Below are 115,343 nucleotides of genomic sequence, written 5' to 3' on the forward strand. Positions count from 1 at the left end.
TAATTGGAGCCGTTCTTATGGACCTACATGATGAATGGATTTATTCTTCAAGAAAATACATCAATTTTGATAAGTAGAAATGGTAAAAACATTGTATAGCATTTTACACAGGAGTCTGGACTTGACTAATTTTAACCCTACCATCTTTTGAGATTGTTTTATAAAGTCCATATTTTTCGATTAGATGCTTTCTCAACTTAAAATCTAACTCTTTTAATGTTATTTTTTCTTTTTTAATATAATAAGGGTATCCTTTCACAAAAGCATCTTCACCCTTTTCTTTTGTAACATTTAATATTGGGGCACTGACAACTCCAGATGTTTTATTCGTCTGTATTACGCCACTAACAGTATAAAATATGTCGTGTTTGTCTCTTTTTTCTTGAACAAAAAACACATCTAAGCCCTTATAACTACGCTGCTGAAATCTATTTTTATCATTTCCAAGCAGCAATACTTGAATCTTCATACCTCTATACTTAAAACGCAAGTTATTTTTACCATGCTTCAAAGCATTAATGTTTTTCAATTCCATAGTCTTTCCAGTATAGTATCGGTATAATGCTTCCTTGTCATGTTTGTTTACTGACTCTTGATTTTGTTTTGCATGACTGGAATGAGCCTCTGTTGTTAAAGTCCCAGTTGTTAAAATTCCTAAAGCTAATGTTGCTTTTGCTAATGCTGTAAATTTCATATTTATTTGCTCCAATCTTAATATATTGGATTGTTTTCATTACGTAATTTGAATCATACATTTTTATTATAACGTGCATCGTTTCATACGATAATTAACCTCGATTTAAATATACTTGAATTATTCTTAATGAAAAACAAATATATTTTAATGTTCAGGTTAAATGACTTTCATTATTTCATTTAGTTGTTTTACTGGATTATCTTTTACTACAACTGATGATGTTACTCTGTTCTGCTCTTTGAATTACAAAAACAACTTAACAACAGTAATGTATTTAACATAGTTCCTTATATAAGGACACGGATGTCAATTCACATTTTGTCGTTAAGTCGCTTCTTAAGCTATTATGCTATTAACTCGAACTAATTTAAATTCACTTCAATGTTTTTAATTTTCTTACTGTCCATTACATCAAACATACGTTCAAAACTTAATTTTTCACTTAAATCAATTTCATGCTTCTTTTCGTCTTTCATATTGATAACAATTCTACCTTTATCTGCCGTTCCTTTGTACAATCTATATTTTTCAATTAATAGTTTTCTTATTTTAAAGTCCAGTTCCTTCAATGATACTTCTTCCTTTTGAATAAAGAACAACTCGTTTATCGAAAAGCCATTTTTAGCATCAACTTTTTTAACTTGTAGACTTGGATTACTTACAAATCCAAACACTGATCTCACATTTTTCTTTGTTATACCGCCAACGCTATATATGCCACCTTTTATATCTATTAATTCAGGTACTGCAAAGACATCAAGGCCATGTGTTTTTTCTTTATATTTATTTTTATCGTCACCAAGTAAAAATACTTTAAAAGCTTTATTTCGTTGTTTAAAGTTTAAAACGTTAGAGCCATAGTAATCTTCGCTTTTAACACTAATGTTTGTTGGTTCAAAACTTTCTTCAGAATAGTATTGATGTAGCATATTGATATAATATTTGCGCTGTGTCTCATCAAGTTCTACTTTCGCGTGACCAGTTTGACCTTCTGCTGTAAACACACCTGTAGTTAATATTCCTAATGCTAATGTTGCTTTTGCTAATGCAGTAAATTTCATATTTATTTGCTCCAATCTTGATATATTGGATTGTTATTATTACGTAATTTGAACTATCTGTCTTTATTATAAGGTGCATCAAAACAGACTGACATTAACACTCATTTAAATAAACTTGAATCATTATTAATGAAAATCAAACGTATTTTAACATTCGTATTAACTGATTTTTAATAGCAACATAAATATTTTTTGGTGAATCATTGTTCTTTCCGATTAGTTTTAAATCATAAGCTATTCGTTATAAAGTGTACAAAAAAGCAGCTTAATAACGTAGTCAATGTTCGATATGTTTTTATTATTAAAACACGTATCAATATCATTAAACATGGGGTTATTAAACCGCTTCTTAAGCTTTTATTCTATATATCATTGATTATTTCAAATTCACTTCGATGTTCTTAATTTGTTCACTACTAATGACATCTGCCATACGCTCGAAATCTAATTTATCACTTAAATCAATTTCATACTTATTTTCATCTTTCATATTAATAACAATTCTACCTTTATCAGCTGACCCTTCATACAGTTTGTATTTTTTAATCAACAGTTTTCTTATTTTAAAATCAAGTTCCTTTAATGACACTTCTTCCTTTTGAATAAAGAAAAATTCATCAATAGAAAAACCGCCTTTATCGTCTATTTTTTTAACTAGTAAGTTCGGCGTTCTTAGAGACTCAAATATTGATTTTACGTTTTTCTTTGTTACACCACTAACGCTAAATATTCTACCATCTAAATCTACTAATTCTGGTACCGCAAAGACATCGAGGCCATGCGTTTTTTCTTTATATTTATTTTCATCTTTTCCCAATAAAAACACTTGGAACTTTTGATTTTGTTGGTTAAAAAGCAAAACGTTAGAGTCATAATAACCTTGACTTTGACCACTAACATTTGTTAACTCATAACTAGGTCCTGAATAGTATTGATGTAACTTGTTTGTATCATATAAACGGTTCATTTTTTCATACTTTCCTTTTGCATTAACCGATTGATTTTCTGTTATCATTACACTTGTTGTTAATATTCCTAATACAAATATCGCTTTAGCTATCGATGTAAATTTCATATTCATATGCTCCAATCTTAATATATTGGATTGCTTTTATTACGTAATTTGAATAATACACATTTATTATAAAGGTCATTGAGACAGACTGACATTAACACTCGTTTAATTAAAATTAAATCATGGTTAATGAAGAACTAATTAATATTCAATGGACATCACTTTCAAGAGTAATGTGAATTTTTAGTATGCTCACTCATAACCTGCGTTATAAAACATAAAACAGCCTAACGACACTGTTGATTTAGATACGCCCCTTTTTGGAGGATGTACGTATTTATTCAACATTTCATCGTTAAGCTGCTTCAAATTTATTACTTTAGAGTCATTGATTACTTACTTTAAATTTGATTAATAGTCACTGCTATATTTTGAATATCCTTACTATTCAACACATCGCCCATGTGCTCGAATTGCAATTTATCACCTAAATCAATTTCTTTCTTTTCTCCATCTTTCAAATTGAAAGTGATCTTACCGTATTTAGTCGTACCTTTATATAAACCATAATTTTTAACTAAATGTTGTCTAATTTTGAAATCAAGTTCTTTCAGTGAAACTTCTTCTTTATTAATTGAAAATGATTCAATTGATGCATCTAAATTTCCGCCATACACTTTTTTAACAAATAAAGGTGTATTAGTTTCAGAAGATTGGTTATTTTTCTTCGTTACACCACCAACAGTAGATAGTCTACCGTTTGGATCAATTAATTCTTTTACCACAAAGACATTCTGGCCTTCAAGGCCTTGTTTATATTTAGCTTTATCTTCTCCTAATAAGAATAATTGGTGATTTTGACCATCTTGGTTAAAGCGTACAACGTTAGAACCGTTGTAATTTTCAACCTTACCACTAATATTACTGAAATCAAAACTTTCTGATGAGTAGTATCGATGTAAGTCTTTAATATCATATAAATGTTGTACTCTCTCTTGCTTTTCTTTTGCGTGGACTGCTTGGCCTTCTGATGTAATCACACCAGTAGTTAATAAGCCTAATGCCAATGTTGCTTTAGCTAACGTTTTTAATTTCACAGTACTATTCTCCCAATCTATTTATAAATTTTGTCTTAATATATTTTTATATGATTAATTCAATTACGTAATACGAACAATCTACTGTCATTATATAAGTGAGATACTGCGCTATGAATTAACCTCTTTTTAACTATTTTTGAACCAACGTTAAGTTAGTTAATGAAAATCTAACAGCGTTAATCTATTTTTATAACTTAACGCTGTTTTTTTCACATTTCACACTTTCCCTCAATTTAATAATGTTTTCCATATTGTTTCATGTCACGAAAAGGACAACGCGCGACTATAGGTATCAACCGTTTTTTCAAAAATTTGATCATGAACTCGCTCCTTTTTTCATCATAACAACACAAAAAAGAGGCTAAGCAATATGTTATCGCTTAACTTCCCTATAATTACTAGTCTGCTTGTCCAAAGATTATTTATATTCTAGCTCAACATTAATTTCTTTGATTTTAGTACCATCTATCGTGTCACCCATGCGATGCGGTTGTAATTTTTTTGTAAGTTCGAAAGTATAAAACTTATCATCTTCCATTTTAACTACAATTTTACCTTTTCTATTGTTAACAGCATCGTATAAATTCTCTTCTTTCATCAATTTTTGTCTTAATTTAAAATCTAACTCTTTTAACGAGATTTCTTCTTTAGTAATTTTAAATTTACTATCTTTAGTTGATGTAGTATCTTTGTCTGCTTTTCTTGTTACTTTAACATCGACTTCTCTTTCTTTAAATTCTTTACTATTTGTCTTACTTATACCGCCAATTGAATATTGTCTTCCTTTAACAGGTTCTTCTTCTATGACTAAAAATGCATCTAGGTCCCCGTATACATCTGTTTTGAATTTCTTACTATCTTCACCTAGTAGCCCAATATAATAATCTTTAAGATTTTTCCATACATATGCACCTTTATCAGTTAAATGTTGTCTATACAGACCATCTACATTTATTAACTCTAAACTTGGCTTGCTATAGTAGTATTTTAACGATTTATAATTGTGTTGACCTTGAGTTGATTCTGCCGCTTTTACTGTTTGACTTTCTGTTGTTATTACACCAGTAGCTAACAATCCCAATACTAATGTTGCTTTAGCTAACGTTTTTAATTTCATAGTACTATTCTCCCAATCTATTTATAAATTTTGTCTTAATATATTTTTATATGATTATTTCAATTACATAATACGAACAATCTACTATCATTATATAAGCGGGATACTAAGCTATGAATTAACCTCATTTTAACTATTCCTGAACCAATGTTAAGCTAATTAATGGAATCCTAACAGCGTTAATCTATTTTTTAAACTTAACGCAGCTTTTTTCACATTTCACACTTTCCCTCAATTTAATTATGTTTTCCACATTGTTTCATGTCACGAAAAGGACAACGCGCGACTATAGGTATCAACCGTTTTTCCAAAAATTTGATTATAAACCCGCTCCTTTTTTCATCATAACAAAACAAAAAAGAAGCTAAGCAACTTATGTTGCCTAACTCCTCTATACTATCCATATTTTACTATTATCCATATTTCATTGAATTATCTAATGTTGGCTTCTATTTTTTCAATATTTCTACCGTCAATGACGTCACTCATGCGATGCGGTTGTAATTTTTTATTAAGTTCAAACGTATAATAGCCGCCATCTTTCATTATCACTTTTATCTTACTATCTTTAGGAAACTTTTTATACAGATCAAAATTTTGAATTAAATACTGTCTCAATTTAAAGTCGAGTTCTTTAAGTGAAACCTCTTCTTTATAAATGTAGTGTCTTTTAACATGCGTATAAACACCTGCGTCTACTTCTTTTTTAATAACGAATTTAGGTGCGTTTAAGTAATCATAGTAAGCACCTTGATTTTTCTTAGTGACACCACCATATGAAAACACTGTGCCGTTGCGATTTTCTGCTTCTTTAACTACAAATATATCTAAACCTGGATTTTTACGTGTTTTAAGTCTTTCTATATCTTTACCAAAAATTTGTATTCTAGTGAACTTTTGATGTTTATCAAAGATAAGGTAATGCTTGCCACCTTTGCTATAACGATAACCAGTAACATTTTTAAGTTCCTTACTTGCGCCACTATAGTAATCTCTTAAGTCAAAGATATCTTTTGTCACATTTTCATATTTTGCTTCATGTTCACTCGCATTTACAGTTTGATGCGTTGATGTTATTGTTCCTGTTGCTAAAATACCTAGTGCTAAACTTGCTTTCGCAATTGCTGTCATTTTCATAGTTGTATGCTCCATTCGTAATTATTAGATTTGTTCGCTTACGTCTATTGAATCATACAGCTTTATTATAGTTGGCGTATTTGACCTTTCACATTAAACCATTTTTAATAATCATTGAATCATTATTAAGTAAATTAAGGAATCTATAATGTTCGTTAAATAAAACTGATCCTGTTGTGCTTCACACCCGATAGATAGGGATTTACAGATAAATTCAGGACTTTTCGACGTCATACTTGGACTCATCGAAAATTCGGGTTCTCAAATCATCGAACATAACAAAAGAAGCTAAGCAACATGTAGGCCGTTGTCACTTAACTTCTTGTTTTTCCGATGACAGCTTCTATTTAGAGAATGTCATGATTATTTTATATTCACTTCAATGTTATCAATATTAGTGCCATCTATGACATCTGCCATGCGATATTCTTGTAGTTTTTTGTGCAATTCAAACGTGTACTTTCCACCATTTTTCATTTTAATAACAATTTTACCTGAACCAACGTTACCGTACAGATTATTTTTTTCAATAAGTTGTTTTCTCAATTTAAAATCAAGTTCTTTCAAGGAAATCTGTTCTTTAGTAATCTTGAATTCTGAAACATCATGAGAGATTGTACCTTTATTATCTTCCTTAGTAATTCTTACTCCTGCCTTGTGATTAACTTTTTTACTATTACTCTTTGTGATACCACCGACAGAATATTTTTCGAGATTGTAATTATTTTCTTCTAAAACGACAAATACATCGACATTCCTATGTACTCCTTCACCATATTTTTTATCATCTTTACCAACTAAAGCAATTTTATATATGAAATAATCTGGAACAACATTCATAAATCTTATTGTCGTCCATTTTTTTAAAATAATACCAATCTCATTTTTAAATTCTAAACTTGGTTTCGTATAATACGCTCTTAAATCTTTAAATTTAGGATTTATTTCTGTTGGTACTTGTTTTGTGGTTGGCGATTGTGGTGTTTCCACTTTAGTTGAAGGCGTTGTTGGTGCATTCGGTGTTTGTTGCGGTGTTTCCACTTTAGTTGAAGATGGTGTTGTCGCGTTTGCGGCTTGTTGCGGTGCTTCCACTTTAGTTGAAGATGGTGTTGTTGCATTTGCTGCTTGCGTTGTCGTTGTGATTACACCTGTTGTTAAAAGCCCTAGTGCTAAACTTGTTTTAGCAATCGTTGTTATTTTCATAGTTGTATGCTCCATTCGTAATTATTAGATTTGTTCGATTACATTCATTGAATCATACAGCTTTATTATAGATGGCGTATTGCTCCATTCACATTAAACCTTGTTTAACTATATTTGAATCATCGTTAAGTTAATTAAGAAATCCATAATGTTCGTTAAATAAAAATGATTTTGATGTGATTCAACACTTGGCACATTTGAGGTTTCGTCACTTTTAAGACATAGAAATGCCACTTTTACCAACAAATGAATATTCGTCTTTTTACATCATTGCGCATAATAAAAGAAGCTAAGTAACATGTAAACCATTGTCACTTAACTTCTTGTTTTACCGATGTCAGCTGCTATTTAGAGAACGTCATGATTATTTTATATTCACTTCAATTTTATCAATATTTGTACCTTCTATAACATCTGCCATACGATGCTCTTGCAGTTTTTTGTGTAATTCAAACGTATACTTCCCACCGTTTTTCATTTTAATAACGATTGTTCCTGAACCCATGTTACCGTAAAGATTATGTTTTTCAATAAGTTGTTTTCTCAATTTAAAATCAAGCTCTTTCAAGGAAATCTCTTCCTTAGTAATCATGTATTCTGAAACATCGCGTGAAATCGTGCCTTGATTATTTTCTTGAGTAATGCTTAATTCTGCTTTGTGATCAACTTTTTTACTATTAGTCTTCGTGATACCACCGACAGAATATTTTTTCAATTGATATTTATTGTCTTCTAAAACGATAAATACATCGATATTATCGTAAGGTCCATCTTTATATTTTTTCTCATCTTTTCCAACTAAAGCTATTTTATAGATGAACCTATTTGGAATAACATTCATAAACCTAACCGTCGTCCATGGTTTGAGCATAAATCCAAACTGCTTTTCAAATTCAAAACTAGGTTTCGTATAATACGATCTTAAATCTTCATATTTAGGAGTCATATCTGTTTGTGCTTGTTTTATGGTTGGAGATTGTGGTGTGTCTGATTTAGTAGATTGCATTGGTTGTGGCGTGTTTGTTGATGGAGGTGTTGTAACTTTAGTTTGCTGCGTGTTTATTGATTGAGGTGTTGTCACTTTAGTTTTCGGCGTTGCAGATTCGGTTGTCGTTTGTGATTGTTCTTGTTTAGGCGCTGGCGTTGCTGATATATTAAGCGATTTCTGCGCTTCTTGTTTAGGTTGTGATATTTTTTCTATTTTGGAAGTTGAAGTTTTTTCCTCATTAGTATTTGGTGCCTTTTCGAGTTTAGACGTGCGTTCTTGTCTTGTGTTAGCTGCTTGTGTTGTCGCTGTATTTGCACCTGTTGTTATGTTTATCATTGCTAATCGCTCTCCTTTAAGCGTTGGTACTTTGTCAACTTTAGTTGATTGTACTTTTTCTGCTTTGACCGATTGCGTCGTTACTGTAATTGCGCATGTTGTTAAAAGCCCTAGTGCTAAACTGGTTTTAGCAATTGTTCTCATTTTCATAATTGTATGCTCCAATCTATATTATATTCGATTGTCTTTTTACGTAATTTGAATCATACAACATCATTATAGATGGCGTTCTAAGATAATCACATTAAACCCCTTTTAACAATTATTGAAGTATTATTAAGTAATTTAAGCAAAAAATAATGAGTGATTTTGAGATTAATATAGCGCTTCTATGTGCCTTTGAAATGATTTTTAAGCATTAAAAAGAAGTTAAGCAACGTTTGATCGTCACTTAACCTCTCTATTTCAATTTCAAATTATTTCGTCGTCAAGTATGTGTGCTATGCTTTTATAACTTTGATTTCAATTCTATCAATATCTGTGACATTGATAACATCGGACATACGGTCTTCTTGTAACTTTTTATCCAATTCAAATGTATACTTTCCATAGTATTTCTTTTTGACGGTAATTTTCCCTGTACTCATTTCACCGTAAAGACCATAATTATCAATAAGATATTTTCTTAATTTAAAATCAATCTCTTTCAATGACATTGCTTCTTTATCTATTTTAAATGGGAAAAAGTCATAATCATATTCACCAGTATGATCTTCTTTAATAACTCTTGCTTCTGCTATTAGGTCGACAGCTTTATCGTTTGCACTCGTGATACCCCCAATAGAGTACTTTGCACCTTCAAATCTCTTATCCTCATTAACGTAAAATATATTAAGATTACGATGTACACCCGTATAATAATGTTGCTTATCTTTGCCAATTAAAGCAATATTATTAACAGAATTACCATCTATGATATTCATAAATTTAATACTTGGTTGAATGAAACTGATATAACCTGTCACATTTTTATATTCAATACTAGGTTGATTATAATAAGCTTTTAATTTTTTGCTATTTTCACTTATTACAATAGGTTTCTTTTCGGCATGAACTGGTTTTTCCGTTGTAGTGTTTACACCTGTTGCTAATATTCCTAATAACAAACTTATTTTTGCAATATTTTTCATTTTCATAGTTGTATGCTCCAATCTATTATAATTAGATTGTTTTATTACGTAATTTGAACCATACACCCATATTATAGGAGCTGTATTCAGATATTCACATTAACCTGTTTTTAACTATTCATAAAATATGATTAAGCTATTTAAGCAAAAGATAATGAGAACTGCGTGTGATTGTGTGTGTTGTCAGGTAATTTTGCCCCTCAAAAAAAGAAGCTAAGCAACAGTACGTCGCTTAACTTCCATAGTTTCCATAACAAGCACTATTCAACATAGCGTTTTGCTATTAGAATGTATTATTTAATTTCTACTAGAATTTTTTGTATTTGTCTGCCGTCGATTGACTCACCCATACGTTCTTTTTCAAGTTTTTGACTTAAATCGATAGTATGTGTTGTGCCATCATTCATTGTAATTGTAATTTGACCTTGTTTAAGACCATTTGAATACAAGCCGTGTTGTTTGATTGCACGTTCTCGTAATCTATAATCAAGTTCTTTTAATGAGATGTCTTCTTTTGAAATGTAGTAAAAATCTTTAAGTACATCTTCATTACCTTTCTTGATTTCTAAAATTGGCGTATTGATATAATCAATATACTGCACACTATTTGATTTTGTAACGCCACCAATTGAATAATTCGTTGCTTGTCTACTGTCGCCTTCTCTAAGGATAAACACATCTATATTTGAGTTTACATCTTTATTATATTTATCTTTATCAGATGTAAGTAAAGTTATTAGAGAATGCTGTTGCCCTACTGTGACTTCTAAATAGTGCTGACCCTTATCAGTAAATCCATATCCAGTCACATTTTTACGCTCTAAAATTGGTTTATTATAATAGTGTTTTAAATCAGCCTCACTTTGTTGTTTAACTTCTGTTTTCGCTTGTACTGATTGTATATTCGACGTTATTACACCTGTTGCTAACATTCCCAATGCTAAACTTGCTTTTGCTATCGCTTTAAATTTCATAATTTTTAGCCCCAATCTATTTAAATTTGATTTTCCAATTACGTAATATGAACAATCTACCTACATTATATTGAGGCGCTATTCCCTTTCAAATTAAACCTCATTTAACTAAACTTGAATCATTGTTAAGGTAATTAATAAAATGCTAACTGTTATTAATCAATTCTTATCCGTCGAGACTCTTTTTTATACAATTCACACTTTATACCATTTTTATTTTAAAAACTGTAAAACTTTCAGACACAAAAATGACACCATATCGTCGTAGTACCTTGTCAAATTTTTCAAAGCTCATGGTGACACGCATCAACTAAAACGTGTCATTACGGTATTTTTAACATTAATAACGTATGCATATTTACTATACACGGCGACAATAAATACAGATTGCATTTTTTTATAAAATCAAATGTTTTGAAAATCATCGAATAAGTATTATGTTATGTATATAAAGATTAGGAGATGAAGTGAATGAATATTATGTTAACAGGTGCTACAGGTCATTTAGGCACACATATTACAAATCAAGCCATTGCAAATCACATAGATCATTTTCACATTGGTGTTAGAAATGATGAGAAAGTTCCAGAAGATTGGCGTGGAAAAGTTTCTGTGCGACAATTAGATTATTTTAATCAAGAAAGCATGGTAGAAGCATTTAAAGGAATGGATACCGTTGTGTTTATTCCAAGTATTATCCATCCATCATTCAAACGTATTCCTGAAGTGGAAAATTTAGTATATGCGGCAAAGCAGAGTGGTGTTGCTCATATCATTTTCATAGGTTATTACGCAGATCAGCATAATAATCCATTCCATATGAGTCCTTATTTTGGTTATGCAGCACGTCTATTGGCAACAAGTGGCATTGACTATACGTATGTAAGAATGGCAATGTACATGGATCCACTTAAACCATATTTACCAGAATTGATGAATATGCACAAACTGATTTATCCAGCTGGTGATGGTCGTATTAATTATATTACTAGAAATGATATTGCTAGAGGCGTCATTGCTATTATTAAAAATCCAGATACTTGGGGCAAACGTTATTTATTATCAGGCTACAGTTATGATATGAAGGAACTTGCTGCTATTTTATCTGAGGCATCAGGCACAGAAATTAAATATGAACCCGTTTCATTAGAGAAATTTGCAGAAATGTACGATGAACCTAAAGGCTTTGGTGCATTATTGGCATCAATGTACGACGCAGGAGCAAGAGGGCTATTAGACCAAGAATCCAATGATTTCCAACAATTAGTCAATGATCAACCACAGACACTGCAATCATTTTTACAAGAAAATATTTAATACTAAAGGAGCATTATAATGAATATCATCTCGATAATTTTAATCATATTTGTGGCCTTAGAGTTTTTCTATATTATGTACCTTGAAACATTCGCAACAACTTCAAGAAAGACCAGCGAGACATTTAATATAAGCGTCGATAAATTGAAAGACAAAAATATTAACGTACTTTTGAAGAATCAAGGCGTATATAACGGTTTAATCGGAGTTTTGCTAAGATACAGTTTGTTTTTCAGTAGTAATTCAAAAGAAATATGCGCAGCTATTTTAGTGTATATCATTGGCGTTGCTATTTATGGTGGCCTTTCAAGCAATATTAGTATCTTTTTCAAACAAGGTACATTGCCAGTATTGGCACTTATATCAATGCTTTGGTAAGAATTGGTGCTTGGGGATTTGGAGATGTAGTCTGGGGTTGAGAGTTTGAGCGATTTGGGTGATTTAGGTGTGGACTTTAGATCCAGAGTATTTCAACCTAATTATTTCAAGCAGAGGTGACAGTAGCGTTGCCTCTGTTTCCTTATAGAAAAATGATTTAATGAAGAAAACCCATATCTGTTTTAATTTTTAGTTGATAAATACTCCATATATTAGAATGGCTACTTTTTCCATTACATCACTCCTTTATATCAAAAAACCCATGATTTCGAAATTCCCATATGGTGGGGTTCCTACTCTCATGGATCTGTTAACAAAATTATCTGTACTGATATATTATCACAACTCGAATATACTTTCAACTATTTTTAAAAATATTTTATAAAGTATCTCACAACTTAAATGTTTGGTTTATTACGTATATTCTAAATACTTACTTTTCATGTACTATCGTTTCAATCATGTTTTGGTCAAAAAACGTATTTTCATCATATACGTTTATACCTTCATTAATGAGTAAAGCAGTTGCCACACCTACACCCTTTTTCTTATTTCCTGTAAAATTCCCATCATATATTTCTTGAGATCCACAAGATGGACTATTTGCTTTTAAAATAACTGTATCACACTGATATTTTTTCAAAATTTTTAGCGTAACTATCGCTCCATGTTTATAATCGTCAGTTACGTCTTTGTTCGAAATAGTAATAACCTTTGCAACGTTATTCCACACATCAAAACCATCTCCACCAATAATTTCTGCAGGTTCTCTAGGAATTAGTAATCCACCAAGTAATTCTGGACATGCGTGAATAGCTTTTCCGCTGTCTATTAATTTTTTCAAGCTAACATTCAATTGATTACCACCATCGTATCTTACATTATCACCTATCAAACACGAACTAATTAAAATCATCCCAACCACCTATAAATCATTTTGTTTTAATTTATTTGTCGTATTGCTAATGCCCCTTATGCTTCTCTTTTGCTTTAACCTTTTTAATTTCTCTTTTTCTTTTTTGAAATGCATCACGTTTTTCTTTATAGTTCTTCCGCTTTTGCTTTTTCTTTAATTCTAATTCTTTCTTAATAGCTATTTGTGCTTGGGTAGAGTATTTAGGTTTCTTTTGCTCCTTAGCAATTTGTCTTTGTAGCCTTTTCGGGTTTACTTTTCTAGAAATATTTTTCGTATAAACAATAGTTTGCACATCATCAATCATTTTCATTAATTGATGATGAATAAAATCCAATACCTCTATATCATCAGGTTCATTCCCAAATGTGTATTGGATAAATTTAGATTTATTTTCCATTTTATATTCTACCAATGCTACAAAAAATTGCCCATTGTAAAAAATAGATAGCTCCATGCTATCCCTCCTCTAGTTTTATTAGAAATGACGGACGACCCGAGGAGGAAGGTTACTGACAGTTTTAAAACTGCATTGGGACTACCAACCCAATTGTGTTTTTACACTTCTATATACAGAATATATGCCACAACGTTCCATGTAAACTGTATTTTTAAAATATGCATTACAGAACTTAAATGATAATAATGCTAACAATTTATTCAAATGGAAATAAGTACAAGATATTAGTGTTTATTAGCATTGCATAATGCTTTCAAACAAATCATTTGGTAACAATAAGAAACTATTTACACAACCTATTTTGTATAGTAAAATTATTTTATAATATTAAAAATAAAATGCATAAGGAGTGATTGTCATGGTACCAGAAGAAAAAGGTTCTATAACTTTGTCAAAAGAAGCAGCTATCATTTTTGCAACTGCAAAATTCAAACCATTTCATAATAGAATTAAAAATAACCCACAAAAAACAAATCCATTTCTTAAATTACATGAAAACAAAAAATCTTAATCATTTTATTTATAGCATTTCTGATCTCAGAAATTTAATAAAGGACAACGCCCTCTTTCATAACTATATAAGTCAAGAAACCAAGAAATTCCAATCATCTTTAAACCCTTCAATAGCACATTTCCTAAAACATAAACCAATAACAATGAACGATCAAAATTCCATACGTACTTATGATGTGTCAGTGAATCGTCTACACTTAATTGAACAAATTCTATGAGAATAGATATTGTTAAATTAAGAAAGTAGTCAATTTTATTATGACAAAAGAAAGAAGAACATTTAGTTCAGAGTTTAAGTTACAAGTGGTTAGATTATATGAAAATGGTAAGCTTAAGAATGAAATTATACGCGAGTATGATTTAAAACCCTCAATTTTCTCAAATTCGATAAAACAACACCAAAATACTGGATCCTTCAATCATCAAGATAATTTAAAAAGTGGTGAAAAAGAGTTAATAAAATTACGCAAAGAAGTTCAACATTTAAAAATGGAAAATGATGTTTTAAAGCAAATTTTAGAGTTGATTTAGAAACTGAACTTTTTAAAGATACATTACTTGAAGATTCTAATTTATCTGATTATATAAAGAACCAACTTCCAACGATATGGAGAGACTAAGAAGTAGTTTAAATTTATTTAATTTCAATAAAAACTCATAATAATATTTAAGTAAGTTAGATTGCTTTTAGCATTAGGAATTCGCTTATAATTAGATGTTCAATATAGGCTTTTTTACACATACATGAACTATAAAAAGCGAATAAATAGGAGGTCATTGCGAAATTTGCTAAATACAAAATTGATGAGTTCCACTTAATAAAAATTGTTGGTTTTATAGTAACATCTATTTTCGTATTATTCATGTTAATTTCAGTGCTAATAATGCTGATATCAAAGAAGAATAAATTGATTAGGAGAACACTATTTAATGTCTAAAAATATCAATCAAGCAAATAGTAAATTAAATACGTCAAACAAAAAACTAAAACAAGCTTATTCAAAATCCGATAGTAAAAACTTGAAAGTTATATACATGCCTCATTGGCTAGAGTTTTATTCAATTGCTATACATAGCGATGTTACAAGCAATAAAAAAAGATATTATAAATCATATAGTAGAGGAACAGTGGTATATGTAAAACTAGGGAGTAATATTGGAAGTGAGTTTTCTGGTAATCATTTTTGTGTAATATTAGATAACAAAGACAATAAAGGAAAAGAAACAGTTACAATAGTTCCACTTTCTTCCAAAGGTAATAAAAATTATTTGAAGTTAAACGAATCGGTGCTAAATCTAACAGCAACAGATTTAAAAAAACAGATTATCGATATCAGTAGTAAAGTACAAGCATTAGCCCAAAAATATAGAGATATTGACATTAAACTTAGCACAAAAGATAAAAAGCTTTTGTCTAACTTAAATCAAAAAGCTAATGAACTGTATAGAGTGATAGGTGTTTATTCCAAGCACAAAGGGAAAGATACATACGTTAATATATCAGCAATTACAACAATAAGCAAAAGACGTATAAGCAAAATAAATGATTCTGATCCTACTGGAACGATAATAATTTCAGAAGATGACATGAATGAAATCGAAAAGCAATTAAAGATAAAGTTCTTTTCTAATTGAATTGTAATATTACATCTGATATAATTGATTTACAAATTCCCGGTAACCATTCCGGCTTCATTCTCTTGAAGAATGACATATTCTTAGCGTTTTAGCTGAAGGTCAGATGATACGTCATCTGGCCTCTTTTTTTATATAAATGCCCTTTAAGTGAAATATACAACAATCTGCAACCAATATAGACATCACAAAACACACAATAAATTACACAATGTGTTATAAGCCACATTTCACTATTATCGTAGCTAGCTGCGTCACTCAAAACGAATACGGAACGCGTTGGTTATTCCAATCATAATATTACTCTTCAAATACACAGCCCTGTATCCGAGTAAATGGATAGAGATTTGAACAAATGAAAACAATCAACTAATGGAAAGGATAAAATATTATGCACAACAAAAATGAATTCAACAAAAAACTGAAAGATTTTATAGATAGCGATAAACGGATGGCTTTAGTAAAGGATTATATTAACGAGTATAAATTAACAACTGTTTTAAGAGCTTTAAATAATTCCGATTACACAAAAGGGACGATACACACTCGTTCAATAGGCAACCTAAAACAAATAGTAGATAATCGAATTATTCCTAAAAATATAACTCAAAACACAATCTTCAAATTGAGTAATTTAACCTTAGAGGTTAACCTCTATGAGAGAAACACAATTTATCACGGAGACTTTGCTATTTACTATCCTGTAGAATCTGCTCTAATAATAGAAACAGATACTCCTAGGCTAATTAATCATATAAATAACAACCCAGTCCAAAAAATATTTATAATAACAACAAATGACTGGAGCTTTAATACACTTGAATTAGAAAAAATAGTAGACGAAACTATAATTTATGATTTAAAACAAGAAGATCCTAAACAATATGAAATTTTATATAAAAATAAACACGGAAAATTGCCTTATTGATGAATTAAAACGCAAACTTAGAACACCTTACCCCTTTTCCGTCCTTATTGTAATTTTCCTACTACTCAAATTAAAAACCACCCGTGCAAACAGGTGGTTTTACTATATATAATTATTCCCACTCAATTGTGCTTGGTGGTTTTGATGTAATGTCATAGACTACGCGGTTAACGTGGTCTACTTCGTTTACGATACGACTTGAAATCTTTTGTAAGACTTCCCAATCGATGCGTGCGAAATCACTTGTCATGCCGTCGATAGATGTTACTGCACGGATACCTACTGTGTGATCATACGTACGGTAGTCTCCCATAACACCTACTGATTGAATGTTTGGTAACACTGTGAAGTATTGCCAAATTTCTCTTTCAAGACCTTCTTCTCTAATCACTTGGCGTAAAATCGCGTCTGATTCTCTAACGATTTCTAGTTTATCTTCAGTAATTTCTCCAAGTACACGAATACCAAGACCAGGTCCTGGGAATGGTTGTCTACACACTAAATGTTCCGGAATACCTAGTTCAATACCTAATTTACGTACTTCATCTTTAAACAATGTATTGATTGGTTCGATTAATTCGAATTCCATGTCTTCTGGTAATCCACCAACATTGTGGTGTGATTTGATTGTTTGTGCTGTCTTAGTACCTGATTCGATGACGTCTGTATATAGTGTTCCTTGCGCAAGGAAGTCTACACCTTTGAGTTTTGATGCTTCATCATCAAACACATATACAAATTCATTACCAATGATTTTACGTTTTTGTTCAGGATCTGAAACACCTTTTAATTTATTCATAAAGCGATCTTTCGCATTAACGCGAATAATATTCATGTTGAAACCTTCACCGAATTGCTCCATAACCATGTCGCCTTCACCTTTACGAAGTAAGCCATGGTCTACAAAGATACATGTTAGTTGATCACCAATTGCTTTATGCAATAGTACAGCTACAACAGATGAATCTACGCCGCCACTCATTGCACATAATACACGACGGTCTCCTACGCGTTGACGAATCTTTTCAATTTCGATTTCGATAAAGTTTTCCATTGTCCATTGACCTTTACAATCACAAACACGACGGACAAAATTATTTAATAAATCATTACCATATTCTGTATGACGTACTTCTGGATGGAATTGAACACCATAAATGCGACGTTTCTTATCTTCGATTGCTGCATAGTCTGTGCTTGGGCTATCAGCGATAACTTCAAAGCCTTCTGGAATTTCAATAACTTTATCAGAATGGCTCATCCAAACAGTTTGTTCTGCTGGTAAGCCAGCGAATAACTCATCTGACTTCGCATTAATGATTGCTTTACCGTATTCACGTTCATTGGCACGTTCAACTTTACCACCTAATAATTTAGTAGTTAATTGCATGCCGTAACAAATACCAAGTACTGGAATTCCTAAATTATATATTTCCGGATCAATTGTAAATGAACCTTCTTCATAAACTGAATTTGGACCACCTGATAAGATGATACCTTTTGGATTCATTTTCTTAATTTCTTCAATTGAAATTTCATGATCGTGTAATTCACTATAAACGCCCATTTCACGAATTCGGCGTGTAATTAATTGGTTGTATTGGCTACCAAAGTCTAAGACAAGGATTAACTCTTGTTCTTTTGCCATTTCCATATTTGTCGTTCTCCTTTATCTTAATTAGAATGAGTAGTTCGGTGATTCTTTCGTAATTTGAATATTATGTGGATGGCTTTCTGCTAAACCAGCAGGACCCATACGCGTAAATTGTGCTTCTTCGCGTAATTCTCTTAAATCGTGTGAACCAGTATAACCCATACCAGCACGCACACCGCCCATTAATTGGTAAATTGTATCTTGTAACGCACCTTTATATGCCGTACGTCCTTCGATACCTTCAGGAACAAATTTCTTAGGCGCTTTGTCCTCTTGGAAGTAACGGTCGTTTGAACCTTTTTCCATCGCACCTAAAGAGCCCATACCACGGTATACTTTATATTGTCTACCTTGGAAAATTTCTGTTGCGCCTGGGCTTTCTTCAGTACCTGCTAATAAGCTACCTAACATAACCGCATGTCCACCAGCAGCTAATGCTTTAATGATATCTCCTGAGAATTTAATACCGCCATCAGCAATGATAGCTTTACCATGTTTGCGTGCTTCAGTTGCACAATCATAAATTGCTGTAATTTGTGGTACACCAACACCTGCTACAACACGTGTCGTACAAATTGAACCTGGGCCAATACCAACTTTAACAATATCTGCACCCGCTTCAAATAAATCCTTTGTTGCTTCTGCAGTTGCTACGTTACCTGCTACTAATGTGATTTCTGGGTAAGTCTTCTTAATATGTTTCACTTGATCGATAACGCCTTTAGAGTGACCATGTGCTGTATCGATAACTAAGACATCCACACCTGCTTCGACTAATTTTTGAGCACGAATATCAGTGTCTTTTGAAATACCGATTGCTGCGGCTACAAGTAGACGACCATGTTCATCTTTTGCTGCATTAGGGAATTCGATAACTTTTTCAATATCTTTAATAGTAATAAGACCTTCTAGACGTCCGTCTTTAACTAATGGTAACTTTTCAATCTTATGTTTTTGGAGAATTTTTTCTGCTTCTTCAAGTGTTGTATTCACTGGAGCTGTAATTAAATTTTCTTGCGTCATTACATCTACAATTTTAATTGAGAAGTCTTCAATAAAACGTAAGTCGCGGTTTGTTAAAATACCTACTAAGTTGCGATCTTCTTTATTATCAACAATTGGTACACCTGAAATACGGTATTTACCCATTAATGCTTCCGCTTCATAAACACTTTCTTCTGGTGTTAAGAAAAATGGGTTTGAAATGACACCATTTTCTGAGCGTTTTACTTTTTGAACTTCGTCCGCTTGTTCTTCAACGCCCATATTTTTATGAATAACACCTAAACCACCTTGACGAGCCATAGCAATCGCCATTTTAGATTCAGTTACAGTATCCATACCAGCAGAAATAACTGGAATATTTAATTTAACTTTGTCTGATAATTGTACGCTTAAATCAACGTCTTTCGGTAAAATATCAGATTGTGCTGGAATTAATAACACATCATCAAACGTTAATGATTCTTTTGCAAATTTACTTTCCCACATTAAAAACAGCCTCCATTTTTCAAATTAATTAGTTATATTATTTCATATTTTCTTCCGTTTGTTTATACTTTATTCCATTAAAAAAGAAATTAAGAATAATTGCAGAGATTGCACCTAAAACAATTCCGTTTTGAGTCAACCATGCAAATTGTTCACCTAAACCTTTAAATGCTTGTGGTACAGCGCTTATACCAGTACCTAATCCTACTGATACAGCGATAATTAATAAATTGTTTTGATTTTTAAAATCGATATGTCCTAATATACTAACACCATATGCCATTACCATGCCAAACATAGCTATCATCGCACCGCCTAACACAGGTAGCGGTATGATATTTGCTAATGCGCCAAGCTTAGGTATACAACCACATATAAGTAATAACACGACCATGCCGTATATAACATTGTTTTTCTTAGCGCCGGATAAAGAAACAAGTCCTACATTTTGCGAATAGGCTGTATACGGAAATGAATTGAATATAGAACCTAACACTATCGCTAGACCTTCCGCAGTATAACCTTTACGAAAATCTTTTCTTTCTAACTTCTTACCGGTAATTTCACTTAACGCATGATAGACACCTGTCGACTCAATTAAACTAACGATAGCTACAATAAAGAACACTAAAGTCGATGTCACATCAAAGCTAAATCCTGAGAATCTAAACGGCACTGGGATGCCTAACCAACCGGCATGATTGACTTGATTAATATCGACCATCCCAAGTAAGCCAGCACCTATCGTTCCTAAAACGAGTCCAATTAATATGGCAATACTCTTAATAAATCCAGTTGTGAATCTTTGTAAAACAAGAATAATGATTAATGTCATTAAACCTAACAAAATGTTCTTAACATCTCCATAGTCCTTTGCACCTTGACCTCCAGCTAAGTAATTCATTGCTACTGGCATTAAATTGATACCAATGATAGTAACAACACTACCCGTTACTACTGGTGGGAAGAATTTTACAAGATGTGAAAAGAAAGGCGCGATGATAATAACTAATATCCCTGATAAAAATAGCGAACCGTAAAGTACATCTATTCCTTTCGTTTGACCAATTAAAATCATGGGCGCAACAGCCGTGAATGTACATCCAAGAACGATTGGTAATCCTGTTCCTGTTACTTTATTGGCTTGTAAAAATGTGGCAACCCCACACATAAATATATCTACTGTAACTAAGTAAGCGATTTGTTCAGGCGTAAACTTCAAACTTGTACCAACAATGATTGGAACTAAGATGGCACCTGCGTACATAGCTAAAAGATGTTGAACACTTAGGATTAAATTTTTCATTATTCTTCTCCCACCAATGTCACTTTATTTCCTTCTAGTGAAGCAACCTTGCAGAGAGAAGAAACTGTTAAACCTGCTTCTTCTAAACGTTGATGCCCATTTTGGAAACTCTTTTCAACAACAATACCAATACCAGCTGTCTTAGCATTCGCTTGCTGTGCGATATCGTATAACCCTAATGAAGCATCACCATTTGCTAAAAAGTCATCGATGATGAGTACAGTATCTTCTTCTGATAAAAATTCTTTCGAAACAATGACCGTACTTGTTTTATTTTTAGTAAATGAATGAATAGATGTTTCATAATAACCATCCGTCAAAGTGCTAGGTTTTGCTTTTTTCGCAAATAAACATGGCACATCAAAATGCAGTGCAGCCATGATTGCTGGTGCGATACCGGAAGCTTCAATGGTTAAGATTTTAGTAATCCCTTTATCTTTAAATTGCTCGTAAAAAGTGCGACCAACTTCATTCATTAACTTTGCATCAATTTGATGATTTAAAAATCCATCAACTTTTAAAATCTTCTCATCAATGACAACGCCGTCTTCCTTTACTTTTTGTCCTAGTAACTCCACTCTTAAAACCTCCTCAGATTTGTGTGAAACATTTTGCTCTTTAATTGGTGCTAGATACAAAAAAATCCCCAAACTAAATAATAGTTTCAGGGTTTATGAGTGAACGAACATGCATAACGAATTTGTCATGCAATCAATGTAAAAGAAGTTTCATCAAATAAACTGTGACCATCATGTAAAATGATATAAATCACCCATCATGGCTACAATTTAATGGCTGAAGCTACTCCTAGTATTGTGTTGTTACTCATAGTCATGTCGTTCAAGGCAACATGGTAGAAACTTCTAAAGCCATATTCTTTAGATTATATGAGTTTATGTAAATTATTTAACGATAATAGCAAATTTTCGGCATTTTTTCAATAACTGCTTAGGTAATCTTTTAATAGTTTTATAAATGTACAGAGACGTTTAATGCGAATGAAGACTTATAACTTAATAATGTAAGGGTTTTACTTTATAATAAGAAGGGTAAAAGATTAAATAAACAAATTTTTAAAGGGGCGACAACTATGGCAGATATTACTGTAGTAAATGACACTGGCGAATTATACAACGTAATCAATCAAAAGAAATCTGAAGGTTATTTAGAATCAGAGCTAACAATTATTAGTAAAAGTAAATTACACCTAAATGACTTACACGACTCTGAAATCTCCCTTATCTCAACAAGTGGAACATTTAGTGATAGAATGACTAAACTGTTAACAGGAGAAGATGGTGAACATGCAGTTTTATCACGCTACAACTTAGCGCCTGATGAATTAGAAAAATATAAACAGCTTATTTTAGACGATAAAATGTTAGTTGTAGCAGTTCGTGACAAATCATCACATCAAGAAGTGCAAGAAAATAATTCAGCTTATGAAGAGATTGATATTACACATTTTGCTGAAGCATCTAAAGGTCCCAAAGCTTAGTTATCACACTAAATTCAAAATGAGATTACTGTACTGTCTAATTTAAGATAGTACAGTTTTTTATACCATTTAAAAGTTTATGAACAGTCTTTTACAGCAGGCGATTATGCTATAATATTATTTAAATTGGGGAGGTGTTCTTATGGAATTTAAAACCATTCAATCTGTCAAAGATCCACATTACAACGAAGCACTTAAACTTTACGATACTAAGTTAAATTTATCTTTAACTGAAGATAAACGTATCATCAAACGCTCATTAGAAAACAACAAAACTGAAAACGATTATGTCTTTATAGTAGGCTTAGAAAACGATGTTGTTGTCAGTCTAGCAACTGCACATTATGAAGCCACAACCAATTCAGCATTTTTAATTTATTTATTCGCAAAAGACCTACCCAACCATGATGAGTTAATGACACAAACATTACATCAAATTGAACATGAACTAAACTTATTATCAAACCTTGTTCATTCTAGAAGTATTAACTTTTTAATGATGGAAGTCCCTAAAGAACCTGCAGATTTAACACAAAATAATGGGCTCATTATTGAACACCGTAGACAGTTTTTATACGAACATCAATTTGAAAGACAAACTGAAATTGATTACATTCATCCAACTAATGATGGTCACACTAAAAAAGTCGACCTATTTTTAAAGAAGAATATTAAACTGACAAAGGATATCTACGGTACAAGTGTTAAATCTAATTATATTTTGAAGTATGTATTTGCCAATGGTATCGCACGTGAAATTATTTATGCTTTATTAGAAGAAATGGATTTACGTAAACCATTTTAAACAAACTTGAAATCACTAACAATAACGTTTAAACTATGTATGAAGCAAGACTGACGTTTCACTGCCCGTAGACAAACGTCAGTATACATAAAGTATATGCAGAAAGGACTTTAAAGTATGTTAACTAAAGAATTTGCACAACGCGTAGAACTAAGTGAGAAGCAAGTCCGTAAAATTGTTCAACATTTAGAAGAACGTGGTTACCAACTAAGCAAGACTGAATATCGTGGTCGTGAAGCAACTGATTTCAAAGAAGAAGATATCGAGCTTTTCAAAGACATTGCCGACAAAGTAAAACAAACAAATAGTTATGATCTAGCGTTTGATGAATTAGAAAAAGAAAAAGACTTCCTGCAAGTCATTGTCAAAAACGATGACAAAAACTTACCTACTAATCAAAATGTCGCTCAACTAGTAGAAGATTTACGTCTAGAAATCCAGAAAATGCGCGAAGAACGTCACCTACTTGGTCAAATGATGAATCAAGTACATCAGCAACAACAAGAATTAAAAGAACTTCAAAATCAACTTACAACTAAAATCGATTCAAATAGTGAATCCTTAAAAGCCATCCAAACATCACAAGAGGCTATCCAAGAAGCACAAGCATCTCAAGCTAAAGCATTAGCTGAATCAACAAATAAAGTTGAAAATAATGCTGTTACTGAAGATAAAGCTGACAGTAAAGATTCGAAGGTTGCTGGAGTGAATACATCAACAGACGCTAAGACGGATACTAAAGCAGAAAATGCAGGCGATGGCACTGCTACTAAAGTAGATAAAGAGGATCAAATTTCTGCAACTGAAGCAATTGAAAAAGCCAGCGTTGAGCAGTCTAAAAATGACAAAGCAGCTGAGACTTCAAATAAAGAAGCTACAGTAGATGCAGAAGCGCAACATGATGCTGAACAACAAGTAGCAGAAGCCCATGTAGATGCTTCTAAACAAGCTACTTCGAACGATTCATTGGAAGCGAAAGCAGAAAATGACAGCACAGCTTCACAGTCTGAAATGTCAGAACCTAAACCTCAAGAAGAGAAAAAAGGTTTCTTCGCACGTTTATTCAACCTGTAAACTTGTGATTTGAACACAAGTTTAATACTCAGTAATATATATCTATGATTTAAAAACTGATCTTTTATAAACCTATAGAACTGTAATTTACTTTCAAATTTAATACTCAATTCATAAAACCTGAAACAAGCTGATATACTCCTTTCAATATCTACTTTGAAGAGAGCATATCAAACTAATTTGTTTCAGGTTTTTTAATTATTCATTATGATTAATATTGAATTTTGAATAAATTTTTGTAGTATGTTACTTTTAAATGGGATGGCTTCTGTGTACTTCTAAATAGATTCATCTTAATAAGCTCATTCAATTTAAATGTTTGGCTATGTTAGTAAATGACGAATCGCACAAGTGCACACTCATATTCACATTTACTACAAACGCCTTTTTTGCTCAAACAAAAATATTTGTTTACGGTAGCTTTTGAACTACCACCTGCACACACGAATCCTCACAAGATGCTAATTTTGATTCGACAGAATTTTTTACAACTTGTTTGTTCGAAGTGTCTTTTCAAGTTTGATCATTTATTATCTTTTTATTCAATAAATATGAGGTTAGCAATTTCTATCAAACCGCCATAGCCACATCTCGATTCAAGGATACATTTGTTTTCTCATATCTTATCTCTCATGACAGTACACGATATATATTTTCCAAATATTCATCACTTTTTTCCCGTTAAAATCATTTCTATTATTAACGCTTTAATGACAACTTATTTAATTTATTGCATTTAATACCTTGCTTCATTTTGAAATATTAACTTTAATCGACTAGCTCACAACACTATTTCCCCTTTCCACCTATCACTACTGAATTCAAAACGATTTGTTTACAAATTCCCTTATGCCAACGGTCGAATTTTATCATGTTTACATTTAATTGCAAATGCCCCCTTGAAATAATTTAAAATTAATATTATTCTTAGCATGCTAGTCGGAATTATATTCAAAAATTTGAGGAGTGACGTTCATGAATGCTTTTCTTACACTGATCAATATTATTGTATTGGTGATTTTCATCGTAATATTGCACATGATGGCTCATAAACATATATCTTTTGCGAAACGTGTGTTTACAGCTTTAGGGATTGGTATAGTATTCGGAGTGTTATTGCATCTTGCCTATGGAACACATTCGAATGTTATTACATCAACAAGTGACTGGTTCAACATTGTCGGACAAGGTTACGTTGCTCTGTTGCAAATGATTGTGATGCCTTTAATTTTCATTTCTATTGTCGCTGCATTCACTAAAATTCAAATCGGAGAAAAGTTTGCTAAAATTGGTAGTCTCATTTTTATCTTTTTAATCGGCACTGTCACGATTGCTGCGATTGTAGGAGTTGTGTATGCCTTGGTGTTTGGTTTAGACGCATCAACAATTAATCTTGGCAACGCTGAACAAGCACGTGGAAGCGAAATTGCTAAACAAGCAAAGGATTTAACAGCACATACGTTACCACAACAAATTTTGGAATTATTGCCTAAAAATCCATTCTTAGATTTCACTGGACAACGTGCAACTTCCACTATTGCTGTCGTGATATTTGCTTCGTTTATAGGATTTGCTTATTTACGCGTAGCACGCAAACAACCTGATCATGGTGAATTGCTTAAGCGTGCGATTGACGCTATCTATTCACTAGTAATGGCGATTGTGACGTTCGTCTTACGTTTAACGCCATACGGTGTATTAGCAATTATGGCCAACACGTTATCGACAAGTGACTTTGGCGCCATTTGGACTTTAGGAAAATTCTTAATCGCATCGTACGCTGCATTAATTACGATGTATATCATTCACTTAATTATTTTAAGCCTGTTAGGCATTAGCCCTATTCGCTATATTAAAAAGACTTTGGAAGTATTAATCTTTGCATTCACATCACGCTCAAGCGCGGGTGCCTTACCACTGAATGTACAAACACAAACAAGACGTCTAGGCGTGCCGGAGGGTATTGCCAATTTCGCTGCGACATTTGGATTGTCGATTGGACAAAATGGTTGTGCAGGCATTTACCCTGCCATGCTTGCAATTATGGTCGCACCCGTCGCTAATGTAGAAATTGATTTACAATTTATTGTAACGTTAATCGCTGTCGTGATTATTAGTTCATTCGGCGTTGCTGGCGTCGGTGGCGGGGCTACATTTGCATCCATATTGGTGTTGTCAACGTTAAACTTGCCAGTCGCTTTAGCCGGCGTGCTCATCTCCGTTGAACCATTGATTGACATGGGTAGAACAGCATTAAACGTGAACGATTCAATGCTAGCTGGTACAGGTACCGCCAAGTTAACTAAACATTGGGACAAAGATACTTTCGAATCAAATGATAATGCTGCATTAACTTCACACTAATTCATTGCAAGAAATACCCGCCCCCTCTAGCTATACTTATCATTTTAAGCTAGAGGGGGCGGGTTATTTTGGTATCTTGCTATCGCTGTATTAAGCCTGATTTTTGCAATTGTTCTAACATATCTAATCTTGCTTTGTTTCCTAGGAACATCTCAATTTGCTGCGACCATGTTTCTTTGCGATTCCCGTTTGTGCGTTGATCATAGTACTCGCTGATTGTCTGATCGTAATCTGCCATTTGTGCATACTGTGTTTCCTTATCAGCATGATACTTATTATGATGGAAGACATGGTCAAATGGTAAGCGTGGCTTGGCTGCACCATTTTCGTCATCTGCGGGTTCCCCTACTGCCATACCAAATACCGGGAAGACATAGTCAGGTAAGTCTAAAATTTCTCGAACTCGTTCAACATCATTTCTTAATGATCCTAAAAAGACAATGCCATACCCCATATCTTCAGCAGTTACCGCAATATTTTCGGCAACTAATGCTGCATCGATTGCACCTACTAGCAAACCTTCCGTTGAACCATATGCATTTTCCATATCAGTTTCAGCATGTTGATCAACTAAATGATGACGATAATAATCAATAACAAAGACGAATAAATAGCCATTTTCTACAACATAAGGTTGACCAGAAACTTCTCGTAAATTTTCTTTAATCTTCTCATCGTCGATACCAATAATTGAGTATGCTTGTAGGAAACTTGACGTCGAAGCGCTTTGTCCAGCTTCTACCAATTTCTTAACAACGTCTTCACTTAAAGGTTTATTCTTAAATTTCCTAACAGAATGATGCTTTTTCACAAGATTATATACATGATCTGACACGTTATCCACTCCTCGATACTTTACAGTTAATTAAAAATCTTCATATTGCAATTGTACACGTCCAAACTTTTTTATAGCAATTATTTGCTTATAAGTTAATAATTGAACTTTCAAAAATATTGTATCGTACTTAAAAAATCCAGTTTCTCACGCATTACCTTCATCCATCTCGAACAAATATTCTCACACCATTATCAATAAGGTTGACTTAGTTGAGAATACAAATCTTCTTTTTTTACATTTTTTACATTAAAATCAAGATATTAAATATAGACACAACCTTTTAAATCATCGACTACAAAATCCATTATCAAAGCACTTTATATTATCTTTCTTTATTTTAAAAGTAATCGTTCACTTTACAAATTTATCCAGTTGACTATTCTGGATCAAAATGTAATAATGCTAACTAAGAGATTAGAATTATTATAATTAATCACAATCAATTGATAGTTCTAATTCATACTTAAATTCTTAGGAGGAAGATATTTATGTCATTAATTAACAAAGAAATCTTACCATTTACAGCGCAAGCTTTCGATCCAAAAAAAGATCAATTTAAAGAAGTTACACAAGAAGATTTAAAAGGTTCTTGGAGTGTAGTATGCTTCTATCCTGCTGACTTCTCATTTGTTTGTCCAACTGAATTAGAAGACTTACAAAACCAATATGAAGAATTACAAAAATTAGGCGTAAATGTATTCTCAGTATCAACTGATACTCACTTCGTACACAAAGCATGGCATGACCATTCAGATGCAATTAGCAAAATCACTTACACTATGATTGGTGACCCATCACAAACAATCACTCGTAATTTTGATGTATTAGATGAAGCTACTGGTTTAGCTCAACGTGGTACATTCATTATCGACCCAGACGGTGTTGTACAAGCATCTGAAATTAACGCTGACGGAATTGGCCGTGACGCTAGTACATTAGCTCACAAAATCAAAGCAGCTCAATATGTTCGTAAAAACCCTGGCGAAGTATGCCCAGCTAAATGGGAAGAAGGCGCTAAAACATTGCAACCCGGTTTAGATTTAGTAGGTAAAATCTAAGGAGGCATTACAACCATGCTTAATGCTGATTTAAAACAACAACTTAAACAATTATTAGAACTAATGGAGGGCAACGTTGAATTCGTTGCCAGCCTTGGTTCAGATGATAAATCTAAGGAACTCAAAGAATTATTAACAGAAATTTCTGATATGTCACCTAGACTTTCACTTTCTGAAAAGTCTTTAAAACGTACACCAAGTTTCTCAGTCAATCGTCCTGGCGAAGAAACAGGTGTAACATTTGCAGGTATTCCATTAGGTCACGAGTTTAACTCACTTGTTTTAGCAATTTTACAGGTTAGTGGTCGTGCACCTAAAGAAAAACAGTCAATCATTGACCAAATTAAAAACTTAGAAGGTTCATTCCATTTTGAAACATTCATTAGTTTAACGTGTCAAAAATGTCCTGATGTCGTTCAAGCACTTAACTTAATGAGTGTGATCAACCCTAACATCACGCATTCTATGATTGATGGTGGCAGTGTTCCGTGAAGAATCTGAAAACATCATGGCAGTCCCTGCTGTCTTTTTAAATGGCGAAGAATTTGGCAATGGTCGTATGACAATCCAAGATATTCTTTCGAAACTAGGCAGTACGGCAGATGCATCTGAGTTTGAAAATAAAGAACCTTATGATGTCTTAATCGTTGGTGGTGGTCCTGCTAGTGGTAGTGCAGCGATTTACACAGCACGTAAAGGTTTACGTACTGGTATAGTTGCTGATCGTATCGGTGGCCAAGTTAATGATACTGCTGGTATTGAGAACTTCATTACTGTTAAAGAAACAACTGGTTCTGAATTTTCTTCTAACTTAGCAGCGCACATTGATCAATATGACATTGATGCAATGACAGGTATACGTGCTACAGATATCGAAAAGACTGACGAAGCAATTAAAGTTACATTAGAAAACGGTGCTATCTTAGAAAGTAAAACAGTCATTATCGCTACTGGTGCAGGTTGGCGTAAGCTAAACATTCCAGGTGAAGAGCAATTGATTAATAAAGGTGTTGCATTCTGCCCTCACTGTGACGGACCTCTCTTTGAAAATAAAGACGTAGCAGTTATCGGTGGCGGTAACTCTGGGGTTGAAGCAGCAATTGACCTTGCTGGTATCGTTAATCATGTTACATTATTCGAATTCGCTAGCGAATTAAAAGCAGATAACGTGTTACAAGATCGTTTACGTTCTTTATCAAATGTTGATATCAAAACAAATGCCAAAACTACTGAAGTTGTCGGAGAAGACCATGTTACAGGTATACGTTACGAAGACATGAGCACCGGCGAAGAACATCTACTTAACTTAGATGGTATCTTTGTTCAAATTGGTTTACTTCCAAACACATCATGGTTAAAAGATGCTGTTGAATTAAACGAACGTGGTGAAATTGTTATTGATCGTAACAATAATACGAATGTTCCTGGTATATTCGCAGCTGGTGATGTCACAGATCAGAAGAACAAACAAATTATTATTTCAATGGGCGCTGGTGCAAATGCAGCATTAAATGCCTTTGACTATATTATCAGAAACTAAAGTTTTCACAGTTTCATTGACAGTATCTTACATTTGTTAAGATGCTGTTATTTTTTTATCCCGACATAAAATCATGTTATGATAAACTTAATATATACAGCGAGATATGCGATAATGCTTAAAGTATGTACCTCTCGCAAACAAATCAATATGAAAAATGATATTGAGAAGGAAAAGTATGTGAATGAAATCATTATGCTTTTACGTACGATACCTACGTCTAAATTAGTACAACCAATTATGCAGTTATTTATAGATAATGCTATCCTTAACAACGTTTAAAACGACGCATTATTGATAGAAAAAAGCAACTTATGCACGTAATCATTTACGTCTATGGTCATTGCAAGGTCATCGTGACATTCCACACTAATTCAACGTTACTCTATTAGCATGAATACATATTTTTTCAATTAAAGATAAACTAAGGAGTTATATTACATTATGAAAAAGAGATTACTACTAAGTACATTTTTAGCATCGACATTAATTCTTACAGGTTGCGCGTCCGATCAACCTGATAACGAAGATCATCACACAAGTACTGGCATCCATGCACCTAAAAGCGCTAAAAAATTAGAAACAAAAGATATCTTTAACTCAGATAAGAAAAATAGTGATATTAGTGAAGCAGAGATGAAGCAAGCTATAGAAAAGTATTTGTCTGTAAATAGCGATATACTTGATAACAAATATATAATGCAACATAAACTCGATAAACAAATTGACAGTCAAACAAAAGTGACTGAAAAACAAGCAGAAACACTTAGTCACTTATCTAACTTAGCTGTTAAAAATGATTTGCATTTCAAGAAATTTGTCACTGAAAACAATATTCCTAAAGAATATAAGAAACCCGTTGAATTAATGATGAATTACTTCAAAGCTTTAAATAGTACAATCGCCAATGTTGATGAAGATATTGAAAAGCTTAGCTATCAACCGCAAAATAAAATCAATGTAGTCGACGTGCCAACGAAATATGCCGGTGATGTTAATAAAAAACAACAAGATAAAATTAAAGATTTCTTAAAATCTAAAGGTATCAAGAGTGATGTTATCGATAAATAACTGAAAGCCATCATTGCGACATGTAACACATCATTACATGCGCTTTAATTCATGACAATTCTTTATCTTTAAAAGTGACTATTCTTTGAGAAAATACATTTTAACCAATACCATACCATTTTGGGAGTGGGACAGAAATGATATTTTCGCAAAATTTATTTCGTCGTCCCACCCCGGCAAGGTTGACTAGAATTGAAAAAAGCTTGTTACAAGCGCATTTTCGTTCAGTCAACTACTGCTAATATAACTTCGTAGAGCATAGAACATTGATTTATGTCCCAGCCTGTTTTTTATTGGTCTTAAATTCTCTATCCATCCTAAAATCCCCATTAGTTGACGCATTTGACTATATCCCTAACATATTCCATACTTATATTGACTCTATAAACAAAGGATGGTCATGATGAAAGTTCGAATTACTTTTATTATTTTAGCAATTTTATCGACGATTGTTTGCTTGTTCTTAGCAGCAATGCATCCAACAGGACCAAACACAGTAACTTTTGAACAGCCATATTTATTCACCCTCAACATCATTATAATGGTATTAGTCGCATTACCTTCACTTGTTTTAGCTATATATGATTATATGAGTTTTAGAATTTCTTCTGCTATTTTACAATTTCTAGGGGCTATCTCTTAGTTCTTTTTATCATTGATATTATCGCTCACACAATTTACACCTTTTACATTAGCGTCATTTATAACTTCAATTATTTTGTTCGTAAGCGCAATTATCACATTAGCTATTGGTGATAAGTCTGTTGATAAGAATGATTCCCATTAAATTCCAAATGCAAAAAAGGTTCTGAAGGCCGCTATAAAACACAGCTTTTCAGAACCTCTATACTTCTATTCAATGATATATGGTTTGCAATTTTCAACTTTTAAATCCACAGCTTCTTCCCGTGAAACGTTATTAAAATAAACCATTAAACAACGAATGACAACTTGATGTGCAACAATGACGATATCATCTTTTTGTGTATCTTCATTGACAACATGATTCATAAAATGTTCTACGCGTTGATATACATCTTCATAACTTTCTCCTTCAGGCGCTTTTTGTGAAAAACTATGACGAAAGTCTTTAAAGTTTAGATCATTGAAATATTTTTCATATTTCGGATTCGCACTGATTTCATCTTTATATTCACCCTCAAATACGCCAAGTGAACGTTCTCTTAATAGAGGCGTAGTCGTTGATGCAATGTCATATGGAAAAATATGTTCAAACGTTTGCTGTGTTCTTAATAAGTCTGAAACATATACATGTTTAATCTGTTTCTCTTTAAAATAATCACATAAATCGTCTGCACTTTTTGTGCCAGTATCCGTTAACGGCACATCTAATTGTCCACAAAAATAAGATCTAAAATGTTTATTATCATAATTCGATTTTGATTCGCCATGTCTAACTAAATAAATCGTCATAATATTACTCCTTACCTTATGTATTTCATATCTACCATAACACTTTGACTACTAATTCGATATCAATCTTAATATTCTATTCTAAAAAAATAATTAATTCATATTTTAAATTAATGACTCTAAAAATAGTATTGTCTTTAATCAAGTGATGTGTTACTATATGGGTGTAGTTCTTAAATGACTACACAGTCTTTTATATTCATGAACATAATACTCCTGGATGGCGCAACCCAACGTCATCCTTTTTTTATTTGTCAAATACTCGTTTTTTTATTTCCAACCTCTCCTCATGTTAATTTATTACTTTTCAATCCTATCTTACCTACATTTTCAAATATTATAATACATATTGACCATTTTCACGCAAATAAAAAAGATGACAACTGAATGCCATCTTTATTTCAATTCAACCTAAGTTGAATATTTTATTTTTTACGAACAGCTCTTAAAATTAAAGTTACCAGTGCAATTAAGATAATTGAACCAATTAAAGCTGGTAAGATGTAAATACTTCCTAGTTCAGGACCCCAATGTCCTAATAATGTTCCACCTAACCATGATCCAATAATACCTGCGATAATATTACCTAAAATACCACCTGGGATATCTTTACCCATAATAGCACCAGCAGCCCATCCAATTAAGCCACCGACAATTAACATTCCAATAAATCCAAACATAATTTTCAGTCTCCTTTTTCTATTTATTTTGCGTTATTCTAAGTAGTACCCGTTATTAGACTTTCTAAAACAAATTCAAATTATTTTTATCTAAATATTTTTCAAAGTAGTAATTGAATATCAATTTTATTCAATGTAGCTATCGTTATTTAAAGTCTCTGTACCGGCAATATCAAATACATTATTTTTTCTGGCGAATTCATAGCTTGATTATTTTATGTTATAGGACTAGAATATACACATATTATTAGAGCATCTTTGAATTTTAAATCAAGAAGCGAGGTTAATGAACAATGAATATGCATATTTTATATAACTTACGAACTAAACATAATTTAGAAATTGACGAATTAGCACAACAATTAAATGAGAAATATGGTACTAAATATGAAGCACATCAAATTTGGGAATGGGAGAATCATCACCATGAACCTAAATTTAAAGATGCCATGCATTTAGCTGACTTCTTTGATGCACCATATGAAATGTTTTTAGAAAGTAAGGTTAAAGAATATCAGAAACATTTAGAAGAAGTCGATATTCGCATGGATAAATAGATGCAATTAAACCCTCACAACACGTTAGGCATATATCCTTTCAAATCTATACTGGATATATTACATTGCGTTGTGAGGGTATTTTAATAATTAATATGAATTAAGACATGTTATTATCATTAGTATTACGACATATTTTAGTGATCTTGCTCACTCTTTAATACTTTACCGTTTTTAGCATCAACAGTAACTTCTTGTTTTTTATTACCTTTTTTCAAATCGATATTGTAAACAAGTTTGCCATCATCTTTTTCAAGTGACCATTCTTTAATATCACCATCAAATTCTTTTTGTCCTTCTTTAATGGCTTTTTTGTAATCTATAGCATCGCTATATTTAAAGTTATCATTTTCATTCACTGTATCTTCTTTTTCAGTCTTTTTGTTAATCACTTTTTTATTTTTATCAGCAACAAGTACTTCTGACTCTTCACCAGATTTTTGTTGCGTCACTTTATAAGCCCATTCACCATTAGAATTTTCAAATGAAATTCCTTTCAACTTTTGGCCTTTGTAAGTTTCTTCAGCTTTTTTCACAGCATCTTCTGGGCTTGTTTTAACATCTTTTAATGCAATAACATCTTTTGTTGTATTAGTGTCTTGATTAGTATTTGACTCTGTTGATTTTGTTTCATCTTTTGGAGTATCATTGCCACATGCAGTAAGCACCACCGCTGACATTGATAACACTGCTAATGATTTTAATTTCATAATATCACTCTCTCTTCCTTTTTTTGAAACTCATAACAAAAGCTTATATGCTATATAGATTGTATTACCCCTTGTTTTTAATTCTATTCATAATTATTACAAATTTTTTTAAATTACTCTTCATGTGTCACTTCATTTCGTACTCATCTTTAAAATGAACCATGTAATATAAACCCGTTATTATCGCCTCAATTTGGCTAATGCTTTCTTTGGTACTTCTTCCTTTTCAACTTCTTCAAAAGTTTCTACATGATGACCTTTATGTGTAATTTTCAAGTATCTATGCGGTTTAACATCAAATGTAGCAGTATACATTAATTGCGTCTCTTTCCCTTCTTTATTAAAAGCACTTTGACTATAACTTCGGAGTTGATCATCTATTCTAGTAGACACCTCTGTCGTTTTAACATAAGAAACATCTTCCTTTACTAATGGGTTAAATTGATCTGTTATACCATGAGAGTCTATTGTTTTTAAAATGAATAAAGCAGCATAAGCGCCAATGATAGTAAGTGCAAGATATGTTATTGTTTTTAAAATCGTTTTCAAAAGATCACCTCTGACAAAATATAAAATAGGATGTCTCTGAAAACAACTTACATAATTGTAATTAAAATGTAAGTCTTAGGAGAAAATGATGGTATTTGAATCTGAAAGATACGAATCGTTTTTAAACTAAGTTATTTTATAGAGACTTTATTATGGAATTGAAAGAAGTTAATTTTAAGGTTGTCGAATGTAAAAACATATTGATTAACCATAAAAGAGAAATTATTTTTGCAAATTTCGGCATTAACATCATTAAAGAATTTTCTATATGATGGTGCTAATCATAACAAAGAAAGCTAGGCACCTTTAGATACCTAACTTTCAAAGTATTAGCGATAAAGCACTGTATATACTAATTTAACTTAATTTCAAACTTGTTCAATGTCATTAACTCTTTTCACAAGTTCGAAAGTTACATTTTTTATATCATCAGTTTTAATTTTTACATTTTCCCTATCTTTTTGTAGCTCTTTATGCGACTCTAATGTATATTTACCGCCATTCTTTGTATTTATGACGATGTTACCTTTAGGCAAATGTTCTCCCATATATAAGCCATAAGAAATATGAGCAAATCTTATAATATGATCCAATTCTTTTAAAGTGACAACTTCTTTATTAAGAGTAATGTTCCTCTTAGGTGTATACACTCTGCCAGCAACTGTGTATGTACCTTCTAAATGTATGCGAACTTGATTTTCATTTAAAGGTCTCTCTGAATAAACCCAATTCCTAGATTTATTAGATTTTCCGTTTATTGTATTTTGGCTGTATCTATCGTACAGTTTTTTAACCAAAGCTTTTTCTGAATTATTTGGTACTTCTTCAACTTTTTGGAATTGTTTATCTTGTACACTTGAGGAATTTTGTGTTGACGCGTCTGCTTTTGGATATATTCCAAATGTTCCCCCATAGATGATACCTAGCGATAGAATAGATTTTAATACGATTGAATTTTTTGAGTCATATTTTTTGAACATATTTAATTACCTCCTTGATGTAAAGCTTTATTTGCTACAATTATAAAAATAATAGACGTGTTCATGAATTAAATTCATCTTAACTCTTGATTAACTTTAATTCGCTACCACTCTGAATTTAATAACTATAAATCGTCTACACATAATTGGAGTAAATCTAAGAGAATAGAATTTGTTAATTTAAAATAGTAAGCAATTCAAAGTTATATGTGTAATAGATAAAATAGATATCTCTATAGTGATGCGTTACTAGCTAAACGTAATAACACTTTAGAAGATAATGAAGATAAGGAGTTACTGGATTGTTTCGACTATGTAATTAAGTATAAAAATATCCAACGAGAAAACGTAATTATAAAATGGTAAAAGCTATGGTACAGTTTCAAATTGCTAATGGCATGCGTATCGGTGAGCTACTTGCAATAAAGAGAGAAAATATAAACTATGAAGATAAAACGCTAGATATCGATGGTACAATTAATTGGATAACTGAAAAATGACGGGAGCATCCGGAGTAAAGGAGACAACTAGAACAAGTAACAGCTATAGGCCTCACTATCCATAGCATCGACATACTAAGAAGACTTATGCTTGGAATGATAAGTTTATTAATATAGGTTACATATTCACAAATGCAGCTGGTGGCCCTATCGACTCGAACAAAATTAGCGACATTATTAAAGGGGGCACTATCAAAGAGACAACTGAGATTAGTTCTATTAAGAAACCTGTAACGACGCATACATTACATCATTCGCATATATCTACACTTACTCAATTAGGAATTAACTTAAAAGCAATGCAAGAGCATGTAGGTCATTCAGATTATAAAAAAATCTAGAGATATACACACATGTTACTAATCAGATGGCGAAAGATATGATGAATAAATTTGAATGATTGGGGAGTTAATATTGGAAAAAGATGATACACTAGCAGAAATTAAGCCTATGCTCAATTTTGATGAGCAAATAGCGAAATTAAAACAGATGAATATATTTTTTAATATTATTGACACCGAAAAAGCAAATGAAATTCTTAGAAAAAATAATTACTTCTTCAAACTAGCTTATTTCCGAAAAAATTTCGAAAAAAAGAATGGCGGCTATTTCATAGAATTTGCTTATTTATCAGATTTAGCAACTATAGATATGAAATTAAGATACACAATGTTGCATTTAACTTTAGATATTGAACATAGTTTAAAGTGTCTAGTCTTAAAACTAATAACAGAAAATAACCAAGAAGATGGTTATAAAATAATAGATGAGTTCTTATGTATTGATAAATCATATAGCAATTCAAATTTTGACACAAATTCAAGAACACCAGAAGAAGTTATGGAAACCAAAATCAAAAATAAAAACGAAATATTCAAGCATATGAATAAACGAGGACAACTACCCGAGAAGTTGAATAAATACTATCAAAATCCACCCGCATGGGTTTGCATTGAATTCATGCAACTAGGTCAATTCGTTTCGTTTCTCAACTTCTATTACAAGAAGTACAATGACGAAGAATTGAGAGTTGCTAATATTTTAATGCCTTTAGTTAAAAATATAAGAAACAAATCAGCTCATAACCAACCCATCATAGCAAATCTAAATTATGACAGTAGATCTCCTCAATATTTATTTGAAAAAGGGAATAATATAGGCATATCTAGAAACATGTTCGGAATAAAAAATTTCATAGATACTTTCGCTACGCTAGAATTGCATAATCAAGTTTGTAGTAATGCAATTATCCAAGCAAGATATCACGATTTGGACCAACTTCAAAAGCGATATAAAAGAAACGAAACCTATTATAAAAATGCATTAGCTATCAAAAGATTTTTTATAGCTTTAGATAAAATTATTGACTTCAACAGACCAAAAGTATAAACTATCTAGTGAGGAAAGAGACTTATAGGTCTCGCGAGTTATTTTAATTCGTATGCAAGAAAAAGAAGAGCTATGCATTTTATTTAAAATGCGTAGTTCTTTTTTTATTCATTTAAATTCATATTATTTTTGTAATATAAACATATCTTTGTGCAAATCCCAAACACAAAACTTCACCTCATCTTTTTTACCCTTTTCTGTCCCTTTTCTATATCCCAAAGCATAAAAAAATCCCCCATAAGCCTATGCCTACGAGGGTTATAATATATTAAATATTATTGTTCTTCTTATATATATAGCTATTTTATGAATAATCATTAGTGTTCAAAAAGCTGTTAAATCAATGTTTTATACTCATATTGTTCATTTTGAAAGTCTATGAACATTCACACTATTTCGTAACTTTGCGAACTTTTTGCGAACATACTACCCTTGCCCCTAGTTTCACAATTACGCCTTTTTTTCGCCTTTATAATAACCACACTCCTAAATTAATAGGTGGTGCGGTTTGATCATTTATAATATAACATAAAAAACAACCACCCAGTAACTAGTATGGGTGGTTAAGATGTGCCTTTAGCACTTAATAAAACCGATAATATGCTTTATTATGTCGCAAATATTTCAGCGACTTGTTATGCACCACCACACAAACTTACTCCCATCCAGGAACACAGAGCTTTGTCGCTCGTCAGCAACGTCATATGAATTCTCAGTTCATGTTGTGGTGACACTTTAAACGGTCTGTGCCAGTAGCGACCGAGTCATTTCAAGAATGACCATTTCACATTTATATTATAACACTTGTCGTGCGTAACTGTATAGTTTTTCAGTTGTATTTAAAGTTAAGTTATCTACTTCGCGCTTTCCTTGCCTTAATTGTGAAATTACATATTGCGCTACGCCAGTTTGTTTGTGAATTTGGTAACCTGTTATATCACTTTTGATCAATTCAATTATTTTTAATTTATAATCACTCATATTATCTACGTCCATTCTTTTTATCTAAACAATAAAAATGTGTTTTTCTCCCGATAAATAATAACAATGGTAGGCTTAATAAAAACAATATTAAATACATTTGTTCTGTCATAATTGAAAACCTCCAAATAATATTATATTATATAAGTGTAAGGAGGAGCCATCAGGCTCCAAGCATAATGTTAATCTTTGTTGTTTGGCTTTCGGTCTAGGTAGCCGAGATGCCATTCTCTAAGTTGTTTTAACACTTCTGGAATTATCAGTACTGCCAATACTTGATGTTCTAGAAGTGTTTTTATTATGTCTAGCATGAGGCTTTTCACCTCCTTACACATAATTTGTAAGTCATCAACTAACCTACAAATATAATTATACTAAACAAACGTTTATTATTCAAGTGTTTTTTAAAATTTGCATAAAAAAATAGGCAAGTACCGAAGTACCTGCCTAAACAACAACAAGATTAACATGTGAATAATGGAAATAAAAAGTCAGCCCGAAGGCTAACTTACGAATAGATGAAAATTTGAACACATTGCTGTGTCTAAAACGATTATAGCATAAATGACGAATATTTCTAGCTCAAAATTATTATATTTTAATGATAAAATTTTATGGATTTGTTAATAATTATTTAATTGATTTACATAAATAATTATTGTAAAATTACTTTGTAATCGATTGCAAATAAGTTATAGGAGAAAATAAAATGAATAAAAAACTATTAACAAAAACATTGATAGCAAGTGCTTTAGTTTTAACAACAGTAGGTTCAGGTTTTCATTCTTCTTCAAATTATAATGGTATTAATAACGTTGCAAAAGCTGCTGAAACAACAGACGGACAGTTGTGGAAAAATGTAAGAGACGCTTTAAAAGAAGCAAGTATTATCGATAAAACAGATCAAGAAACAGTTAAAGTAACTTACAAATTAGAAAATGGTGGTGAAGGTAGCATTACTGGCACTGCCAATTTGGACGAGCTTAGTACTTCTAATAATAATACTGTTAACACTGATAGTGTTAACACTGTCGATATTACAAGAGTTAATCCAAACGGAAATAAATTAGATGCTAATGAAGCATGGAAAAAATTAACAGATAAATTAAAAGAGAAGAATATCGTTAAAGACGGCGATACAGTAACTATTCACAGTAAAGACTCAACTGACCCTGAAATTTCAGCTAAAGTTGGTGAAAACTATAATGGCAACAAGGGGTTAATGCTAAATCAGAGAGATATAACAAAAATAACTATAACTAAATAATATTAGAAAAGGCAGGTACTCTATAAGTGCCTGCCTTAATTACTAACTCTTCATATTTACTTTTTTAAAATATAATTTCACTTTTTCTTTGTCGTAAGATAAACTTCAATCTTCACATCTTTAGAATCAACCAATTTATTATCATTGTACATCATTAAATATTTAGATTGGTCAAATTTATCTCCTGGTGCAGGCATCATGTCATACCAAAAGCTATTCTCACTTTCTATAAATTTAATATATCCCGTTTCATAAGGCGAGTTGTTAAATTCATAGAGTTTTTTATTTTTCACCAAATAGTGACGAGTTAGGTAATCTAATTCTTGAGCAGTCACTTTTTTCTTATTAGTTTGTACGTCAAAAGATAATAAATTTTTACCATCTTCAAATACCCTAACAGTAATACTTCTATATTTATCTAATTGGTTTCCATTATGCTCAGTTACACCACCATACATACAAGTTTTTCGTTTGTCAGTTTGATGTGAATTAATATCATTCGTTTTTTTAGAAAAATAACATTGATAGTAATAATTAGCTCCAAACACATCTACGTATTTATCTTTGTATTTATCAGCTAAATCTTTGTTTTTAAATTCGACTCGAACATTATCATAATTCCCTAACTTAGTGTCCTTAATAGAATATATTAAGTCAAAGTATAGAAATTGATCTATAGATTTAACGTTTATTGCTGATACATGATTATCATCATACAAAACTTTCATATTTTCCATCAAACCAGTGAATTTACTCGCTTTGTGCAACTCATCTGGTTTAGGATCTGGTTGACTCTCTGCTAAAACGTTGGGTGTAGAAATAACTAATATCAGTACGAATATCAAAATTACATGTGAAATAAATAATCTCTTATACATTTTTTATCTCCTTTATCCAACATTCCCAAAAAGTATCTAGATACACTTTAAATATATGTTATAATCTTAAATATTCAATTAAAAAAACATTAAAAGAAACTTAATTATATTTAATAATCTCACGTTATTTATATTAATTAAGTTATTCTTTTAAAATTAAATAACTATACATCACCTAAACTTATATACAAAAACATCTCTAACAACATAGTGTTTTTTCATAATTATTTTTCTACCTAGTTCTAATTTTATGACTGTATAATGTTATGAACACTATATAGCACAATTAAACGTTGCTTCAATCTCCTCAATCCTCTAACGGAATATCATCCACAATCACAGGATGACTAGGGTTAGCATTAGATACCTCTTTTACAGTTTTGTCTAACTTCTCATCATCTCCGTCCCATTCACCAATATTAATGAATATAGGGACATTCCCGTTAATATCATGCTTATCTGTAAATAACTTATGGTATTTACCCAACATATCACGAGCTTTTAAACGATCACTTGGCTTAATTGGCACCTCTACCAGTTCAACATGTTCGTTATAGACTAACTGTACTTTGCCACTTTGTGGATTCTCTTTATATTCTCCACGTTTGACCACAACTTCTTTCGTTTCTGTTTCATCACCGACTGCCGCATTCGTAAGCACATGTAGTAACTCTTTTGCGGTTAATACATTCTCATCTATAACCTTATCTTTTTGTTCTTGTATATATTGCTTGATGTGTGGCTTCTTCAATAACCTACACCCTGTCACATGTGCGCTATTTGCGCTATAGCCTGCTTTTATGGCACTTTGTGTTACATTAAGTGTTCTTATATACTCATTCACAAAACGCGCTTGTTTTGCCGTTAACTCACTCATTCTATCACCTCCACAATTTTATCTAATAAGGTTTCATACCATAATCTTACAGATTGTTCTGAACACTCTAAGACATTGCTAATATCTTTAAAACTACGTCCTTGTATTAAAGAATCGAAAATATAAAACTCTTTATCATTAGCTACTTGGTCAACAATCATTTCTAAGTGATTCTTTACAATATGATCATCAATGTTATCGTCTGCCATCCATTCATTAGAATTTTCATCACCTATTGAAAAGAATTCATCGGTATTTATTTCATCATCTATCAACACATCACTTCTAGTTCGCTTATGATAATCACAAACGAAGTCTTTTATTTGCTTTTTATCCATTGTTACACCACTTTTACATATGAAGATTGGTGATATGCATTTACTCGTGCAATCTTACTGTTTTCAATTGCTGTATTTCTTTGTTTTTGACGTTCTGAACGTTGTTTAATACTTGCTTGATACAAATCAACTTGTAAGCGTTCAATGACGTTGTAGGGCTTATATCGTCCATTTGAACGCATATATTTTACAACTTGCTTCTGCTCTTTTTCTGTATAATGATTTAGTACCTTTTTCAACAACGCCATATTATTTATAGATCTATTTTTATAGTTTTGTAACCCTGCTTTTGTTTCAATAATTTTGATAACTAATTTTTCAATCGGATATGAGACAGACACGACCCCCATTATTTCATCACATGTTGTGGTCGACGCACTCATATGGTACATACTTTCAATTTGGAATTCACACATCTTAATTTTTTTATTAATAAATGCTGGGTTAAATTGCGTTAATAGTTGATACTCAGATAGTTTATTGTCGCCATTACGATAATATAAACAATTCTTCGTTTTAAGCAGTTTCATACGTTCACTCCTATAAAGAGAGCCTACCCAAATTGGATAGGCTATTTTTGATTTAAGCGTTACGGAACACTTCGTTATACTTACTTTGAATGTTAATAATTTCTATATCGCCATCACTATCTTTGATGACTGGTTGCCCGTTATTTTGTAACCCAAACTGTCTTAAAACATTATAGTTATACTCTAATTTTTGATATTCTTCATTATTTCGATATGGATAAATTACCTTTTCTACCAATACATCAAAGTAAGGTTTTAACCTTACATTTTCATCTTCAGTAAGACGACTTTCTATCGCTTTTTTATAGATATTAAGTTCATATACATTAGTGGTTTTAGGATTGGCATTATAAACAAGATTAAATAGTTCTTCTGCATCAATTAAATTTACTTTCGCCTCTATGTCTTGACGTTTCAACATTTCAACTTGTGGATTCTCATATGAAGATTCTTTCTCTTTTTGTTGGATTTCTACTATTTTTTCTTCATGTTCATCTAATAATATTTGTCCTAATTCTTTGAATTTAGATTGTAGGCTCAAAGCCTTATTATCCATTTTATTTTTAATAACATCCGTTTTATAGCCTTGTCTAATTAATGATTTCGTTTCTGTTATTAGCTCTTCAAAATCTCCTAACAAATTTCTATAACGTCTATCATTAAAATATACATCCCACGTATCACCCGTGATTGTTGTAGTTGTCATTTATAAGTACCTCTTTCTTTAGTTTTTGTTTTACACTTCGATTCGTTTCAAAGCTTCATAGCGTTTCATACTGCCATCAGCTAATTTCTTAATACTTCTCATCGCTTGTTGCTTTTCTTGTTCTGTCGTAATGATGTAATAACCACGTTCACTAGGTTTATAACTGCATCCGATAGGATAGCCATAATCATATACTAATGAATTGATTACTCTTCGTAACCATCGTTCATTGCTTGAATTATATTCATATCCCAATTGATTTAAGATTTTAGTTTTAGTAATATACTTATTGGACGTATTTTTTATCACATTGAAAACTTGCAGGTGTTCGGTGGGTAAATGATACGTCTCTTTTTCTGCGATACTTTGCATTTCTACACCTCTTTCTTTTAATTATTTCATACCTAAATTATACCATTTTTACAGGTCTAAAACAAACTTACGTTCGCTTTATAGCGCGTTTTATCAATTGTTTAGCTTATCATATATAACACTTATAAAATCATGTTATAAACTTAACGTTAGGCTTTTCACATTAACCTAATATAGAACTTAAGTTCGGTAAAATAACACGAACAAACAGCGAACAAACTTAACTTTTAGGCCTATGCCAAAAACACAAACTTTAGCTTGTATTAGCGTTAACAAAGTTCGCACACCTTGCACAAATCTTGCCATTTTTTCAATTCTCAAAGACTGTATACCTTCCGATTTTAAAAGCCAACACCTTCCGAAAACCTTACCATTTTAAACTGCTATACCTCGTATAAAATCGTAGTATTTTATTAGGAGCCACACACTACATGTGACCCCTCATAACATTATTTACTCAAGCTATAGTAAGACGCTTTTAGATCATTCAATTTACGTTCTAAAGCCTTGTAATCCTCTTGTGTCGCATTCTCATCTTGTACAAACTCAGTTACTAATTTTAATCCCTCAACTAACTCTGGTGCTGGTTCATTGATTCCCGTAGCTAACTGATACAACATTTCAATATTCGCTATCACATCAGTATTACTCGATTGAATGCCCTCAAGTGTATCGGTATCAAATCCATTTTCTAGGTACTCAAACACATCACTATCATTTGATTCTGCATATGTTTGTAATCCATACATAAAATACTCATCTTCAAACAAATGACTAGCCATCATATCACTAATAGAAAGATGTTTACCGTCATGTAATTCATAACCTACATAATGCCCCTCTATGCTTCTTATAAGCCCCTCAGTGTGCTTAGGTGACGCTAATTCAAATGATTGCCTTACTTTACAATCTTTAATATATACATGACCGAATAGCTTGCTGTTCATCATCACGTATACCATATCAAATGGATCATTGTATAACTTAAAGCAACACGGTTGCACTTTACTATGTTCTAATAATCCTGTGTAGTACCTTAGTAACGTGCCTGCTCGTGTTTCAAATTGGTTTACGATAGTTTCTAAGTTCATTTGATTTTCTCCTCTTTATTTATTCTTAATACCATAGGCACCCATGAGGGCACGTCAGTTTGTTGTCCATCTTCTGGATAACAAATAGCTAATGGTAAATTAGGAACTCTACCATCCAACAAATAACGCATTATAAAACTACCTCTATACACTAAATCAAGTTGTTCACTTTTAACTAATTCAATCAACGCAAACATTGTAATTTTGTTCCATCCACTCCAAAACACAATATTCTCATCCTTATCGTGTGTGATACTAGTTCTCCCTATATAGTCGTGATTTATTTCTTTAAACAAATCTTCTAACTGATATATCGGTATCTCCTTATATTCTTTCACATATTCGTATATATACTTTTTAAGTTGTTCTTTATCCATGTGTAACCTCCATATTTATATTGATTGTGTACCATACACAGTTAAATACACACCTTTTTTTACTTTCGTGTACTGGTTAAAACATTGATATATATAGCCTCGTGATAATTAGTACACAAAGTACACAGAAATTTTAGTGATAGTTGTATATTATTTAGAAATCTACGATAATTAATTTATTAATTTTAACTATGACTATATATTTATATGTGTACATTGTGTACTTCGTGTACTATCTGCATGTAACTGTTGATATTATTGAATTTATCGAGTACACATATTTTAAAATTGAGTGTGTACTTGTGTGTACTAATAACTTTCTGTATATGGATTATGTGAAATCGAGAAATCAAATCCTAGTTCTTCAATTATTTCTTTTTTAATCGCATAACCCAGATGCCTTTGAGATTTATGTTTTACTTGTTTTTGAATTCTTTTTTTATCTTTTATTAAATAACCTTTTTTGTCCCATTGCCCTGTAATCGTCTGCATTTCGTGTCCTAATTTATTTTTAACAGTTTCGTTTTTAATACAAAGAAAATCATGTTTATATACCGCTTTAACATCTCCGTAATTTACTGAATCATAACCGTCACCTACAATATTATTTCTATTCGCATCTAAATATTGTAATAGTTCCTCTAACAGTTGCTTAGGTTTATCAATCGTCTTATTGTTTTTAACCATGCTGTCATAGGCTTGTTCGATAATTTTAAAATGGTCATGTTCAAACCCATCAATATCATTCAAAACCTCACCGGTAACTTGTAGTAACGCAAAGGCACGTCCTAAACGTTGCATGATTTCATTACTACCTTTTTGATTAAAATACCGTTGATAGCTCTCAAAAGCGTTCTTATACACGTCTTTTTTAGACTCATATTGTTTAATAAATGCCAACCCTAACGTTCCATAGTTCTCCCTAAACGATTTGTCTAATGTGGTAAAATCAAAATTATCTGGATATGGTGGATCTTGTAGTGTAACTACACGTGCTGATACACCCGCTTTTTCATCAGCCATATTTGCGATAGATGATTCACCAGTAGAAATTAAAATATTTCGCCATTCTTTTTTAGCATTTAGCGTTAAATTAATATTACTTCTCGATTTACTTTCACCACTAGAAAAGTTATATGTGGTACTGGTAACAAACTTAGGATGTGTGTTACGCGTATCATCTTTAAACATTGGAAATGAGTTCAAAAATGACGCCATTGATTCAATACTATTTTGAGTAGAACTCCATGTCGTAATAAGGTCACTGGTTCCCCAAACACTTGATACTAAGTTGAGTGTGAATGTTTTACCTGTGGATGTACTACCTGATATTTCTACAATAAAGGGTTGTAATCCAAATTCTCTTAATAAAACTGAGCCTAAAGATGCATACAACATAACCATTACCATTGGTAAATCTTTTATTTGAGCAAACACCTTTTTAGAGTAACCTTGTAGTGTTCCTTTACTTCGAAAAGAGTCTATTAACTTTTGAAACCCTTTATCATTGCTAAACAACTTGACATTGCTGTCTTTCATTACTTCTTGATAAGGATAAATAAAATAACCTTTCACATGCCCCAAACGCGTTGCAACTTTAACATTTAATGGTGGATTATACCGTTTAGATATATTAATATAGTCAACAAGTTTAGTAGATGTTGACGATGTTACATCTAGCTTTTTATTAACCAATTTCAAGAGTTGACGACTATCTGAAATTTCTTCGGCACTCACAGCTATATTTACTGGCGTTTTATTGTCATAGAAAAGCATATTAAAGCTGACTTCGTTACTCTCAATATCTTCAAAGCGTTCAGTAATTTGAGGGATTGTATTTGTGATAAAAACCTTTTTATCTGGTTCGCCTTCTTTTTTACTTGGTATAAGTTGATATAAGGCAACACCGCATTGATGATGTTCAATTTCATAGCCTTTCGGTATAATTTCTTGTAAGGCACTATCTTTTTTATTAATTTTTTCAATTTTATCAAGTACATCACTTTTACCTGTTTCCATACAAAGCCCCTTTCTAATTGTTATAGTGTTTATTTAATATCGATTGAAAAGTGGCGTTGATTTCTTGTTCTTTCATAGGTGGTTTACATGCGAATTGCCCCCATAATAAAGCAAATGAATAAACAATATAATCATTAACGTGACATCTTAATAAATGTCCAACTAAGCTAGCTAGTGCATTGTTACGATTGCCTTCGGTTGTTCCAAAGCATAACTCTCGCCAATACTTACTATCTCGTCGCGTGTATCCTATGACACTCGGACTAACATTTGATTGTTCATACTCCTTTAACCACTGTTCAAGCATATCAACATCCATAATTGGACAGTCATTCACTCGTTTAATAAATATGTGTCCTTTTTGAATAACTGGTAGTGCAAAACATCTACTTGGCTGATATGAACCTTCATCCACTTTATGACCAATTTTATTTGCTAATACCTTTGAATATTTACGATAATCATCTGCACTTATTCGCTCATTTAGAGGGATATACAGGCGTATTCTAGCTTGTTCAGTTCTGTGCGAGTAACTTGTGTGCCAAAACCATGCAACATTGCTTAAAGCTGAGCTGATTGCTTCATGTAATTGCTTTAAATCATTTATTTCATCATAATCAAGTACAATCACATCTCTGTATATGACATTTTTATCGTTTCGATGCTTTTTGATAATTTCACCATGATCATTTGCACCGTCTTTAATATCACCGTAAACAGCAACACCACGTGCATACTTATAATTCGCTTCTATAGGTACAGACAGTTTATTAACCAACTTACTCCATTTAGGTTTTGAAAAGCTCTTAAATGAACGTGAGTCTAAACTTTCATAATGTACCACTGAAACATGTGTGTCATATTCTAATTTAATTTCATTCATTTTTTGCACCTCTTAATGAAACAACAGAGCAAAGATGTTATAATAAGAATGTGTAATTTCTATATTACTCTGCTACTTTTATTGAATTCTTTGCGTCATCTGATTCCTCGCCAAAGTTCTCAGATGATGCTTTTTCTATTTCATAAAACTTTTCGATAATATTATCGAACTGCTCTATATAGAGATGGAATAAATCAAACATTTGATTATTGTGAATACGTCTCTCATGATAAGAAAATCCCTCTCCAATTAATTCATCTTTATTTAAGACATGATTTGGTTCATATGGATATAGCTCATCAAAATGCCAACCCTTACTATCCTTTAAATCCTCAAAACTATCTTTCAACAACTTTAAATCGCTAAATAAACTTTTAATTTCCCAATCCATTTTTATTCTCCTTTCTCTAATTGAAAATTATTCTTTAATTCTTGTGCGCACCATTTCATTATCAATTCTAAGTGCTTTTCACGACTGATCTCTGAAACCACTTCAATACCATTAACATATTCTGTGTGTTCATAACTTTCCAAATTATTCACGACACTTAACTCAAGTTGATAAACCACGTGTTCTATTACTTCTTTTTGTTCATTATTCATTTTCTAATCCTCCTGTTAAATTAAATCCATAAGTTACTATCATGCCGTACACACTAAAAGCGACATACATATTCGATATTGCTAGTAATAAAATTGTTAACAATGAAACTAAGCAAATATAAGTTAAGTACATTTTCATTGCCTTGCCTCCTACATCCATTTTTTATGACGTGCCTTCATGTACTCCTCGAATCGCGGAATACTGATAACAATCATTGATGATGATAGTGAATAATATAAATCATCAATACCTTTATGATCTTTTTCCCACTCTTTTAAAATACGATTGACCGAACTGTATGAAATTCCAAAAATACCAGCTAGTGCATTAGGTTTCGCAAACAACGGATTTACTACAACTTGTTTTGGTTCTGTAACTGTATTTTCTTTTAATGGAAAATCTTGTAACTTTGTTCTAGGCATTTATTTAACCCCCTCTTTTTCAATAATTCCAAAAAATTCATTTGGTGTTATGTTGAAATATTCACATAACTTCATAACTGTTTTTGTATCTGGATTTTCAGTACGTTCGTGATACAAGCCATGTATTGATGTTCTGGAAATACCAGTTACCGTGCTAAGTTTTGACGCCGTAACTCTATGTTTCCCCATCAACAAACTTAAATTATTATTCAAGATAAGCACTCCTTTCTTTTAGTACACAAGTACTTTTTTGTACATTGAGTACAAAACAAATATTACACACTTCTTTTTGTATTGTCAACACAAAAAATATTGTACTCAAAGTACAACTTATTTATAATTATAATTAGAGGTGATTTATATGACTTTTGGTGAAATATTAAAAAAAGAAAGAGTGAGTTGGAAGCTTTCGGTTAAAGAACTCTCTACTTTATCAGGCGTTTCGCAAACATATATAAGTAAATTAGAAAACGGAAAAAGAAATTTCCCTTCTTTAGAAACAATTTTCAATTTACTAATAGGCTTTAAAACACATATCGAATATAAAATGGGCAGTGAAAGCCCGTTTTATGAAATCAATAATAGTTACTTAGATGAAATTCTCATAATGTTTATAAACTCATCTAATAGTACTATTAGCGATAGAGACCCCAATGAACTTATTACACAATTCAATGAATATTATGATGTTACAATTAAAAAAAAACAGAATGAAAACTCAAAAATTGAAAGTGATATATTTAGTAATAAAATCAAATTGGTTAAAGGGACTACAAAAAAAGAAGTTATAGAAAAGCCTTATTTTGACTTAAATTGGCTACTTACTCAAAATGAATATGAAGTGTTTTTTGACAGAAGCTTTCTCTTAGATAATAATTTTTTAAATAAGAAGCATTTCACAGAAAAAGATATGTATTATTACAACGTTTTAAATGATAACGATTTAAAGACAATTAAAGATTTAATCGTTGTATTTTTACTTAATAAATACAATTACATTAAAAACAAGGATGATTTTTTTAATATCTTTACAAACTCGGAAGATGATAAAACTAAAAGAGACGCCTTATATAAAATTTTATATGAAACAGATTAATGTCATAATTTTCAAATAAATTATATAAAACAGTCAAATTCCTACGTGTCCTAGCACACCTACGTCTTATTTTAAGGTTGTGAGATACATAGTAAAAATGATTCAACCAATATACTCAAGGAGTGATTAATTGAATGTATTAATTGAATATTTACTTTTTACTATATATGCGTTAGTTATAACTATTTTTATCACTCAATGCATATCAATGTTTAAACTGATTGATAACATGTATAACTATGATCATTTAAAGCACTATAAAGAAAAAAATGATGAAGATGACAAGGAGGGATGACAAATGTGGGTTCGTGAAATCACTAAAAACAAAAGTACGGCCTATCGCTATTTAGAGCGCTATACAGACCCTTTAACTGGCAAGTATAAAACAGTATCAGTTACACGTAACAAGAATAATGTACGTAGCCAAAAAGATGCTCAATTAGAACTAAATAGAATCATTGAGCAACGTTTGAAACATAATAGCACGAAACAACTTGAAAAATTAACGTTTCACGATGCGTGTAATGAATGGTTAGAACATTACAAGACACATTCAGGCTCAAAACCAACCACTATTAAAGAAAAGAAAAGTAATACTAATACAGTTAAAAATGCTATTGATAGCAAAGTACTCATCAGCAAGATTACGCACACCTACTTACAAAACATCATTAATGAATGGGCTAAATCACATAGTATTGGCCATGTTCAATCTCTTGTTATTGTTATTCGTTCCGTTTTCAAATATGCGTTTAAATATTATGATCTGCACGATATTAGTGTGTTAGATAAAATAGATATACCTAAGAAAGCCCAAACCAGAAACGAGTTTCAAGCTAAACGTAATAACTATTTAGAAGATAGCGAAGTAAAGGAGTTACTAGAGTGCTTCGACTATCTAATTAAACATAAGCGTCATGCTACGCGTAAACGTAACTATGAAATGGTAAAAGCATTAGTAGAATTTCAAATTAACAATGGAATGCGCATTGGCGAACTCCTAGCAATCAAGACAGACAATATAAATATTGAGAATAAAACACTAGAGATTGACGGAACAATAAATTGGGTTACTGATGCAGAAACTGGAGCATTTGGCGTTAAAGAAACAACTAAGACAAGTAAGAGTTATCGAACAATAGGCCTCACAACTCAAAGTATTAATTTACTTAAAAAGCTCATGCTAGAAAATAAAAAAGAAAATCAGTGGAATGCTAAATTCATAGATAGAGGTTATATATTTACTAACACTGCTGGTAGCCCTATTGACTTAAATAAGGTGAATAATATTATTAAAGAAGCAACAGATATAAGTTCAATTAACAAGCGTGTGACAACGCACACATTACGTCACACACACATATCTACACTTGCGCAATTAGGAATTAACCTAAAAGCGATACAAGAGCGTGTAGGTCACTCAGACTATAAAACCACCTTAGAGATATACACACACGTAACTGATCAGATGGCAAAAGATATGATGAATAAATTGGAAAGAATTGGGGGATAGAAATGATTAATATATATTGTGATGAAAGTTGTCATATACAAAACGATGTTGCAAATATTATGGTCTTAGGCGCTTTATCAGTTGATTCTAAGGATAAAATTAGTATAGTAGATTCATTTAGAAAGATAAAAAGAGAATTTAATATTAAAGAGTCTGTTGAATTAAAATGGACTAAAGCATCAAAGAGTAAACTTGGTATGTATAAAAAACTTATTGATTTATTTTTCAATGAAAGTTTATGTTTTAGGGTAGTAATTGCACACAATAAAAAAGAATTATCATTTTCTTCTGGCGATGATTATAATACATGGTATTATAAAATGTATTTTCTATTACTAGGCAAAATGATTAACAACCCTAATGAGCAATATAAAATATTACTAGATATTAAAGATACTCTTGGAGCTCCCAAAGTGCAATTTCTTCATGAAGTATTATGCAACAACATTTATGATTTTAAAAAAGATGTGATTAAAGAAATGCATCAAATTGACTCTAGAAGAAACGACTTACTTCAATTATGCGATATTTTAATTGGTATTTTTTCATATGATAGAAGAAATTTACAGTCTTCTCCTATTAAAACCGAAATAGTTAACTATTTCAAAAAAAAGGCTGGTAATAGTTTTAATGGCACAAGCCCAGATGAAAGCAAGCTAAATGTTTTTGATTGGGGAGAAAAACAAAATGTATTTAAATGATTTATTATCAGAAATAGATATAAACCTTGATAAAAGAAGTGATGAATTAGACTCTTCATATTCATTTTTTGAGAAATATTTTATGCAAAATGCGAATAAACCTACATTTAAAGGCAAACCCATTTATTTTGAATATGCCAATGACAATGCATTCAAGCATATATGTAGTATAGATGACATATTAAATGGGGATAATGGAAGAGAAAAATATAACATGTATCCATGCGTAAACCATCATGCACATAGATTATGTAATGTAAATTGTTCTATCGCTTCCCCCAATAATCCTCAAGCTTTTTTTCATGAAAACAGGGCAAAATGCATTTATAGAGCAAAGCATCTCCCTTATATTTATTATGTGCTGAAAAATTTAGAACTTTCTAATGAAACAAATATAAAGGTATGGAAAAACCCAGACAAAAGAAAAGATAATAGAAAGAATAATAGATGGAATATATTGTACTCATATTCCAATTTTCATTATCACATTATTTTACAAGAATATTATAAAAATAGTGCTTTACATTCATATAGATTTATTACTGGCTATCCTTTAGTTTTAATAAGCGAAATAAAACGACTAGAGAGTAATTACAAAAAAGCAATAAAATAAATAAACAAAAAGACATAAAAAAAGCTTCCTTAGATCGTAAGGAAGTCGTGCTCCTTCTACACTGGGCAGATGAGTCATTAATATTATACCCTAAAATACTGGATTATATCAATATATAAATAGTTTTTCTTGACATGTATATAATAAGTAGATAATAAACTACAAATTATATACACATTCCACAATAGCTTTTAGGTTAAAATGTTACTGCAGTTGCTTTTTTATGCCTAAACTTCCACACTCTGCGAATTTTTTGCGAACTTTCCAAATAAAAGCACACAAAAATAACCCCTTAGGTATATGCCTACGGGGTTTGACAATAAATTATATATTATTGTTCTTCTTTAACATATGGTAATAATGCCATATGACGAGAACGTTTGATAGCTGTAGTCAACATACGTTGATATTTAGCTGAAGTACCAGTTACACGACGTGGTAAAATTTTACCGCGTTCTGAGATAAAACGTTTTAATAATTCAGTGTCTTTGTAGTCGATATGTGTAATACCATTTGCTGTGAAATAGCATACTTTTTTACGACGACGTCCGCCTCTTCTTGGTCCACCTGCCATGATTGTGTGCCTCCTTTGATAATTTTTTCGCTTTAATTTCGTTAATTTTTATTAGAATGGTAAGTCATCATCACTTATATCAATCGGTCCGTTTGCATTTGCAAATGGATTATCAGATTGTTTCGTGTTTGATGAATTATTGTACGAATTGTTTTGTCCTGATTGTTGACCACCGAATCCTTGACCGTAATCTTGGAATTCATTTTGTTGACGTTGGCCACCATTTTGTTGCGCATTTTTAGGTTCAAGGAATTGAACACTATCACACACAACTTCAGTAACAAACACACGACGACCTTCTTGATTTTCATAATTACGGGATTGTAAGCGACCATCTACACCAGCTAAACTACCTTTAGATAAATAGTTATTTACATTATCTGCTTGTCTTCTAAAAACAACACAGTTAATAAAATCTGCTTCGCGCTCCCCTTGAGCATTCGTGAACGTACGATTTACTGCAAGAGTGAATGTCGCTACACTCACACCTGAGGGAGTGGTTCTGTATTCCGGATCTTTCGTTAAACGACCTACTAATACAACTCTATTTAGCATTTAAACGCCCCCTCTAATTATTACTTGTCTTCGTCTTCACGAATAACCATGTAACGAATGATATCGTCACTGATTTTAGCTAGACGTTGGAATTCGTCAGTAGCTTTGTTGTTATCAGATTTAACACGTACGATGTTGTAGAAGCCATCTTTGAAATCATTGATTTCATAAGCTAGGCGACGTTTACCCCAGTCTTTTGCTTCTAAAACTTCTGCACCTTCAGTAGCTAAGATACCGTTGAAACGTTCAACTAACGCTTTTTTAGCATCTTCCTCAATGTTTGGGCGTACGATGTACATAACTTCATATGTTCTCATTTTATATTTGCACCTCCTTGTGGTCTATACGGCTTATCAATCTTAAAACAGATAAGCAAGGAATAATTTTCATTACTCACAATAAAGAATTATATCATGCGCCATTACTTTTTACAATAATAATTCAAACTACTCTTCATATCATTTTTGACATTAATTCATTTGAAATTTTCTATGATATTTTTAAAAATACACTTCACAAAAGCGAACGCATGTTCTATAATAGCTATGAGGTGGTAAGGAATGAATTTAAATATTGATTGGTCTAAAGATTTTCAAGAATTCCAAGAGATACTTAATAGTGGCATTCATCCTGAATGGCTTTATTGTGCAAAGGCTAATCTTGTTTTAGTTCCTGCTTATACTGGCGAAGGCAAACAATTTTTCAGCACTCAAGATATTATTAACGCGAGTAAAATTATTCCATTCTTTTAATAAATTATAAGCATAATTAAAAGAGGCGAACAATTGATTCCGCCTCTTCTACATATATTCTATTTAATTAACTTCACTCTATCGTTTATACATTAAATCTGAAATGAACGATATCACCATCTTGCATAATATATTCTTTACCTTCTAATCGTTGTCTTCCCGCTTCTTTAGCGCCACTTTCGCCACCATATTGTACATAGTCGTCATAACTTGTTACTTCGGCACGGATAAATCCACGTTCAAAATCAGTATGAATGATACCAGCACATTGAGGTGCAGTCATACCTTGTTTAAATGTCCAAGCACGTACTTCTTGCACACCAGCAGTAAAATATGTTGATAATCCTAATAATTCATAAGTTGTTCTAATTAATCGATCTAATCCTGGTTCTTCGATACCTAAATCTTCTAAGAACATTTCTTTATCTTCATCATCTAATGTAGCAATTTCTTCTTCAATTTTTGCACTAATAACAATCACTTCAGAGTCTTCTTGCGCTGCATATTCACGAATCGCTTTTACTTTATCATTATCATCATCACCAATTTCATCTTCACCAACATTAGCGATATAAAGCATTTTTTTAGAAGTCAGTAATTGCGCTTGATTCACCCATTTTTGATCTTCTTCATTAAAGTCAATACTACGAGCGGGTTTACCATTTTCTAAAGCTTCTTTAATAGTTGTTAAAATACGCACTTCCATTTCAGCAGTCTTATCTTTTTGACGTGCCAATTTTTCAATTCTAGGTAAGCGTTTTTCAACTGATTCTAAGTCTGCAAGTACTAATTCCATATTGATAACTTCGATGTCATCAATTGGATCAACTCGACCAGCTACATGTGTTACATTATCATCGTCAAAAGCACGAACAACCTGACAAATTGCATCTACTTCTCTAATATGTGATAAGAATTTATTACCTAAACCTTCACCTTTAGAAGCACCTTTAACAATTCCGGCAATATCTGTAAATTCAAATGTAGTAGGTAATGTTTTTTTAGGTTGAACCATTTCTTCTAATTTAAGTAGTCTTGCATCTGGCACTTCTACAATACCCACGTTTGGGTCTATAGTTGCAAACGGATAGTTTGCTGCCAAGGCACCCGCCTTTGTAATTGCATTAAATAATGTTGATTTACCAACGTTTGGTAAGCCAACGATACCTGCTGTTAAAGCCATGAATCATTCTCCTATCTTTGTGTATCATCCTGAGATACGATGATTTTTTTTAGTTTTTTATCAAACGTTTGACGTGGAATCATAATGCTTCGTTGACAATTTTCACACTTAATTCTAATGTCAGCACCCATTCTAATAATTTTAAAACGATTGGTTCCACACGCATGTTGTTTTTTCATTTCTACTATATCATTTATTCCATATTTTGACGCCATTAAATATGACCTCCATGTATTATAAACTACTAAACACCGTTTTCACTATGATTAAAAGGTGTCATTATTGGTTGTGGTGTCTTAATACCTTCTTGTAAAAACATTTTTTGTACTTCTTTACGAATAATACGCGCACCAGAGAAACCTTCACCTGGTATAGTTTCTGCTGAAACCCTTAATATTACTCTAGTATCTTCAAAGGCATCAATACCAATCACAACAGGATCACTTACAAATAAATAATATTTACTACGCAGAGATGTAAATAATTTGTTTAATTTCTTCTCAACATTATCAATATTTTCATCTACAGATACTGGAATTTTAACAATTGCTGTTCCATTCGTAATTGAGTAATTCGTTATTTCACCCATACTACTATTTGGCAAGATTGTAAGTTCCCCAGATATTGTATTAATGCGTGTTGAACGGAGTCCAATTGATTTAACTGTTCCCTCTGCTACAGTTGTACCACCGTTATTTATCTTAACATAATCACCTACATCAAATTGGCTTTCAAATATAATAAAGAATCCTGTAATTACGTCTTTAACTATAGTTTGAGCACCAAAACCTACTGCTAAGCCTACGACACCAGCACTGGCAATTACCCCTTCAACACTAATGCCAAATTTACTTAAAATGGTAGTGATAACTATAAACCACACGATATATTTAACAACATTTTGCACCAATGATATTAATGTTTTGGAACGTTTTTTATTACCCTTTTTACTCTTGTTTTGTATTTTAAATCCTTGGGCAATCATTTTATCTAGTATTTTAATTACGATTAATGCAACGATAATATATATAATTATCATCGCTAATTTAGTAGCGACACTTTCATATGTTTCAATTTTAGTTAATGGTTCGAATAGCGATGAAATAATACTCATAACTTGATCCATAATTAGCGTTACTCCTTTCTATATAGTCTCAAATAATTTTATTAATATTGTTGTATTCTTCCAACCTACTGAAGTCGCATCATCTTCAAAGAATATAGATAACTATCGATATATCTATAGATTCACAAAGTGATATTATATAAAATTGTGTAACTATTTACCATACTTACGATTTAATTGTTCAATGATTCTCACAAAGTCATCTTGTGATTCAAACTCAAATGAGATTTTGCCGACTGATTTTTTTATCGATATATCTACTTTTGCGCCATACTGTTCTCGAAGCTGTCGTTCTTGTTGCTTTATAAATTTAGGCTTAGTTATATCTACTTTGTCTGTTTCCGACTTTGACGAAACATTTTTTAATTCATTAACATGATTTTCTAAATATCTGACACTCCACTTTTCTTTAACAACCCGTTTCGCTAACCTAAGCATTTGTTGTTCATCTTTAATTGCCAATAACGTTCGTCCATGTGCACTTGTCAGTCGCCCATCTTTTACCATGTCAGCAATCTTTTTCGGTAAATGTAATAACCTCAACATATTCGCTATATACGGGCGCGACTTACTCAATCGCTTCGCTACTTCTTGTTGTGTAATTTTCAAATCTGTCATCAAACGTTGATAACTTTCAGCTTCTTCAATCGCATTTAAGTCTTCTCTTTGTAAATTTTCGATGACCGCCAGTTCCATCATATCTTCATCTGTTAAATCTTTGATAATCGCTGATACGTATTTTAGACCAGCAATTTTCGAAGCTCTAAACCTTCTTTCACCAACTACAATGTAATAGCCTTGTACTGTTTTTCTAAGCACAATTGGTTGCAAAATACCATATTGCTTAATTGAATCTGCCAAATCATTTAAATGATTTTCATCGAAAGTTTTTCGGGGCTGATACGGATTCGGTTTGATATCCGATATATCTATTTGCTTAATTTGTTCATCTTTTGTTTTAGTAATACGTTGATCTTCACTTTTTGACAATTCACTCACATCACTTTTTATTTGATAACAACAGTTAAATATATTTTATGTATTCTAAATGAGTCAGACAACCATTAACCACACTTTATTTAAAAAATAATTCATTTTTCAACTTCAAGATACCAATTACAATTTCACAAACAAATTAACTTTTAAATCAAAATTTTCTGAATAATTGTTGACAAATCTTTTTTTACTCTGTAAGCTAATTAATATCTTATAACAGTTTAATGAAACGTAAACACAATAAAGAGGAAAGTAAAACACACCCTGCTTATACAGAGAGTCTTTAGTAGCTGAGAGAAGATTTTGAAAGCGTGTTTGAAAATGGCCTTGGAGTGTTGATGCCAATATGAGGTGTCTACGGGTTCGCCCGTTATAGCGATACAGTATTAACATTGATGTTAAATGGCGTACTGGATTCTTTACGCACGATTTTTTGTTAATAAGTATGGGATATCACATTACTAAATCCTTACTTACTGACTTTAATTGTGATAATTGTTCAGTAAGCATATTTACTTTTAATGCGTACTGAATAAGGTTATTTCAGCGATGGAATAACAAATAAAGGTGGTACCGCGAAACATAAGCTTTCGTCCTTTTTATCCGATTTATTCGGGTACGAAGGACGGAAGCTTTTTTTATTTTTTCTTATAGGAGGGTCTTAATATGAAGGATACACAGTTAGCCCAAATCACATTAACTGATGATTCAACCGGTGCTATAGCGAATCCAATCCATTTATCTACTGCCTACAAGCATCCAAAACTAGGACAATCGACAGGTTTTGATTATACACGTACTAAAAATCCTACACGCTCAACATTTGAAACCTGTTTTGCCAAACTCGAACATGGTATTGCATCATTCGCTACATCAAGTGGAATGTCAGCCATTCAATTAATATGTAATTTATTTAAACCACACGATGAAATTTTAGTTTCATTCGATTTATACGGCGGCACATTTAGATTATTTGAATTTTACGAGCAACAATACGATATCAAATTTAAGTACGTTGATTTTACAGATTATGAACAAGTTGAAAAAGAAATCACTGATAAAACAGTTGCATTATTCATTGAACCAATATCTAACCCACAAATGATTGCTATTGATGTAAAGCCGTACTATCAACTTTGTAAAGCTAAAGGCTTATTGTCAATTATCGACAATACTTTTTTAACACCTTATCTTTCAACACCATTAGCAGAAGGTGCTGATATAGTCTTACATTCAGCTACGAAATATATTGGTGGACATAACGATGTACTAGCAGGTGTCGTAACCGTCAAAGATGAATCACTCGCGCAACAGTTGTTTGATTTTCACAACATGACTGGCGCAACACTATCACCAATAGATAGTTATTTGTTGTTACGTGGACTTAAAACTTTGCATTTACGCATTGAGCGTGCGCAATCAAACGCAAGAAAACTTGCTAAAAAATGTCAGTCACTTCAAGCAATTGACGAAGTACTATATAGCGGACAAACTGGCATGCTTAGTTTAAGACTTAACAAGGCCTATAGCGTCGCTAAATTATTAGAAAATTTAGATATTTGTATTTTTGCAGAAAGTTTAGGAGGCACTGAAACATTAGTGACCTTCCCTTACACACAAACACATGTTGATATGCCAGATGCTGAAAAAGATAAACGTGGCATTGATGAGTATTTAATCCGCTTATCACTAGGCGTTGAAAATTATGAAGACATCGAACGCGATATCATCCAAGCATTAGATAAAGCTCAGATTGGAGAGATTGTATGACACTTTCAAAAGAGACAGAAGTGATATTCGATTGGCGTAGAGGTGTGGAATATCATTCAGCTAACCCACCACTCTATGATTCTTCAACATTCCATCAAACAAGTCTTGGTGGTGATGTTAAATATGATTATGCACGAAGTGGGAACCCTAACCGTGAACTTTTAGAAGAGAAGCTAGCACGATTAGAACAGGGAAAATTCGCTTTTGCTTTTGCATCAGGTATTGCTGCTATTTCAGCAGTACTTTTGACTTTCAAATCTGGTGATCATGTCATCTTACCCGATGATGTATATGGCGGTACTTTTCGCCTCACTGAGCAAATTTTGAATCGTTTTAATATTGAATTTACAACCGTAGATACTACCAAGCTCGAACAAATCGAGGGTGCCATTCAATCAAACACAAAATTAATTTATATCGAAACACCATCGAATCCCTGTTTTAAAATTACTGATATCAAAGCTGTTTCTAAAATAGCCGAAAAGCATGAACTACTGGTAGCTGTGGACAATACATTTATGACACCGTTAGGTCAATCACCTTTATTACTTGGCGCTGATATTGTCATTCATAGTGCTACAAAATTTTTAAGTGGACATAGCGATTTAATTGCTGGTGCTGTCATTACTAATAATGAGGCAATTAGTGAAGCTCTTTATTTAATACAAAATGGTACAGGCAATATGTTATCTGCTCAAGATAGCTGGACGCTTGCTAAACATTTAAAAACATTTCCAATCAGATTTAAACAATCTGTCGAAAACGCTCAAAAAATCGTGTCATTTTTAATAAAGCAAGATGAAATTTCAGAAGTTTATTATCCGGGACTCACTGCTGCTCATTTAGAACAAGCTAAAAATGGCGGTGCCGTTATTGGCTTTCGTTTAGCTGATGAGTCTAAAGCACAACAATTTGTCGATGCACTGACATTACCACTCGTTTCAGTGAGTCTGGGCGGTGTTGAAACGATCCTTTCACATCCAGCAACAATGTCTCACGCTGCACTACCTGAAAAAGTGAGACAAGAACGTGGTATCACTTTCGGTCTATTCCGATTAAGCGTTGGTCTCGAAGATCCTGATGAACTCATTGCAGACATCAAATACGCATTAAAGGAGGCATTCAATGAGTCAATTCCTCACACAATTGAAAGATAATGTTTTAGTAGCTGATGGCGCTATTGGAACCATTTTATACTCTGAAGGTTTAGACACCTGCCCAGAAGCATATAACCTTAGCCATCCAGATAAAGTTGAACGCATCCATCGTTCATATATCGAAGCTGGTGCTGATGTCATTCAAACCAATACTTATGGTGCAAATTTTGAAAAGTTAAAACGATTCGGTCTCGAAGATAAAGTTAAAGCAATACATCAAGCCGCCGTTCGCATCGCAAAAAAAGCAGCAACTAAAGATACGTATATATTAGGCACAGTTGGTGGGTTTAGAGGTATCAAACAAGAGGATATCAGCTTACAAACTATTCTTTATCATACTGAAATTCAAATAGACACCTTAATTGAAGAAGGCGTTGACGCGCTACTTTTCGAAACGTATTACGATCTAGAAGAGCTAACAAATGTCATTTCACGAACGAGAAAGAAATACGACATTCCAATCATTGCTCAATTAACCGCTTCAAACACAAATTACTTAGTTAATGGTCAGGCAATCAATGAAGGATTAAAACAACTCGTTCAATGTGGTGCAAACATCGTGGGACTCAATTGTCATCATGGCCCGCACCATATGCAAGAGTCTTTCACACATATTGAATTACCAGAGCACGCATACTTATCTTGTTATCCAAATGCCAGCTTATTAGATATTGAAAATAGTGAATTTAAGTATAGTGACAATGCACAATATTTCGGTCAAGTTGCTCAAAATCTAATTCGCGAAGGTGTTCGTTTAATTGGTGGTTGCTGTGGTACAACGCCTGAGCACATCAAATTTATTAAAGAATCTATTCAGACACTTAAACCTGTTAATGACAAAAAAGTGATTCCGATACCAACGAAAGCACTTTTCAATCCATCTCAAAATAAAGTTAGACAATCATTAACATCTAAGGTTCAAGAACGTCCAACCGTTATTATCGAATTGGATACACCGAAACATTTAGACACGGATAGATTTTTTGAAAATATCGCTAAACTTGATAAAGCTAATGTAGATGCGGTAACACTCGCAGATAATTCATTGGCAACTGTCAGAATTAGCAACATTGCTGCTGCAAGCTTAATTAAACAATATTACAATATTGAACCACTCGTACATATTACATGTCGAGACCGAAACTTAATCGGCTTGCAGTCCCATTTACTTGGATTATCGCTCATTGGCGTTAACGAAATATTAGCCATAACTGGTGATCCTTCAAAAGTTGGTCACTTACCAGGTGCAACCAATGTCTATGATGTTAATTCTAAAGGATTAACTGAACTCGCTCTAAGATTTAATCAAGGTATTAACACTGACGGTGATGCGCTGAAGAAACGTACACACTTCAACATCGCTGGCGCCTTTAACCCTAATGTTCGTAAATTAGATGGTGCCGTAAAACGACTAGAGAAAAAGATAGAAAGCGGAATGTCTTATTTTATAACACAACCCGTGTACAGCAAAGAGAAAATCATTGAAATTTACCACGCCACTAAGCACTTGAACAAACCATTTTTCATAGGCATTATGCCTATCGCAAGTTACAAAAACGCACTCTTTTTGCATAATGAAGTGCCAGGAATCAAGATGTCAGATGAAATTTTACAACAATTTGAAGCAGTTAAAGATGATAAAGCCAAAACACGAGAACTAAGTCTTAAGCTTTCAAAGGATTTAATCGATACTGTTCATGAATATTTTAATGGTTTATACATTATCACACCGTTTCAAAATGTCGAAGATTCATTAGAACTTGCAGCATACTCAAAATCTATTACTGCTCACAAGGAGGCAATATTATGACAACAATTAAAACATCAAACTTAGGATTCCCAAGATTAGGTAGAAAAAGAGAATGGAAAAAAGCCATCGAAAGTTATTGGGCAAAGAAGATTTCTAAAGAAGAATTAGATCAAACATTAACTGATCTACATAAAGAAAATTTATTATTACAAAAGTACTATCACTTAGATAGCATCCCAGTTGGTGATTTCTCTTTATATGACCACATTTTAGATACGTCATTATTATTCAACATCATCCCAGAACGTTTCCAAGGAAGAACTATCGATGATGACTTATTATTTGATATTGCTCGCGGTAATAAAGACCATGTTGCAAGTGCACTTATAAAATGGTTTAACACTAACTATCATTACATCGTACCTGAATGGGACAATGTTGAGCCTAAAGTGAGTCGCAATGTATTATTAGATCGCTTTAAATACGCGCAATCTTTAAATGTTAATGCTCACCCTGTTATTGTTGGTCCGATTACTTTTGTTAAATTATCAAAAGGCGGTCACCAAACTTTTGAAGAAAAAGTTAAAACGTTATTACCACTTTATAAAGAAGTGTTTGAATCATTAATTGATGCAGGTGCTGAGTACATTCAAGTTGATGAGCCAATCTTAGTTACAGACGACAGTGAAAGCTATGAAAATATTACACGTGAAGCTTATGACTATTTCGAAAAAGCTGGTGTTGCTAAAAAGTTAGTCATTCAAACATACTTCGAACGTGCACATCTTAAATTCTTAAGTTCTTTACCTGTTGGTGGTTTAGGTTTAGACTTTGTCCATGATAATGGCTATAACCTTAAACAAATTGAAGCAGGAGATTTTGATAAATCAAAAACATTATACGCTGGAATTATTGATGGGCGTAATGTATGGGCAAGTGACATTGAAGCTAAAAAAGTCTTAATCGATAAATTGTTAGCACACACGAATGAACTTGTCATTCAACCATCATCTTCATTATTACATGTTCCAGTATCTTTAGATGATGAAACATTAGATACAAGTGTTGGCGAAGGCTTAAGCTTTGCAACTGAAAAATTAGACGAATTAGATGCATTGCGTCGCCTATTTAATCAAAACGATAGTGTTAAATATGATAAATTAAAAGCACGTTATGAGCGTTTCCAAAATCAATCATTCAAAAACTTAGATTATGATTTCGAAAGCGTGCGTACTTCAAGACAATCACCATTCGCGCAACGTATTGAACAACAACAAAAACGTTTGAACTTACCGGATTTACCAACAACAACTATTGGATCATTCCCACAAAGCCGAGAAGTTCGAAAATACCGTGCAGATTGGAAAAACAAACGCATTACAGACGAAGCATATGAAACATTCTTAAAAAATGAAATTGCTCGATGGATTAAAATTCAAGAAGACATCGGCTTAGATGTATTAGTTCACGGTGAATTTGAACGTAATGACATGGTTGAATTCTTCGGAGAAAAATTACAAGGTTTCTTAGTAACTAAATTCGGTTGGGTGCAATCATATGGTTCACGTGCCGTAAAACCACCAATCATTTATGGTGATGTAAAATGGACAGCGCCTTTAACTGTTGATGAAACAGTTTATGCACAAAGCTTAACAGATAAACCAGTTAAAGGTATGTTAACTGGACCTGTAACAATTCTAAACTGGTCATTTGAACGTGTTGATTTACCACGTAAAGTTGTTCAAGATCAAATTGCTTTAGCAATCAACGAAGAAGTATTAGCACTTGAAGCTGCAGGAATCAAAGTTATCCAAGTTGACGAACCTGCATTACGTGAAGGCTTACCATTACGCTCTGAATATCACGAACAATATCTTAAAGATGCTGTTTTATCATTTAAACTTGCAACGTCTTCAGTTCGTGATGAAACTCAAATCCATACACATATGTGTTATTCTCAATTCGGTCAAATCATTCATGCTATTCATGACTTAGATGCTGATGTTATTTCAATTGAAACATCTCGTAGCCATGGTGATTTAATTAAAGACTTTGAAGATATTAATTATGATTTAGGTATTGGTCTAGGTGTATATGATATTCATAGTCCACGTATTCCAACAAAAGAAGAAATTACTACAGCAATCAATCGTTCACTACAACAAATCGACCGCTCATTATTCTGGGTAAACCCTGACTGTGGATTGAAAACGCGAAAAGAAGAAGAAGTTAAAGATGCATTGACTGTACTTGTGAATGCTGTTAAAGCTAAACGTCAAGAATAATCGCAGCATTTATCATATAATAAACTAAAAACGGGTGATTTTATGACACAATATCCTTTATGGCAACAATTAAATACTTTAAAACAAGCAACTTGGGTTGATTTAACGCATACATTTGATCCAGAAATACCACGTTTTAGTGAGTTTGAAAAAGGTGAAGTTTCAACTTTATTCACGGTTAAAGATCATGGTTTCTATGTGCAACGTTGGAATATTGTAACGCAATATGGTACTCACATTGATGCACCAATCCACTTTGTCGAGAACAAACGTTATTTAGAAGACATTGATTTAAAAGAATTGGTATTGCCGTTAATTGTATTAGACTTTTCAACAGAAGTAGCGAACAACAATGATTTCATCGTAACACGTGCGCATATAGAAGCATGGGAAAAAGAGCATGGTACTATTGAACCTGGCACTTTTGTTGCACTTCGTACCGATTGGTCAAAACGTTGGCCTAATATTGAAACGTTTGAAAACAAAGATTCGAACGGACAACAACATGCACCGGGTTGGGGATTAGATGCTTTGAAGTACTTAATTGAAGAACGCCGTGTTGAAGCTGTTGGTCATGAAACATTCGATACCGATGCATCTGTGGACGTTGTAAAAAATGGTGATTTAGTTGGCGAACGTTATATTCTTGGTCAGGATAAATACCAAGTCGAGTTATTAACTAATTTAGATCAATTACCAACTCGTGGCGCCATCATTTACGCTATCAGCCCTAAACCAAAAGATGCACCTGGGTTCCCTGTTAGAGCATTTGCAATTAAACCATCAAATGACTAATATTACCCAATAAATCCATAAACAAATAAAAACAGGTTATGCCAACATGTAATTAATACTGTTGTGATAACCTGTTTTCTTATTATTTATACTTTGATACAACTGCAGCGATAGCTTGACCGCCACCAATACACAATGATGTTAAACCAGTTTCGACTTCATCATTCAGTTGATGCAATAATGTCACTAAAACTCTAGCACCAGATGCACCAATAGGGTGTCCTAATGCAATAGCGCCACCTTTAACATTCACCTTTTCAGGAGGTAATTTTAATTCGCGATCTACAGCTAATGATTGTGCTGCAAATGCTTCATTTAATTCAAATACATCAATATCGCTTAATTCTTTTTCACTACGTTTCAAAGCCTTTTCAACAGCGCCAACTGGTGCAATACCCATAATAGAAGGATCTACACCATGACTTCCAAAGCCATCAAGCACTGCCAATGGTTCGATATTTAATTCTTTAGCTTTGTCTTCTGACATGACTAACATCATCGCAGCACCATCATTGATTCCTGATGCATTACCTGCTGTAACTGTACCGTCTTTTTTGAAAGCTGGTCTTAAGCGACTTAATTTTTCGACTGATACATTTTCACGTACACCTTCATCTTTTGAAACAACGATTGGCTCACCTTTGCGTTGTGGAATTGATACCGGAACAATCTCACTGTCAAATCCACCATTTTGTTGTGCACGTACTGCTTTTTGTTGTGAGTTTACAGCAAATGTATCTTGTTCTTCTCTTGAAATACCATATTGCTCTACTAAATTTTCAGCAGTAATACCCATATGATATTGATTAAATACATCTGTTAAACCATCATATACCATGCTATCAACCATTGATTGATGTCCCATTTTAAAACCAAAGCGACTGTTGTTGACAAGCATTGGTGATTGAGACATATTCTCCATACCGCCAGCTAGCACGATGTCATTTTCACCAGTCACAATAGATTGATATGCTAATTGAATCGACTTTAACCCAGAACCACATACTTTATTCACTGTAAATGCAGGTACTGTTTCTGGCAAGCCACCTTTCATAGCAGCAATTCGTGCTGGATTTTGTCCTTGTCCTGCTTGTAGTACGTTACCGATGATGACTTCATTAATCTCACTTGGATTCAAACCCGTCTCTTTAATAATATGTTCTATTAAAGTCGCACCTAAATCATAGGCTGGCACGTCTTTAAACGCACCTCCAAAAACGCCAATAGGTGTCCTGTATGCTGCTGCTAATACGACTCTCGTCATGTCATATTCATCTCCTTATGATATATACAATTTTATTACTAATACGTCTAATGAACCAATACGCCACTAACATCCAATTTATGAAACCAATTGCTACGTATGTTACATTTTCATTCTTGTTATGCATTTAACAAATCATATTATACAATGATGTAATTTGTTTGGGCAATCGGAAACGTAAACGGTTTCACTTTAACATTTCACACTCTTAAATATGCTCTATCATCCTCATCTATAGTACAAAATTATGCTTTGATTTACCACAAATTATCATTAATCATTTCGCATAATGACTCTAATTAAATGCTATCTATCATTGCATCGCTATTCACAGCTTGTTTCACCATCAATTTCACCATCTACTTTTTCAAACCATGACGTCTCTAGTCAAATATTAAATCGCTGATAACTGTTAATGCCGCAACCAGCTCCCTGTCACCCCTCCTTCCATTTCATCGTCAAATCTGCCCCTATTCACTAGAAAAAATAAATAGTATACTTAGTAAATTAATTACACACCTTAAAGGAGTTAAAATTTTATGGTTAATGCATTAACACCAAAACATTTAGCTGAAAAGCGTGCAGGATTCCATGAGTTGTTCTTTGATTTAATTTTCGTCTATGCCATTCAAAAAATTGCACATGTGATTTTAACAACACAAAATGGTTCCATTTCAGCTGATTTATTTTTCAAATACATCGTCATGAGTTTGTTCTTATGGTTAATGTGGTCTCATCAAACATTTTTTACAAATCGATTTGGTCAAGTTACATTCAAAGACGTCTCGTTTATGATGTTTAATATGTTTATCATGGTCTTCCTATCTAACAGCCTATATCCGGACTTTGAAAAGACATTCTTCCCATTCTTCTTATGCGTGGCAATTATGTATTTAAGTATCGGATTACAGTATTTATTACATATACGTACAGGATTAGATTATGGCGATAAGCGTACATGTCAAGCTTTTGCGACCGTAGCCTTTGTGATTTCATTTTTATCATTTCTATCATTAGTACTACCACAAAGTATCCATTACATCCCTGGATTTTTAGGCGTATTCATTGCAGCGACAGGACTTATTCCATTTCAGAAATATCTTGTATTATCACCTGTTAATATGATGCATTTAGTAGAACGTTTTTCGTTACTAACAATTATTATCTTTGGCGAGGTACTGGTTGGTTTAGCTTCGTCATCATTTAGCATTGATCATTTTAGTTACATTTATATATTCCAATTTATGATTTTAATTAGTCTTTTCGGTGTTTATTGAATCATTACTGAAAATTACATCAATCATAAATTGTCATCTATCGGTTTTCGTTTATCGTATACGCATTTATTAATCAATATCGCTTTAGGTGTGATTAATGCCGCAATTGTTTTTAGTAATAACAATAAACTAAATGACTTGTTTGAAATTAATATGATGTATATCAGTGTTTTAATATTCTATATTGGATTATGGTTAATCACGCCTTATTTCCATAATGAACTGACAAACGCAAAATATATTTCTTCTTCACTAGGCATACTTGTAGTATCATATATCATCAGCCTTATCTTTAAAGGGCATGACCAAGTAATGATTATCTCGGTATCCGTTGTGACTTTCTGCATCATGCTCATCTATTTTAAAAATCAACGTCTACGTCAAAGTGATGAATAGATAACCTTGATCTCGATTAATGTATTGGAACTGCATCCAAAAATATTGTGCTTCACAGTATACTTTTGAGACAATCATCAGTTATGATACATGATCGAGTTTTTATATTTCCAAGGAAATCATTGGCATATACCATCATCAATTGATACACACAAATAAATTTCAGCAACATACTCAATAATATATACACGTTAATCCTCACTATAAAAGGATACAATTCCCACACAACCTAATCTTCTAAAAACAAATGTATGATATAGAGATGTCACCTCAACCTATCATCCCGCATTTCATTCCACAACACCAAAAAGAGCAGATGATAATCGTATTGATTTATCACCTGCTCTAAATATTATTTCAATGACTAGCTTCACACCAAGAATATTGATTATAGTTCTTGTTTGTTAAAAATTTTAATAGACAATATATAAGAAACGCTCGTTATAACTATACCAATGACCGCATATGCTATGACAACTAGCCATCCTTCAGTGCTAATTTTTTCAAATTCTAATGCAGATGCACCACTAACCATACCATATATAAAGAAAAAGACCACGAAAGAAAAAAGTAGTAGTATAGATGCAAATATCATAATGACATTAGAGTTTTCAGCGCCAAATTTAAATGTCAATGGGAAAATGATAGAGTATGCCCCTATGATACCAAAACTCATTAAACCTGACATAATACCAATCATCACACTTTGGGTCACGATCGTAGTCACAACTAATCCAATCATTAAACTTGCACCGAATAAGATTAAATAAAAGGCAAAGTATGACTTAATATAATCACTACGTTTAACCGGTAAAGTAGATACATAATACATCCATCTTGAGTCTTTTTCATGTTTAATATTATCAGTAATAGGTGTGATTAACATAACCCCAGCCATTGCCGAACTCATCAACGGATTAAATACTGCAAAGTATCCCGCAGCTATGATAGCGACTATAAAATAAATATATGTTTGCTTTCTCGTTGCATAAAAACTACTTAGGAACATACCTTTCATTATACTTCACCTCGCATTATGATTTTCGTAGCGTCATCAATGTGTTTTAAAGGTTCTGCATTTTCAATTTCTGCATAATCTTTAACTAAAATTTGATATTTCCCCTTTGACAATCTAGAAGCTATAATTAAATGCTTAGGAATTTCAACATCTTCATCTTCTGTCGTAACAATTCCATATTGTGCTAAAAGTCTATCTTTCTGTTCAGTTAAAATCATTCGTCCATCTTTCATAAACACTAATTTATCCGCTAATTGTTCTATATCTTCAGAAATATGCGATGATATTAAGATGCCTCCACCTTGCGCGACAAAATCTTCTAATAGTTCCATTACTTCTTCTCGTCCAGAAACATCCATACCCGCAGTTGCTTCATCTAAGATCAATAGCTTCACATCATGAGAAAGCGCAATCGTCAAAGCTATCTTCATTCGCATCCCTCTTGAAAAAGTTTTAATTTTAGTTTGTAGTGGCAACTCGAAATATTTGATTAAATCAAAGAATTTTTGACTATTCCAAGTCATATAAATAGATTGAAATACTTTATCAATATCTTTAATAGTCAATTTATTAGGTACTCTCAAATCATCAAACACTACACCTATGTGTTCTTTATATTCGACATCATCCATAGCATGTTCTTCCCCAAAAAATGCAATACTACCGTTATCTTTATGTCGATTGCCTACTAGAATATTAATTAATGTCGATTTACCTGAGCCATTTTTCCCAATTAATCCAACTGTCTCATTAGTAGAAATCGTTAAAGATGCATCTTGTAATTTAAAATCCGAAGACTTGTATTGTTTGTTCACACAATCTAAGTTTAACAATGTTGTCATATCCTTGCTCCTCTTTGTTTAATTTTAATAAAAACGTCTACTCTTCAATAAATAACTAAAGGCGTTATATATGAAAATAGCAATGATAAGTAGCAAACTGAAGCTTTGATTAATTCCAGTAGTAATTGAATAAAGCCCAATTACTACAATGGCTAGTATCAATATTGATAAGTTGCTCGCATATGTTTTAAATAATGCAATTAATTCTATATGGCGTTCACCTTCATCCAATATTTCCAATCGCTTTTCAGTGTAATTCTTATCTGCAATTTTTGGCATTCTGTCATCAAATCTTCTATTAAACAGTGTAAATTGTGTATTGAAAATACCACTAGCAAAAAATGGTATTAAAAAGAATAGTATTCCATTTGCTTCAGCTTGTCCTACCACAAAAATAAGCAACACTAACAAGGCAATAACTGTCTGTAGAATACTTAATATACTTCCATTTAAAACATGACGATTCGCAAGCAATTCATATTGATCTGTTTCTTCGTTATCTACCTCTTCATCTACAAGTCGCTTATACTTCAATGCACGTCTTTGATTCATCAAAACAATGATTTCTATTAATATGATGATCATAGTCGCAACAATCGATATTACAACGACATTGTTTCGCGTTGCGAACGTCAAATTCTCAATACCCAATCCATCAAAGTTACCTAAAATTCCACCTATTATACCACCTACAAGTCCACCTAGTAAAAGATATCCGATATATCTTAGTACTTTCATGCCTCATCCTCCTCAATAATAAAAATAGTTTCCACCTTTTCATTGAAGATACGAGCAATCTTTATTGCAGTTAATACCGATGGCATAAAGTTGTTTCGCTCAATTAGCGAAATGGTTTGTCTTGAAACACCCGCTTGTTTAGCAAGCTGCGTTTGGTTTAAGCCATCTCGTGCTCGTAATTCTTTCAATCGATTACGCACATCGCATCAACTCCTTAATTACACTGTAAATGATATACGTCTTTTTGACAACTATATTTGTCAAAACTACACAAAAAAATATAAATGTCCACCTATGTATGACATTTTGAAACAAACACCTCAACGCCTACAAGTCATAATTGTTTACTTTCGTTACACCTTCCTGCATAATTAACAGCATTCTAATTTTAGTATGATGCACACATTTTCACTAAATCAAACCATTCAAAGGAGACTATTATGGCATTTACATTATCTGCAATCCAACAAGCACATCAACAATTTACTGGTGTTGATTTTCCAAAACTATTCAAAGCATTTAAGGATATGGGTATGACGTACAATATTGTTAACATTCAAGATGGCACAGCAACATACGTACATCAATCAGAAGATGATATCGTTACTTCATCTGTGAAAAGTACGATTCCTGTCGCTCCAAGTTCAAATCAATCTATCGTTCAAGATGTATTAACTAGACATCAACAAGGACAAACAGATTTCGAAACATTTTGTGATGAAATGGCTGAAGCTGGTATTTATAAATGGCATATCGATATTCAAGCTGGTACTTGTACTTATATCGACTTGAAAGAACAAGCTATCATTTCAGAATTAATACCTCAGTAAAATGTGTTTATAGCAATATTTTAATTATTATATAAAATATTGTTGATAATCATTATCGTTCGGTATAAAGTAAATACTATATACTACTTATGAGTGAGGTTGATTATCATGATAAATAACACTTTTATTTTAGGCATCACAGGCCCAACAAGTCTTGTCGTCATTAGCATTATCGCTTTAATTATTTTTGGTCCGAAAAAATTACCACAATTTGGTCGTGCTATCGGTTCTACTTTAAAAGAATTTAAATCTGCAACAGAAGATTTAGATAAAGAGTCTCACGATACACCCAGTAAGGAATCGAAGCAACAGCGAGAGCAATAGTACTGATGATACATTAATGGTTCACTTTAGCGAACTACGCCAACGGTTAGTAAAAATTTTATTGTCGTTCGGCATTACGGTCATCGTCGTATATGTTTCATCATTTTGGTGGATGACACCATTCATAACGTATATTACCCGTGCACATGTGTCCTTACATGCATTTTCATTCACAGAAATGATCCAAATATACGTGATGATTATATTTTTCATCGCGTTTTGTTTCATTTCACCAGTCATGTTTTATCAATTGTGGGCATTCATTGCGCCTGGATTACATAATAATGAACGTCAATTTATTTATAAATATAGTTTTTTCAGCGTGTTATTATTCTGTGCGGGCGTCGCTTTTGCATTTTATGTTGGCTTTCCAATGATCATTCAATTCGCGTTAAAATTATCATTAACTTTAAACATTTCGCCTGTCATTGGCTTTAAAGCATATTTGATTGAACTCATACGTTGGTTATTCACATTTGGCACTCTATTTCAATTACCAATATTATTTATGGGTCTTGCAAAATTCGGTCTTATAGATACATATTCTTTGAAACATTATCGTAAATATATTTATTTTGCTTGCTTTGTGCTGGCGAGTATCATTGCACCACCAGACATAACATTAAATATATTACTCACATTGCCACTCATATTGCTCTTTGAGTTCAGTATGTTCATCGTTAAATTCACATACCGCGGTGAACCACCAACGCAATGACCTTATACGAATCAATACTGCAATACTTACAATGCAACAACATCACAATAGCCAATAAAAGAACAATGTAGTACCTCAGATTATATCAATACTGCAGCTAACTAACATTGCGTTAATCAGAATACAGCATCGGATTAAACCGTGATATCTGCATCTCAACAATGCCACGAGAACCAACAATGCAGTGATATCCACATCTCAACAATGCAGTGATATCTGCAATGCTATGATAATCCGCAATGCAGCAACAAAAAACAGGCACTCGGCCTGTTTTTTTATTTTTTAAATTTAAAGATTAAGATAGCAACTACCATAATATAGGCAGCTTGTGCTATCAATGGTTCATAACTTGGATAGAATCCTAACCAGTTAATCGTTGGGAATCCTTCAATAACATGTCTTGGCATCGCACCTAATAATTGTAACTTTTGAATACTTACGCCAAGCATTTTGAATCCCATAATAAAAATAAAGATCGACAATACTCTAAATATGTAGAATATAGGTATCAATCTGACGATAAATCTAAATAATAGCGCAAAGACAATTAATATCACGATGGCCAAGGCAATACCTATGACAAAATCTTTGGTCGCTAATTCGCCTATCATTCCCATATAGAAAATGATAACCTCAACACCTTCACGTAACACAGATATTAAACCAATCGTCGCTAACAATACCAAATTACCATTACTAATCGCATTGGCATACATATTTTTAATCATATCATTCCAGCGTTTCGCATTCGAACGTTTATGCATCCAAACACCAACGATAAACATTAATATGACCGCAACGATACCTAATCCCGCTTCCATACTCTCACGAAGCATGCCGCTATTCCCTAGTGTTTCTACGAATGTAATTGCTAAAACGATACTCAATACAAGTCCGGCAATTGCACCACCAATCACACTTGCAGTACCCTTCTTATCTTTGACATTACGCGTCATAGTAGTCAATGTCATTACAATTAATAACACTTCTAGTCCTTCACGTAAAAAGATAATCATCACATCGACGAAGCTATAACTATGGCCAACAACCTCTTTAATTTGGTTATTTAATTCTACTAAGCCATCTTTCACATGTGCTTTATTATGTTCGTCTAATACACTTTGATAATATGGTATTTTATCTTCAATTTTCGTATACAAAGCACCGTCTTTAGTTTGAATTTGCCCTTCAACATACGGCCAAATTTCCATAAAATGTGTAAGCGCAGCATCAGCATCCGACAATTGATTGTTGTCGATAGCTTTAATCGCCTTCTCTAACTCATCATTTAATTGTGATACATGGTATTGATCATTTGCAGACGTATCACTTTTTTTATCGACATGATCAATATTTGATTTAAAAGTTGTCCAAGCATGTGACACTTTTGCCGTATCTAATGGTGACTTATGAATTGCAATTCTAAGTTGTAATAATGCGACTTCAATTTGTCCATATTGATTTGCGTCATAATTGCGAATCACTGTTTCATTACTAGTCCAAATCTGATTCAAACTATTGTTCAAAGATTCTAATTCCGCTTTATTTTTGTCTTTAATCGCTTTTGTCATCGCAGCATCTTTGGCATCGACTTGCTGTTGTAATAGTTTAATTTTAGAACCCGCATCTTTACTAGCCAATTTCTCTTCATAAGCAATTAATGACTTTGTTAATTGCGAAAGTGTATCTTTTTGATCATCATTCGCTTTTGCATCTTCAAGCTTTCTTACATTTGATTTGACAGCATTACCTTCGCTATTATCTTCAAGCGATAATTTCTTAACTGCACTTACCACTTGCTCAATTGCTTTCTGCTTATTGTCATTCGATATCGAATTATTAGAAAGTGCAGATTTCGCATCCGTTATCACACTATATACATCACTAATACTTTGTTGTTCTGCTGCCTGACTTTTCAATAACCCAAAGTTACACACCATAGCAGCAGTAATTAGCATTGCTATAATTTTAGTCAAATAATGTTTCACCAAGGTATCCTCCCTTACTAACACCTGGTAATACTAAAAATGAAGCAGAACCTCTATGTGTAATGTATTCATTTAACTTATCATTACTACCTAAATTGTTTTGAATATCGATAAATTGTTGGGTCGCTTTTTGAAAAGCAATGAACAACAAGCCTGTTTCGAAGTTACCTGTGCGGTCATCCGTACCATCAACATAATTAAAGGCTCTACGTAAAATTGACGTATTTGCTTCTTTCGCTAGTCTCGTATGGGCATCTTTATCAATAATATACTCGCCATGACTATCTTTCGCTTTTAAGTCAATTTCATCAAACTCTTTCCCACCTGTTAACGGTGCACCACTATGTCGCTTGCGACCAAATGTAGCCTCTTGTTCTTCCAGTGCAGTACGATCCCACGTTTCAATGTGTATTTGAATACGTCTGACAACACAATAAGTTCCATGTTTCGCCCATCCGTCATCAATAAACACATAATCTTTAAGTTGATTACTCTTTCTAGGATTAATTGTTCCATCTTTAAATGCCATTAAATTTCTAGGTGTTTCCTTACCTTTAGCAGAGATAAAACCAGATTGCGACCAACGTACCTTAACAATATCTCGAAATGGACGAACTAAATTATGAACCGCATGAAAGGATACTTGCGAATCATTTGAGCATGCTTGAATCATAATATCACCATCGCTGTAATCGTCTATTAACTGATCATTCGGAAAATGCGGTAAATCTTTAAAGGCATCGGGAATTTTACTAGATAACCCAATTTTCTTCATCAAAGACTTACTAATTCCAAAGGTAATCGTTAACTTGCTTGCACCTAATCCTATCGATTCACCGGTATCTACTGGTGGCATTAAAGGATTGTTACTCGTCTTGCCAACTGTATCACCATCCATCATACGATCAGCCATAACCGTCCACTTTTTAAACATTGCCTTAATTGCATCTCTATCTTTTGACTTCAAATCTAACGCAACGAAATTGCATGTTTTTTGCGTTGGTGTGGTAATGCCTGGTTGCACTTTACCATAAAATTCATACGCATCTTTTTCCGGATCTTCTGGTGTATTGAACATTGATTTGAAAGACCACATGCTACCAACACCACTTGCGCCAATTGCAACACCGGCACCGCCAATACCTAACATTTTCAAAAATGTACGTCTTGAAAATTGCGTACTATCGTTAACTTGTTCATAATTTGTCATTCAGTAATCACAGCCATTTTGCTTAGTGGCTCTCCTAATGCATTAACAGCATCCGCAAATGCTTTACGGTCTTTCTTCGATACTTTTTCAAATGACTCATAACCGCCGTTGTTATCTTTATACTTATCCAATAATTGATTCACTTTATCGAAGTTCATTTGAATATCATCACTTAATTTTTTATCTTTTTTCTCTAAAATAGGTTTAAATAAGTCATAAATTTTTTGTGCGCCTTCAACGTTCGCTTTAAAATCATATAAATCTGTATGTGAATAAATTTCTTCTTCACCTGTGATTTTAGAAGTTGCAACTTCATTTAATAGGTCAACAGAACCTTGTAACATTAATTTTGGTGTGATATCTAATGTATCAGCTTTGGCGTGCAATTCTTTTGCATCTTTCAATAATTGTTGTGCATCTTTTTTAGTCACATCATCAATTTTCTTATCTTCGTATAATGCTTTTTCAATCTTATGATATCCTGACCATTCTTTTTCCTTTTTCTCTTCTTTCATATCTGCAAGACGTGCATCAATTTTAGGATCTAAATCTCCAAATGCTTCTGCAACTGGTTCAGAGCGTTCATAATACATACGAACTTTTGGATATAACGCTTTTGCTTGGGCCATATCATTATTTTCAATCGCTTTAACAAATTTTTCTGTACCCTTTAAAAATTCATTTAACTGTTCATCAGTATATTTATCATATGCTTTTGTTGCTTGTTTTAATTCTGCTTTAACACCATCATCTTTTTTCGATGTCTTTGAATCATCCTTCTTACTATCGTCGTTCCCACATGCAGCAATTAATAATGTTGATGCTAATAATAGCGTTGTTAACTTTTTCATTTTGACACCTCATTATAGAAATTCTATTATCCCCATAGACATGCCCTCTTTCGTACTATCTCACACTCCCTAAATGCCAAGATAATACGTGGCTCTTAAAATGATGATTTTAAGGCATCCTCCCATGAACATTATCTAGTTGATAATAATTATCAAAATCATTATATTGTTATAAAATAATACTGTCAACAACCTTTTTAGTTTAAAAATAAATAAAAGAGTAACACTTATATGTAAGTCATTACTCTTTTGTAGTCTGATTTATCATCCTTCATTATATTCTGATTTTAATAAACTATAGATGTAACTCGATGAATAAATACCATTTAGTAATTCATTGTCACGTAACATACCTTCTCTAGTAAATCCCAGTCTTTCAGGAATAGCTTGGCTTTTTTCATTATTAACTGCGGCACTGATCTCAATTCGATTTAAGTCAATCTCATCGAAGCAATACTTTATCAATGCCTCAACTGCTTGTGTCATAATCCCATGACCCTCATATTGTTTATCTAAATAATACCCTAATGAAGTTTTTCTGTGCATGTGATTAATTTCATGTAAACCGATGACACCAACTAGCGTTCCCTCATACCAAATGCCATACTGAAATCCATTACTATCAGCAAATTGCAAAAGTCCTCTTTTAATAAACGCATGCGTATCTGATGGCTGCTCAGTTGCATCTACCCAAGGTAACCATTCCCTAAGTGAATCTCTTGAACGATTGACTAAATTGAAAAGTGCCTCTGTGTCATGGGCTTCTAAAATTTTTAATCTTATTTGTTCATTCACTTTCATTCCAAACATACCATCACACCCTCATTTATTTTTCATATAATTTTGTAAATTATCATAATAATAACATATTAATATTACGCATTGTATCTTAAATTTGTTGTCCTTCCCCAACTTGCATTGTTTGTAGAATTTCTTTTCGAAATTCTCTTTGTTGGGGCCCCGCCAACTTGCATTGCCTGTAGAATTCCTTTTCGAAATTCTCTTTGTTGGGGCCCCACCAATAAGCGTTGTAGTGCCTATTACTTTGGTTGATGTCCTTGACACCTATCACACAACTTAATTTAAATACCATTTTACTATTCATTCCAAATTTATATTTAAAAATACGACAAAACAGTGCTAAAATGCTATTAAAGGAGGCACTGCTCATGGCATCATTGAAAAATAAGCATTTTATGATTGGACTATCATTAACATTTATAGTCGCATTATTTAGCTTTTTAGCAGCTAAATTGCCAATCTTAGATAAGGTTGGCGCATTAACTATCGCGATATTAATCGCTATTCTATATCGTCACTTTAGAGGATATCCTGAACAATATAGCTCAGGTATTACGTTTTCATCTAAATATTTATTAAGATTTGCAATCATCCTATATGGACTTAAACTCAATATATTCGATATTATCGGTCAAGGTAGTAGACTATTAGCCATCGATGTAGGTGTCGTTATTTTCAGTATTGTAATGATGCTCTTTGTCAACAAACTGTTGCATGGTGACAAAAACATCGCATTATTACTAGGTGTAGGTACAGGCGTTTGTGGTGCTGCCGCTATTGCTGCAGTAGCTCCCATATTCAAATCACGTGAAAAGGATACAGCTATTAGTATCGGTATCATCGCATTGATTGGTACGATATTTTCACTTATATATACAGCTATCTACGCTATCTTTTCAATGACGACAAATGTTTATGGCGCTTGGTCCGGCGTTAGTCTTCATGAAATTGCACACGTTGTCTTAGCTGGTGGCTTTGGTGGTAGTGATGCACTTAAAATCGCACTTCTTGGTAAACTTGGTAGAGTATTCTTACTGATTCCATTAACCATCGTACTTATTTTAATTATGCGTTTCCGTTCATCAGAATCATCTAGCAAGGGTCGAATAAGCATTCCATACTTTTTAATTGGATTTGTCATTATGGCCTTAGTGAATACATATGTAACTATTCCGTCAGCATTGCTAAATATTTTAAATACCGTATCAACAATTTGCTTATTAATGGCCATGGTTGCTTTAGGGTTAAATGTTGCTTTTAAAGATCTTAAAAATCGCGCACTTAAACCGCTTATGACAATCATTATTACCTCAATATGCTTGTCATCACTTGCCTTTATCGTCGTTCATTGGCTATATAGTTAATATGAAAAGACGCTCAAACACTTACAAATATAGTGTGCCGAGCGTCTTATTTTTATACTTTAAAAGTCGTATTGGTTGTTTTCTTCTTCAAGCACTTGTTGTTGTACTTTAGCAGTTCGCATTGTGGATTGTGCCAACGCTTTTAACCGAAATACAACATCATCGTTGACAATTTGTTGATTTGAAAAGTCTTTCTCTTCAATAAATACATACGTTTGCATTGTGTGTGCTTTCATGTAACTCAATATTGGTTTTAAATGCATTTCAGGAATTAAATAATGTTTACTCGAACCTGCTGTCGCTACAAGTCCTATTACCTTATCGCGAAACGCATTGACCGGAAGTAAATCAAATACATTTTTCAAAGCACCAGGGATGGAAGCTTGAAAAATTGGAAAACCAATAAAAATCACATCAGCCTGCATTAACGACGTCGTTAATTTATATACATCTCCTGTAGTATCTAGATAATTCTTTCCAACGCTAAATTCTAATTCAAGTTCTCGTAAATCCATCAACTCTATTTGGTGTCCCTCATTGATGACTTCTAGTTCATTTTTTAAATCATCCATAGCGATTCTCGTTTTAGAACCTACTGTGGAACCTGACAATAATACAATATTCATGATGACGCCCCTCCTATTTTGATAAATGCTTTTTAATCGCCGGTATAATGTCGTTGCCAATTAACTCAATATTCTTCATAACATTTTCAAATGGCACACCGCCAAAATCAAGCTGTGCCATAAAACGTTGATGACCATACAACTCATGTTGATACAATATCTTTTCAATAATTTGTTGCGGGCTTCCAACCATTAGCGCTTCTCTATAATCTGGTGAATTAGCAAATTGCTGTTTCGGATAACCAACGCCACGAATAAATGACATCCCTGTATTCAAATGTGGATAAAATTCTCTCATAGCATCCTGAGTTGTTTCAGCTGTATAAAACAGACTCGCTGTACTTACTGGTAAAGACTTGGGCGAAGCATCGAAACCTGCTTCAGTTGCTGCTTGACGATAAGCATCTATAGAACCTTTAAAGTTCATTGCTGGGCCACCAAGGGTTGTAATCATCATTGGCACACCTTGTTTTCCCGCTTTGATAGCACTTGCAGGTGGACCACCAACAGCACGCCATATTGGCAATGTATTATCGATTGGTCTTGGGAATATTTTCATATTTCTAAGTTCTGGACGATATTTTCCAGACCAAGTAATACGTTCAGTTTTATTTAACTCTAAAAGTAAACCTAATTTTTCTTCAAACAATTCATCATAGTCTTTTAAATCATAGCCAAACAAATCAAAAATACCTGTTCTTGATGCTCTTCCAGCTACAATTTCGGCTCTACCATGAGAAATCAAATCTAATGTCGCGAAGTCTTCAAATACTCTTACAGGATCTGTTGCACTAATAATCGTTGAAGAACTTGAAACTTTAATATGCTTTGTCGCTTGGGCAATTGCACCTAACACAACCGTATGTGCCTGTGTTGTAAAATGCTCTTGATGACTTTCACCAACTGCAAAAACATCAATACCCGCTTCATCTGCTAATTTACTTGCTTCAATAATTTCATTAATACGTTGCTCATAACTAACTTTTTCACCTTTAAATGGATTCAATAAATGATCACCTAAGGAATACAAACCAAACTCAAGAGGCGTATTTTTATTCATTTCTAATTTTGCCATTAAACATTCTCCTTTATATTTCGTGTAACTTACTTTCAATTTGTTCACGTTCTGCTTCTAAAAAGTCAGGCAAGTTCAATTGACTTCCTAATTGTTCAACAGGTGTATCAATAGTAAATCCAGGCGCTTCAGTCGCAAATTCATACATAATTGAATTATGGCGATAGTATAATGATTTAAAGAAATAGCGATCAATTATACCTGAATTACTTTGTGGTTGTTGTTGTAATTTCTTGTAAATTGCATCTAAGTCACTCATTTGTGGTGTATTAACTGCAATATGATGGATATAACCTCGTCCAGGTCTTTCACGTTGTCCCTGTTGCTCAATAACTACAAAATCCGAATATAAACCTTGTGGTGCTAATGTCAGCACATCGAATGATTTATTATCTCTTTTGCGATAACCTAAGACATTTTCCAAAAATTCTACCGTACGCGCTGCATTTCTAACTCTTAATTCTACTGGCCCTATTCCTAAAATTTGATATGCTTGAGGTATTTCACTATAAGCGTTATGTTGCCATTGATGCGGTACTTCAAAACTATCATTAACAAGCAGTATGATTTCTAAGTCGTCTTCATCTTTAAAGACAACACCTTCTTGTCCAAGATAGTACAAATGTTCAGACTTAATACCATTATTCTCAAGACGTTTTTCAAAATAATGAAGTGCCGCTTGATTTGGTACTAATAATGAAAATCGATAAATCGTTTCAGTACCTGGCTGCTTATGACCCGCATTGGGAATTTCAAAAAAGCTTAAAATTGTTCCGGCTGTACCTACTTCGTCCCCATAAAACAAATGATACATTGAAGGATTGTCTTGATTAACCGACTTTTCAACCAATCGTAATCCAAGGACATTTGTGTAAAAATCCTTATTACGTCTTGCATCTTTTGTATACATGGATATGTGATGATGCCCTACTATATTCATACTATCCCTCCTATTAGTATAAATTTTATACCAACTTACATAAAAAAGATAGTTATATGCGATTTACCCCTTTTCTGCAAATAAAAATATGTTTGCACTCATTCGTAGATACACAGCTAGTATGTAAAACGCCATAATAATTGCATAATTATAAATTTATGTGTGGCAATTTATTTTTTCTAAACGTTTATAAAATACTTCAAAAACTAAATCTTCAAGATTTCACAAAAGTATATTGACAACGCTTTCATACATGTCTAATATAAGTTTATCGCACAAAATGCATATAAATACATATTAAGGAGGATTTTATGAATTTTCTTAAACCTGCAAAGCATATTAAGCCTTTGCCAGAAAATCAGATAGATGATACCTATAAACGATTACGTTTCCAAGTATTTCTTGGTATTTTCATCGGTTACGCTGGGTACTATTTATTACGCAAAAACTTTTCATTAGCGATGCCGGCATTGCAAGAGCAAGGTTTTACAAAAGCGGAACTAGGTTTTGCACTTTCTGCTGTTTCCATCGCATATGGATTTAGTAAGTTCTTTATGGGTACTGTAAGTGATCGGAGCAATGCTCGGATATTCTTAGTTCTTGGATTAGTACTCACTGCTATCGTCAATTTGTTAATGGGATTTGTACCGTTCTTTACATCAGGCATCGGTATTATGTTTGTCCTATTATTCTTAAATGGATGGTTTCAAGGTATGGGCTGGCCACCTTCAGGCCGTGTTCTCGTTCACTGGTTTAGTGTAAGTGAACGCGGAAGTAAGACTGCCCTTTGGAACGTTGCGCATAATGTTGGTGGAGGTATTATGGCACCTATTGCTGCTTGGGGTATTACAACAACAGCATTTATCAACTTTGGTTATTTAAAAGGTTTCGAAGGTGTATTCATTTACCCTGCACTCTTAGCACTTATTATTGCCGCAATTTCATACGTATTGATTAGAGACACACCTCAATCTCAAGGTTTACCTCCAATCGAAATTTATAAAAATGACTTTGCTACAAGCGATAAGAAAACATTAGAAACAGAATTAACTACAAAAGAAATTTTATTTAAATATGTACTGAACAATAAATGGGTATGGGCAATTGCCTTTGCAAATATATTTGTTTATTTCGTGCGTTATGGTGTACTTGATTGGGCGCCAGTCTACTTAAGTGAAGAAAAACATTTCGACTTAAAAGCATCAGGTTGGGCATACTTCTTATACGAATGGGCTGGAATTCCTGGTACATTATTATGTGGTTACATTTCTGATAAATTATTCAAAGGTCGTCGTGGACCTGCAGGTTTCTTCTTTATGTTAGGTGTCACAGTATTTGTATTAATTTATTGGTTAAATCCTCCAGGCAATGCTTGGTTAGACAATGTCTCATTAATTGCCATTGGTTTCTTAATATACGGACCAGTTATGTTAATTGGTTTACAAGCATTAGATTATGTACCTAAAAAAGCAGCTGGCACAGCAGCTGGATTAACAGGATTATTTGGTTATCTGTTTGGTGCTGTAATGGCCAACATCGTCTTAGGTGCTGTAGTTGATAAATTCGGATGGGATGTCGGTTTTATTTTATTAACAGCAATCAGTGTGTTTGCAATGTTGAGCTTTATCCTCACTTGGAATAAAGTAGGACAAGAAACCGTTCATCATTAAATGATAAAAAATAAAGTCATATGGTTATCTTATCGAAAGATGATATATTCATCTCTTATAAGTTCAACCATATGACTTTTTAATTAGTATTCAAAAAAATATTTACATTGCCAGTTTTGTGTTTGCTCTGCTCTTTTATTCAATTGATTACACCACTTAGGATAAACTCTAAAAGCCATCTTACCTTTATGTTCAAATGTAGTTAAGATACCTTTTTCTACCAATAATTCCCTAGGAAATAAAAAATAACCGCTTAATTCTTCATCAATAACTATAATCATTAAGTAATCTGCAAATGCCTCTTTTGAGTATGGTTGATTACAATTGTTCTCGTCTTTTGTCCAACATGTAACAAAATACCCTGCTTTAGTCGGTGTTTTCTTAGCTAACCTACTTTGATATGTTTCCTCTTTAAAGCTAAATGTTAATGCTTCGTAATCTTGATTATATTTTTCTTCAGTTAAATCTTTAACGTCTGATTCTTCACTAAAAATATATTTCAACAGTATTCTAGATTTATACATATGCCAATCTCACTTTATTTTTTCATAATCGTATCATATATTTATTTTTTATTTGAAAAATACACTTCCGACCGAAATATACTCAGCCAGAAGTGTACGAAATATTTAACCTTCTATTAATTCAGATGTATCAACTGTCAAACGATCACGTAATAAATAGACGATTAACATTGCTGCTAAAGCACAAAGTGACTCAGCAATTAATAATGACCAAATGACACCTGTTAGTCCAAACAAAGCATTCATAATAAATAGTACTGGAATGATAACCACACCTTGTAAAATGGCCATAATTGTAGCACCGCGACCTTGACCAGTTGCTTGAAGCATACCAGTAAACAAGAAACCTATACCATTTAATAACAATGATGTCATTGTTACTTTCAAAATAAATGTCGCCATCTCAACAATGGCTTGATCAGTAGTAAATAGTCCGACCATATGATGTCCAATTGTAAATACCGCAATCATACATAAAACAAAGATAACGCCGATAGACATGATAACTGCTTTGATAACGTCTTTCATACGCCCTTTATTTGACATAAAGTTATATGCAATTAATGGTACAACACCTTCACATAATCCCATGATAATAAGTTCTGGAAATTGCACAAGTCTAAATGAGATACCATAACTTGCAATCGCGAAGTTTCCATAATGTGCTAAAAATAAATTTAAAACTAATCCTGTGAATCCCATTAAGATACTCATTAAAAATGCAGGAATACCTATTTTAAAGATTTCAGAAAGCATTTCTTTATTAGGTTTCGCAAGTTTAATATTAACTGACACAACGTCACTATTTTTCATAAAATAAACGATAAAGAACAGAGCAGCAGCAACATTACTGATTGCAGTACCCAAAGCTGCACCAACAACGTTTAAATCAAAACCAAAAATTAAAATTGGATCTAAAATAATATTTAAGCCTACACTAGCTAACATACCAATCATAGAAATCATTGGTGCCCCAATTGCACGTGCAAATTGTTCTAATATGAAGAACAAAATTACAAAAGGTGCACTTAAAAACATTACTTTCAAATAATTACTTGTTAAAGCTAACGTTTCACCTCTCGCCCCTAAAATTGCTGCGATTTGATCACTGAATGGTAAAGCAACTAAAATTACGATAAGTCCTAGTGCAATACCACCATAAATAGAGAAACTACTTACAAATTTACTCTTACTATAGTCTTTCGCACCTAATAAACGTGAAATATAAGTTCCTGCACCAACGCCAAATAAATTACCCAACCCCATTAAGATAGCAAATACTGGCAGTGTTAGTGAGATAGCAGAAATCATGTGGCTATCTTCTAAAAATCCTATAAAGTAAATATTTAATATGCCATAAATAACACTTAATAAAGTCCCTATCATCATTGGCAATGAGAAATGCATCATCGCTTTAAATACTGGCGATTTCTCAAAATAATATAATTGTTCGTCTTTCATTATTCAATACTCCTTTTCTTTTTCAATAATTAGCTTACTAACAATTAGATATCTAACTATAATATTAAAGATAAAGTGACTGATTTCTACCAGTCACGCTTACCATTTATTGTAAACTAGATAACATTTTCGTTAAGTTTGCTTTCATTTGTTCATTTTCTTCTTCAGATAACTGCGATACGAGTGTTTGCTCCATTTCATCAAATATCGAAGTGAATGCTTCTACAAGTTTAATCCCAGAGGTAGTCAGTCCTATATTCTTTCTTCTCGTATCTTGTGCATCGACATAGCGATAAATCAACTTTTTACGTTCAAGGTTCCTTAATAAATTACTGACAGTTGGACCTGTTCGTTGTAATGCTTTAGCAATATCATTTTGTGTCAGTCCATCTTGTTGATGTGCATAAAGATAACCTAACGTATGACCTTGCTCATTTGTAATATCAAAGTGCTCTAACTTTTGATCAGCCTTTTGTTTCATCTCATGACTAATCATTCTAAATAAATACGAATAAGTGAATTCCATTTATTGCACCACCATTTCGTTAGATGTCTAACTAAATATACTGCGACATTTTTAAATTGTCAACATGAATATCTAATTTATTTTAAAAGTTCCTATAAAATCTTGCGCCATAAACATTTTGATATGCAATTTTTCGGATTAAAATATGAAAGAGATTGCATATCTACGCTTTTAAGAAATCGCTTACAATTACAAATAGGAGGATATTACGTTGTTAAGTTATAGACAAATCGAAATTTTGTATCTTTTAATTCATGAGCAAACGTTTATTCCAATCAATACCATTGCTAATCAACTTGGTGTATCACCTCGTACCATTCAATACGATATAGCATATATTGAGCAATATGCTGAAACTTATCATTACCAAGTCAGCCGTAATAAAGCTGCAGGCATCAAAGTAACAACAGCTAACACAACGATATTAAATGAATTAGAGCACAATCTAACGAATCAAATTCATTTTTCAAAAGATGAGCGACTCACACATATCGCTTTAAAGTTATTCGAAACAACTGATCCTGTTTCAACAAAGCAACTTGCACAAGATGTTAATGTTTCGCGTCGGACAATTGCAGATGATATTAAAATGATTCAAGCCCAACTAGATCAATACCATTTAAAGTTAAATTATGTCCACAATAAAGGATTCAATATTATTGGTGAGGAAGATCATTATCGTAAAGCGTATGCACACTTTATACATCAATATATGAAACAAGCTGCACCTTTTATAGAGGCTGATTTCTTTAATTCAGAATCAATCGCATTGGTTCGCCGTGCCATTATTAAGACATTAAATAGTGAAAATTATCATTTAGTTCAGTCGGCTATCGATGGCTTAATCTATCATATACTCATTGCCATTCAGCGTTTAAATGAAAATTTTTCGTTCGATATACCTATCAATGAAATTGATAAATGGCGACATACTAATCAGTATGCTATTGCTTCAAAAATGATAGAAAACTTAGAACGCAGTTGTAATGTCACATTTCCAGAGTCTGAAATTATCTTTATCACGTTACATTTACTAGGCTCTAAAATGACCGAACATACAGCATCTTCAATTACCTTTGAATACCATGATTTATCGCAAAATATACATGAATTGATCACTTGTGTTAGCCAAGAATTAGGCATTGATATGTCAAAAGACAACAAGTTGCATACCAGTCTGATCACACATATCAAACCAGCTATACATCGTATTAAATACGATATGCTACAACCTAATCCTTTGAGGCAAGAAGTTATGCGTCGCTATCCTCAAATCATTGAAGCCGTTAGCAAGCATATTAGCCCAATTGAACAAGATGCTGCTATTCGCTTCAACGAAGATGAATTAACATACATTACAATTCACTTCGCATCAAGTATAGAGCGTGTTGCAACAGATAAACAATCAATGATTAAGGTTGTCTTACTATGTGGTTCTGGTATAGGCACGTCGCAACTTTTAAAATCAAAACTAAATCATCTGTATCCTGAGTTTCACATTTGGGATGCCTATTCCATTTATCAATTGGAAGAAAGTCGATTATTGCAAGATAACATTGATTATGTCATTTCAACAGTACCTTGTGAAATCTCAGCTGTACCAGTTATTCATGTCGATCCATTTATCAATCAGCAATCTCGTCAAAAATTGAATCAAATTATCAATGACTCAAGAGAACAACGAGTCATGAAAATGGCAACTGATGGCAAGTCACTCGCAGATTTATTGCCTGAACATCGCATCATTATAAATAAACAACCATTATCGATTGAATCGGCAATTACAGTGGCTGTGCAACCTTTAATCAATGATGGCATTGTCAATTCAAATTATACAGCTGCAATTTTAAAACAATTAGAACAATTCGGGTCATATATGGTCATTAGTCCACATATTGCACTTATTCACGCTGGTACTGATTATGTACAGAATGGTGTAGGTTTCGCACTAACTTATTTCACTGAAGGGATTTTTTTTGGTAGTAAAGCTAACGATCCCGTTCACCTTGTCATTACATTAGCAACGGACCACCCCAATGCACATTTAAAGGCATTGGGACAGTTAAGCGAATGCTTAAGCAACGACTTATATCGACAAGATTTCTTAGATGGGAATATTTTTAAAATTAAACAACACATTGCTTTAACTATGACAAAGGAGGCTTAATAACGTGTCATTAGACATTTTGTCAACAACACGCATCATTGTAAAAGAACAAGTAAATGATTGGACTGAAGCTATAACTATAGCTTCTCAGCCATTACTACAAGAACAAATTATTGAACAAGGATATGTTCAAGCAATGATTGATAGCGTTAATGAACTTGGACCTTATATCGTTATCGCACCTGAAATTGCAATTGCACATGCAAGACCGAACAATGACGTACATCAAGTTGGTTTAAGTCTATTAAAGTTGAACCAACATGTGGCATTCTGTGATGAAGATCACTACGCATCACTCATTTTTGTATTGAGTGCCATCGACAATCATTCACACTTATCTGTATTACAAAATTTAGCAACCGTACTGGGCGATAACCAAACAGTCCAGCAGCTATTAACTGCAACAAACGCACAAGACATTAAAAATATTTTAAAGGAGCATGATTAATATGAAAATTTTAGTAGTATGTGGCCACGGTTTAGGAAGTAGTTTTATGGTAGAAATGAATGCACAAGAAGCGCTTAGGCAACTTAATGCACCATCTGATATCGAAGTTGAACATAGTGACATTATGACAGCAAGTCCAGAGATGGCTGACTTGTTTATTTGTGGTAGAGATTTAGCTGAAAATGCCGAACGTCTAGGGGATGTCTTAGTTCTTGATAATATTTTAGACAAAGCTGAATTACAACAAAAGCTCGCAGAAAAATTACAACAACTTAACATGATTTAAAGGAGGTACGACCTATGCAAGCAATCCTTAATTTTATAGTCGATATTTTAAGTCAACCAGCCATTCTTGTTGCACTGATTGCCTTTATAGGTTTAATCGTTCAGAAAAAACCTGCCGCAACAATCACTTCAGGAACCATTAAAACGATATTAGGCTTCTTAATTTTAAGTGCAGGTGCTGATGTCGTCGTTCGATCTCTTGAGCCATTCGGCAAAATATTCCAACACGCATTCGGTGTGCAAGGTATCGTACCTAACAACGAAGCTATCGTCTCACTAGCCTTAAAAGATTTTGGAACAACAGCCGCACTCATCATGGTCTGTGGCATGATTGTTAATATTTTAATTGCCCGCTTCACTAATTTAAAATATATCTTTTTAACAGGTCATCATACATTTTACATGGCTGCGTTTTTAGCAATCATTTTAACAGTCAGTCATATTAAAGGCTGGCTAACGATTGTTATCGGCGCACTCGTATTAGGATTAATCATGGCAGTCTTACCTGCATTACTCCAACCTACGATGCGAAAAATTACAGGGAATGATCAAGTAGCGTTAGGTCATTTTGGCTCAATCAGTTACTTTGCCGCAGGTGCTGTAGGTCAATTATTCAAAGGTAAGTCTAAATCAACGGAAGAGATTAAATTTCCAAAAGGATTAAGTTTCTTGCGAGAAAGTACAATTAGTATCTCGATTACGATGGCATTACTTTACTTCATCGCATGCTTATTTGCGGGCGTTAGTTATGTACACGAATCTATTAGTGATGGTCAAAACTTTATTGTCTTTTCATTAATTCAAGGTGTGACATTTGCTGCTGGTGTTTTTATTATTTTAACGGGCGTTCGCTTAATCTTAGCTGAAATCGTCCCAGCATTTAAAGGCATTTCTGAAAAGCTTGTACCAAATTCTAAACCTGCATTAGACTGCCCTATTGTGTTCCCTTATGCACAAAATGCAGTACTAATTGGATTCTTTGTCAGCTTTATTACAGGTGTCATCGGTATGTTTATCTTATTCTTATTTGGTGGCGTCGTCATTTTACCTGGCGTAGTTGCACACTTCTTCTTAGGTGCAACGGCTGCTGTATTCGGTAATGCAAGAGGCGGTATTAAAGGTGCTGTTGCTGGCGCCGCTCTAAATGGTATCCTAATAACGTTTTTACCATTATTATTCTTGCCATTTTTAGGCGAATTAGGTGGTGCTGCAACAACATTCTCAGATACAGACTTTTTAGCTGTCGGTATCGTGTTCGGTAACGCAGTAAAATATATGGGATTATTTGGTGCGATTCTATTTATTATTATCGTAGGTGCGACAGCAATTTTATTAAAAGGTCGTCAAAAGCCACAGCAATAGTGCTAACGTAAAAATATAAAACACCGTCACATATTGAGTGAATGCCCCTTTTATCAAGAGGAAAGCCACTTACTTATGGACGGTGTTTTTGTATTATATTAAATAATGTTTAACGAGGGTGCGACATTAACGCCTAAACAAAATTAACTTAAAACCATCTCAACCAATGATTCCACCGTAACATTACCAAAATAATAAACGATGTCTAATTGCTTTAACTGATGCGTTAAATCTTCTCTTGTCATTTTTGTTCCTTGTAATGCTTGTTCCACATCTTTTATATCACCTTGTCCAAAGAAATCACCAAAAATTCTACAATCTGCAATACGATTTTGTTCAACAGAAATGGTAATATCTACAGTACCTGATGATAATCTTTCACTTCGATTATATTCATATTTAGGTGACTTCCCATAATTCCAATCCCAATTTTTATACTTTTTACTCGCCAATTCTTCAATCGATTCCCAATCTGCATCAGATAATTCGTATCGTTTCGCCTCTTTAATGTCATCGATTCCCAAAATCTGCGTCACCATTAAATTTTTAAATTCTTCAATGGTTATATCCCGATACTTTTCATCCAGTGCTTCTCTAAGATGACCAACACGTGCACGCACAGATTTAATCCCTTTCGATGCAATCTTTTTGCGATTAGGCTTTAACACTTTATCCATCGCTTCATAATTAACATCAAGTAATAGCGAATAACCGCCATAAATACGATTGTTCATTAATGTCATTGCGGCGCCTGACACTTTTTTACCATTCAATGTTAAATCATTTCTACCGCTTTGTATCACATCTGTTGCACCTAATGTATGCAACGCCTTTATAGCTGGTTGATAAAATCGTTGAAAATCACCATAAATTGAAGTGTCTTGTTCTAAAATACAACACATATTAACGGCACCTTTATCAACATACACAGCGCCACCACCAGTATCTCGGCGAACTACTTGAATACTGTGTTTATCTATATAATCTTGATTCACTTCTATAGCAGTATTTTGAAAACGTCCAATTTCCACTTTTGGATCACAATAATAAGGGAATAAAATATCTTCATCTAAAAAGATATTCTGATTAACATAAACTTGCATGGCGAGTGCAATCGCACCATCAGTAATATATTCTCCATTTCTAATCGGTTCTATTAAGTACATCTTCTGTCTCTCCAATGTTGTTATTTTTCTTTGTGCTGTCGTTCCGGAGTGCTACTGTAATCAATGTTGAGATATCATCAGTCAAATGTATGGTACGTTCTTGAATTGAATTCGGAATGCGATATGCCTTTTTATTCATCGTCATATAAAGGGCATTTTCATTTTTACGTGTCATACGCTGAAAAGGATGCTTCACAAATTGTGGTGTAGTATAACCAATTCCAATTTCCAAATACAACACTTTATCATCTTGATGTTGCTCTAGAAAAGCATTATAACGTTGTAGTTGCGCATGAAATTCAGCATCTTCAACCATGCCAACTTCCGCTTTACGTTTATTCACTTCCATTGGGGCATCACATTTTGGACATCTTGGAATCATCTCCCAAGGTATAAGCATATCTTGTTGCGCAACAACCATTTTACGAATTAAATCATCATTACGATACGTTTGAGCATGACAATGCTGACTACACTGTTGCAGTATATACTCCCCTTGTATATGAAATACATGAGTCATATCGTATTCAGCAGCATCGAAAGCATTGTCTGCATTCGTAGTTATGATATGGTACTTTTTACCTTCCACTAAGGATTTTAATGCGAGATAAGACTGACCTACAGGTTGATCTAAATAGTTTAATGTAATAAAACGACTCTCAAATGCCCAATACTCTTGCCAACTGCCATAAGGATGTAAACTCGCTTGCAACATATCAAAGAAGCGATATTTTTCAATAAAATCTGGGAAATTTTCCGTAAAACGCTCTCCTACATATGTAAATCCATCAGATGCTGACATGCCTGCACCAATTCCAATCACTATCGCATCTGCTTCATCAATCGCAGTACGCAATACTTCAGCCTGCTTTGTCTTGTCATCCATTAAAAGAGACATTGCATTCCATTTACTACTCTGCATCACGGTTCAATGCCTCCTTATACAGTTGTAAATCCTTATCTGTAAATACATTGAACACGACTTTCAATGTTGAATTTGTTTCTTTGAGATAGCTTTCTACTGTTCGAATAGCAATTTCTGCTGCTTCATCTTGAGGAAAAGCAAATACACCTGTAGATATACAGCAAAAAGCGACATGATTTAAACTATATTGATCAGCCAATTTAAGACAGCTCAAATAGCATTTAGCTAACAAGTCCTGATTCATTTTCGAAACAGGCAATCGACGTATTTGCGGACCAACCGTATGAATTATATGCTTTGCTGGCAAATTATATCCACGTGTTATTTTGGCTTTACCTACACCTTCATTGCGCCCTTGTTGTCGAATGATCTCTGCACAATCAAGTCGAACTTGAACACCCGCTTTTGTATGAATAATATTATCAATGCAGTCATGATTAGCTTGCATACATCCTAGAAAGCGACTATTCGCAGCATTAACAATAGCATCGATTTTTAACGTCGTGATATCACCTTGCCAAACAAAGATATTGTCACCTTTAATCGGCTTCAAATCCTTCAAATCCGTAACATGTTGACGATTCAAATCACTTAACATAGCATCTTGTACAGCTAAATATTCATCACTTACAGGTAATGCCGGTCTGACATTTGCCAAACCTCGATATAATTCCCACAAATCTTCAAATGAAGATGGCATTACCAATACGTCATTGTCATTTCTCTCTCGACGCATATCATTGATTAAATATTCAAGTCTCGCTTTATTTGATTTTAACGTTTCCATTTAAGCCTCCGGTAATGCTAGGAATGCTTCTTTATCGACATCATCTAATTTGAACAACCAATTTTCTTCTGGTTTTTCAGAATTTAAAATTGTCGGTTCTTCTTCCGCTTTTGTATTTCGCTCAATAATCGTTCCTGACAATGGCGTTTGCACATCAATGACCGTTTTCGATGCTTCGATACTCACAATTTCATCATCCACTTTAACTTCATCTGGACTTACGAATTCAACATAACCTACTGTCCCAATATCATCTTGCAATTCAGGTGTCATACTAAACACATACAAATCTCCTACTTTTTCTACCCATAAATAATTGGCTAACTTTTTCATCTTATCTTCATCCTTTCTCTTCTATTTAAAATGCTACAAATAGATTTCTGCGAGTAATTTTAATGTTTTACAACGCTGTTCAATGCCTGGAATAAGTGGTGCTACTAACACCTCATCAACTTCAAACGTAGCAATGAAATCATCTAATTGTGCTTTAACCTGTTCTTGTGTACCTGCAATGATGCGTGCTTGATGTGCTTGAATCACCTCTTTGTCTCGATCATTAAGCTTATACTTTTGCGCTGTGTCTACCGATGGAAAATGTTCAAATTCAGCAAATTGTAATTTACCTAATAACCAAACATCTAAGGCATGTTGTAATGCTGCTACTTCCGCTTCGTTATCAGCTACAATGACAAATACAGATGCCATCACCTTTGCGTCCATTTTAATCGTTGATGCTTGGAAATGTTTTTTGTAAATATCAATGTTATCCTTCGCTGCATGTATCGCATTTATATCTGGTAGCAAAAATGTTCCAACAGAAAGCCCTATACCTAGTTCGGCAGCTATTTTGGCAGATGTTGCGCTACTACTTAATAACCACATTTCTGGAAAATGATCAATGTGTGGTTGGACACCTAACGTATGCGCACTTGGTTTATCCTTTATTGTAAGATAATCACGTAATAACGAAATCGATTCATCGTAACTATCATATGTAGGATTTATTCCATCTAAAGCTTGCTTTACCATAGTAGTACCCGGATTATTACCAATACCTAAATCAATACGATTTGGATATAACGCTGCCATCATTCTAAAATGCTCAGCAATTTTATAAGGTCGATAGTGCGGCAGCATCACACCACCAGAACCAACTCGTATGTGATTTGTCTGCGCCAATGTATGCATCATCAAAAGTTCTGGACTACTACACGCAAACGCTGGTACATTATGATGTTCCGTAAACCAAATTCGCTTAAAGCCAAGTCGATCTGCTAATTTTGCAAGTGTCACTGAATCCTGCAACGCCTTTTGTGCATCCTTACCTTCATCTATTAAGGCATAGTCTAATACGCTTAATTTAACCAATCCGTCATCTCCAAACTTATCCTGTCATGTCAAACCGACATAACATTTTAACGTTCTTAATACCATTCCCTCTTCATATACCCACGTATATGATAACGTTTTTCAATTAACTTTTATATCTTTTCGCTTGTATTTTTCTTTTTCATATTCATATTTTCAGACCTACAAATGACATTCATTAGTTCAATTTTAATTTTAAAAATGCTTTCCATGTACCAATTCTATTCTATCAAGACTGTTCATCATTGATTATTCACTCTTTCCATGGTACTTTGAAAACAATATTGAATAGAAAAGGAATCATAGTATGTACCGATACAAACCACTTTTACAATCAATCCACTTACCTAATGGCATCAAAATTTCGAATCGTTTTGTATTATCACCAATGACCGTAAACGCATCAACAAAAGAAGGCTATATTACTAAAGCAGACTTGGCTTATGCTGCACGTCGCTCTAATTCAGCTGGTATGCAAGTCACCGGCGCTGCTTACATTGAGCCTTATGGTCAATTGTTTGAATACGGCTTTAATATTGATCATGATGCTTGTATCCCTGGATTAACTAACATGGCATCTACGATGAAACAACATGGTAGCCTCGCTATTATTCAGCTAGCGCATGCTGGTCGTTTTTCAAATCAAGCAATTTTAAATTTTGGAAAGGTGTATGGACCAAGCCCTATGACGTTGCATTCACCGATTGAACACGATGTTATCGCCATGTCTCATGAGAAAATCAATAGCATCATTCAGCAGTATCGCGATGCTACATTACGCGCGATTAAAGCAGGTTTTGATGGTGTGGAAATTTCGATTGCACAACGTTTGCTGATTCAAACATTTTTCTCAACTTTTTCGAATAAACGTACAGACCTTTACGGTGCCGACTCATTAAAAAATCGTGCAAGATTATGTTTAGAAGTTATGCGTGCGGTACAAGAAGTGATTGATAAAGAAGGACCTGACAATTTTATTTTAGGATTTCGAGCAACGCCAGAAGAAACCAGAGGTAGTGATTTAGGATATACCATTGACGAGTTCAATCAATTAATCGATTGGGTCATGGACGTTTCAAACATCCAATATTTAGCAATCGCTAGCTGGGGTCGACATATTTATCAAAATACGTCTCGTACACCAGGTGAACATTTCGGTCGACCAGTTAACCAAATTGTCTATGAACATTTAGCTGGTCGCATCCCTTTAATTGCAAGTGGCGGGATTAATTCTCCAGAGTCTGCTTTAGATGCTTTACAACATGCAGATATGGTCGGCATGTCTTCGCCTTTTGTCACAGAACCTGACTTTGTGCATAAACTTGCTGAACAGCGACCACATGATATTGACCTTGAATTTTCTATGGCAGATTTAGAAAATTTAGCCATTCCGCGTGCCGCTTTTAAAGATATTGTTAAAATGATGGATTATGGGGAAGGTCTAAAGAAGCATACCCGTGACGCTTTACGTCAATTAGAACAGAATTATCATGACACATCATCAAAAGATAATTTTTCATAGAAATTTAAGACAATGTTATAATGACATCAATTTCAAAAATAAGGAGTCTGTATAGTCGTGACTGAAATTAAAGATAAAGTAATTACTAAAGATGCATTTGAATTACCCTACACAATTATTAAAGCGAAGCATCAACCAACAAAAGGTGCCATTGTCTACATTCATGGTGGCGGTTTAATGTTTGGAAAAGCCAATGATTTATCGCCACAGTATATCGATATCCTTACGGAACATTACGATTTAATTCAACTAAGTTATCGTTTATTACCAGAAGTAAGTCTCGATTGCATTATTGAGGATGTCTACGCATCATTCGATGCGATTCAATCACAATATTCTAATTGCCCTATTTTTACCTTTGGCAGATCATCAGGTGCATATTTAAGTCTATTAATTGCACGAGACAGAGATATTGATGGTGTTATTGATTTTTATGGTTATAGTGGCATCAATACTGAACCGTTTAAAATGGCAAATAGCTATTACGCTAAAATAGCTCAAAGTGTGAATGAAACAGTACTTGCTCAACTTACTTCACCAACACCGATTATTCAAGATCAAATCGCCCAACGTTTTTTAATCTACGGTTATGCACGTGGTACAGGTGAATGGATCAATATGATTAACATTGCTGATTATACTGATTCAAAATACAACATCTCACCAAATGAACTTAAAACACTTCCCCCAGTGTTCATTGCGCATTGTAATGGCGATTATGATGTCCCTGTTGAAGAAAGCGAACACATCCACAATCATGTGCCACACTCAACATTTGAACGCGTGATTAAAAACGAGCATGATTTTGATCGTAGACCTAATGACGAAGCAATCACTATTTATCGTAAAGTTGTTGATTTCTTAAACGCTATAACAATGGCGTAATATACCATTATTTTTAAAAATCCAATTTATCATCATGATAAACAGTTATTCAATCAACCATATTATTCATACAATTTATTAAGCTCATAAACAGATACGCCTGTCCCTTTAGTTTTCGCTAATGAGACAGGCGCTTTATTTCACTTTACTATTTTTAAATTCAACACTGTGATGCTACTTATATCTGCTGTGCCATGTTAGTAGCACGAAATACATAGCATATTCAATTACGAAAATGAATTTAACTTGCTTTCAATTGTGTACCTTTACCTTCAGTTGCTTCAACACGCAACAAGTCATTTATAATACCTGTATAGAAGTTGGCGAGTTCTGCACCTTTACGCTTGAAATCTAGGAAATCTACACCGATAAAATCGACATGATCCCATCCTTGTATGATTGGTTTAACTTGCCAGATACCTCTTCGTGTGGCAGGTTCATCATTCGTAACATTAACAAATGGTTGATTAGACGGATGTAATGACGAAATCACTGGTACGACACCATCATTTTTACGCCATTCTTCTCTTGCATCATGCCCAATAATTCTACTCGTTGTATCCATTAAGAAAAATGTACCTAAATCAGGATTTTCATAACCTAATGGACCAGTATGAGATGATACACCTGTATAAGTCGTGTACGTAATATTTGGATTCATACTTGTCATGTTGTTCAATTTTGCAGAGCCATCTAACGTTAAATCATAGGCAGCATTGTCGTCTGATGTCCAAATTTTGCTTTTACTAACGCGTTTTATATAGTCAATGTAACTCTCATTTGGTAATTGTTTAAAGCCCCATTGCGTTAACCCTAAATCGATATTCGAATACTTGTTACCCATAAATCGATTTAAAGCGAACATGATTTTTCTAACAGCTTCTGTATTTCCAAACTTATCAGCTGCTTGTGAACCATTATGTGGTGTTGCTAATGTTGTGATTGATGCAACCATATTGTTATGACCACCAGTGAATAATGGTGATATTTCTCCACCATGCGCTTTATGATAGGCAATTTCTTCTTTGTTACCATTTCTTAAAAACTCTTCCATTAAACGAATTGTTTGACCACCCATACTATGCCCTACAAGATGTACCTTTTTACCAGGTTCCCAATTAGGCATGATTCCTTTATATGTCTTACCATAGCGCTCATGTCCGTATTTAGCTGCATGTGCTGCACCATAATCTACGCGACCACCTTTGATGTAATAATAAAGTTCTACAGCACGATCATAGTTGCTACCAAATGCACTAACACTTGCTTGATGTACATTATAGCCTTGCTTTCTCAATTCTTCGATAACTTTAAATTTATTCCCACCCCAATAATTTGGGTATAAAGCAGGTGCATTATCGCCTACTAATCCTAAAAATCCATGTACAAAAACAACTGGATATTTGTTAAGTGGTTGTACTTGATTCGCTTTAAGTGGTCGAATCTTTTTAGCATCTGCTGCTGCATTTGTAGTCGAACGTGTTTTAGGCGCTTGAAGCGCATCTTTGATTAGTTGTTTATTATCAGTATTTTTATCTGTCGGTTTCTCTGGGGATTTTTGACCATCGATACGTTTACTTAAATCACCAACTTGTGGTTTCTGTTCACTTTGGCGAACAGTATCATCTTGCTTTGCATCTATGATTTGATGTGCGGGTTGATGTGTATCTTGTTGATTTGGATGTTTGTCCGTGGTTGCATCTTGTGCTTTTGTTGATTTAGGTGCAGTTTTATCATTAGATGGGGGTGTTGTTGAAGTTGGTGCTGCTTTATCATGATTTGGTATTACCTTTTGTGCCGGAATGGATGGTTGTGATTTATCAACATCATTCGATTGTGACGTTGTCGATTGTGATCCATTACGTTCAGCATGACGGGTATTTTGAACCTGATCATTTTGGCGTTCAGTTTTGTTAGTCGCATTATTTTGGTGCGACTGTTTAGAACCTTGTCGTTCAGAATCTTGCTTTACTTGATCATCATTTTGCGTTCTGATTGTTTTACTATTTTGTGTTGATTGATGCTTCGATGATTGAAGCGTATCTTTACCTTCTGTCACTGTTCCACTTTTACCATTCTCTTTATGCATATCGTCTAATTGCTTTCCTGACTGCATTTGATGTGACGTTATCGCATTCCCTTGTTCTCCCGGTTGATTTAATGTTTCTTTTTGTGCCGCTGCATTAGACGTTAGTGTTTTTTCCGAGGCTTGTGCTTCATGTGATGAAACAATAAACATTGTAGCCGCTAACACTGACACCACGCCTATTGAATACTTTCTAATACTATACTTTCTTTCTTCTTGTCCTCGTAACATATAATCACCTCAAAAGTATTTTTTTGACCCCCTCTTGAGAATGAAAAACAACTGCACCTTCAATATAACATGACATATATTATTTTTTGATTAAGACTACAAAATTAATAAAAATTTAATAATACGATATTAAATCGATACTAATCATTTACAAATATCTGTATCATCAAATAATTTATAAATACTTTTAGTTGTGGCGTTGAATCAACACAACAACATTTAAGATAAATAATTTATTAAGCTATATAGTTTCAATCTATATATAATTAGTTAATTTGTATTGGTCTGAAAATAATTCAAACTATACAATTATAGTAAGTTTTCAGATTTTTCTAAATTAAAATAATGATTCATCTCATTAAGGGGAAGATGCATCATACAGTTTTGTGTATTCATTTAAACAAAGGGGTTGCTTTAATGAATCAATATCATTCTAATGCACAACAACCAAGTGCATGGCGTTTTTTTGTCTATAGTTTAGTGGGCATACTATGTTTCTTTATTCCTTTTACGATTAATGATAACAACACTATTTTCGTCGATCATGTTCATCTAGCCATTCGCTCAATCATAGGTCCTCTTATGCCCTATGTTGCACTGATTATGATTTTAATTGGTACAGCGTTACCAATAGTGAGACGTACTTTTATGACTTCAATCACAAACTTGGTCATTACATTATTTAAAGTTGCAGGTGCAATGATCGGTATAATGTATGTATTTAAAATCGGTCCATCAATACTATTTAAAGCTAACTATGGTCCGTTTTTGTTTGAAAAATTAATGATGCCATTAAGTATCTTAATTCCAGTAGGTGCAATTGCGCTTTCTTTATTAGTAGGCTATGGCTTGTTAGAATTTGTCGGTGTTTATATGGAGCCAATTATGAGACCTATTTTTAAAACACCAGGTAAATCCGCTGTCGATGCAGTGGCTTCGTTTGTCGGCAGTTATTCCTTAGGATTATTGATTACTAATCGTGTCTATAAGCAAGGGATGTACAACAAACGAGAAGCCACGATTATTGCGACTGGCTTTTCAACAGTTTCAGCAACTTTTATGATTATCGTTGCTAAAACTTTAGGATTAATGCCGCATTGGAATTTATACTTTTGGATAACTTTAGTCATCACATTTGTCGTGACTGCAATTACTGCATGGCTACCGCCAATCATCAATGAATCAACAGAATATTATAACGGACAAGAAGGAGAACAAGAAGTTGCTATTGAAGGAAGCAGACTGAAAACTGCATATGCAGAGGCGATGAAACAAAATGCATTAACACCATCCCTCGTGAAGAACGTTTGGGACAATTTGAAAGACGGTTTAGAAATGACTGTTGGTATTTTGCCTTCTATATTATCGATTGGTTTTTTAGGACTGATTGTAGCGAACTATACACCATTTATTGATTGGCTTGGTTATATATTCTATCCATTTATTTATATTTTCCCAATCGCTGATCAGGCTGTACTTGCAAAAGCTTCAGCGATTTCTATTGTAGAAATGTTTCTACCATCTTTGTTAGTAACTAAAGCTGCAATGAGTACTAAATTTGTCGTCGGTGTAGTAAGCGTATCAGCCATTATCTTTTTCTCAGCATTAGTGCCATGTATACTAGCAACTGAAATTAAAATACCTGTCTGGAAACTCATCATCATTTGGTTTTTACGCGTGGCATTGTCGCTATTAATCACTATCCCCGTCGCTTTACTTATTTTTGGATAATTCAAATTAAAAATAAAATCACTATCATAAACAAACAAAACGAGATGAACCCATTACATTCATTGAGTCACCTAAGATAATTAGGTACCTTTAATTAATGATGGTCATCTCGTTTTTTATCGTTATCATTTAATCTTCCATAACTTGAACAAAACGTTTCGTAATTTCTTTTGGTCGTGTTATCGCACCACCAACGACTGAACAATGAACGCCTAAGTCCATCACGCGTTTATACATATCCGGTGTAATGACATTACCTTCCGCAATAACTTTTGCATCGACACTTTGAAGTACATCTTTTAGAAATTGGAAGTCATTTTGATAAAGTAATTGTCCTTGCGTATAACTAGTATAGCCATGTAACGTCGTGCCAATATAATCAAAGCCAAGTCGTGCCGCATTTTTAGCTTCTTCAACGGTCGCGATATCAGCCATGATTTCAACGTTAGGTGCATGTGTTCTAATATATGATACTAATTCGTCTAACGTTTCTTTCGGACGTTGCTGTAACGTTGCATCCAATGCAATGACTTCACATTGGCTTTCTATCAGTTCATCAACTTCTTTTGACGTTGCAGTAATGAAAACATCTGAGTGATCATAGTCACGTTTCACAATGCCAATAACTGGTAAATCTACCGTTTCTTTAATTGCTAAAATGTCTTCCTTAGTATTTGCGCGAATACCAACAGCACCACCTTCATACGCAGCTAATGCCATTTTCGACATAATAAAAGATGAATGTAATGGTTCATCTGGTAGTGCCTGACAAGATACTATTAATCCATGTGGTAACATTATTCCTCACTCCATAAGTCGTTTTTTCACGTAAAGTCATTTACAATATATCATTAAGATAATTTTTATCAATGCTTTTTACTATCTTGAAAATATTTTTCATATATAATAGTAATCATTAAGATGAAGGGGTGACACAATGAAATTTGAGAATCGTGTTCAACGTTATCAACATTTATTTACAAAAACTGATAAACGCATCGTCAATTATATAAGACAAAATGGTTATAGCGATGCCTTTTCAACGATTAACTCCTTAGCCCATGCGATTGGTACATCACCAGCAACGATGACACGCTTTAGTCATAAGCTGGATTATGAGAATTTCCAAGATTTAAAATTTAATATTCAACAAGAAATGACAGAGACAGTTATTGAAAATAGCCCAATCATTCAAAGAATTCATAAATATCATCAACAAATCATTCAACAAACTGGTGAATTTATTGATAACGACATTATCCAAACCTTTATCGACAAACTTCAATCAAGTCGACATATACTCTTTGCTGGACTAGGTAGCTCTGGTTTATCAGCGACTGAATTTTATTATCGTATGATTCGTATGGGGCTAAAAGGTAATGTTACTACCGATTCACATTTAATGAAAATATCGGCATCTCTACTATCTCATTCGGACATGTTTATTGCTATGTCAAATAGTGGTAATACTTCGGAATTAATTTCAGCAGCGGAAGTCGCCAAATCTCATGGTGCATATGTCGTTGCCATCACAAATTTCGAAGGTAGTAAACTTACAGATTGTGCAGATTTAGTACTTTTAACAACGGATCAATCGCGTAATACCGACCATCAATTTATCAACACACAAATTGCGACACTCTTTTTAATCGATATCGTGAGTTATCATTTATTAGAAAATACAAATCTGAGTCAAACTTATCAACATACTAAATCTATTATCCTAGACAACAAATAACTAGTAGTATATTCAAATCCACCTGCAACTGTAAACAATCATCGTGATTGTCCCAACAAGTTGCTAGGTGCTTTTTTAATTTCAATGCCAAATACTTTTTTACATTTTTGAGATCTATACGTTCAAGCGTCTTCAATTTAATATGCCAGTGGCACACTGTTGGTTGATATAGTTTAGATTGGTCCTAGATAGAGTGTGATGTGTGGAACTAACAACAGCTCTCATCTCTCATATCGGTTTCAAATTCTATTTTAGAATGACTCCTTCTTTCAACCATCATTGCAAACAGCCATATAATGCTGCATCATTTTTACTCTTAGTCGTTTGTATCGGTGCATAAACATAGTCTTTTGGTAAATAGTGTGCAACTTTCGGCTCGATATATTTAATGAGATTGTCTCCTTGTTCAGATATACCGCCACCAATTAATATAAGCCCTGGATCATACATGACTTGTATTTGGGCAATCCCTTCTGCTACATCTTCTGCCCACTCATTCAATATTTGTTTTGCAATATCATCACCTTCTTCAGCTGCTTCAAACAATACTGGCACATGTGTGCTTCTCGTAAATCCTCCATCAATCATGCGCTTTTTCAATGCACTCGTTGCAGCACGTTGCTCAAACGTTGTATTTTCAGTTGGACGATACAATAAATACTCAACTTCATTTGCCTTATGAAGTTCACCATTATCAATATGGCCTTGATTATTTTTGTACGCACCCCCAATGCCAGTACCAAGCGTCATACAAAAGATCCGTTCTGCTTGATATTGATGTAATTTCAATTCGCCTAGTAATGCAGCGTTTACATCATTTTTTACTTTGACATAAGGAGACAGGGATTTTAATAATCGCTTAAAATTAGTACCTTTATAATTCGGAATGGTTGGCCCTGCGTATACAATTTCGCCTTTTTGTTCATCAACAACGCCTGCTGATGAAATACCTATGACAGGTTGAATCAAATGATATTGCTTCATATATCCTGTTACAATCTCATATACTTTGTCAGTAATAAGCTCACTTTTATTGTCCGGCGTTGGTATTTGTTGATAGTCAAACATGTTCAATTGCTTATCAATAACTGCCGATTTAATTTGAGTGCCTCCAATATCGATTGCGATGTAATACACCTTACTCACTCCATTTCTATTGATTTTGAAAAATATTTTCATTAATTATACATAAATATGACTACAATTTTCAAAAAGATATTGTTACATTTTATGATAGCGTTTACAATTATAGCTGTAAACTATATTATCAAATGATTTTTGGAGGGACTTCATAATGAACAAAGATTTAAAAGGTTTATATGCAGCGTTACTCGTTCCTTTTGATGAAAATGGTCAAGTAAATGAACAAGGACTTAAACAAATTGCTCAAAATGCCATTGAAAATGAAGAATTAGACGGTCTTTATGTAAATGGTAGCTCAGGCGAAAACTTTTTATTAAATACAGAACAGAAGAAGCAAGTTTTCAAGGTTGCCAAAGAGGCAGTTGGGGATAAGGTGAAATTGATTGCTCAAGTAGGTTCGTTAGATTTAAATGAAGCCATTGAACTCGGAAAATATGCCACAGAACTCGGTTATGATGCACTTTCTGCCGTAACACCATTCTACTATCCATTTACTTTTGAAGAAATTAGAGATTACTATTTCGATATTATCGAAGCAACACAGAACAATATGATTATTTATGCAATACCAGATTTAACAGGTGTGAATATTTCTATTGAACAATTCAGCGAGCTTTTTAATCACGAAAAAATTGTTGGTGTTAAATATACAGCGCCAAACTTCTTCCTACTAGAACGTATTAGAAAAGCATTCCCAGACAAATTAATCTTATCTGGCTTTGATGAAATGTTAGTTCAAGCTACGATTTCTGGCGTAGATGGTGCAATTGGTTCTACATATAACGTTAATGGTCGCCGCGCTAGAAAAATCTTCGACTTAGCAAGACAAGGTCAAATTCAAGAAGCTTACCAACTACAACATGATTCAAACGACATTATCGAAACAGTGTTATCAATGGGGATTTATCCAACATTGAAAGAAATATTACGTCATCGTGGCATTGATGCAGGATTACCGAAAAGACCTTTCAAACCTTTTAACGAAGCACATCGACAAACATTAGATCAACTCATTGCAAAATACGATTTATAGACATCAAAGAATCAATACATTGTAAAGGGGATGTTGCCCATGAAAGAAGTTGGATTTGGCACACTAAACTGGGTTGCCGTTATCATTTATCTACTAGCTATGTTGTTCATTGGCGTTTATTTTACCAAGCGCGCGAGCCAAAGTACGAATAGTTTCTTTACCGCAAGTGGTCGCTTGCCATCTTGGGTAGTTGGCTTTTCAATTTATGCCACTACATTAAGTGCAATTACGTTTATGTCTACACCAGAGAAAGCATTTTTAACAGATTGGTCATATATTGCAGGTAACATCGCTATCGTAGCAATTATTCCATTACTCATTTATTTCTATGTTCCATTCTTTAAAAAGTTAAAGGTAACATCTGCATATGAATATCTAGAAGCACGTTTCGGACCTAGCATTCGTGTCATTGGCTCTTTACTATTTGTAGTTTATCATCTAGGGCGTGTAGCAATCGTTATCTACTTACCAACATTAGCGATTACATCTGTATCAGACATGAATCCTTATATCGTTGCATCACTCGTTGGTTTACTATGTATTTTATATACATTTTTAGGTGGTTTCGAAGGTGTGGTTTGGAGTGATTTCATTCAAGGCGTCATTCTATTAGGCGGCGCTTTAGTTATCATCATTCTTGGTGTTATGAATATCAAAGGCGGTTTTGGCACTGTCTTTGCAGATGCGATTGAGCACAAAAAATTAATTAGTGCAGACAATTGGAAACTAAATACTGCAGCAGCTGCCATTCCAATTATTTTCCTAGGAAATATTTTCAACAACTTGTATCAATACACAGCGAGTCAAGACGTCGTGCAGCGTTATCAAGCTTCTGATAGTTTAAAAGAAACAAATAAATCGTTATGGACAAATGGTATCCTAGCTTTAATTTCAGCACCTTTATTTTATGGTATGGGTACAATGTTGTATTCATTTTATGCACATGAAGCTGTTTTGCCAAAAGGCTTCAATACATCATCTGTAGTGCCATATTTCATTTTGACTGAGATGCCACCATTTGTAGCAGGATTACTTATTGCAGGTATTTTCGCAGCTGCACAGTCTACCATTTCATCTAGTTTAAATTCTATATCTGCTTGTATTTCAATCGACATTAAGCAACGCTTCTTCGGAAAAGGTAGCGAGCGACACGAAGTTAACTTTGCTCGTTTGGTCATCATCATTGCAGGTATTTTCGGTTTTGGAATGTCACTATACTTAATTGCTTCTAATTCAAATGACTTATGGGATTTATTCTTGTTTGTAACTGGATTATTCGGCGTTCCATTGGCTGGTATATTTGCAGTTGGTATTTTCACTAAACGTACGAATACATTCGGTGTTATTTGTGGATTAATATTGGGTATCATCTTTGCTTACGTCTATAATGGTGTTGGCAAAGGTAACTCACCTTTCTATGTATCTACCATTTCATTTACAGTTGCTTTTGTCTTTGCTTATATACTTAGCTTCATTGTCCCTTCAAAACATAAAAAAGATATAACGGGATTAACAATTTTTGAAAAAGATAAACCATCAACATACATTTCAAAAACGGCTACGAAAAAGTAGATTGTTATGATAAAACCCCATCACTAAGTTATGATGCGCTGTTGCGCCAACTTGGTGATGGGGTTTTGATGTTGTTATAAATTTAATTTAGATACTTCGATTAATTTACAATACTAGGCCAATGATTGATCCTGAAATGATTGAAGCTAGAGTTGAACCAAGTAACAGCCTCATTGCAAAGGATGCAACTTTTTCTCCTTGTTTATCACTAATGCCTTTAATTGAACCTACGATGATACCAACCGTACCAAAATTAGCGAAGCTTACTAAGTAAACTGAAATGATACCTTGTGTTCGAGCAGATACATCACCCAGGACATTTTTAAAATCAAGCATTGCTACAAACTCATTTGTAATTAATTTAGTCGCCATTAAAGAGCCAGCTGGAACAGCTTCGCTCCATGGAATCCCCATTAAGAATGCGATTGGTGCAAACACATAGCCAATAAGCTGTTTAAAGTTCAAACCAACACTACCAAACATGATATTAATTGCTTCCATTAGTGAAATAAATGCTAACAACATTACGGCTACTACAACAGCGATTTTAAACCCATCCATTGCACTATCACCAATCATTTGGAAAAAGGCAACTTTCTTAGGTTTTCCTGTTTTTCCATTCAATGTTTTAGTTTCTGTGGATTTCGTTAAGTTATCAATTTCAACATCAGTATCATCAGATTTATAGGGATTGATTACACTGGCGATGATAAGCGCACTAAAAATATTTAACATTACTGCTGTAACTACGAACTTAGGCTCAATCATCTGCATATATGAACCCAACATTGCCATACTAACAGCACTCATACCAGATGTCGCAATTGTATATAATTTTGCTCTAGACAACTTTGGTATAATGTCTTTTATAGTTAAGTACACTTCTGGCTGTCCAAACATCGCTGTCGAAATAGCAAAGTAACTTTCTAAACGCCCCATTCTCGTTATTTTATTAATAGCAATACCTACATATTTGATAATAAATGGTAATACCTTAATATAATTAAAAATGCCTATTAATACAGAAATGAACACTAATGGCAGCAACACATTTAAAAAGAATGTAAAGCCATTTTTATTTTGTATATCTCCAAAAACAAAGTTTATACCTGCTTTACTAACATTTATTAACCCTTCAAAAAATGAACCTAATGCAGTTAAGATTGTTAAACCAATCGTTGTGTTCATCATAAATAACACAATCAACACTTGAATAAATATCATTATTAACGTCTTTTTGAAGTCTATGTTTTTACGATCAAAACTGAATAAAAACGCAACAAATAGTGCAAATGCTATCCCTGTGATAGCGAATAAAATATTCATGTATCATCACCTACAATAATTTATTAACAGCGACAGCAATTTTAGCACCCAACGCCGCATTGTTTTCAACAAGTTTTATATTTGCTGCTAAACTTTTACCATTCGTTTTTTCTACAATTTTCCCTAACAAGAACGGTGTGGCGTCCTTACCTTTAATACCTTGGTTTTCGGCTTCAACAACAGCTTCATTTATGATTGCCTCAATATATGCTTTTGATAAGGCATGCTCATATGGAATTGGATTAGCAACAACAATGCCACCTTCAAGATTTAACTGCTGTTTTGTTAAATGAATGTCAGCAAGTCGTTCTGGCGTTTCAACCGAACTTGTTAACTTAACACCGCTTTCGCGAGTGAAGAATGCTGGCAATTCATTCGTTTGATATCCAATAACTGGAACGCCTTTTGTTTCTAAATACTCCATTGTCTTAGGTAAGTCTAAAATTGATTTGGCACCTGCACAGATAACAGTGACATTTGTTTTAGACAGTTCTTCTAAGTCTGCTGAAATATCCATCGTATGTTCTGCACCTTTATGGACACCCCCAATACCTCCAGTAACAAAAAATTGAATACCAGCCATTGCAGCACATATCATCGTCGTCGCTACAGTAGTAGCACCAATACGCTTCATAGCAACAATTTCTGCTAAATCCCTTCTAGACACTTTAGCAACGTCTTTATTAGTTGCAAGTATTTCTAAATCTTCACTTTCTAAACCAATTTTAATTTTGCCCTCTATAATGGCTATGGTTGCTGGAATGGCACCATTATTTCTGATAATTTGCTCTACCGTTGTTGCCATTTCAACATTTTGTGGGTACGGCATACCATGCGAAATAATTGTTGATTCTAATGCTACAATCGGTTGATTGTTCTCCCGTGCTTGCTGAACTTCTCGAGAATATTCAATATACTTTTGTAAATTTGCCATTTTTATAATCCTCCATATCGTGATAAAGTTGCTGTTGATCTAGGTTTTGCCTAACTGTATATTTCGTTTCTATCGTTTTCTTTGCGTTAACCATACCAGCAATTAATATATCTTCAGTAGGCATCCCATTTAACCAGCTATACACTACTGCAGCACAGAATGAATCACCTGCACCTGTAACATCTTTCACACTATTTGATGGCATAACTGACTTGATGATTTCTTCCTCACCACTTCGATAAATGAGTTCTTTCACGCCATTTGTCACAATAACATTTTTAACACCTAAATCATTCCAGCGTTTAGCAGCTATTTTTAAATCATCAGTAGATTCTATTTTTAAATTTAAGTATGTTTCTGTTTCATCTTTATTCGTGATAATCCAATCAATAGCATGTAATGAATCAGGCATATTTTTCATTTTTGGGGAAGAAACCGTGGTGATAACTAATTTGATTTGATGTTTCGTGGTATAGGCACATAAGAAGTTTAATGCCTCTTTGCCTAAATTCAAATCGACAATAATGCACTTAGCCTTTTTCAATAAGTGTGAACGCTTAATTAAAAATTCAGGCGTAATGTAGTCAAACACTTCCATATCTGCTAAGCCATATGTCATGTCGCCTTCTTTACTAATTAAAGCTGTATATGAACCTGTACTCGCATTTTCAAATTGTTGAACATGATCCAAATTCATAAATGGTGTGGACAATCGTTTAATCATTTCCCATTCACTATCTTGTCCACTAGCAGATAAAAAAGCGACCGTTTCGCCAAGCCTACCTAAGTTCTCAGCAATATTTCTTGCTACGCCACCAATAGAGCGTGTTGACGTTACAGGATTTGATGTTTCTGCAACTAAATCCTTATGCACATAAAACTTACGATCTACATTCGCTGCGCCAATACAAACAATAGGATAATCTTCATTTAAAACATATGCCTTTCCCATAACATATTCCTTTTGTATTAATCCTGAAATAATGTTTGCTACGCTGGGTCTAGATAATCCAATTGCCTCAGCAAGTTCACGTTGTGAAATAAACGGATTATCTTTAATTCTTTTTAAAATTTCTTTCTCAGAATCGCTCATAACATCCCTCCTCATATTGACTTAAAATACTTGAATCAGTGAATTTACAAAAATATCGTAGCATGCAGTTATTTCTGTTGTAAACGCTTACATTTACCGTTATATCAATGATATTTGTTTATAAAATACGCATAATTTCGTAAAAAGTTAGTTCATTCCATCGCGTAAAAGGCACTTGAGAAAATGATATATGTTTATACAGTATGATATTTGTCGACTATAAATTATGACATTTTTATGTCTTATATTTTTCTATAAAAAAACGTGACTCATTATCGACTGTTACATCGACTGAATCACGTTACTATGTTTTATTTGTTTTTACTATTCAATATGATGATGTTATGCGTCTACTGCACCTCGATTAATCATGTCTTGCTTAGTAACAATTGGATATTTTTTAAATACGATTGAACCAAGATAACCTGCAAGCGCACCTACAATCGCCATTACTACACCATAAATCACAATTGTCGTCGGATGATTAAATCCAAACATAACTAAAAATCCTGCAATCGGTGTAGCTGTACCTGTCGCATCGTTAATTAAACCTGACATAGCAATAATTAAACCAGCAATCGCACCACCAAAGAAATTTGTAATATAGATTGGAATTGGATTGGCTGATACAATATCTGCTTGTGATAAAGGTTCAATACTTACTGCAATCGTAGACTTACGATCACCTAATTTTAAGCGATGGAATAGCGTCCCATTCATAAATGCCGAACTAAATGCTGCCATGGCACCAATAGCCATAGGTACACCCGTTAAACCTAATAATGCTGTCAATGCCATTGAACTCAATGGCGCTGTGCCGACAACCGTGATAATACCACCTAAAATGATACCCATGATAATTGGATTCGTATTCGTACTACTTTGGATAATATCACCAATTCGAATCAATGTACTATTCACTACTGGCGTTAATAATACTGCAATAAGACGAGCTAATGGCGCTAAGATGACAATCGATCCAATTAAGTCGACACCATCCGGCACATATTTCTCTGTATATTTCATCACATATCCAATCATATAACCCGCAAAGAAACCTGGTAATAAATCCATACCACCGCACGCGGCTGCTATAACTAATGCATATACTGGTGACACACCGATAGCTAATGCTGTTAATCCAGCGGCAGCGACACCACCTAGACCTCCCGCAGCGTCTCCTAGCTCTTCTAAAAATTTAATACCGAATACTTCGCCACCAACATATTTATTAAATGCTTCTACTAAAAATGTTGCGATTGCTGCATTAGCTAATGCTCCCATGGCACGCATACCATTAGGTGCTTTATATGTAAATAATGTAAAAATCACTAAGACCAAAAATAAAAATAAAGTACCTATCAATAAATCCATAACCATTGACCCCCATTACGATAATTTTATATTCAATCCCCATATTTAAATATTGAATACTTAGAGGCCATTTTACTACAAAAAATATTATATTTCACGGAATATTTCTAATTTTCGATAATAATAATTATTAATTGAATGTGAAAGTTTATTCAAATAATACATAAACATAAAAATACCGGCACATGATGTACCGGCTTAATAAAACTATTCTACTGTTTCATTTTCAAGATTAAGGACGCCATCTTTCATATGATATGAACGATCACAATATGCTTTAAGTCGTTCATCATGTGTAACAATAATACATGCTTTCTTTCTTTGTTTGGCTTGATCACGTAAAATTTTAATGACTTCAATCGCATTTTCAGTATCTAACGCCGCGGTAGGTTCATCCGCTAAAATAATCGACGGATTCGTATACAACGCTTTGGCTATGGCCACACGTTGTTTCTGACCACCTGAAATTTCTGATGGTAACTTATTAAGCAATGATGTTAGCCCTAATTGTGACATAAGTTGCTGATAGTCTTCATTAGACATAACATTCTTATTTTTCTTTTTCAATAATGTAAATTGTTGCTTTACCGTTAAAAATGGCACAAGATTTGTAGCTTGTAAAATAAAACCTATCTCAGACATTCTAACTTTTGCCAATGCTTTTTGCTTCATTGTCGTAATATCTTGGTTATTGATTAAAATGCGCCCAGATGTCGGCGTTTGTAAAGCACCTGCCATAGTTAGAAATGTACTTTTACCAGAGCCAGAAGGTCCAACCAATGCTATAATATCACCTTTATTTATCTCAAAATTTGTATCTTTAACCGCTTCAATGTTACGATTCCCATCTTTAAATGACTTTGTTACATTTTCAAATTTCAACATTTGCTACACCTCCTACCCAATCGCCTTTAACGGATCTATTTTTCTAATTGTTAAAATGGAGAATAAACTTCCTAATACAGAGACAATCATTAACACAATTGCAAATACGAGTAATGTTAGTACATCGAATTTGACAGGTACTGCATCAGGTAAAAATGCACCTGTAACGCCTGTTAACAGTAAGCCAAATGCCGTACCAAATAATGCTAATATGAGCGTCTGCGAAATAACTACGTTCGCTAAATAGCCATTCGTAAATCCTTGAGCCTTTAATATGCCAAATAAACTTGTTTTTTGTAATGTCATGACATATAAGAAAATGCCTATAACTGTAGCTGAAATGACAAATAAGAATGAAATCATAAAGTTTAATGTTAAGTTCTGTGGTTTATAACCTGGTAAATTTTCAATAAAGTCATTAATACTTACCGCTTCAAGCTCTTGGTTTAATTTTTTGTCTTTCCAATTTGTATCACGCACAACAACTGCATTGATTTTATCTCCAGTCAATCTAGGATTGATTTTGGCAATGGTAGCGTCATTCGTGAAAATGACTGGTGACGCATTATATTTTGCACTTTCTGTAAAACCTACGATATGCAATTTTTCATCTGATTGAGATAGTGTTAATGTGTCATCGATTTTAAATCCTTTATTTTTAAGTGTTTCATCAGCTAACACTTCATTATCTTTAGTCGCTTTATGCCCTTCTATTAATCTCGGAACTAAAAATGATGACTTTTCAACACCGAACACTAAAACATTGTCTTTTTGATGGCCATTAGACACAATTTCCCCTGTTTGCTTCAAAGTAGCTTGCTTCTTGTATTTATTTTCAATATCTTTCTTGTTAAAAACAGATTGTTGCACAGTTTGATTGGAATCTTTATTTAGAACAATGGCATCTGCTTGCCACTTATCAATACCTTCTTTATTCATATTGATAAGACCATTCGCCAATCCAGATAATAAAAATAGCAAGTAACTAATCATCGTTAACACACCAATAATTAGTCCAAACTTCAATTTGTTGCGCCGTATTTCATTCCAAGCTAAAAACATGCATTTCTCTCCCTACTACTATGATTTAAACATTGTTTATATTCTTAGATGCCCGTACGCCGTGTTGCGCTTTGTAATGTTATACATACACTTATCCTTCATTATACCCGAACTTTTTATATTAAAAGCAAATTTATGGAAAATGCAATTAATTGTCTATTATTTGTGTACGGTACATTTAAAATTAAGAGTCAATTTAAAAACGCCTACATATACCTTTAAGTACATGTAGACGTCCAATTCATATATTATTTAATTTCGCCTGTTTTAGGATCGAATTGCTTAATAGCATTTTTACGTAATTTATCTTTTGCTTTGTCACTTGCTTTATAGTTATTGTTGTAAATTGTAGCTTCCCAGCTACCATACATTGGATTAGGGAAAATGATATATTTCTTACCGAAATCGTCTTTATGCTTTTCAATTAATGCTTCACGAGATTCAGCTGTAGCTTCTTTTGGATCTGTAAAGTCTAATAAATTATCTCCAAATAGCATGACAAGTTTATGATCCTTTTGAACCATTTGTCTGCGTGATTCTTTACTCTTATCATCTTTACCTTTTAGTAAAATATGACTCTTCTTAGCTTGAGGGATACCTTGTTGTTTTAAGTTCTTTTGTGTTGCCTTTAAATCTTTTTCTTTATCTCTATCAGAAATATAGTAGATATCGACACCTTTTTTGTCAGCATATTTCAAGAATTCTTTTGCGCCATAGACAGGTTTAGCTTTAGCAGCTTGTACCCATTCATGCCAACCTTCTGGGAAAGGTTTATTATGTATTGATGCATAGCCTTGATATGGAGAATTATCTAAAACTGTTTCATCTAAATCCAAAGCAATAGCTAACTTATGTTTACCTTTATTCTTTTTAATCTCTTTATCTAACTGAGTCTTTGCACTGTTATAACCTTGTAAATATAATGCTTTTGCTTCAGCTGAATTTTGATACCAAGCCACTGCCATAATATTTTGATTACCAAGATTCACCTTTTGTGATGCTGGTATAGAAGCTTGTTGCGTTTGTTGAACTTCAGCAGAACTTTTGGCAATAGCTGTAGAATTTGTCGTTTGTGGTGCAGAAACTGTAACCGCTACCGATAATGATGCTATTGCAATATACTTTGAAATTTTATTCATCTTATCACCTCATGATTAATATTTAAA

General features: G+C 33.3%; 121 protein-coding genes, 6 pseudogenes, 1 riboswitch and 1 other annotated feature. Of the genes and pseudogenes, 47 read left to right on the plus strand and 80 right to left on the minus strand.

The window, feature by feature from the left end; all coding sequences use genetic code 11:
• Positions 1-124: 124 nt before the first annotated feature.
• The 11 genes and pseudogenes from IDG45_RS02015 to IDG45_RS02065 all read right to left on the minus strand — a co-directional run.
• Positions 125-694, minus strand: a pseudogene (locus tag IDG45_RS02015) (superantigen-like protein SSL10); the annotation flags it as partial.
• Between the two features lie 365 nt (positions 695-1,059).
• Entirely contained in the window at positions 1,060-1,758 is a 699-nt protein-coding gene (locus tag IDG45_RS02020) for a superantigen-like protein SSL9 (RefSeq protein ID WP_000673052.1), read from the minus strand.
• Positions 1,759-2,134: 376 nt separating this feature from the next.
• Entirely contained in the window at positions 2,135-2,833 is a 699-nt protein-coding gene (locus IDG45_RS02025) for a superantigen-like protein SSL8 (RefSeq protein ID WP_000673425.1), read from the minus strand.
• A gap of 341 nt (positions 2,834-3,174) precedes the next feature.
• Positions 3,175-3,870: a superantigen-like protein SSL7 gene (locus IDG45_RS02030; protein WP_031927420.1), complete on the minus strand. Its 696-nt coding sequence runs from the start codon at positions 3,868-3,870 to the stop codon at positions 3,175-3,177.
• A 421-nt stretch (positions 3,871-4,291) separates the two neighbouring features.
• Positions 4,292-4,990 (minus strand): superantigen-like protein SSL6, encoded by a 699-nt coding sequence (locus tag IDG45_RS02035; RefSeq protein ID WP_000769846.1) that lies wholly within the window; start codon positions 4,988-4,990, stop codon positions 4,292-4,294.
• A gap of 432 nt (positions 4,991-5,422) precedes the next feature.
• Entirely contained in the window at positions 5,423-6,127 is a 705-nt protein-coding gene (locus IDG45_RS02040; RefSeq protein ID WP_000784249.1) for a superantigen-like protein SSL5, read from the minus strand.
• A gap of 363 nt (positions 6,128-6,490) precedes the next feature.
• Complete coding sequence (locus IDG45_RS02045; protein WP_000705637.1) at positions 6,491-7,330, minus strand: superantigen-like protein SSL4; 840 nt, start codon at positions 7,328-7,330, stop codon at positions 6,491-6,493.
• A gap of 108 nt (positions 7,331-7,438) precedes the next feature.
• The gene (locus IDG45_RS02050) at positions 7,439-7,576 is read right to left on the minus strand and encodes a hypothetical protein (RefSeq protein ID WP_031901350.1); all 138 of its coding nucleotides are present in this window, start codon (positions 7,574-7,576) and stop codon (positions 7,439-7,441) included.
• 118 nt (positions 7,577-7,694) lie between these two features.
• Positions 7,695-8,804: an exotoxin beta-grasp domain-containing protein gene (locus IDG45_RS02055; protein WP_000784020.1), complete on the minus strand. Its 1,110-nt coding sequence runs from the start codon at positions 8,802-8,804 to the stop codon at positions 7,695-7,697.
• 290 nt (positions 8,805-9,094) lie between these two features.
• Entirely contained in the window at positions 9,095-9,790 is a 696-nt protein-coding gene (locus tag IDG45_RS02060; RefSeq protein WP_000782619.1) for a superantigen-like protein SSL2, read from the minus strand.
• A gap of 287 nt (positions 9,791-10,077) precedes the next feature.
• On the minus strand, positions 10,078-10,758 hold the full coding sequence (locus IDG45_RS02065; protein WP_000668993.1) for a superantigen-like protein SSL1: 681 nt from the start codon (positions 10,756-10,758) through the stop codon (positions 10,078-10,080).
• A gap of 471 nt (positions 10,759-11,229) precedes the next feature.
• Here IDG45_RS02065 and IDG45_RS02070 point away from each other — a divergent pair, with 471 nt between their 5' ends.
• Entirely contained in the window at positions 11,230-12,075 is an 846-nt protein-coding gene (locus tag IDG45_RS02070) for an SDR family oxidoreductase (RefSeq protein ID WP_001024369.1), read from the plus strand.
• Positions 12,076-12,093: 18 nt separating this feature from the next.
• Entirely contained in the window at positions 12,094-12,453 is a 360-nt protein-coding gene (locus tag IDG45_RS02075; RefSeq protein ID WP_168784215.1) for a DUF1304 domain-containing protein, read from the plus strand.
• A 433-nt stretch (positions 12,454-12,886) separates the two neighbouring features.
• Here IDG45_RS02075 and IDG45_RS02080 read toward each other — a convergent pair whose 3' ends face one another.
• Together IDG45_RS02080 and IDG45_RS02085 are read right to left on the minus strand one after the other, a co-directional pair.
• Positions 12,887-13,369 (minus strand): 2-thiouracil desulfurase family protein, encoded by a 483-nt coding sequence (locus IDG45_RS02080; RefSeq protein WP_000600867.1) that lies wholly within the window; start codon positions 13,367-13,369, stop codon positions 12,887-12,889.
• A gap of 46 nt (positions 13,370-13,415) precedes the next feature.
• Complete coding sequence (locus IDG45_RS02085; protein ID WP_000423529.1) at positions 13,416-13,823, minus strand: DUF2992 family protein; 408 nt, start codon at positions 13,821-13,823, stop codon at positions 13,416-13,418.
• Between the two features lie 361 nt (positions 13,824-14,184).
• Between IDG45_RS02085 and IDG45_RS02090 the strand changes: the two genes are divergently transcribed.
• From IDG45_RS02090 to IDG45_RS02105, 4 genes are all read left to right on the plus strand, one after another.
• A complete protein-coding gene (locus IDG45_RS02090) occupies positions 14,185-14,337 on the plus strand; it encodes a hypothetical protein (protein ID WP_000248840.1) in 153 nt (50 codons plus the stop codon).
• Positions 14,338-14,597: 260 nt separating this feature from the next.
• The gene (locus IDG45_RS02095) at positions 14,598-14,870 is read left to right on the plus strand and encodes an IS3 family transposase (RefSeq protein ID WP_000159790.1); all 273 of its coding nucleotides are present in this window, start codon (positions 14,598-14,600) and stop codon (positions 14,868-14,870) included.
• Positions 14,871-15,269: 399 nt separating this feature from the next.
• Positions 15,270-15,974, plus strand: coding sequence for a type II toxin-antitoxin system PemK/MazF family toxin (locus tag IDG45_RS02100; protein ID WP_000041878.1), 705 nt, complete (start codon positions 15,270-15,272; stop codon positions 15,972-15,974).
• Between the two features lie 391 nt (positions 15,975-16,365).
• Positions 16,366-16,902: a hypothetical protein gene (locus IDG45_RS02105; RefSeq protein ID WP_000551640.1), complete on the plus strand. Its 537-nt coding sequence runs from the start codon at positions 16,366-16,368 to the stop codon at positions 16,900-16,902.
• Between the two features lie 112 nt (positions 16,903-17,014).
• Here the strand turns inward: IDG45_RS02105 and guaA are convergent, their stop codons facing one another.
• From guaA to xpt, 4 genes are read right to left on the minus strand one after another with little or no spacing between them, the layout of a single operon-like run.
• Positions 17,015-18,556: a glutamine-hydrolyzing GMP synthase gene (gene guaA / locus IDG45_RS02110; RefSeq protein WP_111063671.1), complete on the minus strand. Its 1,542-nt coding sequence runs from the start codon at positions 18,554-18,556 to the stop codon at positions 17,015-17,017.
• Between the two features lie 24 nt (positions 18,557-18,580).
• Complete coding sequence (guaB, locus tag IDG45_RS02115) at positions 18,581-20,047, minus strand: IMP dehydrogenase (RefSeq protein WP_000264071.1); 1,467 nt, start codon at positions 20,045-20,047, stop codon at positions 18,581-18,583.
• 37 nt (positions 20,048-20,084) lie between these two features.
• Complete coding sequence (gene pbuX, locus IDG45_RS02120) at positions 20,085-21,353, minus strand: xanthine permease PbuX (RefSeq protein ID WP_000793022.1); 1,269 nt, start codon at positions 21,351-21,353, stop codon at positions 20,085-20,087.
• The gene (xpt, locus tag IDG45_RS02125; RefSeq protein WP_000421410.1) at positions 21,353-21,931 is read right to left on the minus strand and encodes a xanthine phosphoribosyltransferase; all 579 of its coding nucleotides are present in this window, start codon (positions 21,929-21,931) and stop codon (positions 21,353-21,355) included. The genes pbuX and xpt overlap by 1 nt, the downstream gene beginning before the upstream one ends.
• Before the next feature lie 230 nt (positions 21,932-22,161).
• Positions 22,162-22,264: riboswitch (purine riboswitch) on the minus strand.
• A gap of 179 nt (positions 22,265-22,443) precedes the next feature.
• Between xpt and IDG45_RS02130 the strand changes: the two genes are divergently transcribed.
• From IDG45_RS02130 to IDG45_RS02140, 3 genes are all read left to right on the plus strand, one after another.
• Positions 22,444-22,851, plus strand: a complete 408-nt coding sequence (locus IDG45_RS02130; protein WP_000763770.1) for a general stress protein — start codon at positions 22,444-22,446, stop codon at positions 22,849-22,851.
• Positions 22,852-22,993: 142 nt separating this feature from the next.
• Positions 22,994-23,656, plus strand: a complete 663-nt coding sequence (locus IDG45_RS02135; protein ID WP_000394705.1) for a hypothetical protein — start codon at positions 22,994-22,996, stop codon at positions 23,654-23,656.
• A 117-nt stretch (positions 23,657-23,773) separates the two neighbouring features.
• The gene (locus tag IDG45_RS02140; RefSeq protein ID WP_000956145.1) at positions 23,774-24,730 is read left to right on the plus strand and encodes a prolipoprotein diacylglyceryl transferase; all 957 of its coding nucleotides are present in this window, start codon (positions 23,774-23,776) and stop codon (positions 24,728-24,730) included.
• Between the two features lie 789 nt (positions 24,731-25,519).
• Here the strand turns inward: IDG45_RS02140 and IDG45_RS02145 are convergent.
• The gene (locus IDG45_RS02145) at positions 25,520-25,621 is read right to left on the minus strand and encodes a hypothetical protein (RefSeq protein WP_031901229.1); all 102 of its coding nucleotides are present in this window, start codon (positions 25,619-25,621) and stop codon (positions 25,520-25,522) included.
• Between the two features lie 84 nt (positions 25,622-25,705).
• Here IDG45_RS02145 and IDG45_RS02150 point away from each other — a divergent pair, with 84 nt between their 5' ends.
• Complete coding sequence (locus tag IDG45_RS02150) at positions 25,706-27,094, plus strand: L-cystine transporter (protein WP_000990999.1); 1,389 nt, start codon at positions 25,706-25,708, stop codon at positions 27,092-27,094.
• 79 nt (positions 27,095-27,173) lie between these two features.
• On the opposite strand, the gene nfsA is transcribed toward IDG45_RS02150, so the two are convergent.
• The gene (nfsA, locus tag IDG45_RS02155; protein WP_001279728.1) at positions 27,174-27,929 is read right to left on the minus strand and encodes an oxygen-insensitive NADPH nitroreductase; all 756 of its coding nucleotides are present in this window, start codon (positions 27,927-27,929) and stop codon (positions 27,174-27,176) included.
• Positions 27,930-28,420: 491 nt separating this feature from the next.
• On the opposite strand from nfsA, the gene ahpC reads away from it, so the two are divergent.
• The 5 genes and pseudogenes from ahpC to IDG45_RS02180 all read left to right on the plus strand — a co-directional run bounded on the left by ahpC (position 28,421) and on the right by IDG45_RS02180 (position 32,388).
• Complete coding sequence (gene ahpC, locus IDG45_RS02160; protein ID WP_000052781.1) at positions 28,421-28,990, plus strand: alkyl hydroperoxide reductase subunit C; 570 nt, start codon at positions 28,421-28,423, stop codon at positions 28,988-28,990.
• Between the two features lie 15 nt (positions 28,991-29,005).
• A pseudogene (gene ahpF / locus IDG45_RS02165) lies at positions 29,006-30,530 on the plus strand (alkyl hydroperoxide reductase subunit F).
• Between the two features lie 135 nt (positions 30,531-30,665).
• Positions 30,666-30,903: pseudogene (locus IDG45_RS02170) on the plus strand (hypothetical protein); the annotation flags it as partial.
• Positions 30,904-30,974: 71 nt separating this feature from the next.
• On the plus strand, positions 30,975-31,601 hold the full coding sequence (locus tag IDG45_RS02175) for an NDxxF motif lipoprotein (protein WP_000746682.1): 627 nt from the start codon (positions 30,975-30,977) through the stop codon (positions 31,599-31,601).
• Between the two features lie 403 nt (positions 31,602-32,004).
• Positions 32,005-32,388 (plus strand): annotated as a pseudogene (locus IDG45_RS02180) (YdeH family membrane protein).
• Positions 32,389-32,453: 65 nt separating this feature from the next.
• Here the strand turns inward: IDG45_RS02180 and IDG45_RS02185 are convergent.
• Positions 32,454-33,035 carry a histidine phosphatase family protein gene (locus tag IDG45_RS02185; protein ID WP_000158372.1) on the minus strand — a complete coding sequence of 194 codons (582 nt, stop codon included), beginning with the start codon at positions 33,033-33,035 and terminating at the stop codon, positions 32,454-32,456.
• A gap of 177 nt (positions 33,036-33,212) precedes the next feature.
• Between IDG45_RS02185 and IDG45_RS02190 the strand changes: the two genes are divergently transcribed.
• Positions 33,213-33,422 carry a hypothetical protein gene (locus IDG45_RS02190; RefSeq protein ID WP_014532735.1) on the plus strand — a complete coding sequence of 70 codons (210 nt, stop codon included), beginning with the start codon at positions 33,213-33,215 and terminating at the stop codon, positions 33,420-33,422.
• A 38-nt stretch (positions 33,423-33,460) separates the two neighbouring features.
• Here the strand turns inward: IDG45_RS02190 and IDG45_RS02195 are convergent, their stop codons facing one another.
• The gene (locus IDG45_RS02195; protein ID WP_000466742.1) at positions 33,461-33,715 is read right to left on the minus strand and encodes a GlsB/YeaQ/YmgE family stress response membrane protein; all 255 of its coding nucleotides are present in this window, start codon (positions 33,713-33,715) and stop codon (positions 33,461-33,463) included.
• 293 nt (positions 33,716-34,008) lie between these two features.
• On the opposite strand from IDG45_RS02195, the gene IDG45_RS02200 reads away from it, so the two are divergent.
• Positions 34,009-34,272, plus strand: coding sequence for a helix-turn-helix domain-containing protein (locus IDG45_RS02200; RefSeq protein WP_001055897.1), 264 nt, complete (start codon positions 34,009-34,011; stop codon positions 34,270-34,272).
• A gap of 137 nt (positions 34,273-34,409) precedes the next feature.
• Here IDG45_RS02200 and IDG45_RS02205 read toward each other — a convergent pair whose 3' ends face one another.
• The 3 genes from IDG45_RS02205 to selX all read right to left on the minus strand — a co-directional run bounded on the left by IDG45_RS02205 (position 34,410) and on the right by selX (position 36,511).
• The gene (locus IDG45_RS02205) at positions 34,410-34,982 is read right to left on the minus strand and encodes a PepSY domain-containing protein (RefSeq protein ID WP_000769722.1); all 573 of its coding nucleotides are present in this window, start codon (positions 34,980-34,982) and stop codon (positions 34,410-34,412) included.
• Positions 34,983-35,162: 180 nt separating this feature from the next.
• A complete protein-coding gene (locus IDG45_RS02210) occupies positions 35,163-35,531 on the minus strand; it encodes a YxeA family protein (RefSeq protein ID WP_000849165.1) in 369 nt (122 codons plus the stop codon).
• Positions 35,532-35,899: 368 nt separating this feature from the next.
• Positions 35,900-36,511 (minus strand): staphylococcal enterotoxin-like toxin X, encoded by a 612-nt coding sequence (gene selX / locus IDG45_RS02215; protein WP_000475322.1) that lies wholly within the window; start codon positions 36,509-36,511, stop codon positions 35,900-35,902.
• Between the two features lie 246 nt (positions 36,512-36,757).
• On the opposite strand from selX, the pseudogene IDG45_RS02220 reads away from it, so the two are divergent.
• Positions 36,758-37,411 (plus strand): annotated as a pseudogene (locus IDG45_RS02220) (tyrosine-type recombinase/integrase); the annotation flags it as partial.
• Between the two features lie 50 nt (positions 37,412-37,461).
• Positions 37,462-38,400 carry an Abi family protein gene (locus IDG45_RS02225; protein WP_072357673.1) on the plus strand — a complete coding sequence of 313 codons (939 nt, stop codon included), beginning with the start codon at positions 37,462-37,464 and terminating at the stop codon, positions 38,398-38,400.
• 795 nt (positions 38,401-39,195) lie between these two features.
• On the opposite strand, the gene IDG45_RS02230 is transcribed toward IDG45_RS02225, so the two are convergent.
• From IDG45_RS02230 to IDG45_RS02240, 3 genes are all read right to left on the minus strand, one after another.
• Positions 39,196-39,381, minus strand: a complete 186-nt coding sequence (locus IDG45_RS02230) for a hypothetical protein (protein ID WP_001286805.1) — start codon at positions 39,379-39,381, stop codon at positions 39,196-39,198.
• Between the two features lies 1 nt (position 39,382).
• Complete coding sequence (locus tag IDG45_RS02235) at positions 39,383-39,493, minus strand: hypothetical protein (RefSeq protein ID WP_000139423.1); 111 nt, start codon at positions 39,491-39,493, stop codon at positions 39,383-39,385.
• A 70-nt stretch (positions 39,494-39,563) separates the two neighbouring features.
• Positions 39,564-39,716, minus strand: a complete 153-nt coding sequence (locus IDG45_RS02240; RefSeq protein WP_001788502.1) for a hypothetical protein — start codon at positions 39,714-39,716, stop codon at positions 39,564-39,566.
• Between the two features lie 374 nt (positions 39,717-40,090).
• On the opposite strand from IDG45_RS02240, the gene IDG45_RS02245 reads away from it, so the two are divergent.
• Complete coding sequence (locus IDG45_RS02245; RefSeq protein WP_001035615.1) at positions 40,091-40,648, plus strand: DUF4888 domain-containing protein; 558 nt, start codon at positions 40,091-40,093, stop codon at positions 40,646-40,648.
• 77 nt (positions 40,649-40,725) lie between these two features.
• Here IDG45_RS02245 and seb read toward each other — a convergent pair whose 3' ends face one another.
• The 15 genes from seb to IDG45_RS02320 form a co-directional block, all read right to left on the minus strand.
• The gene (gene seb / locus IDG45_RS02250) at positions 40,726-41,526 is read right to left on the minus strand and encodes a staphylococcal enterotoxin type B (protein ID WP_000278086.1); all 801 of its coding nucleotides are present in this window, start codon (positions 41,524-41,526) and stop codon (positions 40,726-40,728) included.
• A gap of 307 nt (positions 41,527-41,833) precedes the next feature.
• A complete protein-coding gene (locus tag IDG45_RS02255) occupies positions 41,834-42,403 on the minus strand; it encodes a terminase small subunit (protein WP_001293089.1) in 570 nt (189 codons plus the stop codon).
• Positions 42,400-42,741: a hypothetical protein gene (locus tag IDG45_RS02260; RefSeq protein WP_000358778.1), complete on the minus strand. Its 342-nt coding sequence runs from the start codon at positions 42,739-42,741 to the stop codon at positions 42,400-42,402. The genes IDG45_RS02255 and IDG45_RS02260 overlap by 4 nt, the downstream gene beginning before the upstream one ends.
• A gap of 2 nt (positions 42,742-42,743) precedes the next feature.
• A complete protein-coding gene (locus tag IDG45_RS02265; RefSeq protein WP_000771368.1) occupies positions 42,744-43,271 on the minus strand; it encodes an encapsidation protein CP3 in 528 nt (175 codons plus the stop codon).
• A gap of 52 nt (positions 43,272-43,323) precedes the next feature.
• Positions 43,324-43,977, minus strand: coding sequence for a hypothetical protein (locus IDG45_RS02270; protein WP_000214172.1), 654 nt, complete (start codon positions 43,975-43,977; stop codon positions 43,324-43,326).
• A 30-nt stretch (positions 43,978-44,007) separates the two neighbouring features.
• Positions 44,008-44,349, minus strand: a complete 342-nt coding sequence (locus IDG45_RS02275; RefSeq protein ID WP_001190614.1) for a hypothetical protein — start codon at positions 44,347-44,349, stop codon at positions 44,008-44,010.
• A gap of 449 nt (positions 44,350-44,798) precedes the next feature.
• A complete protein-coding gene (locus IDG45_RS02280; RefSeq protein ID WP_001047697.1) occupies positions 44,799-45,440 on the minus strand; it encodes a hypothetical protein in 642 nt (213 codons plus the stop codon).
• The gene (locus tag IDG45_RS02285; protein ID WP_000356942.1) at positions 45,437-45,817 is read right to left on the minus strand and encodes a hypothetical protein; all 381 of its coding nucleotides are present in this window, start codon (positions 45,815-45,817) and stop codon (positions 45,437-45,439) included. Before IDG45_RS02285 ends, IDG45_RS02280 begins: the two co-directional genes overlap by 4 nt.
• Before the next feature lie 309 nt (positions 45,818-46,126).
• Positions 46,127-47,836 (minus strand): DUF927 domain-containing protein, encoded by a 1,710-nt coding sequence (locus IDG45_RS02290; protein WP_000447469.1) that lies wholly within the window; start codon positions 47,834-47,836, stop codon positions 46,127-46,129.
• 13 nt (positions 47,837-47,849) lie between these two features.
• Positions 47,850-48,719 (minus strand): primase alpha helix C-terminal domain-containing protein, encoded by an 870-nt coding sequence (locus IDG45_RS02295; RefSeq protein WP_001002702.1) that lies wholly within the window; start codon positions 48,717-48,719, stop codon positions 47,850-47,852.
• Between the two features lie 64 nt (positions 48,720-48,783).
• Entirely contained in the window at positions 48,784-49,110 is a 327-nt protein-coding gene (gene tscT / locus IDG45_RS02300) for a type II toxin-antitoxin system toxin TscT (protein ID WP_000383747.1), read from the minus strand.
• Positions 49,111-49,112: 2 nt separating this feature from the next.
• Positions 49,113-49,322: a type II toxin-antitoxin system antitoxin TscA gene (gene tscA, locus IDG45_RS02305; protein ID WP_001058495.1), complete on the minus strand. Its 210-nt coding sequence runs from the start codon at positions 49,320-49,322 to the stop codon at positions 49,113-49,115.
• Complete coding sequence (locus IDG45_RS02310) at positions 49,315-49,461, minus strand: hypothetical protein (RefSeq protein WP_000784887.1); 147 nt, start codon at positions 49,459-49,461, stop codon at positions 49,315-49,317. The genes tscA and IDG45_RS02310 overlap by 8 nt, the downstream gene beginning before the upstream one ends.
• Before the next feature lie 11 nt (positions 49,462-49,472).
• The gene (locus IDG45_RS02315) at positions 49,473-49,745 is read right to left on the minus strand and encodes a helix-turn-helix domain-containing protein (protein WP_001138298.1); all 273 of its coding nucleotides are present in this window, start codon (positions 49,743-49,745) and stop codon (positions 49,473-49,475) included.
• Positions 49,746-49,958: a helix-turn-helix domain-containing protein gene (locus IDG45_RS02320; protein ID WP_001063624.1), complete on the minus strand. Its 213-nt coding sequence runs from the start codon at positions 49,956-49,958 to the stop codon at positions 49,746-49,748.
• Between the two features lie 148 nt (positions 49,959-50,106).
• Here IDG45_RS02320 and IDG45_RS02325 point away from each other — a divergent pair, with 148 nt between their 5' ends.
• The 4 genes from IDG45_RS02325 (at position 50,107) to IDG45_RS02340 (ending at position 53,668) form a co-directional block, all read left to right on the plus strand.
• A complete protein-coding gene (locus IDG45_RS02325; protein ID WP_000142630.1) occupies positions 50,107-50,841 on the plus strand; it encodes a helix-turn-helix domain-containing protein in 735 nt (244 codons plus the stop codon).
• Between the two features lie 298 nt (positions 50,842-51,139).
• Complete coding sequence (locus tag IDG45_RS02330; protein ID WP_000270126.1) at positions 51,140-52,354, plus strand: tyrosine-type recombinase/integrase; 1,215 nt, start codon at positions 51,140-51,142, stop codon at positions 52,352-52,354.
• A 2-nt stretch (positions 52,355-52,356) separates the two neighbouring features.
• A complete protein-coding gene (locus tag IDG45_RS02335; protein ID WP_000608381.1) occupies positions 52,357-53,055 on the plus strand; it encodes a DUF3800 domain-containing protein in 699 nt (232 codons plus the stop codon).
• Positions 53,042-53,668 (plus strand): hypothetical protein, encoded by a 627-nt coding sequence (locus tag IDG45_RS02340; protein WP_000281092.1) that lies wholly within the window; start codon positions 53,042-53,044, stop codon positions 53,666-53,668. Before IDG45_RS02335 ends, IDG45_RS02340 begins: the two co-directional genes overlap by 14 nt.
• Positions 53,669-53,999: 331 nt before the next feature.
• Here the strand turns inward: IDG45_RS02340 and rpsR are convergent, their stop codons facing one another.
• The 3 genes from rpsR to rpsF are packed head-to-tail and all read right to left on the minus strand — an operon-like array spanning position 54,000 to position 55,114.
• The gene (rpsR, locus tag IDG45_RS02345; RefSeq protein WP_000897044.1) at positions 54,000-54,242 is read right to left on the minus strand and encodes a 30S ribosomal protein S18; all 243 of its coding nucleotides are present in this window, start codon (positions 54,240-54,242) and stop codon (positions 54,000-54,002) included.
• Positions 54,243-54,293: 51 nt separating this feature from the next.
• Entirely contained in the window at positions 54,294-54,797 is a 504-nt protein-coding gene (locus IDG45_RS02350; RefSeq protein ID WP_000934799.1) for a single-stranded DNA-binding protein, read from the minus strand.
• Positions 54,798-54,817: 20 nt separating this feature from the next.
• The gene (gene rpsF, locus IDG45_RS02355) at positions 54,818-55,114 is read right to left on the minus strand and encodes a 30S ribosomal protein S6 (protein ID WP_001261460.1); all 297 of its coding nucleotides are present in this window, start codon (positions 55,112-55,114) and stop codon (positions 54,818-54,820) included.
• A 243-nt stretch (positions 55,115-55,357) separates the two neighbouring features.
• Here rpsF and IDG45_RS02360 point away from each other — a divergent pair, with 243 nt between their 5' ends.
• A complete protein-coding gene (locus IDG45_RS02360) occupies positions 55,358-55,549 on the plus strand; it encodes a hypothetical protein (RefSeq protein WP_206171539.1) in 192 nt (63 codons plus the stop codon).
• Between the two features lie 85 nt (positions 55,550-55,634).
• On the opposite strand, the gene ychF is transcribed toward IDG45_RS02360, so the two are convergent.
• The 4 genes from ychF to IDG45_RS02380 form a co-directional block, all read right to left on the minus strand.
• The gene (gene ychF, locus IDG45_RS02365; protein WP_001218732.1) at positions 55,635-56,732 is read right to left on the minus strand and encodes a redox-regulated ATPase YchF; all 1,098 of its coding nucleotides are present in this window, start codon (positions 56,730-56,732) and stop codon (positions 55,635-55,637) included.
• 11 nt (positions 56,733-56,743) lie between these two features.
• Entirely contained in the window at positions 56,744-56,947 is a 204-nt protein-coding gene (locus IDG45_RS02370; protein ID WP_000157348.1) for a DUF951 domain-containing protein, read from the minus strand.
• A 29-nt stretch (positions 56,948-56,976) separates the two neighbouring features.
• Positions 56,977-57,858: a mechanosensitive ion channel family protein gene (locus tag IDG45_RS02375; protein WP_000373075.1), complete on the minus strand. Its 882-nt coding sequence runs from the start codon at positions 57,856-57,858 to the stop codon at positions 56,977-56,979.
• Positions 57,859-58,011: 153 nt separating this feature from the next.
• Complete coding sequence (locus IDG45_RS02380; RefSeq protein WP_001621659.1) at positions 58,012-58,857, minus strand: ParB/RepB/Spo0J family partition protein; 846 nt, start codon at positions 58,855-58,857, stop codon at positions 58,012-58,014.
• A 228-nt stretch (positions 58,858-59,085) separates the two neighbouring features.
• Positions 59,086-59,455, plus strand: a binding site (T-box leader).
• 65 nt (positions 59,456-59,520) lie between these two features.
• On the opposite strand from IDG45_RS02380, the gene IDG45_RS02385 reads away from it, so the two are divergent.
• Genes IDG45_RS02385 through IDG45_RS02405 form a run of 5 tightly spaced genes read left to right on the plus strand, consistent with a single transcriptional unit; the run spans position 59,521 to position 66,611 of the window.
• Positions 59,521-60,624 (plus strand): PLP-dependent transferase, encoded by a 1,104-nt coding sequence (locus IDG45_RS02385; protein WP_000655692.1) that lies wholly within the window; start codon positions 59,521-59,523, stop codon positions 60,622-60,624.
• A complete protein-coding gene (gene metC, locus IDG45_RS02390; RefSeq protein WP_000175850.1) occupies positions 60,621-61,781 on the plus strand; it encodes a cystathionine beta-lyase MetC in 1,161 nt (386 codons plus the stop codon). The genes IDG45_RS02385 and metC overlap by 4 nt, the downstream gene beginning before the upstream one ends.
• Positions 61,750-63,591 carry a bifunctional homocysteine S-methyltransferase/methylenetetrahydrofolate reductase gene (locus IDG45_RS02395; protein ID WP_000077330.1) on the plus strand — a complete coding sequence of 614 codons (1,842 nt, stop codon included), beginning with the start codon at positions 61,750-61,752 and terminating at the stop codon, positions 63,589-63,591. Before metC ends, IDG45_RS02395 begins: the two co-directional genes overlap by 32 nt.
• Positions 63,588-65,816 carry a 5-methyltetrahydropteroyltriglutamate--homocysteine S-methyltransferase gene (metE, locus tag IDG45_RS02400; protein ID WP_000207619.1) on the plus strand — a complete coding sequence of 743 codons (2,229 nt, stop codon included), beginning with the start codon at positions 63,588-63,590 and terminating at the stop codon, positions 65,814-65,816. Before IDG45_RS02395 ends, metE begins: the two co-directional genes overlap by 4 nt.
• 42 nt (positions 65,817-65,858) lie before the next feature.
• Positions 65,859-66,611 (plus strand): cyclase family protein, encoded by a 753-nt coding sequence (locus IDG45_RS02405; protein WP_000195910.1) that lies wholly within the window; start codon positions 65,859-65,861, stop codon positions 66,609-66,611.
• 82 nt (positions 66,612-66,693) lie between these two features.
• Here the strand turns inward: IDG45_RS02405 and IDG45_RS02410 are convergent, their stop codons facing one another.
• Positions 66,694-67,875 carry an acetyl-CoA C-acetyltransferase gene (locus IDG45_RS02410; RefSeq protein WP_000199086.1) on the minus strand — a complete coding sequence of 394 codons (1,182 nt, stop codon included), beginning with the start codon at positions 67,873-67,875 and terminating at the stop codon, positions 66,694-66,696.
• Positions 67,876-68,414: 539 nt separating this feature from the next.
• Here IDG45_RS02410 and IDG45_RS02415 point away from each other — a divergent pair.
• A pseudogene (locus IDG45_RS02415) lies at positions 68,415-69,548 on the plus strand (low temperature requirement protein A).
• A gap of 388 nt (positions 69,549-69,936) precedes the next feature.
• Here IDG45_RS02415 and IDG45_RS02420 read toward each other — a convergent pair.
• Genes IDG45_RS02420 through IDG45_RS02435 form a run of 4 tightly spaced genes read right to left on the minus strand, consistent with a single transcriptional unit; the run spans position 69,937 to position 72,346 of the window.
• Positions 69,937-70,566 (minus strand): ABC-2 transporter permease, encoded by a 630-nt coding sequence (locus IDG45_RS02420; RefSeq protein WP_000677720.1) that lies wholly within the window; start codon positions 70,564-70,566, stop codon positions 69,937-69,939.
• Positions 70,566-71,408 (minus strand): ABC transporter ATP-binding protein, encoded by an 843-nt coding sequence (locus IDG45_RS02425; protein ID WP_000209477.1) that lies wholly within the window; start codon positions 71,406-71,408, stop codon positions 70,566-70,568. Before IDG45_RS02425 ends, IDG45_RS02420 begins: the two co-directional genes overlap by 1 nt.
• A 24-nt stretch (positions 71,409-71,432) precedes the next feature.
• Complete coding sequence (locus IDG45_RS02430; protein WP_000866532.1) at positions 71,433-72,146, minus strand: DUF3169 family protein; 714 nt, start codon at positions 72,144-72,146, stop codon at positions 71,433-71,435.
• Entirely contained in the window at positions 72,143-72,346 is a 204-nt protein-coding gene (locus IDG45_RS02435; protein ID WP_001246010.1) for a helix-turn-helix transcriptional regulator, read from the minus strand. The genes IDG45_RS02430 and IDG45_RS02435 overlap by 4 nt, the downstream gene beginning before the upstream one ends.
• Before the next feature lie 240 nt (positions 72,347-72,586).
• On the opposite strand from IDG45_RS02435, the gene IDG45_RS02440 reads away from it, so the two are divergent.
• The 3 genes from IDG45_RS02440 (at position 72,587) to tatC (ending at position 74,018) form a co-directional block, all read left to right on the plus strand.
• The gene (locus IDG45_RS02440) at positions 72,587-72,976 is read left to right on the plus strand and encodes a DUF1398 domain-containing protein (protein WP_000886007.1); all 390 of its coding nucleotides are present in this window, start codon (positions 72,587-72,589) and stop codon (positions 72,974-72,976) included.
• Positions 72,977-73,075: 99 nt separating this feature from the next.
• Positions 73,076-73,300, plus strand: coding sequence for a twin-arginine translocase TatA/TatE family subunit (locus IDG45_RS02445; protein ID WP_078098665.1), 225 nt, complete (start codon positions 73,076-73,078; stop codon positions 73,298-73,300).
• Between the two features lie 16 nt (positions 73,301-73,316).
• Positions 73,317-74,018, plus strand: coding sequence for a twin-arginine translocase subunit TatC (gene tatC / locus IDG45_RS02450; protein ID WP_001807254.1), 702 nt, complete (start codon positions 73,317-73,319; stop codon positions 74,016-74,018).
• Positions 74,019-74,293: 275 nt separating this feature from the next.
• Here tatC and IDG45_RS02455 read toward each other — a convergent pair whose 3' ends face one another.
• The 4 genes from IDG45_RS02455 to IDG45_RS02470 form a co-directional block, all read right to left on the minus strand.
• Positions 74,294-76,006: an FTR1 family iron permease gene (locus IDG45_RS02455; protein ID WP_181424271.1), complete on the minus strand. Its 1,713-nt coding sequence runs from the start codon at positions 76,004-76,006 to the stop codon at positions 74,294-74,296.
• A complete protein-coding gene (gene efeB, locus IDG45_RS02460) occupies positions 75,987-77,216 on the minus strand; it encodes an iron uptake transporter deferrochelatase/peroxidase subunit (RefSeq protein WP_000186226.1) in 1,230 nt (409 codons plus the stop codon). The genes IDG45_RS02455 and efeB overlap by 20 nt, the downstream gene beginning before the upstream one ends.
• The gene (gene efeO, locus IDG45_RS02465; protein WP_000737196.1) at positions 77,213-78,067 is read right to left on the minus strand and encodes an iron uptake system protein EfeO; all 855 of its coding nucleotides are present in this window, start codon (positions 78,065-78,067) and stop codon (positions 77,213-77,215) included. The genes efeB and efeO overlap by 4 nt, the downstream gene beginning before the upstream one ends.
• Positions 78,068-78,331: 264 nt before the next feature.
• Positions 78,332-78,877 (minus strand): GNAT family N-acetyltransferase, encoded by a 546-nt coding sequence (locus IDG45_RS02470; protein WP_206171541.1) that lies wholly within the window; start codon positions 78,875-78,877, stop codon positions 78,332-78,334.
• A 359-nt stretch (positions 78,878-79,236) separates the two neighbouring features.
• On the opposite strand from IDG45_RS02470, the gene IDG45_RS02475 reads away from it, so the two are divergent.
• Entirely contained in the window at positions 79,237-80,232 is a 996-nt protein-coding gene (locus IDG45_RS02475) for a YeiH family protein (protein WP_000157635.1), read from the plus strand.
• A 59-nt stretch (positions 80,233-80,291) separates the two neighbouring features.
• On the opposite strand, the gene IDG45_RS02480 is transcribed toward IDG45_RS02475, so the two are convergent.
• From IDG45_RS02480 to IDG45_RS02490, 3 genes are read right to left on the minus strand one after another with little or no spacing between them, the layout of a single operon-like run.
• Positions 80,292-80,858 (minus strand): NADPH-dependent FMN reductase, encoded by a 567-nt coding sequence (locus IDG45_RS02480; protein ID WP_001028432.1) that lies wholly within the window; start codon positions 80,856-80,858, stop codon positions 80,292-80,294.
• Between the two features lie 13 nt (positions 80,859-80,871).
• Positions 80,872-81,933, minus strand: a complete 1,062-nt coding sequence (locus IDG45_RS02485; protein ID WP_001086105.1) for an LLM class flavin-dependent oxidoreductase — start codon at positions 81,931-81,933, stop codon at positions 80,872-80,874.
• Between the two features lie 13 nt (positions 81,934-81,946).
• Positions 81,947-82,873 carry a VOC family protein gene (locus tag IDG45_RS02490; RefSeq protein WP_001028228.1) on the minus strand — a complete coding sequence of 309 codons (927 nt, stop codon included), beginning with the start codon at positions 82,871-82,873 and terminating at the stop codon, positions 81,947-81,949.
• Positions 82,874-83,184: 311 nt separating this feature from the next.
• On the opposite strand from IDG45_RS02490, the gene glpT reads away from it, so the two are divergent.
• Entirely contained in the window at positions 83,185-84,543 is a 1,359-nt protein-coding gene (gene glpT / locus IDG45_RS02495) for a glycerol-3-phosphate transporter (protein ID WP_001010108.1), read from the plus strand.
• 83 nt (positions 84,544-84,626) lie between these two features.
• On the opposite strand, the gene IDG45_RS02500 is transcribed toward glpT, so the two are convergent.
• The 3 genes from IDG45_RS02500 to mepR form a co-directional block, all read right to left on the minus strand.
• Complete coding sequence (locus tag IDG45_RS02500; RefSeq protein ID WP_000278338.1) at positions 84,627-85,067, minus strand: MepB family protein; 441 nt, start codon at positions 85,065-85,067, stop codon at positions 84,627-84,629.
• 105 nt (positions 85,068-85,172) lie between these two features.
• On the minus strand, positions 85,173-86,528 hold the full coding sequence (gene mepA / locus IDG45_RS02505) for a multidrug efflux MATE transporter MepA (RefSeq protein ID WP_000651044.1): 1,356 nt from the start codon (positions 86,526-86,528) through the stop codon (positions 85,173-85,175).
• Between the two features lie 106 nt (positions 86,529-86,634).
• Entirely contained in the window at positions 86,635-87,054 is a 420-nt protein-coding gene (gene mepR / locus IDG45_RS02510) for a multidrug efflux transporter transcriptional repressor MepR (protein WP_000397411.1), read from the minus strand.
• Positions 87,055-87,265: 211 nt separating this feature from the next.
• Here mepR and IDG45_RS02515 point away from each other — a divergent pair, with 211 nt between their 5' ends.
• Genes IDG45_RS02515 through ulaA form a run of 4 tightly spaced genes read left to right on the plus strand, consistent with a single transcriptional unit; the run spans position 87,266 to position 91,316 of the window.
• On the plus strand, positions 87,266-89,221 hold the full coding sequence (locus tag IDG45_RS02515) for a BglG family transcription antiterminator (RefSeq protein ID WP_000954274.1): 1,956 nt from the start codon (positions 87,266-87,268) through the stop codon (positions 89,219-89,221).
• 4 nt (positions 89,222-89,225) lie between these two features.
• On the plus strand, positions 89,226-89,669 hold the full coding sequence (locus IDG45_RS02520; protein ID WP_000050762.1) for a PTS sugar transporter subunit IIA: 444 nt from the start codon (positions 89,226-89,228) through the stop codon (positions 89,667-89,669).
• A 1-nt stretch (position 89,670) separates the two neighbouring features.
• Positions 89,671-89,955, plus strand: coding sequence for a PTS sugar transporter subunit IIB (locus IDG45_RS02525; RefSeq protein WP_000699537.1), 285 nt, complete (start codon positions 89,671-89,673; stop codon positions 89,953-89,955).
• Between the two features lie 14 nt (positions 89,956-89,969).
• Positions 89,970-91,316 (plus strand): PTS ascorbate transporter subunit IIC, encoded by a 1,347-nt coding sequence (gene ulaA / locus IDG45_RS02530; RefSeq protein ID WP_001147973.1) that lies wholly within the window; start codon positions 89,970-89,972, stop codon positions 91,314-91,316.
• Between the two features lie 143 nt (positions 91,317-91,459).
• Here the strand turns inward: ulaA and lplA are convergent, their stop codons facing one another.
• From lplA to IDG45_RS02560, 6 genes are all read right to left on the minus strand, one after another.
• The gene (lplA, locus tag IDG45_RS02535) at positions 91,460-92,482 is read right to left on the minus strand and encodes a lipoate--protein ligase (protein ID WP_000280817.1); all 1,023 of its coding nucleotides are present in this window, start codon (positions 92,480-92,482) and stop codon (positions 91,460-91,462) included.
• Entirely contained in the window at positions 92,460-93,404 is a 945-nt protein-coding gene (locus tag IDG45_RS02540; RefSeq protein WP_042907824.1) for an SIR2 family NAD-dependent protein deacylase, read from the minus strand. Before IDG45_RS02540 ends, lplA begins: the two co-directional genes overlap by 23 nt.
• Positions 93,394-94,194 carry a protein-ADP-ribose hydrolase gene (locus IDG45_RS02545; protein ID WP_000449072.1) on the minus strand — a complete coding sequence of 267 codons (801 nt, stop codon included), beginning with the start codon at positions 94,192-94,194 and terminating at the stop codon, positions 93,394-93,396. The genes IDG45_RS02540 and IDG45_RS02545 overlap by 11 nt, the downstream gene beginning before the upstream one ends.
• On the minus strand, positions 94,195-94,527 hold the full coding sequence (locus IDG45_RS02550; protein ID WP_000731878.1) for a glycine cleavage system H family protein: 333 nt from the start codon (positions 94,525-94,527) through the stop codon (positions 94,195-94,197).
• A 33-nt stretch (positions 94,528-94,560) separates the two neighbouring features.
• On the minus strand, positions 94,561-95,562 hold the full coding sequence (locus IDG45_RS02555) for an LLM class flavin-dependent oxidoreductase (protein WP_000240064.1): 1,002 nt from the start codon (positions 95,560-95,562) through the stop codon (positions 94,561-94,563).
• 113 nt (positions 95,563-95,675) lie between these two features.
• A complete protein-coding gene (locus tag IDG45_RS02560) occupies positions 95,676-95,774 on the minus strand; it encodes a hypothetical protein (protein ID WP_001803958.1) in 99 nt (32 codons plus the stop codon).
• Positions 95,775-95,869: 95 nt separating this feature from the next.
• Here IDG45_RS02560 and IDG45_RS02565 point away from each other — a divergent pair, with 95 nt between their 5' ends.
• Together IDG45_RS02565 and IDG45_RS02570 are read left to right on the plus strand one after the other, a co-directional pair.
• On the plus strand, positions 95,870-97,084 hold the full coding sequence (locus tag IDG45_RS02565; protein WP_000286474.1) for an NADH-dependent flavin oxidoreductase: 1,215 nt from the start codon (positions 95,870-95,872) through the stop codon (positions 97,082-97,084).
• Between the two features lie 57 nt (positions 97,085-97,141).
• Positions 97,142-97,969 (plus strand): alpha/beta hydrolase, encoded by an 828-nt coding sequence (locus IDG45_RS02570; protein WP_000136025.1) that lies wholly within the window; start codon positions 97,142-97,144, stop codon positions 97,967-97,969.
• Between the two features lie 241 nt (positions 97,970-98,210).
• On the opposite strand, the gene lip2 is transcribed toward IDG45_RS02570, so the two are convergent.
• Entirely contained in the window at positions 98,211-100,286 is a 2,076-nt protein-coding gene (gene lip2, locus IDG45_RS02575; RefSeq protein ID WP_031927432.1) for a YSIRK domain-containing triacylglycerol lipase Lip2/Geh, read from the minus strand.
• 417 nt (positions 100,287-100,703) lie between these two features.
• Between lip2 and IDG45_RS02580 the strand changes: the two genes are divergently transcribed.
• On the plus strand, positions 100,704-102,017 hold the full coding sequence (locus IDG45_RS02580; RefSeq protein WP_001077702.1) for a YjiH family protein: 1,314 nt from the start codon (positions 100,704-100,706) through the stop codon (positions 102,015-102,017).
• Between the two features lie 129 nt (positions 102,018-102,146).
• On the opposite strand, the gene IDG45_RS02585 is transcribed toward IDG45_RS02580, so the two are convergent.
• Positions 102,147-102,815 carry an N-acetylmannosamine-6-phosphate 2-epimerase gene (locus IDG45_RS02585; RefSeq protein ID WP_000936721.1) on the minus strand — a complete coding sequence of 223 codons (669 nt, stop codon included), beginning with the start codon at positions 102,813-102,815 and terminating at the stop codon, positions 102,147-102,149.
• Positions 102,816-102,954: 139 nt separating this feature from the next.
• On the opposite strand from IDG45_RS02585, the gene rpiRa reads away from it, so the two are divergent.
• Complete coding sequence (rpiRa, locus tag IDG45_RS02590) at positions 102,955-103,755, plus strand: pentose phosphate pathway transcriptional regulator RpiRA (protein WP_000667382.1); 801 nt, start codon at positions 102,955-102,957, stop codon at positions 103,753-103,755.
• 276 nt (positions 103,756-104,031) lie between these two features.
• On the opposite strand, the gene IDG45_RS02595 is transcribed toward rpiRa, so the two are convergent.
• Positions 104,032-104,892, minus strand: coding sequence for an ROK family protein (locus tag IDG45_RS02595; protein ID WP_206171543.1), 861 nt, complete (start codon positions 104,890-104,892; stop codon positions 104,032-104,034).
• 157 nt (positions 104,893-105,049) lie between these two features.
• Here IDG45_RS02595 and IDG45_RS02600 point away from each other — a divergent pair, with 157 nt between their 5' ends.
• Both IDG45_RS02600 and IDG45_RS02605 read left to right on the plus strand, forming a co-directional pair.
• The gene (locus IDG45_RS02600; protein WP_111063681.1) at positions 105,050-105,931 is read left to right on the plus strand and encodes an N-acetylneuraminate lyase; all 882 of its coding nucleotides are present in this window, start codon (positions 105,050-105,052) and stop codon (positions 105,929-105,931) included.
• Between the two features lie 39 nt (positions 105,932-105,970).
• A complete protein-coding gene (locus IDG45_RS02605; protein WP_000665723.1) occupies positions 105,971-107,503 on the plus strand; it encodes a sodium:solute symporter family protein in 1,533 nt (510 codons plus the stop codon).
• A 105-nt stretch (positions 107,504-107,608) separates the two neighbouring features.
• Here the strand turns inward: IDG45_RS02605 and IDG45_RS02610 are convergent, their stop codons facing one another.
• The 4 genes from IDG45_RS02610 to IDG45_RS02625 all read right to left on the minus strand — a co-directional run bounded on the left by IDG45_RS02610 (position 107,609) and on the right by IDG45_RS02625 (position 112,188).
• A complete protein-coding gene (locus IDG45_RS02610; RefSeq protein WP_001022967.1) occupies positions 107,609-108,829 on the minus strand; it encodes a NupC/NupG family nucleoside CNT transporter in 1,221 nt (406 codons plus the stop codon).
• Positions 108,830-108,839: 10 nt separating this feature from the next.
• Positions 108,840-109,763 carry a pseudouridine-5'-phosphate glycosidase gene (locus IDG45_RS02615; RefSeq protein WP_000002077.1) on the minus strand — a complete coding sequence of 308 codons (924 nt, stop codon included), beginning with the start codon at positions 109,761-109,763 and terminating at the stop codon, positions 108,840-108,842.
• Positions 109,738-110,856: a carbohydrate kinase gene (locus IDG45_RS02620; RefSeq protein ID WP_001283967.1), complete on the minus strand. Its 1,119-nt coding sequence runs from the start codon at positions 110,854-110,856 to the stop codon at positions 109,738-109,740. The genes IDG45_RS02615 and IDG45_RS02620 overlap by 26 nt, the downstream gene beginning before the upstream one ends.
• Before the next feature lie 342 nt (positions 110,857-111,198).
• Positions 111,199-112,188: a PTS sugar transporter subunit IIC gene (locus tag IDG45_RS02625; RefSeq protein WP_223181135.1), complete on the minus strand. Its 990-nt coding sequence runs from the start codon at positions 112,186-112,188 to the stop codon at positions 111,199-111,201.
• On the opposite strand from IDG45_RS02625, the gene IDG45_RS13825 reads away from it, so the two are divergent.
• Positions 112,139-112,279 (plus strand): hypothetical protein, encoded by a 141-nt coding sequence (locus IDG45_RS13825; RefSeq protein ID WP_011446983.1) that lies wholly within the window; start codon positions 112,139-112,141, stop codon positions 112,277-112,279. The two genes, IDG45_RS02625 and IDG45_RS13825, sit on opposite strands and share 50 nt — an antisense overlap.
• A 158-nt stretch (positions 112,280-112,437) precedes the next feature.
• Here the strand turns inward: IDG45_RS13825 and IDG45_RS02630 are convergent, their stop codons facing one another.
• The 3 genes from IDG45_RS02630 to IDG45_RS02640 all read right to left on the minus strand — a co-directional run bounded on the left by IDG45_RS02630 (position 112,438) and on the right by IDG45_RS02640 (position 115,316).
• Positions 112,438-113,115: an ABC transporter ATP-binding protein gene (locus IDG45_RS02630; RefSeq protein WP_000911023.1), complete on the minus strand. Its 678-nt coding sequence runs from the start codon at positions 113,113-113,115 to the stop codon at positions 112,438-112,440.
• A 12-nt stretch (positions 113,116-113,127) separates the two neighbouring features.
• The gene (locus tag IDG45_RS02635; RefSeq protein ID WP_000477938.1) at positions 113,128-114,177 is read right to left on the minus strand and encodes an ABC transporter permease; all 1,050 of its coding nucleotides are present in this window, start codon (positions 114,175-114,177) and stop codon (positions 113,128-113,130) included.
• Between the two features lie 248 nt (positions 114,178-114,425).
• Positions 114,426-115,316, minus strand: a complete 891-nt coding sequence (locus IDG45_RS02640; protein WP_001033893.1) for a 5'-nucleotidase, lipoprotein e(P4) family — start codon at positions 115,314-115,316, stop codon at positions 114,426-114,428.
• Between the last annotated feature and the right edge of the window lie 27 nt (positions 115,317-115,343).

The organism is Staphylococcus sp. EG-SA-10, from assembly GCF_017151945.1.
Classification (GTDB): Bacteria; Bacillota; Bacilli; order Staphylococcales; family Staphylococcaceae; genus Staphylococcus; species Staphylococcus aureus.

What these genes read in the sequence shown, in the direction of transcription:
- IDG45_RS02040 (WP_000784249.1), bottom strand. Translation starts at nt 6,127, where the DNA reads ATGAAAATGACAGCAATTGCGAAAGCAAGTTTAGCACTAGGTATTTTA.
- IDG45_RS02310 (WP_000784887.1), bottom strand. Translation starts at nt 49,461, where the DNA reads ATGAAAATGTACTTAACTTATATTTGCTTAGTTTCATTGTTAACAATT.
- rpsF (WP_001261460.1), bottom strand. Translation starts at nt 55,114, where the DNA reads ATGAGAACATATGAAGTTATGTACATCGTACGCCCAAACATTGAGGAA.
- IDG45_RS02290 (WP_000447469.1), bottom strand. Translation starts at nt 47,836, where the DNA reads ATGGAAACAGGTAAAAGTGATGTACTTGATAAAATTGAAAAAATTAAT.
- efeO (WP_000737196.1), bottom strand. Translation starts at nt 78,067, where the DNA reads ATGAAAAAGTTAACAACGCTATTATTAGCATCAACATTATTAATTGCT.
- IDG45_RS02205 (WP_000769722.1), bottom strand. Translation starts at nt 34,982, where the DNA reads ATGAAATTAAAATCATTAGCAGTGTTATCAATGTCAGCGGTGGTGCTT.
- IDG45_RS02395 (WP_000077330.1), top strand. Translation starts at nt 61,750, where the DNA reads ATGAGTCAATTCCTCACACAATTGAAAGATAATGTTTTAGTAGCTGAT.
- IDG45_RS02410 (WP_000199086.1), bottom strand. Translation starts at nt 67,875, where the DNA reads ATGACGAGAGTCGTATTAGCAGCAGCATACAGGACACCTATTGGCGTT.
- IDG45_RS02430 (WP_000866532.1), bottom strand. Translation starts at nt 72,146, where the DNA reads ATGAAAGTACTAAGATATATCGGATATCTTTTACTAGGTGGACTTGTA.
- ychF (WP_001218732.1), bottom strand. Translation starts at nt 56,732, where the DNA reads ATGGCTTTAACAGCAGGTATCGTTGGCTTACCAAACGTTGGTAAATCA.
- IDG45_RS02500 (WP_000278338.1), bottom strand. Translation starts at nt 85,067, where the DNA reads ATGTATAAATCTAGAATACTGTTGAAATATATTTTTAGTGAAGAATCA.
- pbuX (WP_000793022.1), bottom strand. Translation starts at nt 21,353, where the DNA reads ATGAAAAATTTAATCCTAAGTGTTCAACATCTTTTAGCTATGTACGCA.
- IDG45_RS02480 (WP_001028432.1), bottom strand. Translation starts at nt 80,858, where the DNA reads ATGAATATTGTATTATTGTCAGGTTCCACAGTAGGTTCTAAAACGAGA.
- IDG45_RS02605 (WP_000665723.1), top strand. Translation starts at nt 105,971, where the DNA reads ATGAAAGAAGTTGGATTTGGCACACTAAACTGGGTTGCCGTTATCATT.
- IDG45_RS02075 (WP_168784215.1), top strand. Translation starts at nt 12,094, where the DNA reads ATGAATATCATCTCGATAATTTTAATCATATTTGTGGCCTTAGAGTTT.
- IDG45_RS02105 (WP_000551640.1), top strand. Translation starts at nt 16,366, where the DNA reads ATGCACAACAAAAATGAATTCAACAAAAAACTGAAAGATTTTATAGAT.
- IDG45_RS02375 (WP_000373075.1), bottom strand. Translation starts at nt 57,858, where the DNA reads ATGGATCAAGTTATGAGTATTATTTCATCGCTATTCGAACCATTAACT.
- IDG45_RS02315 (WP_001138298.1), bottom strand. Translation starts at nt 49,745, where the DNA reads ATGCCTAGAACAAAGTTACAAGATTTTCCATTAAAAGAAAATACAGTT.
- IDG45_RS02255 (WP_001293089.1), bottom strand. Translation starts at nt 42,403, where the DNA reads ATGAGTGAGTTAACGGCAAAACAAGCGCGTTTTGTGAATGAGTATATA.
- IDG45_RS02280 (WP_001047697.1), bottom strand. Translation starts at nt 45,440, where the DNA reads ATGAACTTAGAAACTATCGTAAACCAATTTGAAACACGAGCAGGCACG.
- IDG45_RS02275 (WP_001190614.1), bottom strand. Translation starts at nt 44,349, where the DNA reads ATGCAAAGTATCGCAGAAAAAGAGACGTATCATTTACCCACCGAACAC.
- rpsR (WP_000897044.1), bottom strand. Translation starts at nt 54,242, where the DNA reads ATGGCAGGTGGACCAAGAAGAGGCGGACGTCGTCGTAAAAAAGTATGC.
- IDG45_RS13825 (WP_011446983.1), top strand. Translation starts at nt 112,139, where the DNA reads ATGGCACGCATACCATTAGGTGCTTTATATGTAAATAATGTAAAAATC.
- IDG45_RS02585 (WP_000936721.1), bottom strand. Translation starts at nt 102,815, where the DNA reads ATGTTACCACATGGATTAATAGTATCTTGTCAGGCACTACCAGATGAA.
- guaB (WP_000264071.1), bottom strand. Translation starts at nt 20,047, where the DNA reads ATGTGGGAAAGTAAATTTGCAAAAGAATCATTAACGTTTGATGATGTG.
- IDG45_RS02260 (WP_000358778.1), bottom strand. Translation starts at nt 42,741, where the DNA reads ATGGATAAAAAGCAAATAAAAGACTTCGTTTGTGATTATCATAAGCGA.
- IDG45_RS02370 (WP_000157348.1), bottom strand. Translation starts at nt 56,947, where the DNA reads ATGGCGTCAAAATATGGAATAAATGATATAGTAGAAATGAAAAAACAA.
- IDG45_RS02090 (WP_000248840.1), top strand. Translation starts at nt 14,185, where the DNA reads ATGGTACCAGAAGAAAAAGGTTCTATAACTTTGTCAAAAGAAGCAGCT.
- IDG45_RS02235 (WP_000139423.1), bottom strand. Translation starts at nt 39,493, where the DNA reads ATGACAGAACAAATGTATTTAATATTGTTTTTATTAAGCCTACCATTG.
- IDG45_RS02175 (WP_000746682.1), top strand. Translation starts at nt 30,975, where the DNA reads ATGAAAAAGAGATTACTACTAAGTACATTTTTAGCATCGACATTAATT.
- tscT (WP_000383747.1), bottom strand. Translation starts at nt 49,110, where the DNA reads ATGGATTGGGAAATTAAAAGTTTATTTAGCGATTTAAAGTTGTTGAAA.
- IDG45_RS02080 (WP_000600867.1), bottom strand. Translation starts at nt 13,369, where the DNA reads ATGATTTTAATTAGTTCGTGTTTGATAGGTGATAATGTAAGATACGAT.
- IDG45_RS02055 (WP_000784020.1), bottom strand. Translation starts at nt 8,804, where the DNA reads ATGAAAATGAGAACAATTGCTAAAACCAGTTTAGCACTAGGGCTTTTA.
- guaA (WP_111063671.1), bottom strand. Translation starts at nt 18,556, where the DNA reads ATGGAAATGGCAAAAGAACAAGAGTTAATCCTTGTCTTAGACTTTGGT.
- IDG45_RS02635 (WP_000477938.1), bottom strand. Translation starts at nt 114,177, where the DNA reads ATGTTTTTAGCTTGGAATGAAATACGGCGCAACAAATTGAAGTTTGGA.
- IDG45_RS02340 (WP_000281092.1), top strand. Translation starts at nt 53,042, where the DNA reads ATGTATTTAAATGATTTATTATCAGAAATAGATATAAACCTTGATAAA.
- IDG45_RS02640 (WP_001033893.1), bottom strand. Translation starts at nt 115,316, where the DNA reads ATGAATAAAATTTCAAAGTATATTGCAATAGCATCATTATCGGTAGCG.
- IDG45_RS02475 (WP_000157635.1), top strand. Translation starts at nt 79,237, where the DNA reads ATGGCATCATTGAAAAATAAGCATTTTATGATTGGACTATCATTAACA.
- IDG45_RS02550 (WP_000731878.1), bottom strand. Translation starts at nt 94,527, where the DNA reads ATGAAAAAGTTAGCCAATTATTTATGGGTAGAAAAAGTAGGAGATTTG.
- tscA (WP_001058495.1), bottom strand. Translation starts at nt 49,322, where the DNA reads ATGAATAATGAACAAAAAGAAGTAATAGAACACGTGGTTTATCAACTT.
- IDG45_RS02190 (WP_014532735.1), top strand. Translation starts at nt 33,213, where the DNA reads ATGACTACACAGTCTTTTATATTCATGAACATAATACTCCTGGATGGC.
- IDG45_RS02240 (WP_001788502.1), bottom strand. Translation starts at nt 39,716, where the DNA reads ATGTGTAAGGAGGTGAAAAGCCTCATGCTAGACATAATAAAAACACTT.
- IDG45_RS02130 (WP_000763770.1), top strand. Translation starts at nt 22,444, where the DNA reads ATGGCAGATATTACTGTAGTAAATGACACTGGCGAATTATACAACGTA.
- IDG45_RS02620 (WP_001283967.1), bottom strand. Translation starts at nt 110,856, where the DNA reads ATGAGCGATTCTGAGAAAGAAATTTTAAAAAGAATTAAAGATAATCCG.
- rpiRa (WP_000667382.1), top strand. Translation starts at nt 102,955, where the DNA reads ATGAAATTTGAGAATCGTGTTCAACGTTATCAACATTTATTTACAAAA.
- lplA (WP_000280817.1), bottom strand. Translation starts at nt 92,482, where the DNA reads ATGTACTTAATAGAACCGATTAGAAATGGAGAATATATTACTGATGGT.
- IDG45_RS02545 (WP_000449072.1), bottom strand. Translation starts at nt 94,194, where the DNA reads ATGGAAACGTTAAAATCAAATAAAGCGAGACTTGAATATTTAATCAAT.
- metC (WP_000175850.1), top strand. Translation starts at nt 60,621, where the DNA reads ATGACACTTTCAAAAGAGACAGAAGTGATATTCGATTGGCGTAGAGGT.
- metE (WP_000207619.1), top strand. Translation starts at nt 63,588, where the DNA reads ATGACAACAATTAAAACATCAAACTTAGGATTCCCAAGATTAGGTAGA.
- IDG45_RS02200 (WP_001055897.1), top strand. Translation starts at nt 34,009, where the DNA reads ATGAATATGCATATTTTATATAACTTACGAACTAAACATAATTTAGAA.
- IDG45_RS02580 (WP_001077702.1), top strand. Translation starts at nt 100,704, where the DNA reads ATGAATCAATATCATTCTAATGCACAACAACCAAGTGCATGGCGTTTT.
- IDG45_RS02245 (WP_001035615.1), top strand. Translation starts at nt 40,091, where the DNA reads ATGAATAAAAAACTATTAACAAAAACATTGATAGCAAGTGCTTTAGTT.
- IDG45_RS02150 (WP_000990999.1), top strand. Translation starts at nt 25,706, where the DNA reads ATGAATGCTTTTCTTACACTGATCAATATTATTGTATTGGTGATTTTC.
- ahpC (WP_000052781.1), top strand. Translation starts at nt 28,421, where the DNA reads ATGTCATTAATTAACAAAGAAATCTTACCATTTACAGCGCAAGCTTTC.
- IDG45_RS02560 (WP_001803958.1), bottom strand. Translation starts at nt 95,774, where the DNA reads ATGGAAAGCATTTTTAAAATTAAAATTGAACTAATGAATGTCATTTGT.
- IDG45_RS02045 (WP_000705637.1), bottom strand. Translation starts at nt 7,330, where the DNA reads ATGAAAATAACAACGATTGCTAAAACAAGTTTAGCACTAGGGCTTTTA.
- IDG45_RS02070 (WP_001024369.1), top strand. Translation starts at nt 11,230, where the DNA reads ATGAATATTATGTTAACAGGTGCTACAGGTCATTTAGGCACACATATT.
- IDG45_RS02540 (WP_042907824.1), bottom strand. Translation starts at nt 93,404, where the DNA reads ATGCAGAGTAGTAAATGGAATGCAATGTCTCTTTTAATGGATGACAAG.
- IDG45_RS02350 (WP_000934799.1), bottom strand. Translation starts at nt 54,797, where the DNA reads ATGCTAAATAGAGTTGTATTAGTAGGTCGTTTAACGAAAGATCCGGAA.
- glpT (WP_001010108.1), top strand. Translation starts at nt 83,185, where the DNA reads ATGAATTTTCTTAAACCTGCAAAGCATATTAAGCCTTTGCCAGAAAAT.
- selX (WP_000475322.1), bottom strand. Translation starts at nt 36,511, where the DNA reads ATGTTCAAAAAATATGACTCAAAAAATTCAATCGTATTAAAATCTATT.
- IDG45_RS02095 (WP_000159790.1), top strand. Translation starts at nt 14,598, where the DNA reads ATGACAAAAGAAAGAAGAACATTTAGTTCAGAGTTTAAGTTACAAGTG.
- IDG45_RS02230 (WP_001286805.1), bottom strand. Translation starts at nt 39,381, where the DNA reads ATGAGTGATTATAAATTAAAAATAATTGAATTGATCAAAAGTGATATA.
- IDG45_RS02485 (WP_001086105.1), bottom strand. Translation starts at nt 81,933, where the DNA reads ATGGCAAAATTAGAAATGAATAAAAATACGCCTCTTGAGTTTGGTTTG.
- IDG45_RS02470 (WP_206171541.1), bottom strand. Translation starts at nt 78,877, where the DNA reads ATGTTTGGAATGAAAGTGAATGAACAAATAAGATTAAAAATTTTAGAA.
- tatC (WP_001807254.1), top strand. Translation starts at nt 73,317, where the DNA reads ATGGTTCACTTTAGCGAACTACGCCAACGGTTAGTAAAAATTTTATTG.
- IDG45_RS02135 (WP_000394705.1), top strand. Translation starts at nt 22,994, where the DNA reads ATGGAATTTAAAACCATTCAATCTGTCAAAGATCCACATTACAACGAA.
- IDG45_RS02360 (WP_206171539.1), top strand. Translation starts at nt 55,358, where the DNA reads ATGAATTTAAATATTGATTGGTCTAAAGATTTTCAAGAATTCCAAGAG.
- IDG45_RS02490 (WP_001028228.1), bottom strand. Translation starts at nt 82,873, where the DNA reads ATGAATATAGTAGGGCATCATCACATATCCATGTATACAAAAGATGCA.
- IDG45_RS02060 (WP_000782619.1), bottom strand. Translation starts at nt 9,790, where the DNA reads ATGAAAATGAAAAATATTGCAAAAATAAGTTTGTTATTAGGAATATTA.
- IDG45_RS02615 (WP_000002077.1), bottom strand. Translation starts at nt 109,763, where the DNA reads ATGGCAAATTTACAAAAGTATATTGAATATTCTCGAGAAGTTCAGCAA.
- IDG45_RS02610 (WP_001022967.1), bottom strand. Translation starts at nt 108,829, where the DNA reads ATGAATATTTTATTCGCTATCACAGGGATAGCATTTGCACTATTTGTT.
- efeB (WP_000186226.1), bottom strand. Translation starts at nt 77,216, where the DNA reads ATGACAAATTATGAACAAGTTAACGATAGTACGCAATTTTCAAGACGT.
- IDG45_RS02225 (WP_072357673.1), top strand. Translation starts at nt 37,462, where the DNA reads ATGCTCAATTTTGATGAGCAAATAGCGAAATTAAAACAGATGAATATA.
- IDG45_RS02295 (WP_001002702.1), bottom strand. Translation starts at nt 48,719, where the DNA reads ATGAATGAAATTAAATTAGAATATGACACACATGTTTCAGTGGTACAT.
- IDG45_RS02425 (WP_000209477.1), bottom strand. Translation starts at nt 71,408, where the DNA reads ATGACAACATTGTTAAACTTAGATTGTGTGAACAAACAATACAAGTCT.
- IDG45_RS02265 (WP_000771368.1), bottom strand. Translation starts at nt 43,271, where the DNA reads ATGAAACTGCTTAAAACGAAGAATTGTTTATATTATCGTAATGGCGAC.
- IDG45_RS02420 (WP_000677720.1), bottom strand. Translation starts at nt 70,566, where the DNA reads ATGAAAGGTATGTTCCTAAGTAGTTTTTATGCAACGAGAAAGCAAACA.
- IDG45_RS02335 (WP_000608381.1), top strand. Translation starts at nt 52,357, where the DNA reads ATGATTAATATATATTGTGATGAAAGTTGTCATATACAAAACGATGTT.
- IDG45_RS02020 (WP_000673052.1), bottom strand. Translation starts at nt 1,758, where the DNA reads ATGAAATTTACTGCATTAGCAAAAGCAACATTAGCATTAGGAATATTA.
- IDG45_RS02405 (WP_000195910.1), top strand. Translation starts at nt 65,859, where the DNA reads ATGACACAATATCCTTTATGGCAACAATTAAATACTTTAAAACAAGCA.
- IDG45_RS02285 (WP_000356942.1), bottom strand. Translation starts at nt 45,817, where the DNA reads ATGGATAAAGAACAACTTAAAAAGTATATATACGAATATGTGAAAGAA.
- IDG45_RS02630 (WP_000911023.1), bottom strand. Translation starts at nt 113,115, where the DNA reads ATGTTGAAATTTGAAAATGTAACAAAGTCATTTAAAGATGGGAATCGT.
- IDG45_RS02325 (WP_000142630.1), top strand. Translation starts at nt 50,107, where the DNA reads ATGACTTTTGGTGAAATATTAAAAAAAGAAAGAGTGAGTTGGAAGCTT.
- IDG45_RS02065 (WP_000668993.1), bottom strand. Translation starts at nt 10,758, where the DNA reads ATGAAATTTAAAGCGATAGCAAAAGCAAGTTTAGCATTGGGAATGTTA.
- IDG45_RS02035 (WP_000769846.1), bottom strand. Translation starts at nt 4,990, where the DNA reads ATGAAATTAAAAACGTTAGCTAAAGCAACATTAGTATTGGGATTGTTA.
- IDG45_RS02385 (WP_000655692.1), top strand. Translation starts at nt 59,521, where the DNA reads ATGAAGGATACACAGTTAGCCCAAATCACATTAACTGATGATTCAACC.
- IDG45_RS02185 (WP_000158372.1), bottom strand. Translation starts at nt 33,035, where the DNA reads ATGACGATTTATTTAGTTAGACATGGCGAATCAAAATCGAATTATGAT.
- IDG45_RS02565 (WP_000286474.1), top strand. Translation starts at nt 95,870, where the DNA reads ATGTACCGATACAAACCACTTTTACAATCAATCCACTTACCTAATGGC.
- IDG45_RS02525 (WP_000699537.1), top strand. Translation starts at nt 89,671, where the DNA reads ATGAAAATTTTAGTAGTATGTGGCCACGGTTTAGGAAGTAGTTTTATG.
- IDG45_RS02025 (WP_000673425.1), bottom strand. Translation starts at nt 2,833, where the DNA reads ATGAAATTTACATCGATAGCTAAAGCGATATTTGTATTAGGAATATTA.
- IDG45_RS02100 (WP_000041878.1), top strand. Translation starts at nt 15,270, where the DNA reads ATGTCTAAAAATATCAATCAAGCAAATAGTAAATTAAATACGTCAAAC.
- IDG45_RS02440 (WP_000886007.1), top strand. Translation starts at nt 72,587, where the DNA reads ATGGCATTTACATTATCTGCAATCCAACAAGCACATCAACAATTTACT.
- IDG45_RS02600 (WP_111063681.1), top strand. Translation starts at nt 105,050, where the DNA reads ATGAACAAAGATTTAAAAGGTTTATATGCAGCGTTACTCGTTCCTTTT.
- mepA (WP_000651044.1), bottom strand. Translation starts at nt 86,528, where the DNA reads ATGAAAGACGAACAATTATATTATTTTGAGAAATCGCCAGTATTTAAA.
- seb (WP_000278086.1), bottom strand. Translation starts at nt 41,526, where the DNA reads ATGTATAAGAGATTATTTATTTCACATGTAATTTTGATATTCGTACTG.
- IDG45_RS02330 (WP_000270126.1), top strand. Translation starts at nt 51,140, where the DNA reads ATGTGGGTTCGTGAAATCACTAAAAACAAAAGTACGGCCTATCGCTAT.
- IDG45_RS02270 (WP_000214172.1), bottom strand. Translation starts at nt 43,977, where the DNA reads ATGACAACTACAACAATCACGGGTGATACGTGGGATGTATATTTTAAT.
- ulaA (WP_001147973.1), top strand. Translation starts at nt 89,970, where the DNA reads ATGCAAGCAATCCTTAATTTTATAGTCGATATTTTAAGTCAACCAGCC.
- IDG45_RS02085 (WP_000423529.1), bottom strand. Translation starts at nt 13,823, where the DNA reads ATGGAGCTATCTATTTTTTACAATGGGCAATTTTTTGTAGCATTGGTA.
- mepR (WP_000397411.1), bottom strand. Translation starts at nt 87,054, where the DNA reads ATGGAATTCACTTATTCGTATTTATTTAGAATGATTAGTCATGAGATG.
- IDG45_RS02195 (WP_000466742.1), bottom strand. Translation starts at nt 33,715, where the DNA reads ATGTTTGGATTTATTGGAATGTTAATTGTCGGTGGCTTAATTGGATGG.
- lip2 (WP_031927432.1), bottom strand. Translation starts at nt 100,286, where the DNA reads ATGTTACGAGGACAAGAAGAAAGAAAGTATAGTATTAGAAAGTATTCA.
- IDG45_RS02140 (WP_000956145.1), top strand. Translation starts at nt 23,774, where the DNA reads ATGTTAACTAAAGAATTTGCACAACGCGTAGAACTAAGTGAGAAGCAA.